Below are 115343 nucleotides of genomic sequence, written 5' to 3'. Positions count from 1 at the left end.
GCTTCTGGTCCAACATAAAACTCGCCGCGCGGCTTTGGCCTGGCGGCAACTGAAAGCTTTTTACCAACAGGTCCTGCCTGGCGTGAACGGTTAATGTTCACCAGACTTCCAAGCGTGCGCTTGGTTGCATCGGTGCCGAGGAGCACGCCTCGTCAGCAACACCGCAGGGAAAGCCGCGCGCAAGTTGATGCCGATCACCACGCCCTCCTGACGTAAGCGCGCTACTTTCGAGAAGTCACTTTGGTCGTTCAGTGATGCGAGTCCGCAGCGCCGATGGCGCCCGTATCGTAAAGATGCTTCAATTTCCTGGCGTCGTAGCCCAGCTCTTTCAGAATCTCTTCCGTTTGCGCACCGAGCTTTTGCGGGGGTAAACGCACGTCCGGCTGCTCGCCGTCGTAGCGCACGGGATGGCCGACGAGGGTGATGGGAGTTCCAGTCGCGCCGGTCACGACCTGGAAATTTCTGTTGTGCGCAATCTGCGGATCCGCAACGACGTCGGCATAATCGTTCACCGCAGCGTGCCAAATTCCGCGCGCCTCGAACAAGGCGATGCATTCGGTGGTTGTGCGTTTGGCGACACTGGGCGCAATCATGGCTGAGGCCTCGTCCCGCCGGCGATACGCCTCCTCGTCAGGAATTCGCTGGTCGACCGGAAGGTCAAGCGCGTCTGAGAGCGCCTCCAGCGATCCCAAAGAGATCGCAATGTGTCCATCGCGTGTTGCGTAGATGCCGTAGGGCGCGCCGTAGTACCAGCCCGCTACCGGACCCGGCTGACGGACGTCGTCAGGCCTTTGGCCGTTCAAGTAGCAGGTAAAAGATTCCATCTGTAGGTCGAGCGCAGCCGATAGTAGGCTAACATCGACGCGGCAGCCCTGCCCCGTGCGCGCTTTCCTCACCAGGGCAGCCAGGATGCCCGCCGCAAACAAGGCGGCGCCGTGATGATCAATGGCAGAAACGCCCACAGCCCGCGGCCCCTGCTCGCGACTTCCGGTGATCATCGCAAGTCCTGAGAGGGCCTGGATCAAGAGATCCTGGCCTGGGCGGTTGACGTAGGGCCCGTCAGGACCGTAGCCGGAGGCAGCCGCATAGATGATCTGCGGATTGATCTTCTTTGCATCCTCGTAGCCGAGACCAAGCTTGTCGAGCACACCCGGGCGGAAGTTCTCTGCGATCACATCCGATTTCGCGATCAGTTGCCTGGCGATGACGACGGCTTCGGGTTTTTTCAGATCGAGCGTAAGGCTGCGCTTGTTGCGGTTGCCCGTAAGAAGCAACATTGACTGGCCATCAACCCGCTTGTCCGCCCCGCCCCATTTCCTCTGAAAGGCCCCTCCGGGCGGCTCCACGGCGATTACGTCCGCACCGAGGTCGGCGAGAAACTGCACGCCGACCGGACCCATCAGAAAGTGATTGAGGCTGAGGACACGAATGCCCTTCAAAAGATCGACCATACGTCCTTGCTTTCGGTTTTGCCTGAAATCGAGCTGCTTGGCGCTCGACTTCTGAAATCGATTTCAGACTTAGGCCGCGCAAGAACCGGAGTCAAGCGAATCAACCAACTTTTGAATGAGATCCGCTTCCCCCGCTCGATGTGCGCATGAGAGGGTCAGAAATAGCGCCGACGGCCCGTATACAGGGCTTGAGAAGGTGGCGCTCGTGATGGTTTAACCCTCTTGAGGGGGTGATCCTCTCCTTCTCTTGGTTGACCAACGCAAATGGACAAAAAACCTGTAATCGCGCCAAAAGGCCGCCAGCAGCCGCGCGTGAAGATCGAGGACGTTGCTCGGAAGGCGAATGTGTCGCCGGCGACGGTGTCGCGGGTGCTCAATCACCCCGATATCGTACGGCCGGAGCTTCGCGACAGGGTCATGCGGCATATCAATGACCTCGCCTACACGCGCGATAGCGCAGCCAGAGCATTAAAATCAGGACGCATGCGGACCGTCGGCGTCATCGTTCCGACGCTGGCGCTCGGTATCTTTGCAGAAGGGGTCGAAGCGCTCCAGAACCGCCTCAGCGAAAGCGGCTACACGCTGTTCATTGCGAATTCGCAATATGACCAGCGGCGTGAACTTCAGGAACTGCAAAGTCTCATTGAACGTGGCATCGATGGAATCGTGCTGGTCGGAGCTTCCCACGGACGGGAGCTGAGGAGCCTGATCGAACAGGCAGGCGTACCCGTCATCACCACCTATGTTGCCAAGTCCGGCGGCGGCATCCCCGCGATCGGAATCGACAACGAAAGCGCCACCCGCGAGATGACAGAGTATCTGCTAAGGCTTGGACACGTCCGTTTCGGCGCAATTGCCAACGTTGTTGCTGCGTCAAACGACAGATCCCGCGCCAGGCTCGAGGGAATTCAGCGCGCGCTCTCGGACGCCGGCCTCCCGCTCAAGCCAACCCAGATCGTCAAGGCCGATTATTCGCTTGCCCAAGGCCGTAGTGCCCTTCGTCAACTCCTCACGGATCATCCGGACACGACAGCAGTCATCTGCACCACCGACACGCTTGCCATCGGTGCAATGGCAGAGGCTCGCAAGATGGGTCTGGCCGTACCGGCCACGCTTTCCATTACAGGATTTGACGATGTGGAGCTGGCGGCGCAAATGGACCCGCCGCTCACAACGATCAGTGTTCCGGCAGCAGAAATCGGCCGGGGAGCCGCCGATTATCTCATCAATGCCATCGCTGGAAGTCCTGTCCCGAGAAGTGTCGTGTTGCCTTATCGGCTGGTCATGCGCTCATCGAGCGCGCCGCCGCGCTCCAGCGTCCGTCCCGCCCGGCGCGGGCGCAGTCGAGATCATTGATCGGGCTCCGGTTCTTTAAATCCGTTTCAGAACCGTCGCCTATCCTTCGCGCCGAGGGACCCGGTGAGGCATTCCATTTCACCAATCGCCCGTCAGCAACTTTGCTGAGCATGCGACGCGCGCCTGCACGACCATCAACCGAACTAGAGGCTTCTCAATGCTCGCGTTCAACGTGAACGGAATGAACGGGTGCGTGATGGTGGCTGGCGCCGAGTTCGTGCAGTCTATGATGCAAGCGATGATGCGCAAGCTCCAGGGCAGCTCGCAGTCGCGCGTGTCGCGCTTCATCGGACTTGGGAGCAAGCGTGTCCATATAGGCGATCGATCCCTCGATTTGTGCAAGGACCGAGATTGCATCCGCGGTGGCAAAGATGGGCATCTCGCCTACTTTGACATATACCGCACTGGTGTGCGCCGCAATGTCGGCCTCGCGTCCGGCGACACTGCCCCGAACGCGCAGTGCGATCCAACATGAATCGCTAACGGGCACGGAGAGCTGCCCCTTGCACGATAAGCCCCCGCATCGAATCTCCTCGAGGACCGTGCCGTTACATATGAGCTCCACTCGTGCCGGCGGAACGCTGACTGATTCAATCCGCCAGTCGATCGTGAGGGTGCCGCCTGAACGGGGAAGGACCACCGTGCCTCCAGGGCGGCGTCCTTCAACGATCATCTCAACCAGAGGCCCGACCGTGATGAACGTGTCCCCGCTGCGCACGGCATCCATCCAGTTGCGATACGTGAAGTCGCGTTGGCCCAGCCGCACATAGGTCCGCGAGCCCCCGAGCAGTGCGGCCGCGTCCATCTTGTCGGAGCCGGCTACCAGCGGCAGATGGTAACCGATATTGAGGTAGCGATACCAGTCGGCAAGACCAAATGCGCTGATCTGCGCGGTCCGCGGGTTGAACGACATCATTTCGATGGCGTCAACAAGGCCGAGCACAATATCGGCCGCACGTTCCGCCTGCGGGTTCGGCGCATGCGGCATTACGACCAGGCCCCCTTGCTGACGGCAGCGCTCCGCCCAGTCGGCCATGGTCGCTTCCAGAACATGGCCGATCGCAGCTTCGTTGGATCCGCCGCAGGAGAGCGGATTGATCATCTCACCTTCGTAGCCGAGCAGCGATATGTGCCCCAGAACCTGCATCCGGTTCTCCGTGCCGACCCGAACCAGGAATTCCCCGTCCCCGCCGAAATCCTTTGCCCCGATCGTCGTGCGCCCGTCGAAATCGGCGACGTTGGTGAATAGCTCGCCCCACTGTGCGGCGAGCAGGTTGACGACGTTGACATCCTCCGCCTTGCCCTCAAGCAGCGCCGTCTGCGGGCTCAGGAAATGAACGTGCGTATCAGAGCTGACCCATCCCTGTTCGCGCCAGCGCAGCACACGGTCGAGCTCAAAGGTGAGATTGTCCGTCGTTGCGGTGATTTCGACGATGGTGCGCAGCGGGCGCACCTCAAAACCCCTGCTGATCTCTACGAACACGGGCCCGAGCGGCAGGTCCGCCTCGCAGCTGCCGTCCACGTAGGCGTACTGGTTCAGCCCATTGGCAAATTCGCCCGAAAAGTCCTCGAACCTGCCGGTATTGACCTTGCGGTGATGTCCCTGGGGTGGCAGATACTCTCCGTGCGCACCATGGACATGCAGTCGCGCGGCAACACGCACCCCGCTGCCCTTCTCCACGATGCGGATCTTGACCGGCCTTGTGGCCGGTTCGACTGCGGCCACATTAAGCGAGGCGCCGCCTTCGTTACCGCCGCCTTCCAACGATCGAAGCTCGAACATATGCAAGCGGCCATCGTCGGAGCGCAGATAGAGCCTTGCGTCGGGATGCGCGGAGTACTCAACGATGACTTCGTTGGCCGAGCGTACGGGTTGCACATCAACTTTGGCGCCCAGCCAATCCGCTCTGGAGTACTCGAGCACTGCGCGGGCCGAGATGACCGTGCCGAGGTCCATGCCGATCTGCTCGCCTCGATCGTCGACATCGAGCTCGCCAAGCTTATTGAGATGAACCCCGGGCGGCAGCCTTACCTTCAGCTTGCGACGGCCCTGGAGGCGCAACGGGTGCTGGGTGAGCGTGGTCGTGGTCACCGCAAAGACAAGCGAGATTTCCTGTTCCGCGTGCAAGCTTAGCGCCGAAAGCTCCTTGTCCGGACAGGGGTTCGGGAGCGCGTAAAGCCACAGGTTCTCACCTTGTCGATCCATACGTCCCGATTGGGTGCGGGCCTCGCCCTGGAAGAAGCTCGCCCCCGGCGCTCTGCCGAGTATAAAGTCCTCGCCCGTGCTTGCATGCACGATGGGGCCGCGTAGCGGCAGGGCGGCGAACGCACTCGCACTCCAGGAGATGTGGTTCTGCTGGATCGCGAAGCGGCGCAGCACCGGCACGTCGGTCTCGCTGCCGTCGGCATAGCGGAGCCCGTATGTCGCCACCCGGTCGCCGAGTGGATTACCTTCAACAGGCAGCGTAGCAGGGCCGATCTCTCCGAAACCCTCGGGACTTGTACTGGGGCGGTCTGCGACCACTTGCACGAACAGCACATAGCTCGCCGTTGCCCGCGGCAACGCAATTACGGCAGGAGAGGCCCCGGGGCGCAGCTCCAGCACATCCGGCCCTGTTTCGGTGCCGAACAGAAAGGGCATGCCGCGATGAGTCTGGAGCCCACGAAGCGAATCGATCCAACCGGTATCACCCGGGCGGGCCGCGAACCCTTCACCCGTATTTGCGCGCCTGGCGTTGAAATATCGCTTCAGGTCCACAGGCGTGAAGTGCGGCGATGAAGGTGTTTTCATGCTTCGAACTCGAGCTTCAGGAACTCTGGTGCCGCGCAAGCAGTCTTTGTCTTGTGAATGACTGCTCGCGCAAGGACGCTTGCGCCAATCCCATGCTCATGCCCAGCATGAATGGATACGCGCGAACCCTTATGTTTTGCACCCGATGCGAACACTTTGCGTCTGTCGCGGCGAAGCGCAGGGGCAGAGTGCTCATTCACCGATGTAGAGGCGGCCGCGCTTCTTGGCGATCTGGTAGACCAGCACGCTCAGGAGCGCGATCAACGATCCGTAGACGGGAAACATCCAGGCGATGTGCTCGCGTTGCAACCAGACCAGCAGATAGGGTGACGTCCCGCCAAACAGAGAGACGCCGAGCGCATAGCCGAGAGCCACTCCGGTGGTCCGCACGGCGCGCGGCATCAGCGTTGTCGCGATGAAGTTATAGAGGGCCATGTTGAAGCCCACGATCGCGCCACCGAACACCGTGACAAAGAAGAACGTGACGATGCCCTTTTCCGAATAGAGCAGCGTCAGGAAGAAGCATGGGATGAGCAACAGGCGCAGCAGCGTGAACGCGCGCGAGGGTCGTACCTTGTCTGCGAAAGCGCCGACAAGAGGCGCCGTTGACATCCAGATCAGGACCATCAGCGTCATGATCCCGTACACATACGTGCTGTTCTCCTTGAAGACCGTGTTGGCCATGTTGGGCAGACCGGTGTTCCACGCATAGTTGGCGATCTGCACCGAGCCGATCACCAGGATGACGGCGAGCAGCGAAAGGCGGACGCTCCATAGCGTTTTCCACACACCGCCAGTCGTTTCCTGAATGCGCGAAGACTCGTCTTGCCGATGCATGGCTCGATTGATCAAGGTTTCCGGCACCGTCGTGCGGAGATAGATGATCAAAAGGCCCAGCAGGCCACCGACCGCAAAGGGTATGCGCCAGGCCCACTCGCGCATGGCTTCAGGTGCGACCGAGGCGCTCACCAGGAAGGCAACGAGGCTCGATCCAAGATTTCCCAACTGGATGAATGTGCCACCAATCAGACCGAGGTAGTGTCCCTCCTTTCCAGGTGGCGCCAATTCAATTGCAATGGCGTTGGCGACACCAGCCTCAGCGCCAGTGGCAAGCCCCTGAATGAGCCGCATGATCAGCAGCGCTATCGCCGCCGCGACGCCGAGGTCCTTGTAGGTGGGCAGCAAGGATATCAAAAGCGAGCAAACCGCCATGGCCGTAACCGAGATCAACATCACGCGCTTGTGGCTGATGCGATCTGCGACCGGCCCCAGCAAAGCCGCGCCCAGCGGTCGAGCGCAAAAGCCCGCCCCGTACACGGCCAGCCCCGCTAGCAGCGAGGTGGTGGGATCATCGGAAGGGAAGAAGTGCGGCGAGAGAAACGCTGCCATTACGCCGTAGACATTCCAGTCGTACCACTCCAGCGCCACCCCTCCTCCAAGGCCAACGGTCATCCGCTTGTTGGCAGTTTGCTTGTCAAGCTGGATGGATACAGCGCTGGGCTGAGCAATGATGTTCATGGGTCCTCGGACTCTATTGATGCGTTAATAATGTTGCGGGTCGCGCGAGAACGAGCAGCCGCTCGTCGGCTCACCTGCGCCCGCAGCGGCGGGGTCTACGAGAGCGGTGGCATGGAGCAGGCCGGACCGAGGGAGCGAAAGGTGCTCGGGATGCCGGCGGAAAGCCCGCCTCGCTTCACGTATTTGCGAGTCTCGCCTCAGGAGCGGCCATTGCACGAGCCTAATGCCGCAGGACGCCTCCATCGTTGCTTCCGACTTTCGCGGCGGCTCGCGTAAAGCGCGCGCGACAATCCGTGCCATTCCCATGGCTTACCCTCCTCCTGTTGCTCTAAGCGCGCTTCTGAAGAAGCTGATGTTCTTGTTGGACAGCGCAGCGCCAAAGACCGCCGCAGCGTCAATGAGATCCTTCAAAGGCGCCCCACCCTCGCCGGTCGCACGTTTCCGGTTTCCCGCATTTATCCGGCATTTAAACACCGGCTCCTGAAATCGATTTCAGAACCAATAAGAATTCGGATCGAGGGAGTCAAGCTGCTTTTTAAGGCTGAGGCCCGCCTCACGGGACACCGTCAGCCCCGCCTCGAGCGAGTGGCGCCAGCGACGCGGAGGCTGATTCAGCCAAAACAGCTTCCCAAAGAAGCGTCGTTGCTAAGAAATCGATTTCAGTTTATGCGCTGGTTCTCATATTCCTTCAGGAGAACCGCTCCATGACCAAGACATCCGATATCATCCTGTCCACATCTGTCGCGCCCCACGTGCGCCTTTTGACGCTGAATAGGACATCGAAACGAAACGCCTTGAGCAACGAACTGATTGTGGATCTAGGCGCGACCTTGCGCGATGCCGCTATTGACGAAGATGTCCGCTGTGTCGTGATATGTGGCAGCGATGCGTTCTTCTCTGCCGGCGCCGACATCAAGGAAATGCGAGAGCGCGGCTTTGAGGCAATCGACAATTCCGCGCGCCGTTCTGCCTGGCGGGATGTCGCCAATTTCCCCAAGCCTCTCATTGCCGCAGTCGAGGGCATTTGCTTCGGCGGCGGCCACGAATTGGCACTGCTCGCGGACATCGTGATAGCAGGCGAAGGGGCTGTATTTGGACAGCCTGAGATTAACATCGGGATATTGCCGGGCGACGGCGCGACGCAAAGGCTGACACGCGTGGCTGGCAAATCGCTGGCCATGCTGATGATCCTGAGCGGCCAATCCATCACGGCGCGGATCGCGATGCAGGCCGGCCTTGTGGCGGAAGTTGTCGAAAGCGGCAGGGCGCAGATTCGTGCGGTCGAACTAGCCGATCTGATTGCGCAAAAGCCTCCCCGTTCAGCTGAACTTGCCAAAGCTGCAGTTCTCGCCGCGTTTCAGACCACGCTGGACGCCGGGCTCGAGTTTGAACGCCAAGCCATCCGCTTTGCGTTCAGCACAGCTGACCAGCAGGAAGGCATGAACGCCTTCTTTGAGAAGAGGCCGCCGAACTATCTCGGAAACTAGCCACCGCGATCTGCTCGCATGCGGCGCAGCGAAGCTGGACCGCGTAATATGGGGCTTTCAACACTCCTTCGGGTCGACCAGGCCGGCGCTACGGGCGACGATTTCGTATTGGCCGGCCCTTGCCACACCAACGTACATGTTCATCCTACAGTGGCGCTTGCCCGGCACCATCTCCGCCGGCCCGCCAGGCCCTTCCACAAGCTTTGCGTGGTCGAGCGCGGCGGCGACCGCCTCGCGGTCAATTGTACCGGCTTCCTTGACTGCCGCTTCCCACAGCTTCAATCCACGATAAGTGCCGGTCGCGGCGCTGCCTGCTGAGAACCGGAACTTGCCAGGAAACTGCTTTTCGTAGGCCGACTGAATTTTAGCGCTCACCGGATCTTCGACCGCCAGTGCCTTGTAATAGTCGAGGCTGCTGGCGAGGCCCTCGATCTCGTGAGCCTGATTCATTTCGAGCGTGTTCTCGTCATAGTAGACGCAGCCCAGCTGTCCCCCATTCCTGGAAAAACCTGCTTCATAAAGCTGTTTGAAAAAAGAGCCGACGCCGGGGGGGATCACACTGTTGAAGACCACGTCTACTTTGTTGGACGTGATGCGGCTTACGGTCGAGGAAAAATCAATTTGGTCGAGGGGGTAGTACTCCTCGAACACCACCTCCCCGCCGCTGCTCTCGATCACCTTGCGCGCATAGGCGTTGATTGTTTGCGGCCAGACGTAATTGGAGCCAGGGAGCGCGAAGCGTCTGCCCCCGCTCTTGATCAGCCAGGGGATGAACCGGTCGCAGTTCTGCGCCGGAACCGGGCCGGTACAGAACAGATAGGGCGTGCACTCCTTGCCTTCGTAGGCTTGCGGATAGATGTAGAGCGTCTTGCCACGAGAGATGATGATGTCCTTGATGGCGTTGCGCATCGAGCTCGCAATGCCACCGAGCACCAGGTCGACCTTGTCTCGCTGAATCAGCTTGCGGACATTGCCAACAGCGACAGACTCGTTAGACGCAGTGTCCTCGATCAGGAGCTCGATGGGCCGGCCCAGTAGACCACCAGTCTCGTTGATCTCGTCGACCACCATGCGAGCGACATTGGCGTCGGTATTCCCGGCAAAGCCGAGTGCCCCCGTAAGGATCCTGATCGGGCCTTCGGCGGCGTTGGCCCAGTCAGGACGGATCGCCCAGCTGCCCGGACCGGCCGCAATGGCCGCAGACGCAAAGGCGAAGTTGCCGAGAAAGCGGCGGCGGCTGAGTTGTCGGTGATCATTCAACATCGAACTGCCCTCCCCTTGGCTCTTAGCCTTAAATCCACGTGCCCTGCTCTTTCCCGGGCGCCGGCAGCCTGAAAGCTATCCGTCATTTTAAGTTTCAAGCAGCCTCTTCCGCTCGCGTTTGGGTAAGATCGCGTAACAAAGGGCACGTTCAGGACAGTCTGAAAAACTCCTTCGCGTTCTCGCCAAGGATTCTGATCGCCAGGCGCTCTGCGTCTCGCGACCGAAGGTAACCGTTCGCGACTTTTTCGTTCAGAACCTCGCCGATAAGCTGGCGCGCGCCTTGTATCGCGGCAAACGTCTCCTCAACGTGAAGACAATCTCCCCCAATCATCATTCGCGATTCATCTGGCAAAACTTCAATGGCTTCATGTAGCGCGAGCTTGAAATGTGACGGGCTCAACAGAAAAGACCAGCACAAATCAAGCCAGACATTTCGGTACACAAAGGCCAATCCCAACAGGTCCCGGCTCCAGGGATAGGCCAAATGCATCAGCAGAAAGCGGGTCCGAGGATGACGCTCAATCAACCCGGTCATACGTAGCGGGTGGGAGCCGCTTATGATGGCCGTTCCAAGGTGAGTTTGGACTGGCAGGTCGGCCTCGCCTGCGAGTTGGCAAAACAAGTCGACGACAAAGTCGCAGAACGCCTTGCGCGCTGCCGGTGATGGCGAAATTTGTCCCCAGGCCTGCCGAGCCAGTTCCTCGTTCGGTTCGTCAAAGCTTAGATCCCGGTCATAGGCGAGTGCGTTCTTGAGCGCGATGTGATTGCGCCGTGAGCAGCCGGCAACGAGCTCGCGGATTGCGTCGCAATAATCATCGAAGGTTTTCACCTCCAGGCCGAGGCGCCGCAGCAACGTATGCCCGCAATTTCCATTATGATCGCGAGATTCGGGGTGCCAGCCGAGGGCGAACGCGTTAATCCGCAGGACCGCATCGTAACTTTGCCCTAGGACCGGCCGCGGATCCATCAACGGATCGAGAAAAGGGTCCGTTACGATCCTTCGGATGGCGGCCCGCCCGATCACCTCACTTGGCCATGTCGCCTCCTTGTGGCGCAAGCGCACCGAAGCATCTACCGCCTCCCAGTTGTCGCGAGTGATTCCAGTGTCGGCGACACCGTAAAGCTCGGCGACTCCGCGGACGAGGTTACGGACGAATGCGTTCGATCCGCTCCTCTCGAGGAACGGCGCAAGCGCCTCCCAGGTGGTCGGCTCGGAAGGGATAGATACCATTTCGATCGTTGCCTTAGGCTCGGATGGCAGCACGTGGCTCGTCCAAGCCGCATAGCTCTGTTGGAACAGTTTCAACAGATTTACGTCCGCGCTATGTGCGATCTCGGCCATGTGATGTTCATGGACATCGACGACTTGGCACGCATTGACAAAATCGCTCATGGTTTCGGACATCGCCCCTCTCCATTCAGCCATCGCAAGAAATTCAAATGCGCCACCTTCGACCTGGAGATAGCCACCGGCGAACGCCTCTACGGCGCTAGATACGTCAACAGCCGCGGGTCGTTGCGCAGCTGCTGCGACGGCCCCGAAAGCGCGACACGGCCGCGATCGAGCACATAGGCCTGCTCCGCTACGCGCATTGCAAGGTCGAGGTGTTGCTCGACGATGATGATGGCGATCTCTCTAGCTAGCTCGACCAAGCGCTCGGTGATCTCCTCGATGACGCCGATCCAAACACCCTCGGTCGGCTCGTCCAGCAGGAGGAGTTTCGGGTTTCCGAGGATCGCGCGCCCGATTGCGAGCATCTTGCGCTCGCCACCGGAGAGCGTTCCGGCCGGCTGATCGAGGCGCTGGCCGAGTTTCGGAAACATCTTCATCACCCGCTCCACTGCCGATCCATCGGGGTCCAAAAGCGATCCGACGGCGAGATTGTCACGCACGGAGAGGCGCGCGAACACTGAATGCTCTTGCGGCACATATCCAATGCCGGCCCGCACTCGCACTTCCGTCCGCCGGCGTTCGATGTCTTGGCCGTTGAACTGCAGGCAGCCCTTCCATGCGGGTAGTTCGCCCACGATCGCTTTCATGAGCGTGCTCTTTCCGGCGCCGTTGCGGCCGAGGACGGCGACCCCGCCACGCGGCGGGATGGCCATATTGACGCCGTACAAGACCTGACTGCGTCCATAGCCGGCGTCGAGATGCTTGATATTGAGGATTTCAGGCACGGCGCAGATAAATCTCCTGGACGCTTCTGTTGGCCTGGATCTCGGCAACCGTTCCTGACGCCAGCACCTTGCCCTGATCAAGCACCGTCAAGCGGTCGCAGATGTCGCGGATAAAATCCAGGTCGTGCTCCACGATGACGAGCGAGCAATGCTGTTTGATCGGCTGCAGCAATTCCCCGGTGACGCGGCGCTCTTCCAGGCTCATGCCGCCGGTGGGCTCGTCCAACAGCAGCAGGCGGGGTCGGCATGCGAGCGCCATCGCGATCTCCAACCATTGCTGCTGCCCGTGAGATAAGGTCGCCGCAGCATCAAAGGCGCGATCGGCGAGCCGGAACTGGAGCAGCATCGTCATGACCTCCTCGTGCAGTCGTCCTCGAGTGCGCGAGAACGCCAGGTCCAGCAGTGAGGACCTGGCCTGCAGCGCGAGCAGGAGGTTGTCGTAAAGCGTGAGGGCAGGTAACACGGCGGTGATCTGGAATTTCAAGCTCATGCCAGCTCGCGCACGCTCCGGCGGCGTAAGCGAGGTGACGTCAGTGTTGATGAACGTCACCTTGCCTCGGGTTGGCACGAGCGCACCTGCAAGACACTTCATCAGCGTGCTCTTGCCCGAGCCGTTCGGTCCGATCAGGCCATGAAACTCTCTGTCGCCGACCGTGAGCGCCGCTCCGTCTAGCGCGGTGAGCTTGCCAAAGACCTTGGAAACGCCGGCGGCTTCAAGGAGCGGCATTGTGCTTCTCCTTCAGGCTCGGGTCGAAACTACCGACACGTTCTCGCTCGCCTAGCACGAGGCTGATCAAACCGAGGGGCCGGAACAGAATGACGAGCAACAGCAGAACGCCGAGAATGATCGGCCAGATATCGCGATAGTTGTCGGAGAGCCAGAAGCTGAGCCCCTCGACAATCGCGGTGCCGACGACCGCACCGATCAATGTCCCGGAGCCGCCGAACAAGACGTAGAGAACGACCTGGGTCGACATGACCACGCCCAGCATGTTTGGCCAGACGAACCCCTCGTGAAACGCATAAAGGCTACCGGAAGTACCTGCAATCGCGCCGCTGATTGCGAATATGATCGCCTTCAAATGTTGCACTTTGTACCCGAAGAAGGCGATCCGCTGTTCGTTCTCTCGCAATCCCGCGAGCGCCAGGCCGAACTGGGATCGCGACAAGAAGCGCGACAGAAGATAGATCAGAACTAGAATGGCGAGCACCAGGTAGTAGAAACCTGGTCCCTCGCTCAATTCGTGCGAGCCGATGGTCATCGGTTGGATCGAAGGGATGCCGTTCTGGCCGCCAAGATAATGTGACCCTCTCGCCAGGCGGTCAGCTGCGTAAGCTCCGGTCATCGTACCAAGGGAAACGAAGACCACACTGGAGGGATGACGGCCGAGCAGCAGGAAGCCTGCCAACAGCAATGCCGCCACAAAGCCTATCAGGGCTCCGGCCGGAAGAACGGCAAAAATCGATCCGACCCCGAAGTCGCGTGAAAGCAGCGCCACACCGTAGCCGGCCATGCCGAAGAACAACGACTGGCCCAAGCTCAATATCCCGGCATAGCCCCACACCAGGTCGAACGACAACGCGAAGAGGCACAGGATTAGCACTCGCGTCGCATAAACAGTAATGTAATCCCGCAGGACGAGCGGTGCGATCAAAGCGGCAATCAACAATGCTAGTTCGAGAATCGGAAGCACCTTCTTTCGCCCTGCGAACGCAGATGCCATGACGGGCGAACGAGCAGCTTGAATGACGCGTGGCGGCGGCTGTATGCGAGTGCCGGTCGATGACATCAGCACTCCTTCGGATCGACAAGGCCGGCGCTACGCGCGACAATCTCGTACTGGCCGCCCTTCGCCACTCCGATGTACATATTCATCCTGCAGTGGCGCTTGCCGGGTGCCATTTCGGCAGGCCCGCCCGGCCCTTCTGCAATCTTGGCGTGGTCGAGGGCGGCGGCTACCGAGTCGCGGTCAATTGTACCAGCCTCCTTCACCGCGGCCTCCCATAGCTTCAGTCCGCGATAGGTGCCGGTAGCGGCGCTGCCTGCCGAGAACCGGAACTTGGCGGGGAATTGTTTGTCGTAAGCCGATTGAATCCTGGCGCTCACTGGATCCGCCTCCGCGAGCACCTTGTAGTAGTCGAGGCTGCTCGCAAGCCCTTCAATCTCCTCGGCCTGGTTCATTTCCAGGAAGTTTTCGTCGTAATAGACGCAACCCAGCCGCCCGCCGTTTTTGGAGAAGCCGGCTTGGTAGAGCTGTTTGAAGAACGGGCTAACGCCGGGCGGGACAATTGCGTTGAAAACCACGTCTACTTTGTTGGATATGATGCGGCTAACCGTAGAGGAAAAGTCGATCTGGTCGAGCGGGTAGTATTCTTCAAAGACGACTTCGCCACCGCTGCTCTCGATCACCTTGCGCGCATAGGCATTAATTGTTTGCGGCCAAACATAATTGGAGCCAGGCAGGGCAAAGCGTTTGCCACCATTTTTGATCAACCAGGGAATGAACTGGTCGCAATTCTGAGCCGGTACAGGCCCGGTGCAGAACAGAGAGGGCGTGCACTCTTTGCCTTCGTAACCTTCCGGATAGATATAGAGCGTCTTGCCGCGAGAGATAATGACGTCCTTGATCGCATTGCGCATCGAACTCGAGATACCCCCGATCACCAAGTCGACCTTATCTCGCTGAATCAGCTTGCGCACATTTCCCACGGCGACGGATTCGTCGGAGGCAGTATCCTCAATCAGGAGCTCGATCGGGCGTCCCAATAGGCCGCCGGAGTCGTTGATCTCCTTGACTAGCATGCGAGCGACATTGGCGTCGGTGTTGCCGGCAAAGCCGAGTGACCCCGTAAGATCGGTAGCAATGCCGAGCCTGATCGGGCCTTCCGCAGCATTTGCCCAGTCCGGGCGGATCACCCAGCTGCCTGGGCCCGCCGCGATGGCAGCCGAAGCGAAAGCAAAATTGCCGAGAAAGTGGCGGCGGCTCAGTTCACGGCTGTCGTTGATCATCGGTTGACCCCTCTCCCCGAAATTAGGCCTTGCGGCCGGAGCTTGATAAAAATGATGGCGAGCACGAACACCAGAACGTCGGCGAGCACCGGTGACATCAGCCAAGGCAGCCAGGCACTGAGCGTGCCGATGACGCTGGCGCCTGCGACCGGGCCCGCGAAGGACCCGACGCCGCCGACCATCACGGCAACAAAACCCTGAATAAGAAAGCGAATGCCGAGATCGGCGAACAGTGAAAAGACCGGCACGATCAGCGCGCCGGCGAGGCCCGCGAGCGCCGCGCCAAAGGCAAAGGTGAGGCTGTAGATCATGCCCGTGGAGATGCCCGAGGCCCGCGCCAGCGACGGGTTCTCCAGCGAGGCGCGGACCCGCAGGCCGAACGAGGTGTAGGCGAGCAATGCATGGCTCGCGGCCATCACCAGCAAAGTGATGATGACGATGACGCCGCGCCAGGTGGCGAAATGCAAACTACCGATCGTGATAGAGCCACTGATTGGCTCCGGCACCGAGAGATAGAGTCCGCCGGTCAGGCCGCGCACGGCTTCGCGAATGATCAGCCCAAGCGCATAGGTGCCAAGCATGGCGACGATTGGAGCGGCGTAAAACCGTCGAACTACGAGCTTTTCCAGGACGAAACCAAGGGCGCCGACCACGACCGGCGCGGCAAGCATGCCGAGCGGGACCGGCAAACCGACGCTGTGCATGAGATAAGTGACGTAGGCGCCGAGCAGGACGAACTCGCCCTGGGCGAAGTTGACGATACCCATCATGCTGGCAATGATTCCGAGACCGAGCACGATCAGCACAACGATCGCGCCGAAGCTCAAGATTTCGAAGATGGCGATAGGTAGCGTATTCATGCTGCTGCGTCACATTCCCGGCGATTGCGAGTACATCCTCTTCACGCCGACCGCTTGACGGCGTGGGCTACTCGTTGGAATACGAAGGGCTGCTGCCACGAGAGCGCTCCTAGAAGGTCATCCCGGCAATGGGAGTTGCAGGCGAACGTGAGCTTCTTGGGCGGCTCGCCTGTCGATACTTCATTCACGACACGCAGCGCGAGATTTCCCATAGAAAGGTAGGCGAGATCTGAGTAATGTTGAGTAATGTTCGCTGGGCAACCGACATTGCGCCCGCGGCCGAACACCTGCCTGGCCAATCAGCGGAAATGTAGATTCAATTCCCCCGCACACGTGTTTTACAAGGTTTGAAGCAACTCGTCGGAAGCCGGAGGCGTGTCATTATACTCTTCGAGCCGCCTGATGACGGCGCATGACAACCCGCTTCGGCCGGCGAACTCCTTCACCGACCAGTTCAGCATCACCGGGAGCTCGCAACTGCCTCCCGGTGAGCTTTGATGCGGGCCGACGGTTGCGACGATCTTGGCGTTGCGTGAGCGGCGCATCGTGCCCCTCCAAATCATGAGATCATAGCTGCATGAAGACCCGGCAGGGCTCATAAGATGTTTATAGCGGTGCTGGTTGGCCATGCGCGCACTTGCTTTGCCGCTGGTCCGTCGTCGCGGGGCAAACAGGAGAGAACACTTCGCTTACACTCCGGATGCCGCCGCGGGCTGCCCCTGGTGCGCCGACCGCACGATGCTGTCGATCGCGCGATAGGCGAACACAATCGCCGGCCCGATCGTAATGCCTGCCCCAGGATAGATTCCACGCATTGGTGAGGTCATGTCATTGCCGCAGGCATAAAGACCTGCGATCGGCGTCCCATTTCCATTCAGGACCTGTCCTTCTGCATCTGTTGAGAGGCCGGTGGCCGTTCCAAGAGTTGCCGGGACAATTGGGAGTGCGATGAATGGGCCGCTTTTGATAACCCCAAGGTTCGCGTTTTTCTTCCCGACCGCCGGATCTCCCAGCGTACGGTTGAAAGCCGATTCACCGCGGTTGAAGAGCGGGTCGCGTCCTTCAGCTGCGTGGGCATTGTGTTCTTCAACGGTCTTTTGGAGCTCGTTGGGGTCGAGGCCCAATTCCACCGCAAGCTCCGCAATAGTCCGGCCAATCTCGATGTAGCCCAACCGGGCATACTTCTTGATACTCAATGTCCATGGCCAGGGGAGCAGGTGACCCATGCCCCTGAGGCGGACGAATTCCTTGTCGCAGATGAAATAGAACCGCTTGTCCGCCGGATAACCGTTGTTGAACATGGCAAGGCAGATATCATGATACGAATTGGATTCATTGACGAATCGCTTGGCGTTTGGCCCCACCGCGATGACGCCTGGACGGCCACGATCGAGCCAGCCGTAGGGGACCACTTGCGAGGAGCGGCCGCTCCTGAGGATCGAGACGGGCGTCCAGAAGCCGCTCGATGCCACGTCATTATCAATTGCCGCTCCGAGCTTGCCTGCGAGCTCAATACCATCGCCAGTGACATCGCTGTGGGCGAGCGTATCATTGTGCTGGTGGGCTCCGCTGAGCCGGGCTCGCAATTTTCCGTTCCGCGCAAAGCCACCAGTTGCCAGGATCACTCCGTGCGCGGCGCGCACGCGGAGATCGGCGCCATCCTGCTTGAGGAGCGCTCCAGCAACTCTTCCTCCCTCCTTCGTCAGATCTACCGCCGGGCAGCGTGGCCAGATGTCAACGCCATATCTGCGAAGGCTTACCAATAGCCGCGCGATCAGGGCATTGCCGCCACTGAGTTCAGTGCCCCTCCTGTAGCGCAGCCGGTCGCCTACGTAGCGGCTGACCCGGCGCAGGACGTGCTTGAGCGAGGCAGCCGACTGGAAGGGATTGAGGAAGCTTCGTACCTCGCCGGACGAAATCATCATGCCGCCGAGCACGACGCGAATCGGATTACCTATCAGGTCGAAATCCTTGCCGAGAAGCCGTCCGTCGTAAGGTGCCGGGCTCAGCGCCCGCCCCTTGTCGACCCCGCCGATTTGGCTGGAATGATAATCCGGAGCGGAGGCCAGTGTGAACTTCACTTCGCTCCCATTCTCCAAGCTGGCGAGCGCCGTTGGGCCGTCTTCAAGATAAGCGTCCACGAACTCGGGGCGATAGTAATTGCCAAGTTCGTGTTGCAGATAGGTCTTCGCTTTCACAATCGAATCATCGATTTTCGCCGCGCGGGCCTGCATTGAACATGGAACCCAGATCATGCCGTTCGACAGGGCAGTCGTGCCACCAAGCCGGTCAGACTTCTCACACACCGTCACGCGAAGTCCGGCCTTTGCCGCATAGAGCGCTGCGGACAGTCCAGCCGCGCCGCTGCCGATCACGAGGACGTCCGTCTCCCAATCGTGCGTTGGCTTGCTCGCTGTCGAGGAGGAAGCGGCAATGGGCTTCAATTCGGTGATCGGGCTATTCATTCGTGCCTCGGTGCGGAGTCTGCAGTGAATGCTGACGCTCTCGCGGGAGCGGAACGGCTTTGAATTCTTCGGCTGCAGCCTTCACCGCCCGCTCGATCGGGATCCGTTCGATGGAGGAGGCGCCAACGAAGCCGACACATCCGGTCGATCGGTAGACTTCCGAGGTATCCCGGGGCTCAGCGATCGCCCCGCCATGGCAGAGAAGGGTGACGTCCGGGCGGACAGCCTGAGCTGCAACATTGATGTCGTTGATGCGCCTGATGGCCTCTTCAATCGACTGTCCCTCCTCATGCCCCACAAGCCCGCCGCTCGTTGCGCCGACATGTGGGACGATGCAGTCGGCTCCCGCGATTGCCATGGCTTTGGCGTCGTGCGGGCTTGCGACGTAGGCGAGCGAGAAGATGTTCTTCTTGCGTGCCGCCGCGATCATCTCAACTTCACGCTCAAAGCCGAGCCCGACGCGGCCTCGACGCTCACGCCATTTTTCACCCATTGTTGAAATGGTCGGGTAGTTGATCACGCCGGAGAAGCCGGCAGCCCAGAACTTGTCCAAGAGATCATCGAGGTCGAGCCGGACGGGATCCCAGGCCTCGACACCGCCTATAACAGGAACGGAGGAGACGACGTTGCGGATCTCCGCCGCCAGCTCGAGCGTGCGCGCATTGGAATCGCCGATCCGGCTCGTCGGCAGCCCCATCAACCGCGATAGCCCAGTACTGTAGACCACGAGCATGTCGGCCCCGCCGAGAGCTGCGCATTTTGCCACAAGCCCGCAACTGCTCGCCGCGGCAAGCACTGCCTTTCCCGCCTCAACTTGAGCTGTGATCTTTGAGAGTATTTCGGCCCGATCAAACATCCGCACCGGATGACCCTCCTGGTGTCAATCGTTCGACGATCCACGATGCGGCCAGGTCTGCAAATTCCGGATCGTTGATGTGACAATCCAGCTCGCGGGCGATGATCGAGGGCGGTAGGTTTTGCCTGACAGCGTCGAACCAGGCTCTATCGGCTTCAGGATTTCGAAAGATTCCACCGTCCCGGTCATAGTCAGACACCCCCTTGGCCGGCCACAACACCAGGGCGGGAGCCTTTGCTTGCGAAAGGCGCTCTGCTGTGAGGCTGCCTATGCGCTCGTTCTCCGAGGCGGTCGTGCGCATGAGCGTCGTGAAGGGGGTATGCGAATAGAATTGGCGCCCCTTGAACTCGGCAGGCACGCTCGAGGGAGGGCCAAAGTTCACCATGTCGACAGCTCCCGGCGCGATAAGCTGAGGAATCATGCGGTGAGAAGCTGCTTTGAGCCGATCGGGACCTGCACTGGCGGTGCCGCCGACGAGCTCGTCAGCGAGCTCGGTTGTGGTCAAATCGATCACCGCATCGAACTCACCGGCGGACACGAGCTGCTCCATCTTGCGGCCCCCAGCGCCATTGGCCGGAAAGACAATCGCGTCGACGCCTGCCTCTGCCAGCCGCGCTACACAGCGATTTGCCGCCGGCGTCGTGACCCCAAAGGCCGTGATCGCAACAGTCTTTCTCTTCCGCCGCTGTGGAGCGGGCACATAGCGCATCGCCGCAATGGCCCGTCCTGCGTTGTCCAGAACGCGTTCGGTGAACGCGTTGATTCCGAACAGATCGACCAGGGTCGGATAGAGGATGATATCATTGTGGAGGGCGAGTTCGGCCAGGAGGGCTGGCCTCGCACTGCTCACCAGCAGCTTTGGGAATCCATACGGCAAATCCGATACAACGTCACCGAAGACTGCGCTGCCTTTGCCGCCCGCCACTCCGACAACAGCGTCGATCGCACCTGATCGCAGGAGCTCCTTGACTTCTTCACGCGCGCTTGCAGCTATCTCCCGTAAGAGCTCAGCGGGTGCAGCCACCCGTGCATCGCTGCTATCCGCCTCCCTTGTGCACCTTCTGTTTGATGTACCTACATCAATCGTAAGAGTCTTGCGGCCCCACTGTTCAATGACGTGCGCGAGATAAGCGCTTTCGCTGCCCTTTGTGTCCAAGGTTGCGATAATCGCGACCTTGCCGCCAAGATCGGACGGGCGACCATCCCGGACCGACCCCTGGTCGTCCGCGCTATGGTGAGACACGATCTTCCTCCTAGACGTTTCAGGACATTTGGAGGTCTAGATCGAAGTAAAATGGCTCATAAGCCCGGATACGAGCGCGACTGGGTAAAGTTGGGTATATTGAGTTCTGGGCATCGTTCGCGCATATGCACCCGCCATCGTTCAAGACCTTTTCGACGTTGCTCCTATCGCAAATCCGAAAAAATGAATGCGTGCTGGGGGTTCAAAAGTTCCTTGGACATTCAGCGAGCATTGCCGCCTGGAGACGAAAGACCGCCTTCCCCCGTATCGAAGTGAACGCCATCATACTGAGAGATCATCGATTCCATCAGCTCGGCATTCTGTTCGGGTGTGACGCCATCGCCTTCGCGCCGATAGCTGTGGGGCGCGTGATCGCAAGATTGGTTGCCGCATTGGCGGTCGAAGGTCTCATGGGCTTTCTGCGTCGCCTCGACTGACGCGCCGTAAAGCGATGCCAGATCGTTTTGCTGCTTCCGCAGCGCGACCATATCGGACTCGCTCGGTCCGGCCTTGATGGACGTGTCTTCCCGCAGATAGTGTAGCGGGCTTGATCGCATCAACGCAGCCGTGCACGATCTTCGCCGGGTCGCGGGAGCGTGTCGTGCGCTCGCTCGACCTGCTCTACTGCCGCGCGGCATACCCGATGCGACCGAGAGCCGGACGCCGGCTACGCACGGCCCTCACCTAAAAGGCATCTCAATTTGCGTAACTTCGGCCGCGCTCCATAAACCGTTGAATTATTGCGAGAATCTTGGAATGAGAGCCTCGAAGCTCACTGTGTGGAACGAAAAAATGCCAAAGGGCGTCTTCTCTTTGCAACCTTCCAGCGATAACGTTTAACCCGCTACCTGGTCATTGCTCAGAGAGATTTGGGAGACTGCTTTGAAGCGAATTACATTTTTGGTTTCAGCACTAACAATCGCTCTGTCGTCTTCTGCGTATGCGGAGTGTCTAAAAGAGGCGGGAGATTTTGCAGAACGAATCTGCGGGCAAGTCAAACAGGCAGGCAAATCAAGTCTGATTACTGGCAAGGGAGAATTGACCGCAGAAGCAAAAGGAATCGTCGCAAAGGCTCTTGGTCAACTCGGGGGAACGGTTGGAGTAGACGTTCAGACGAAGGAATTCGAAAACGTCTTGCAGGAGCAACTAGGACCCGAATTGATTGATGTTCGTAAGTGCGGTACCCAGATGGCGACCCTCGCGATAAACCAGATTTGTACAAAAGCACCGCGCTGGAAGGTCTGTCCTAATCAGGCATTCGGGCTCGATCACTGGGAAAGCACGGAAAGGCTGCAAGGCACAAGCGGCTGGCGCGGAGGCGGCTACAATCAGGGGGCCTATTGCTCCGAGTTCATCAACAGCGTGGTCAGCGCACGCCAACTGGGGGACAAGCCGCACGATGTTAGCAACGTCGCGATGGGTGAGGAGAATAGACGTTCGGGTACCTTCGGGGAACGCGCCGAATACAACTATCATTGCGCGATAACTTTGAGTTGGGGGCCAGTGTACAAGCAGAAGGCAGACCCAATCTGCGGGCCCGAATAGCTTGCAGGCGAAGTTCCCGCTCATCATCAGCCATGGCAGTCCACCTTTGGCACCCCGGCCCTATAGGGCCGAGGGAAGTGCCATAAGTCGGGATGGACCAACTCTATGGCAGGCGCCATGGGGTGCCATAGACTGCCATGGCATCGCCCATCCTGTTTGTGTCTGCGGGACTTTTAGACGCGGCGCCTCATGGCACGTCCATGGTACTCAGCGCCGAAATACCCATGGCAGAAGCCATGGCAGTCCCCTAAGTGCCATGGCAACTACCATGCTCACTTTAGACGGCCAAGAAGTACTTCCAGGCTTTCGTGGTGAGGCGCCCAGCCTTGACGGCTGCTTGCGCGACACGCCAGACGTTTCAGGTCGAGCGCCGCGAGAGGCTTCCCTTCGAGGTCGCATAGGTTTCTGCGCCCCGCGTTGATGGCTCTACGCAGCGTCGGTAGGTCCAGTGCGATCTCATCGAGCGGCTCGCCCTCCGCGGCCCGAGGCTCGCTCCCGGTCAAAAAGATGCCGCTGCCGGAGTTTTCCAGCAGCGGCGCCAGTCAGGGAGGAAGCAGACGAGCCGGTCTGCTAGCGGATTCATAGGGCGCAGATAGCTCGCCCGACATTTTTTTACCCGAGAGCTTCACGGGCCCTCTCACCGCGATCGGAGCTCGCTCAGTACACTGCAGCAAATCGCATCCGGCACTCAGGACGGGCGGCGAGAGCCCAGTTAAGCAGCCAGCAGGAAACGGCGCCGACGACCGTCCCTTTCCAGCCGAACCTGGCTCCTGCGAAGAAAGACAGGACGTTGCTCCGAAAGCGATTGACGTCGTGGTCTAGACCTGAATGAAGCGGCGTGTAAGATCGGCGGAAGCATCAATTGGGTAGGGTTGGGTAGAAACCGTGAGAGTGGGTCGCCTTGCCGCAAGTCTCTCCTCGTCTCGCGGTGATCAGATGACGATCTATGCGCCGTCACTGCGGGCCCTTCCACAGAACGCCATGCTGGTCATGGCCACGCTTCCCGTCATCGACTGGAACGACTGTCTCCTGCGGGACTTGCAAGCGGGGCCCAAAGTGCCTCCTTCCTGCTATGCGGCGATCGTCATGATCGACCCGTTTGCATGCTGGGAAGATTTCGGTGATTCGTTGGAAGATGCAAGGATGACCGGCGTGACGAACTTTCCGCCTGCCTCCATGATTGAACGGACACCGGCAGGAGTGCCGCTCGATCGCGGTCAGGAGCTCGAGCTTCGCCGTATGGAGTGGTTTGCAAGCCGAGGGTTCAAAGTCCTGTTTGTCGCCGCGGACGAGGCAAAGATGACAGCAGCAGAGCAACGGCTAGGTTCGCAGCTGGATGGGTCCGTCTATCTGCGACCCGAGGCGCTTGCGCTGCCGATTGGATCGGAGATCGGGCTCGTAAGCCTTGGCTCTCATGGATCGTCGTCGATACCGAAGTTCTCCCTGGAGCATGCCGCCACGGCCAAGCAGCCGCTTCGACGGGCATGAGGCCTTATTCGAGGATCCGCAGTTTCTTGATTTTGTTGTAGAGGGTTTTGCGCGAAAGCCCGAGAGAGCGAGCAGTCTTGCCGCGGTGAAGCCGGTTTCGCTTCAGGCCCTCGATAATCCAGTCTCTCTCGGACAGCGAGGCGGCGGGCCGTGCGCCTGAAGTCGGCTCCAACAGCGGCTTTAGCATCTCACCGGTGATGTGAGTTGATGGCAGGGTCACGAGCTGGTTCACGACCTGCCGCAGCTCGCGCAAATTGCCTGGCCAGTCGTGCCCGGCTAGCGCAAGGAAAGCAGAGTTTTCGATTGTGAGCGTCTGGGCGCTGGAATCTCCTTTGGCTTCGACGGTGAAGTGTTGAACGAGTTGCGGCAAATCTTCAAGCCTGTCGGGTAGCGAAGGTAACTGGAGATCCAGCCCGGTAAAAAGGTCGAGAAGCCGCGCGCACAGAACCGTTTCAAGTCCAGCGCCTCGGGCCACTGTCGCGGTCGCAATGATCCGAGCGTGGGAACGCATGACAGTTACCCCGTTCAGAGGGGTAAACCCGCCTGTCTCCAGGTAATCGGCGAGGCGTTCCTGGCCTTCGCGCGAAAGCTGGTCAACATGCAGCAGCAAGACGGCGCCGTCGCTCGAGGCCTCCAGCAGCGACAATTGGCGTCTGCCACTCTCAAGGCGCTCGGCGCCGAAAAACGGGCCGAGTGTATCCATCGCCGGACCGGGTCGGCAATGAAACAGCGTCGCCTTGGCGTGCCTGCGGTCGCTGAACGCGTGAACCAGGCTTGCTATTCTACGCTTGCCCGAGCCGGCCTCTCCCCAGATGAGAACGGGGCTGGGGGTTGCCGCAACCCGTTTGGTCATCTCGAGGACGCGCTTCATTGCCGAGGACTGCGCGATAACGCCGTGCCTGAAGCCACTCAACTGCAGCTTCCTTTCGAGCAGATCCACCTTCTCGCGCAACAGGTGGATGGTCTTGAAGCCCGACGTCACCTCGAGGACCGACATCTCCAGAGGCACGCGATCCAGCGAAGAGCCTCCGATGAACCCTTGGATTCCGGTTTCGCGGCAGATGTCCAGGAGCTCGTCCGGCTTTGTGATCGGGCCGCCCCCAAGCAAGCAGATGGTGCTCTTGTTGACGGATTGAGCAACGCGCGCAACGGCATTCGTACGCGCTGCAAGTTCAGACAGGCTGATCGACGGATCCGACCCGGTTTCAACCGCGCGGTTTAGATTGAAGTTGATGCAAATGGCCTCGGCGCCGGCTTCGACCATCCGACGCGCTTCAGATTGAGTGCGAGTATAGGCAATCGTCATCAGGCCGCGTTTTGCAGCCTTCACAAGGAGCTCGATCTCCCGGGAATAGCCAAGGCCGGACTTCTCGAGCAACGACCTGCGGTCATCATCGATGTGTATGACCGAAGGGAAGTTGGTCACGCCAGCAAATCCCCATTTGATGATCCGGTCGAGCCATCGATCCAGATCAAGCTCGGGGTCGAATGTACAGGTGCCGAAGAAGACCGGCAGTTTCGTATTTGGCAGGATCTCGGTCCGTCCGAACCCCGCTACGAACTCGTTACTATTGCGGATTGGAAGAATCGAGGCGGGCGAGGCCCCGCCCATGGCGCGAAAACGGCCAGCATTGAGTGCGAGCACGAAATCGGCGCCCGCCCGCTCCGCGGCCCTGGCCGTCATGCCCGATCCGATCCCCGCACCAAGGACAAACGAACGGGAATTCCGGAAGAACTGCCTGATGCCGGCTCCCTTCACCTCAGTAGTCCGCGTGTCCATCCGGAGCCGGCATCATCGCACGGCTCGACGTCAAGACTAGCTCCAAGTCACAGGAGCTTGCAACCGCCGAACCGCCTTTCCATTGCTCATGAACAAGTGACAATCGGCTGGAGCGGCCGTGAGGGTAAGCTTTCCGGCGCCTTTGCGCGAGCCGGATTTTGGCGCCCTGGCGACAACCGTTTCGTCTCCAACGTTGCCATAGATGTACGTGACGCTACCGAGATGCTCAACGAAATCGACCTCAAGTCCAATGGAGATCTCCTGCTGCTCGAGTGGCGAGGAGAAGTCATCCGGGCGGATTCCGACAGTGACCGGCTTGCCAACTAGCATTTGGTCCGGCTGGACCGGAACGGAGATTGTAGAACCAGCCTCCAGTCGGACGTCCAGGCCTTGCTCGTGAGCTGCCTCGACCTTGCCGCCCAAGAAGTTCATCTTCGGCGAGCCGATGAATCCTGCCACAAAACGCGAGGCCGGATTGTGATATAGATCGTGGGGGCTGCCAACCTGTTCGATGTTGCCGTCCTTGAGGACGACGATCTTGTCGGCCATGGTCATCGCCTCGACCTGGTCATGCGTCACATAGATCATGGTATTTCCGAGCTGCTTGTGGAGCTTGGCGATCTGAACCCGCATTTGCACGCGCAACTCGGTGTCGAGGTTGGACAGGGGCTCATCGAACAGGAACACTTTTGGTTCTCGCATGATGGCGCGCCCGATTGCGACGCGCTGGCGTTGCCCGCCTGAAAGCTGTCGAGGCTTGCGATCCAATAGATGGTCGATCTGCAATAGCGCCGCTATTTCGGCTATCTTGGCCGCGATCTCGGCTTTCGAGGCTTTGGCCATGCGCAGGGGAAAGGCCAGGTTCTCTCTCACCGTCATATGCGGATAGAGAGCGTAACTCTGAAAGACCATGCCGAGGTTGCGATCGGCCGCATCGATGTCGTTGACGAGCTCATGGTCGATGAAGAGCCGCCCGCCGCTGATGGGCTCGAGCCCGCCAATCATGCGCAGAAGCGTGGATTTGCCTGACCCGGACGGACCAACGAAGACGACAAATTCGCCGTGACCGATGGTCAAATCGATATTACGCAGGACCTCGATGGTCCCATAGGCCTTCTTGATGCTCTCCAGGCGAACGTTGGCCATTATGCCCTCCTCTGTCGCACCTCGGCCGCGCGAGCAGCACTTACCTCAATTTCGCGCAAGCTCGATACGATGAAGTCCGGGGCCATCAAGGAGGGATCCTGACGCATCGGCACGCCGGTTCTGACAAGCACCGTGGCAAGACCCGCCCTCTTCCCGGCTTGAATATCCGTAGATACTTGGTCGCCGATCATAATCGTCGAACCGCGGTTCGTACCAAGGCGTGAGAGCGCCGTCTCGATCATCGGCACTTGCGGCTTCCCAACGATTGAGGGCTGCACTTGCGTAGCCGCTGCCACCGCTGCAATGGTCGCACCAGCCCCAGGCTCGAACCCGCTGGCCGTCGGCAGCAGAAGATCGGGATTGGTTCCGATGAAGACGGCGCCATTCAGGATCGCTTCAACGGCAATTCGCATCTTCTCGTGCGTGATATCCCGGTCAAGTCCCATCACAACGGCTTCAGGCGTTCGGTCAGTGACCTCCAGTCCAACATCGCGCATGGCTGTGACAAGCGAGGGAGCGCCGATGACATAGATTCGCGTCAACTGCGGATAGTTCGTTCGAATGAGTTCCGCGGCAGTGATAGCACTTGTCACGACCTCTGACGCTGCGATCGGAAGACCAAATCCTCTCAGCTTGCGGACGACGTCCTCAGGGGTATGCGTGGAATTGTTCGTCACAAAACAGAACGGCACGCCGGCTTCCTGCCATCGCGTAAATGCTTCTATCGCATCCACGATTGCGGTGCTGCCACGATAGACGACGCCATCCAGGTCCGAGATGATCCCTTCTATTGGCGGCCAGTTCACGTTTGAGCCGGTGCTAACCATGCATCAGCATCCCGCCATTCACATGGACGACCTGCCCGGTCATGTAGGAGGCAGCGGGGCTGGCCAGGAACACCGCGAGCCCCGCGATATCCTCCGGCAATCCGACCCGGCCCAGCGGAATTCGGCCACTGTGGCGCGCTTCGGTCTCCTCCCGCGGACGCCCGTGCATAGGTGTATCGATGATCCCGGGTGCGATCGCGTTGACGTTGATCTTGAGCGGAGCACATTCATAGGCGAGCAGCTTTGTCACGTCGTGTACGATCGCCTTTGACAAGCAATAGTCAGCGCCGCCAGCCTGGTAGTTGAAAACCGCGCCTTGAGATGACAATGAGGACCCGACATTGACGATGCGGCCGCCCTTGCTCTTCATGAAGCGCTCGATCGCTTGCTTGGCACAGCGAAGCACCGCGACGGAGTTGATCTGTATGGTCTTTTCGATTCTATCGGCATTGCCGGTCAGAAGCGGCTGAGCCGATTTTATCCCAGCGTTGTTGATCAGGACATCGAGCCTGCCGAAGCGCTTGGCGATCTCATCAAGCACCCTGCCGACATCATCTTCTCGAGACACGTCCATGCTCATGGGCAGGATGCCATTGCCGTGCGGCAAGCGCGTCAGAATGTTCCGGAGACTTTCCACATTTACGTCGGTTGCCAGGACGTTCGCACCGCCTTGACGGAAAGCATTGGCAATGGCTGAGCCAATGCCGCCGCCCGCACCGGTCACGAGCACGGTCCTGTCTGCAACTGAGAACTGTTCAGTCATTCCAACTCCAAGATCGTTTGAGAATTCAGAAATTCGTCGACGGCCCCACTGCTGGGCATCGAGCTCTGGGCCCCGCGTCGGGTCACGCATAAGGCGGCAACCGCGAGCGCCTTTTTAATCGCTTCTCGTATCGGCAAACGGTGGGCAAGAGAGGCTGCGAAGGCTCCATTAAAGGCATCGCCCGCCGCGGTTGTATCAACGACCTTCACAGGAAATGCCCTGAGCGCAAAAGAGGCGCTGGCATCGGCGTAGTAGGCCCCCTGCCCACCAAGCGTGATCAGGGCAGCTCTTGGCCCGAGATCGAGAAGCTTTCCGGCCGCATGAGCTGCGCTGTCGAGGTCGTGTACCTCGACACCGGTGAGCTCGAAAGCTTCCGTCTGGTTCGGAGTGACGAAATCGACACTCCTCCATGCCGCCGCCGACAGGCCCGCCCTCACGGGCGCCGGATTGAAAATGAGATCGAATCCTTTGCTGCTCTTCATTGCAAACAGGTGATTGAGCGCGGGGACGGGCATGCCCATCTCGGCAACGACGATTGCGTCCCGCTCAATGAATTCGGCCGCCTTTTCGACCATGCTTGGTGTGACATTTGCATTGGCTCCCGGGTCTATGACAATGATGTTGGAGCCGTCGTCACCGACAAGGACGAGAGCAGAACCCGATATCTCCCCTGGGCACACCGCTATGGCATCGAGACGGACACCTGCCTCACGCAGCGCTTGCAGCAAGGATCGACCGGCGTCGTCATCGCCAAGCCGGGTGTAGAAGCTCGGCCGAAGGCCCAATCGAGCGGCGGCGACCGCCTGATTGGCGCCCTTGCCTCCCGCATTCCGCTTTAAGCTTCCCATCAGGCTTTCACCCGGCGTTGGAAGCCGCTCGACGTTGAAGCAGAGGTCGAGATTGGTCGTTCCGAAGAACATCAATGGTCTAGGGCTCATTTCACGGCCCCGAAGGTAAGACCACGTTCGAGATGACGCTGGCCAAGGATGATCAGGACGACCGGCACAATCATGGTCACCACCAGACCCGCAGCCATCACCGGATAGAACTGAACGCCGGGATTGAGCAGCTTGAGCAGGGCGACCGTGACTGGTGCTTTCGTCGAACTGAGGATCAGGCCGAGCGCGAAGTTGTGCCACGCGAGCAAGAAGATAAGCAACGATGCGCCTATCAACCCGGGCTTTAGAAGCGGAAGAACGATGTGCCAGACAACCCGGAATGGCTTTGCGCCATCCATGGCGGCCGCCTCCTCAACGTCCTTTGGGATGTCCTCGATATATGAACGGCTCAGCCAAATGATCATTGGCAGCGTGACGACTTGATAGACCCAGATCATACCGAAATAGGTGTCATAAAGGCCGATTGTCTGAAACACGCTGAACAGCGGTATGACGACAAGGAGAGCCGGCGCGAAGCGGAAGCCCAGAATGAAGAATGCGATGTCCTCCTTCATAGGGATATTACGCCTCGCCAGGACGTAGCCTGCCGGTACCCCGGCAACGAGCGATACGAGCACCGCACAAAGCGAGATGACGACGCTATTCGTGATCGGGGTCAAGAAATCAACCTTGATAGTGCCGTAGCTTGTTGCCCCGGCGTGGGTGGCATCGAACAAAACGCGGAAATTTTCAAATGTTGGAGTGAAGATAAAGCGCGGCGGCCAGATCATGACCTCCGCCTGCTGCTTCACCGACATCATCACGATCCAGACCAGCGGAAATGTCAGGATCAGCGTACAAGCAACAATCAGCAGATTAAGGAACAAGCTTGCAGGCGTTGAGCGATTAAAACGCATGTCAGCCTCCTCTAGCTTACGCGCTGACGGACCAACCGCCACAATCTCACCATGGCAAAGGTTCCGAGAAGCACGATCATCCAATTGACAACCATGAGCGCGGCACCACGCCCGAAGGCAAGATTTTGAAAGGCCGTGATGTAGGCGCGAACCGAGAGCACGGAAGTACTGTCACCCGGCCCGCCCTGGGTTGTTCCGAAGATGATGTCAAACTGGTTGAGCGATTCGATCAGCCGAAATACCGCGGCGATCAGGATGTACGGCGCGATGAGCGGAAGCTCGATATGGAGGAACGTTGCCCAACCCCGCGCGCCATTGACCCGCGCGGCTTCTCTGACCTCATCGTTGATGCCCTGCAACCCGGCGAAGATGATGAGCGCAAAGAATGGTGTGTAAGTCCATATGTCGATGAGTACCAGTGAGAACATCGCCGTGCTGGCATCCGAAATCCATGCGAACCGTCCGATCCCAACGAGCGAAAGCAAATAGTTCAGGATCCCAATCTGGGGATCCATCATTGTGGTCCACATCAAGGCGACGCTCATTGGCGGCAGAACCAGGGGAAGCAGAATGACCGGCCGCATCAGCCGGGCAAGGAACACCCCACTTGCGAACAATTTGGCGAGCGCAAGCCCAAAGAACGCTTCGGCGAGCACGGCGGAGCAGGCATACGCCATAGTCGCCCGCACGCTGTTCCAGAAATCTTGGGTCTTGATTGCCACTTCATAGTTGATGAATCCAATGAAGCGAACCACGGGACGGCCAAGCTTGAGATCGGTGAGTGATTGAAAGACCCCATAGAAAAACAGAAAAAGAAATCCAAGTAGGATGATGATTGCGGGGGCAATCGCAGCAAGGCTCCACCAGTCAAGAGCATTCTGCTCGGCCTTTTGCACCTGCTCGTTTTTGGACGAGGACAGCTGGTCGACCGATGATTGTAGCGTCACGATTGCGTCGATGCCTTGAAGGTCCATCGCTCACTTCTCAAAGGATACTCGGGCCTGGTGGGGGCGGCAAACTCCCTTATGCCGCCCCGTCAACCGCCTTACATGGAGGAGCGGATCTCGGAGGCGAGGTCGGTCAAAGTCGCCTTCACGTCCGCGCCGTTGACCATTTTCTGCATGGCGACTGCCCAGGCGTTCATTGCCTCGGCAAATCCTGCGCGCGGCGTAAAGGCCAATGCAGCCCTGTCCTGCACGATTTTGAAGGTATCCACGAAGTTCGTGAATTCCGGTTTCGTCGCGTAGTCGAGCCAGACCTTGTCGCTCCAGGTCGAGGCGCGCGGAGAGTTGACGAGCTTCCCTGCGACGGCACCCTTGAGCTCGACCTGCTTTGACGTCGCCCACTGGATGAACAGCCAGGCTGCTCCCTTTTTCTGAGAGGCCGCATTCATGGCCAGGGACCAGATCCAGATGTTCGATTCAAAATTCTTGCCGTTCGGAGCTCGCAGAGGGGGAGCGAATGCGATCTTGCCCGAAGCGGGCTTGCCGGCGACATCGTTCCAGAACCCGAACATGTTGGAATCGATCGCCATCGCTGTCCGACCCGAATTGATGCCATCGACCACCTGATACCAGTTGTCATTGGCAAAGGATGGAGCAGCGCACTTCTTGATCATCTCCACATAGTCCTGGTGGAAGGCGACGGACTCGGGCGAATCGAGACCAGTTTCTAATTTGCCGTCCTTGACGACGAAGTCGTGCACACCGTAAGACTTGGCAATCGAGATTGCGGCCGTGTGGATGCTGCTCCAAAAGCGGATCCCCCGCACGCCCAGAGGTGTGATCGCCGGATCCGCAGATTTCAGATTCTCGCAAGCCGCGGACATTTCCGGCGGGGTTGTCGGAACCTTGATACCGTGCTTGTCCAGAATGTCCTTACGGTACAATAATTGAATGTTTTCGAACCCGTGCGGGATAGCCCACACCTGACCCCCGCCCGCTTCGATTTGCCCGCCATTGACTTGCCACGTCAGCGCGTCACGCAATGCGGGGAAGAAGTCCTTGTAGTCATAGCTTGCCGAGGTGAGCTTTGGGTTGTTCAGATAGCGGTCGAGGGGCTCGAGTAGTTGACCGGGCGCGAGATCCCAAGCCGGCTGAATCCCCGTGCCGACGACGTCCCACGAGGCCGACTTCGTGCTCAGCTGGATTGTCAGCTTATTCCAGTAGGCGTCGTCCGGATAAAGCTCGGGTGTCACCTTGATGCCCGTCAAATTCTCGAACTCAGGCAGCTGTGCTGCAACGGCGTCAGCATACGGATGGATGTCGTAAGCCCACACGATCGAAGAGCCCTCGAACTGGCGCCAGTTGATTTCCTGCGCTTCGGCCTGGTCGACAGATGTGGCGGCACCGGCCAAGAGAGTTGAGCAAATCAGAGCGGTTTTGACGAAATGAGCCGAATGGCCGCCCAAAGCGGCTAGCGTCCTTGGCATTAGTCCCTCCTCTGGCTCTTTGGCCCGCAAATTCACGTGCCCTGCTCTTCCAGGGCCGCGAGTGTTGGAAACGCTAACCGTCATTTTCCGCCCATATGCACCCATTCAGATCGAAGTTGGGTAACATTGGGTAACTCAAGAAAGCAGCATCACATGATCAATGCAGGCGCATGTTCAGGCCCCGTGAAGCCACCCCGCAAAGAAGGGCCGATCCCCGCCACTGCTCGCGCTTTTTCATCAGTAGCTGGTCCAAATGTTCTACTGGGACGACAACTCGCTGCAAATAACCACACATTGACGCAACCTTCGCAATCTCCCATCGCACCGACGATCTGTCTCGCGACTGACCGAACGGCGGTGCGATAGGCGCCGCTCCCGCAGCGTGGGAAGTGTCTGACTTACTTTCCTCGAAGCAACTGCTCGTGCAGGACGATGGGGTTGCCCAATCAGCGACAGCACCTTCCTTCGAATTTCTAAAGAATAGTGATGCGACTGCTCGTCTCGATATTGCACGTGTGTCGATACGCTAAGTGGTCGCGTTTCGCTTCTCGATCTCCGCATGCGCCTCGGGGCCGAGGTCTCCCTCTTTGTGCACGGCGCAGACGGCTGCGACGATTTGCATCCGTTGCATCATCTGGTCTGGTCAAGGATCGCATTCACTATTGGATTTGTTAATCCGACCAACACGGGCGCCGATGCCGCAACCGAGCTTGCGCTGCAGAAGGCGTCCTTCGACCGGTGTGGATATGCCGCTGGAAGAAACCATGCGTATGATCCGACGAAAGTCGCCGCCTGATTGCCTTTGATTTTACCGTTTCTGGATTGAACGAGGGCGGAAAGCAAAACGCGGATTTATTGAAAAGCTTCGCCCAAGCCTGGAGACCAAGCTTAAGGGCACCGTTGAGCTTGGCGCCGATATCGGCATGAACGTGATGGGCGATGTGGTCAGCCAGAGCGAGAGCCCCCGACGCGTTCCAACATTCTGGAACGAATGGGTAAATCTGCTTTTCATTTTGTTCGAGAAGCGTCCACAAATCCGGCAACAGCTTCGCGCGCTGCACATTCGTACTAGGCTGCATGCGGTGCTCCGATGGAAGGCGCGGCGTTTTACCAGCGAAGACTTGCATGATATTGAGCACGCGTCGGCTGCACTGGCTTATTGCCTGGCTTTCTTCACTGAAGATGGACTGCACTCCACTCTCGTGGCAATCAACTGTTTCAGTGCCGGCTTGCCTCTGACACTGCGGGTGCTATCGAGTTTCTAAAGCAGACCGAGACTGAACTTCAGGCTAGTGCGCGAGCATAGCAGCGGCTATTTGCTCTTCCTCTTTCGCGCCGCGGTTCTCACTTCCTTCCTTGGCTTCGGCTTTGCCTGCGCTTTGGAAAAGCTCTCTTTTTCACCGTTAGGGCGAGGGCTCCCGCTCGGACGCGGCATCGGACTCCTTGGGTTCGCGCAGCATGCGTGGCACGTTCTTCTTCGGCTGCTTCAGCATGAAGTCGGCGACCTCCGGGATGGAGTTTTGGAGGATCTGCGCCGAAAGGGTCTGAGCTTGGTCTTCAGCCCCGTCGTCCGCGTTAAGGCTTGCTGTAGCAAGCCCTTAAAACTCTTCTGGAAAACGTCCCGATCGTCAGCCGTTGGATGCCGGGGGTGATGCCTTGACGAGCCCGCTCAGCTTTCCAACGCCGCGGTCGTCGCCACCATCAACGCCGCGCACATCGTCATTAGCCCTGCCACTTGCTCAATCGCGAGCCGGTCTGTCACGAGCTGCAGTTTTGCAGTACCCGATGCCGCCAGTACCTGCGGCAAGTCGGCGCGACTTGATGTTTGCTCCTATATCCCTAGCAGACAGCTCCTCTTCCAAATGAGGACACAAGCGCTTCAATCTTGATGATCGGCAGAGCTCGAAGCGTTACACCGCGCTCAAAGCTTTTGGCTAAGAGATTTATAGTAGCGGTGTTGACCCGAGCCTGCTGGATGCTCGAATTGAAAGCATCGCCTGCATTACCCCTTTAAGTGATGGTGCCATGAAGGCGTGGGTCTGCCCGGTAGACCAATGCGAGAGGTAGTTGCTCACGATCGTCGCCACCGAAGTGGGGGGCCGGCGAGCTGGGCAGGCTCCAGGACCAGGCGCCCGGCCGCGTCATGGAGGCGGCTGCCTTGATGGCGTCTATAAGGTTTTTTGCCATGTGCTTGTCGTCATTGAAGGCAATGCCGATGGGCACGGGAATGCCGACCCTCGAGATGACCTCCTCGAGTTTGAACTCGAGGTACTGCCTGATCCGAGGCGCGGCATCGTCGGTGTTTCCGGTATCGAGAAACGCGTGAGTCGCGTCGCGGATCTTGTGGATTGCGCCGGACTGCGGAAGCACCGATGTTCGCGCGGTGCCCTGAATGCACTGATGCCACCAACCGCCCTCGTTCGCATTCGTGTTAAAAAGCTTCTCCAGGACTGTGTCATGGCTAAGCAGGATGACCTGAGGACCACCTGGGACCCCAGGGCGCGCAAATTGTCCTTTGATCACGTTCATCAGATGGAACTGGTGCCCGGAATCAAAGCTCGATGTGACATCATCGAGAATCAGAAACTTGGCGCCCCCACCATAGAGCGAGGCGGCCGCCAAATAGACGCTGATCGCGAAGGCGTTGCGATAGCTCTCCGAGAGGACGGCTTGGGCCTAGATGTCCGGCAGTGTCCAGAATTGAGCGAGGGAGATGGAAAGATCTTCGCTGCCGGCGCGCTGTTTCAGGGCCGGCACCACTTCGGTGTACATGATCGCCGCTCGCGCAAGAGATTCGGCGCTCATTTCGACCGGGGTAGCGCGTTATCAACCTCGCAGCAGCACGTCCTTTGTACGTTTCGTATAGAATGAATTCCAAGCGACCGCATTGGTCGGCCGAGCCCCTCCAAGCACCCTTACGTCGTCATGTTGTCAAATGCGCGGTCATCGGCTGGGAGCGCAGCGGGGCAACTCATCGAACTTTCCGAGCATGGCAAAAGACAACTATGTGCCTGGGGCGGCGCGGCGCCGCGCAACACGAGCACGGCTGCCGCGCGCGACCATCTGGATGGCGATAACGATCGCCGCGCTCTCCATGCTCGAGATTGGATGAGCGTTGTTTTCACTATAAACGGACAAGTCCACCTCGACGCCAAACCCAGGGACAGCAACCGTCTGACGCATCTTTCTGACTCCAGTCACAGTTCGAGAGCAGATGAAGCACTCGCCGTCATATAAAATTCGGAATGGGATTCGTTGCTCGCGCATCATCACCGGCCTTGATGACTCAAGGGAACTTTGGACGCCCGCGCCGCGTTCGCGCCTCGATATCACTGCTAAGCGCTGGACGACAACATCATAGCGCTCACGATATTAGCGCGATTCGCGCGCTATGATCGTTTGGTGAGCAGCCTCACATTGCAGGATTTCGGCAGATTAGCTGGAAGTTTTGTTCAATTCCGCTCCTGTCCGGAGGCATTGTCATTGACGAAGCTTCTCTCATACCATGCGGCCCTCCTAACATGTCGGTGGGGCAACCGGTTCTCCCACGGACTTACCAAGACACGGCCAACGTCGCCGCTGAAGGCCACTGCCCCAACAGCAATTGCAGTGGATTGCTCTGAGCTGCTGTTGCTGCTTCGGCCCGACAGACCTCGTGCCGGGCAATCACATCCCGTGTCGCCCACCACTTCTTTCGAGTGGTTCGTCTGGCCTGCGGCTACGTGGGACCATCGTGCCGTTAAAGCCGGCGAAGGATCCCAGCGCGCGAACTGGCGCACCGCTGAGGGCCGTCTAGCCGCGCGCCACATCGCGCGCAACCACAAGCTGATCTAGCAGAAATACAACGGATCATGCCGCTCAAACGCCGCAGAACGTCCTGGTTGCGATGTTAACATCGCTCGCCAATGGGTAGGGGCAAATAAGCATGGTTAAAGCATTTCGCAATACCGTCATGGTACTCACTTTTGTCGTCGTCGCCGGCAGTAACATAATTTGGAGTTTGCTAGATGACTACGTCGCCTGCGGCCTCGCGCTAGCCGCGTCAGTCACCGCCGGCTTTTGCGCCGAGCGCGCCTTCATCAAACGGTCCCATCGCGAAATGATCCGCCAACATGGCGCAGACTGACAGGCTGGTAGCGAGCGCATAGAATCTCGCGGACCAACTAGGACGGCGAAGGCAGAGAAAGGATAATCGACCGGAATATCCTCGAGAGCGGCACGAAGCGGGAGGCGCCCAAGCTGGAGGTGCTCGATTGCCCCCCTTGCGACAGTTGCTAGCCCATGGCTCGGCGATCGAGGCATTGCGCACCTGGTACGCCATGCAGTCAACCGTCAATACCGTCGCCCTCTACGACGCAGCAGCAGCGCTGTTCGGCTCGGATTTCGACCGGGCCGAGTACCACGAGGTCGAGTGAATATATCTGATCTCGACGCGCTTGCAGTTGGGAAAGCGCTGGCCGAAGTCGGCGACGTCTGCATCGATGATTACAATCTTGATGCACGCGGGCTCAGTTTGCCGCGACAAGTGCGGCAACAGTTTCTTCCCGCGTAACTGATCGACTAGCTTTGTGGGGGACGCGACAACGAAATTGGGGGACGGAAGATCGGGCACCCTTATCCATGCGACGCTTCAGGGAAACCATTGGCCTGTGTGGCACTCAGGACCGAAATTTCAAGAAAATCAATGCATCCAATAGGGTGGATGGTGCTGGCAGAAGGGATTGAACTGTTCTTAGTTCAGGTCGGCCTCGATCCAGCAGGATCGCCGCGAAATGCCGCATTGCGTACCACTTAAGGCGCAATCCGGCATCTTGCGTGTTTTTCGACCGAAGTGTGGCGATCGGGCAGGCCTATTTGGCTCACCGAATTCTCTGAGTGCGTCAGCTTGTCGACAGCTGGTCCTAATAGAGCGAGAGCGAAACACTCGAACCGAGGGCGGCCATGGATCCATTTAACACCATCAACCGATTCGACCCAGAGTTCGCTGCTTACAGCGCCCCGGTGCAACAAGCGCAACAGCAGCAACCGGATTTTGAGCCGTACTTGGCTGAAGTGCCGCAAGTTGGTACCTCTGCGATCCCAGAGGATCCTGTTTCTGCTGATCCCTACCATCCTCATCTGTCGGACTTTAGAGCCGCTGAGACCTTAGGAATTGAGCACCAGAGGGCCGAGGGTTCTCATCCCGAACACGTAGTGACCAGACGCGAGGATGCCGCTGTCCTAATGGGTGAGGACTACACCGGCCAGTTGAGGCCTGCTAAGAGGCAGAGGACATTTAGCCAGACGCAAGCCGATGCCATTGAGCACCAGGCCAGCGAGCCTAGCAATTCAGCCGCTCGCGGGCTGATTGAAGAGGCCGGCACACCGTTTCGGGCCAGCCGTCCGTTGATCCTTCCTGCGCAAGACTACGCTCAGGATCTGCTGTGGGCGATGCTGGAAAACGCCGGCTCATCGTCGTCTCTGGAGCCAACTGAGCGTCATGACCACGCCGTGGATTCAGGAGTGGCCGTTCGTTCCTTCAACTCGCGGCAGGATGACCAACGCACGTCAGGCGCGCATGAGGGTAGCAGCGTCCCGCCGAGCCAGGACACGCCACCCGCTCCTTTCATAGTTCATAACGACCGCTTCACGGCGCTGTTCGTGCCCGCGGCGGCGATGAGGGGCAGCTCTCCACTGAATCTATCAGGCGCCCCCATTCATTTCGGTCTCGACCGGAAATCATTTCGCAGCCGAGCGCACAACCGGCGAATCGGCCGTCGCCAGCACTGCTTGCACAGACGATGGAGCAAGCCGCTCCGGCGTCCGCCAGAGCTGAGACGACGCCGGTGGCGGTCCGCGAGATTTACGCCGCATCATTCGCCGTTCCTCAGGGCTTTTCGCACGGCACACAACCCGCCCCAATCACGATGATCTCGAAGCTCGGCCGCTGGGGCCTCTTGCCGGACGCAGCGCAGCCGATGAAGCAATACGACATTCGCGGCGAGCGTTACACGGCGCTGTTGGGGCCGGGAGGCCCCAACGACGTTCGGCTCATCCACCATCCATAGATGTAGCACCAAGGACAGTCGCTACGTGAGGGGCCAGTCCAGACAGGTAGCGGACTTGTTGATGGACGATAGCTTGCTTCAGCGATTCTTGCGAGCTTAGTGAGCTTCTGGGCGATGCGGATAAGGGCTGCCGGCCCCGATGAACCTGCGGGCGCAGCGGCTCCTTGTTGAGCCGAACAGCCATGGGCCCTTTTGTGAATCACGTTGGCGGGCTGGTTGCGGCAAGGTGATAATGCGGAAAAATCGGAGCCGACTGCCGCTCCCTCAGGGGCTGCTCGTCGCGATAATGTCTTCCCATGTCTCCACTTTCTTTGCGGCAATGCAGAGGAACAAATGCGAATTGACGCATTCCGGCCCCTGCTTTTGAAGGCCTTGATGAAAGGCGTTGTCGGCGGCTTGCAGGGCCCGAAGAAAGTCCGGCGTGCCGCCGCGCTGAGAGTCCACAGGTCACGATCACGCCACCTTGATCGGCGCGGATCTTTGCCCGGAATCCTGCCGACCTACAGCCCCCTTCCAGCATCACCAAGTTGGAGGTGCCGCAGAAGGCGGTCCGGAGCATGCAGCCGAAAAGAATCCCGAGGAACTTTGAGTTGTGATGAAGGCGCGGAGAGACGACCTACCGATTCGTGGAGGAGATTTCGCGGCTCACGTCAGTTAGCTTGCCGGGTGTTTGTGACTTTGGGAGATTTCGTCGATGTTGATTGTTGAAACTTTTTTGAAGCCAGACCAGTTTGGCGGGATTGGACTTTTCTCCGCGACTCGTTTGCCTAAAGGCTCATTACTCTGGATTCACAACCCGATCGTTGACATTGCGGTGACGCGCGAACAATACGAAGCTCTAGCTCCAACATTTCAGGCTCTACTTGATAAACATGCCTATCCGAGAGACCACAAGATCAATGACGGTGTCGTAGAGTATAATGCTGACAACGCTCGCTTCATGAATCACAGCAGTCATCCAAACACATATCAAGACGATCATTGCAGAATTCTCACAGCCCGTGACGTACACCCCGGTGAAGAACTCACTTGCGATTACTTGTCTTTCGACCCAGGGTGTGACTTGTCGTGGAACAAGGAGCTATTGCCGATCTCCAGCTCCTGCTTTCAAAGCTTGGAGCCGGCTCCGACAGGTTGATTATGCGGCGTACGCGTTGTTCTAGTGATTCAGTGAGCAGCTCTCGACAACCTAAAAATGCTCGCCATCCAGTCGCGCGGCCGAGCAGCGTCGCTTTTGGACCGGATTCGCGACGTTCAGGGCGTTACACGCTGTAATCGCGTGAAAAAGCAGTTAGTGAAGCCGAAACTCTGCATGTGAAACTTGTTTTTTAAGTGATTTCACCGGGGCGAGTGTGTGAAGGTGCTTTGCACCTAGGCAGCTACGGCACCGGACGTGTCTGCAAAGAAGGTTGGCACGGAAGCGAGTTGATGTGATTGCTTATTGACCCGAGATTCGACGCTTCGAAGTAGGCGCATATGCAGTCCCCCGACTGCGCTCTCCTCGCCCCGCATAGTTTTAGGATGGAGGCTCCCTGAAATCTGATGCCGTCCAAGCTGCCAGGATCGAAAAGACGGCTGGGGAAGAGCCTTGCCGCGAGTCAGGATGTGCTCAGGCGATTCACATGGGAGATCAGGGGCATTAATGTGTGTTTGGACGACCTTCGGTCTTTCCAGGCGCATGCGCTGGGCATTGCCGCACCACAAATGATGATCTTGATGGCATTGATCGACTTGGAACACGGCGATGGTGTTCCGGTCAACGTGGTTGCAAGGTTGATGAAGGTTGAGTCGGCCTTCATTACGAAGCATTCGAAACAGCTTGAGGATAAGCATTTCGTGCGACGCAAGCGCTGCGCGAACGATGCACGAATCGTCCACCTATCGCTAACAGACAGTGCTCGCAGAGGACTTGCGAGCATCGCGGCTCAGCAGGAAGAACTCGATGAGTTTGTTTCTGGTTATCTCGATATTGCGGAATTTGCCGAGCTGGCTAGTTGCCTTAGCGGAGTCAGGCGACGACTGGAAAAGGCGCGCCTGCACGCCGCGTTGAAGATGCAAGAACCTTCAAGAGAGCAGCAGCTGCGGGACGCCTAACGGGTCAACAACTTGAGTCATGAGCCTACTCCCTGCGAGCGCACCCAAATCCTGGATCGGGAGCTTGGATTTACGCTGCTACTCTGCAACAGCTCGAGCCGGCGCCGAATGATCAAATTCCTCCAAGCTACGGCGACAGCATGCTGAAGGAGCAATACGCCCTCAGAAGCTCCGGCTGTCGCTACTTCGGATCAGGTCGCACCCGAGCGATGCACGCTGCGCCGTCGGAGCCTGCGGACCTAACGCTCTGCGACGCAGCGATTTGCCTCGACTCTAGCAATCGTCTCTGCGTCTTGCTCGGTGCGCCGACGATAAGCGATAACTCTGCTGCATTTGGCCAATGCTTTGCTTGGAGGCGCGGTGTTCTACGAGGGCGCCCCAGAGCGCTATCCGCTATTCTCGACAGCTCGTCGCCTCGTTCTCGGCCGCAACTTGGACTAATCGGAATATGACTTCGCCGTCGAATGTGAGGACAACTGTTCGAGATGCCTTCATTTTGGAGGTGGCAGCACCGTACATGGTTGCTCGATGCGTCTCTTCCGATAAGAACGCTTTGTTTTGCAGCCGACCGCGACGTGGGATCGAATTGCGGCAGTATCATCCTCGATCTCTTACAGCAGAGAAGCAGGGATTTTTAGATAACTAGGCCTCTACGGATAGTCGGGCGTATTTGAGAGCCATGGCACTACGTTAACAAGCGCGCCGGATCGAGCGCATCCTGTTCTTGCATTTTTATAGCAATTTCACATGACCCCTATTGAAGCAATCAAACGTTGGTACGTGTCCCTGGACGACGAACTTCAAACAGACATCGCGTATATGTTCGTATCTCTCACGCTGGGGGATTGCCAATTTTCGCCTGCTGCAGCCGTTCGAAGACTGCTACAATGGTTCGACCTGCGCAGCGCGGGCTCGGAACATGAGGACGCGTTAGCGGCGGTCGTGTTTCGCGCCTCGTTCGAATACATGTTTGCCGACCGCTTCACAGGCGCCGGGTGGACCTTCCCCGAACAATTGTTCAAAGATGTGATCCGCGAGGCTGCTGAAGGGAAAGAGGCAAGCAAGATCGCAACGACGGCATTTCGATTGCTCCGGAACATTCCCGACCGAAAAATGAAATGGAGGGAGGCTGGTGAGAATTGGAATGCCTTGGTCAACTCGGTACTCAACGACGATGCGCTGAAGCAATGGACGCACGACAAATTCCTGGCGAGCGACTTCGGGCCAACGGAAGACTGAAAACAATCGGAAATATTGCGAGAGCGCCGATTCGGGATGAAATTAAGTGGGACTGGGCAGCGCGACGATTGGAACGGCAACTTCTAAAGCGAGTAGAACGGCCACCCGAGAGCGCCCCAAGAGCACCGCCACGACAGCGAAATATAGTGATCTAACCAATGGCCGATCACCTTAGGGGCATTTGGCGATATAGCAGCGCAACAAGCAGGATAGCGGCACCATTGCGAAGGGCTCAAGCGCCGCATTTCTGCACGGAATGCCTAGCGGCCGAGAGCATCCATAGTCGGCAGCCAATCAGAGCAGTGGGCCGCGCTGGCTCAGCGCACAGGGCGACCGTTGCCGATCTGCTTACGGCGGCCCGCCCAAATCGACAGCCGCAGCCGGCCCGCTAATGTTAAGACATATCGCCTGATAATTTTCGGCGTCTTGGAGGGCTGTCTTGATGAATCTCCGCTCAGCCACCGCTTCGAACGGATGTTATACTCCTCATTGTCTGTGGCGGAGAAGCACAGGGCTTCGGGTATCCGCGGGGCTTGGCCGGCAGCCGAGAGAAGGCGTTCCAGCCCAGAACAGGCGAACGACAACAGGAGCCAAACCCCGCTTGGTGTACCAGCGAATTTGATTCACATCAGCGCGATTGTCTTCCTTGCCGCTCGAAAGCGTAAGTCGGATTGATGCCGCAATAGGCGTATGTACCTGATGCCGTAGCCATGCACTGGCCATAGGTCGAGAACTGGCAATTGCCCGGATATCCCCAACTGCGTCCCTGCAGACAATAAACGTCCTGGCGCACCGGTGGCGTGTACGAATGAGCCCGCGAACCAGCGATCGAACGCGATCCTGAGCCGACGAGGATGGGAAGTGCGAGCACTGCGACAAGGATAAGGTAGCGCATGAGACCTCTTGCCTCCGTTAAGTTCACCAGAGGATAAAGGATCTGAATTGCGTCCTTTGATCTTAATCAAGATTGCCGGGTCACTCCGCGGGCTAGCGCCGGAAGTGGACTCAGTGTGACTGGTGCCTGCGGGGCGCGGCCGAAGTGTAGCGGCACCATGGGCTACACAAAAGAGCAAGCAACAAGACGGCCCACCCGTACGACCCCGCCGGTGAGCGGGTTCTCGAACGTCGGTCAAGCCTTGGCGCAGCTTTCCTGCTACTTGCCTGGGCAGAAAGATTTTTATGAGCGCGCTTCGGCATGTTTGTGCTGGCTCGCGAAGCAGGCAAAATGTACCAGCCTTACATTTGTCTTTGCCGATGCTCCTTAAACGATGTGCGCGCTCTAGAGAGACCCAATTTTGACTGCGCATGAATGCAGATCTGCCCTTCTAGCCATGTCACTTGAAGGCTCCCGGGCCGCCGCCTGCTCCTCTACATTCTTGTGCGCGTATTTATCCTAAAAATGCATTCTCGCGCAGCTATAGAGCGGCGTTTGGCTATTGGCCGCCGATTCTCTACCGCAGGCTTGATGACGAAAGCTGAACGAAGGCTCACACCGCTTCTGTTGCAGCGCACCGCCTGCTCACGCAGGTCAGTCGCGGCGAGCTGATTGAAGTCAAAACCAGTCAGCGTATATAACATATGCTTGGGCAAACGGCTGCACTTATGGCGCCACGCTCGTGCGCGGCACTGCCTCACCACGATACGACTTTTTCGTACGACCTTGTTACAACACTCGCCGCCCGCGCAGATTGCGCCCGACATTGAACAACGATCGATTCTGTCACTATAGTCTTTCAGTTGTTCAGGAGTGCAGGATTATGTTTGTAAGTATCACCACAAACCAAAGACCTTGCCATAATGCGCTCAATGAGCTCGGCATATCGAGCCTATCAAATCCGATCGTCAGCTTGAGTGAATTCACTTACAAGAAGGGTAGGACGATCTACATCGAGGGCGACCCCGCCGAGTACGTCTATCAGATCATGAAAGGGGCGGTACGGACCTACAAACTGCTGTCCGATGGGCGACGCCAGATTGGCGCATTTCATTTACCAGGGGACATTTTTGCATTCGAGAACGGTGGGGTACACCGATTTACCGCGGAAGCTGTTACGCAGAGCACTGTTTGCCTGATCAAGAGGCACACTCTTGATGCGATCGCCCAGACTGACGCAGTCGTCTGGCGCACCTTGCTCAGCATGACTACGATGAAATTGCAGCATGCGGAGAACCATATGCTGCTGCTTGGACGTAAGACTGCTCTGGAGCGCGTTGCCGCCTTCTTGCATGAGATGGATGTGCGGCTCATGGCTGTTGATGTTATGTCACTGTCAATGTCTCGGCGAGACATCGCGGACTACCTGGGCTTGAGCATCGAGACCGTCTCACGCTCAGTGTCACAATTGCATAGCTATGGCGTTCTTGGTTTCATCGGCAATACTCAACGCGAGATTATAATTCTAGACCGGCAGCGGCTCGCTAGCTTCGAGTTGTAAGGTTGAGAGCCAGCCGAGTGCGTGCAAACCGTAACTCGGACGAGCATGAGGCGGCGCAGCAACGGCCTATCCGGCAGCCATTCGGTGAGTGCGCCGATATCGGAATGGAATGAGCTCGTGGTTCCGCTCGACTCCGTTCAACTGATGGATGATCCGTATCCTAGATACCCTCTCAGAGCATTCGCAATACTTGGCTCGCGTACCCTCAAGGTCAGCCTCGCGGTCTGTCTAGTAAGTACGCAAGAGCTCGACAATATCGACAGGGGTTGGTCCTCCCTCTCTGGTATTTCTTAGTCGGCAGGATGCCCATGGCCTGGCAAATATCCTCCTGGTGAACCCGAGTGAAGTCGTTCCCACTGACTTGCCGGTCGTAGCGCTCAACGGCGATTGCGATTTCCTTTTCGAAGCGCATCACCTTGGTTTCAGCGGCCGGAGCCCGGCTCGCGCGAGCTGCAGGCAGATATGCTCGTTCTCGGCGTGACCATCGAAGTGGCCTGTCGGCGGTTTCAAAATGTGGGTGGTCGGTATGCGGCCGGACGGAATGCCCCATTTGCCGTCTTTGAGGACAAGAGCAGTTTTAGGCTGGGCGCCCGCAAGGCTGAATTGACCCGTATCGCCGGGCGGACGCCAGGCAGCATGATCCTCCCGTAAGGCTTGAAGCCGGTTTGCTATTTCCGGCTCGTCAAGCCATTCGATCTTGTCATCTCGGCCCGTTTTCAGGGCCTCCAGTCGATCGGGCGGGACAAACTGAACGGCGCCTGCGCAATCCTGACCGACGTTCGAGATGAGAGCAAACACGTTGTGCGCTGATACCTGAAATTTCTTGGCCAAACGCTCGAGCACCTGCTCATTGTCGGCAAGCAGCCCCCACAGGCAGGCCTGACTGGCGGCTGGACCATGCTCCTCAGCGGCGAGCGGCATCGAAAGCGAGAGAGGATAGGCTCCTCAGCGTTGCGCCATGCATTGTCATAGAGAAGGCCAGCCGGCCGCGTGCGTCACTGCGGACGCGACCGGCTTCGGTGCCATCTAAAAGTGCGATGAGCTCGGCCATTAAGGCTTTCCTTTTTTGGCCTTGGTGACGATGGCGTTGAGATCAACTGCGGAGGTAGACCCGCGGCTGGTGGGCGCTCCACTGTTGGCGTCCAGCGGGTTGCCGAGAACGTCGAGAGCACGGAGGACAAGGGCCAACTCTGCGCGGGGATGACCGTGCTCAACCTCATACCCAATTGACGACTAACGCCGATCCGCTTGGCCAGTGTCGCCTGGTCAAGCTTGAGACGTTTGCGTCTGTCGCGAATGACGGCGCCGACGGCGACCGGTGTGAGGATAATCAAATGTCAGCGATCGCTCACATCGGTCTAAGTTCGCCGTCTCTGACAACAGAATGTCGCCTTTCGTTAACATTTCAATATGTCATCGATCGTCGACTTCTTCTCGGTCGGAAACTATAACCCTTTCAGAGACATAAAGAAGATAACCTCACATTAACCAAGCCCCCGCTCCCGGCTGCAGCAAGTTCCAGCCTGTTCGGTGCCTCCGTGGTCGGATGACACGGAATGGCGGCTTCTCTCGCGTCGTGAGCCGCCCGCGCTCATGTGCGTCGGATCAACCGGCATGAACAGCCCTTTGGCCGCTCGATAACTTGCGCGGCTTCTTCACCGCTTTTGCGGGTCTGAGAAGATGATGACACTGCGAGCTATGCTGCCCTTGCGCGTTCGATGCGTGGCAGCAACCATGCTTCGGTCATTCACCTCTACCGGCCAAGCAGAACCCACAACCCTGGCCCGTGGATAAGGCGCACAACTACTTCGATATTCAAAGTCGCCCCTTACTCGTGATGCCGGTCTCAGGGAGAAAAAGGCGCGCCGTGGCTCAGGCCGCGACGGAATTTTTGGCCTGAAACCGATACAGAAAGTCCGCGGCCCGTTGGGCAGTGGACGCGGTCTTGACGATCGCGCGTTTTTCGTTCTTCAGCACCTTGATCCAAGAGGTGATATAGGAGGCGTGATCCTCTCACCTCCGGTTTCAGGCCGTGATCGGCGGACAGGAAGACCGCGCCAAGCTCTGCGACCAACTCTTCCATGGCATAGGCTTCATCGCGGCCGAACTCGCGATTCAGGCGGCTCTCGTCGCGGTATGTGTCCAACGCCACTCATTGCGCGCGTCGCGGCAGAAATGGATTACGTGCCCCTCACCTTTTCAGGTGGTGTACCGACTTTCGCCAGAGTACCTGCGAAGCTTGTCGAGATGGCCACCGCGATCGTTTGGAGCGAGATGTAAAACAGTGCGGGCGCGGCTCGGCCCTAACCGACCCGGGGGCTGAAACCAGGCCAACTAGCCCCTACCACATCCGCACTGCCGTTGAGACTAGCGGAAAGTTGACTCGGCGCTGATCGATCTGGAGCAATAGCGCTGTCCCTGCCACCTTCCGTTAACCCCAAAGGGTTTGTATCTCTGATAGCTTACCGCAAGCTGACAGGCCTTTGCGCAGTCGGTCAATCGTACGTCTGGGCTATCAATACTGGCTCAATCTGCCACGCAAACTCCTGCAACCACTCAGACATGCTCTCGGTCCTCAGCCGTCACGCCTTCAGGATTACCCGGGCGGTTCAGGCTGCTGATCCGTAAGACATTGTCGGTTGCGGACCATACCATCCAAGATACTCCGCTCCCGCTAGAGGGTGGGTCTCCCGTGCGTCAAATTGCGAATTCGGTGCTTTGCGCGCGCCCATACCTCGGCCTGCATATTGTACTGCCATGTTCGTCGCAGTCTGTGTATCGGTCGACTGTCGCAGTGCGTTTGTGGAATTCCAGCAAGCCTCAATCTGGGAGACTGCGGATTAACGAAAAGCGAGACAGATAGGCGAGACTGAGGCGTAGCTGATCGCTCGAATTCATCCCCAGGCAGATACCACAGTCTGCGGAGAATGAGCAAAGACGGGCTTGCCGACGCCCGGCCGATAACGTCGTCCGCCGAGCGTCATCATTGAAGGAGTTCTTAGTCCTCGACATCACTCATCGACAAGCCGCCGGGATGCATAGGTATATTCTAAAGCGATCCGGCGTGCCTGTTCAATGAGGTTGGCGGCGGCGCTATGCCCCCCATCGGTATTCTCATAATAGAGGTACGGTTGGTCCAACGCAGCGAGCCTCGCCGCTGCCTTGCGGGCATGCGCTGGATGCACGCGGTCGTCCTTGGTGGACGTGAGAATGAAGGGGGCCGGGTAGATCTTTCCTGGCACCAACCTGTGATAGGGCGAGTAGGCCTCGAGCCACTTGCGCTGTTCGGGAATGGTGGGATCGCCATACTCGCCGATCCAGGAGGCTCCGGCGCCCAGCTTGGTGAACCGAACCATGTCGAACAGCGGAACCTGTAAGATGGCCGCATTGAAGAGCTCGGGTCGTTGGGTGATTGCGGTCCCTACCAGGAGGCCTCCTTGGCTACCGCCGACGACGCCCAGCCGGCGGGGAGAAGTGATCTTGCGACGGATCAAGTCCTCCGCGACGGCGATAAAATCATCCCATGTGCGCTGCTTCGTTGCGCCTTGAGCAGTCTGGTGCCATTGGGGCCCGAACTCACCGCCACCGCGCAGGTTCGCGACAACATACGCGTTTCCCTGCTCGAGCCAAAGTCGTCCCGTGAGGCCCGCGTAAGAGGGGCAGAGCGGAATCTGAAACCCACCATAGCCATAGAGAAGCGTTGGAGTTGATCCGTCAAACCTTGCGCTCTTGGGGCGTATCAGAAAGTAAGGAATGCGGGTGCCATCGCGCGAGATTGCCTCGAACTGTTCGACGACAAGTCTCGAGGCGTCGAACCTAGGAGGTGTCGCCTTCAGTGTCTCAAGGCGCTCGGTTGCAGCGTCGAAGTACCAGAGCATCGTCGGGCTAAGAAAGCTGGAGACGGTGAACATCGCCTCGTCCGTTTCATGCGATGCCGCAGCCAGACCGACAGTCGCATTCTCTGGAAGCGGGATAGGCGTGACCTGCCAGGCGCCCTGATGGTACTTGTAGACGAACGCCCTACTCTGAACATTGTCGAGAATCGTTAGGATTAACAAGTTTCTTGTGGCCGTGAATCCGCTGAGCGCTTGTCGAGGCCCAGGCTTGAAAACGAGCGTGGGTCTGGCGTGCAGCGGATCCTGCTTCCATTCGGTCAGGTCATACGAGATGATCGAGCCGGCTGAGAAGGGGGTGTCTCCGGACGGTGGCATCCAGTCTTCGTTTAGCGTCACCAGCAGGCGACCACTCGCGATGCCCCCGATGGTCGCCTTCTTTGGCAGATTGAGCTTAGTCGGCTTGGACCCAAAGAGAACATACTCATGCTCGAACGCACTGATGCTGCGGATGGCGCCGGTCGCATGGATCGTGCCTTCACTGTCGCGCAGCACGAATGGTGTGGCCTCGACATCGGTCGGCTCCCCACGGAAGACCTCGTGCGCTTCCACGAGCGACTGAGCGCGCTTGAGCTCCTTCACAACGAAAGGGTAACCAGCTTGCGTCATGGTCCCTTCGCCCCAATCTCGTGCAATTAGGACCGTGTCGCGGTTTACCCAAGTGACCTCCTGTTTTCCCTCGGGAAATTCGAATCCGTTCGTGACGAAGGTTTTGGCGACTGCGTCGAACTCCCGGACGAACACAGCGTCTTTTCCGCCCTCGGACAGGTTGAGCAAGCATAGGCGCTCTTCAGGCGGAAGGCAGCTCACCCCTTTAAGAACCCAGTTCTTCTTGTCCGCGTCAGCGAGAGCATCGACGTCGAGGATGGTCTCCCATCGAGGGCTCTGGGTGCGATAGCTTTCAAGCGTCGTACGCCGCAAGACGCCGCGCACCTGGTTCTCGTCCTGCCAGAAATTATCGAGACCGCGCCGTCCCAATGAGACGTACGGAATCCGGTCCTTGGCCTGAAGAACGTAGAGGGCTTCGCCGTAGAAGCGCGGGTAACGTAGATCGGATTGGAGCGCACTGAGTGTCTTGGCGTTCTCGGTGTGAACCCAAGCCAGTGCGCGCGGCCCTTCGATCTCCTCAAGCCAAAGAAAAGGATCCTCGGTGCCGGTCGCAGGCGCTAGCGTCTGGGACAATCCTGCGGCCATCAAACAGCTCATGGATAGCGACGCTGCGAGAAAAAGCGAACTTTTCATGGGAGTTGTCCTGAAGTTAGCCAGCCGGGCTTAAGTGTCTTGCTAGGTGAGGGGAAGAATTCGGAAGATGCATACTCGGCGTCAAAGCGCGGGCATGCGGGAATTGCGTCCGCTGGCTGTTGATGGAGCAAGCAGCGTGCCGCTTGAATATTGGAGATTCTCCAGGCGTTTCCGCCCCATGTAAGTGTCGACTTTTGGACGTCCGTCTCAAACCTGACAGTCGGTTATTAGTAAGGCGGCATGTTGCGCAGCGGCCGCCTTGCTCATCGTCGCAGTGCGTAGATCCTCGAGGATCGCTTGCGCCGTCCGTTCGGCCACTCACAACTCTGCTAGGCGTAAATTGCCTTGAGCATGTGGCTCACCTCGCAAACGTTGGAAGGGGTATCGCTGAAAGCATTCGGTAAAATTAAACCATGTAGCGTTTTAGACGCGCATCGAGCAGGAATCGGCGAAGCTCTCGACAAGGCCTCTGGAGCCGTCCGAAATGACCGTTCCGGTTCCGGCAAAGATCGCGGTCGATTTTCTTGAGAGGTAGCGCTCCATGCGCAGCTGTTCGTTTTCCTGGCGCAGGCGGGCGATCTCCGAAGCCTGGTTCGCCGACATTAGCGGCGCATGCATGGGGCGCCACGCCGCCAATTTCGGCTCCTGCCGGAGCTTATCCACGCAGCGTCGTAGCATCGAGCGGACGCAACCTGGCCCGAGGCGGAATGGCTCGAGTCGTCAGTGGTATGCGACGCCCGTCGATTTTGTCGCACACTCGCCACAGAGCGCAGAAGTCTGCAGCCACCTGACGAATGCAGCAGGTTCGCATATTTGTCTTTGCCGTCCAGGCCAGCGATCAGATCAAGGGCTAACTGGTGGCGGAGAGGCCGGCATTTTTATTGCAGACGTTACGGTGAGCTTCGTCGTGACACGCTTCAGCCTATTGCCTGGCGAAATGGCCGTGAGGGACGGGAGCGGGCAGCGCAATGCAACGGAGCGTCCTGTCTGGCCAAAATCTTGGGTCGGAATCGCGCTTCAGATTAGGTCGAGGGTGTCGAGGCAATCTACTCGAGAGAGACTGGAGCCGGTCCTTGATCCCGCAGAGGAACGCTTGACGAGCCGCGCCGTGTTGGGCGCAACCATCGGCAATATTCTCGAATTCTACGACTTCGGGACCTACAGCTTCTTCGCAATACAGATCGGCCAAGCGTTCTTCCCGGCAACCGACTCGTTCGCTAGCCTCATGCTTTCACTCGCAACCTTCGGCGCAGGTTTTGTAACCAGACCGATCGGGGCCATCGTGCTCGGCTCGTATTCGGATCGGGCCGGCCGACGGCCCGCGATGACCGCCAGCTTTACCATGATGGGTGCCGCGGTCCTATTGTTAGCTATCACGCCATCGTATGGGACAATAGGACTTGCCGCTCCGTCACTGGTCGTCTTCGCACGCTTGCTGCAAGGCTTTGCTCTCGGAGGTGAAGTGGGTCCGACGACCGCCTACTTGATGGAAGCGGCCCCCGCTGAGGCCCGCGGTCTTGCTGTCTCCTTTCAGCCCGCGAGCCAACAGATAGCGGCGACGGCCGGAGCGTTGGTTGGAGAAATGCTCTCGCTCACCATGACAAGCGAAGCGCTCAATGCGTACGGATGGCGGATCGCGCTGTTGCTCGGCGCCGCTACGTTGCCGTTTGGACTTTGGCTGCGGAGCGGCTTACCCGAAACGTTGCATCGGCCCGAGGCGCACGTTCTGTTCACCCAGCCTGGAGGCCAATCGCGTGCCGATCGCCGCATCATGAGCTTGGGATTTGTCATCTTGGCCAGCTGCACGATCACGACTTATATGACGGGATATATGACCACCTACGCGATGAACACCCTCCACGTTTCCGCGCCACTTGCCTTTGCTACCACGCTCATCAGCAATGCGGTCGGAATTGCTGCAGCACTGCTGGGCGGCCTGCTCGCCGACCGCGCAGGCCGTCGTCGCATCATGATATGGCCGCAGGTCACCGCATTGCTGATGACCTATCCGGTATTCTTGTGGATTGCAGAGAGCCGCAGTGCCTTCGCCCTTCTAGGAGGTCTCGGCGCCCTCACCCTGATCGGAACGATGCCGTATAGCGCCTTCTACGTGAGCATGGCCGAAGGTTTGCCCGGGAACATTCGCGGCGGCGCCTTCGCGACGATTTACGCTTTTGCGATCGCGATTTTCGGAGGCACAGCTCAACCGATCGTCACCTGGCTGATCCACCTCACCGGGAGCCCACTCGTGCCCGCCTGGTACATGCTTTTCGCTGCCGCGGCCGGGCTCTTTGCCATGCTTATGATGCCGGAGACGGCGCCACTCAATTTGACGCCCGACCATAAACGAACCTTCCTAACGCCACGACGGCTACCTCGGCATAGCCGGGAAGAATAGACATCCATGACGTCCGAAATGCGAACCATCGAACCGAAGGGCGCTGCGGGCGTGACATGGAATAGCTATAGAAATTCGACTAGTTTTAGATCGAGCTGCGGCTCGCATCGGAACACAGCATCGGGATCTAAAACGACTTTCCCGTTTACCCAACCTACGCCGATGCGGCGGCTGCGCGATTGGCGGTGGTCGACGATTGGTTGAAAGTGAGCAATCGCTTTGATCAACTTAAGAGAATTAAGATGGCGCCACTTGCACCATCTGCCAGCGTAACCGTACGGTACGAGGACGCGGCCGCAGTCGGAGCAAGCGGCCGCACGAGGCTCGATCCTCGTTCTCTGCTTGATTTGTTTTCCGTCCTCAGTGTCGCACGCACGAGGGATCGGTCAAACAAAAGAACAGGTCGCAGATACCTTCCAACGGGTCGTCCGCGCACTGAGGATATGATGTATCGGCTACCCCCACCCTGCCGGCAACGGGTTGCGCGGCAACTTTTGCAGCAAAAGGAGGCACCGCCGCCGTTGCAAGCGCGAGGGCGCTCGCCGTCACTAACACAGACTTTTTCATTCGAGAAATCGCTTCCCTAGGTTAGCCCCAACCGTCCTCAAGGGTCTATATGACGACCCTGTAAGCGGTAAAATTGATTTTCTTGATCAGATCTATCTACGGAATGGATAAGCTCGGACATCACCGTGTGGCTCAATCTTAACCCGCTCGGAACCTGCAAATCTGCTTCGTGATCGAACGCTCGACGAGCCTCGGAGCCGTCGATGTATGTCTCGTGGTGCTCGAGCAGAGCCTTTTCTTGGATCATTCTTTTCAACGTCCGAGCGAGACCATAGCCATTTTTCATGGTTGCGAACGTGCGCTTCCCCAAACTCACTTGCGTCACGGTTGGACGCACGATTGCTCCTCAGCGCGTGGGAGGAGTGCGAAGATCGTCGAGGCGATGGGCGACGAGTTTCACACGCGGCTTTACCAACGGCTCGCCGAAGCAGGCCTAACGAAGCGATACCGATGCCGAGCGAACGTTAGGACCCCAAGTCGTTAGCGAGATCGCCCGCGAGATCAAAGGCGCGGTGATGCACCGCGTGCTTAGGGCGCATGGCATCGAGCTGTAAAAGACGGTCAGACCTATATCGCTGTCGTGAGCTCGGACCCTGACTCAATGGACAGTCTCCGCCAAGCTGATCGGGCGGTGGAGGCCCTCTTCGGGCGATGCCGCCGGTCGGTCGCTCGTGACGGCGACTGAACAAGCAGCGACATCACTGACCATGCGTTCATGTATTGGGATTGGGGGGCGGCTCGGCGCGCCATTGCAGTTGAAGCAAAGCACCTTTGACGTCACTCGGCTCGAGACGCTCAAGGAAGAACGACGAGCCCCAGCATCTTTTGGGGGCCAAGGAGGCGTGATGCTGGGGCCGTCGTAGCCTTTTGCAAGAGTAGCAAACAGGCAGCGTTGTTGTGCACCGCCCGGTTTGATTCGTCAAAGCGGCCCGGATAGTCAGCTCCCCTGCACCCGGACCATCCGCGATCTGTTGAAGCTCTGCCGACGGTTTGAGCGCCAGTTTGCCGCGGCCAGGCAGGTGAAAGCACTGTTACATCCGGCGGGCCGCCGGCATCAGGTACATGTTCTCCATCTGCAATACTCGGCGGCCTAACTTCCCGCATCGGCGCCGATGTTCGCTACTGCCCGGAATGGCAGCTTGCTTCCGGAACAACCAACAATCCTCCGGGCCGCCGGCTGGTAACCGTGCCGTGAGGTGTGCTCTCTCCCAGGCTCCGTTCTTCTCCAAGATGGAGCTGAAGGACCAAGGCGCTGCTCAGGCAATGCGCCGAGCCGATTCTAAGTCATGAACGCTGCCACCGAACGGCTCACCGCCGCAAGACAACCAGCTCACTCGATCCGCAGTTGAGCCAGCTGCGCTGAAACGTGCTGCGGATCGGGAAGCGGCTGCCACCGCTGGCCAGCGGCGGTGCTCAACAAGGACCTACAGAACGCAGGAGTGAGCTTGCCGCGGTGGATCACGACATTCTCGTGACCCTCGGCGGCTCGCGCGTTCTGCCAATGCTGATTGTATCCGCGCTGTTCGTCGGACTTCACGTGGCAGGCGGCGAATTCGCGATCGCTAAGCGTTGCCAATTGCGAGGCATGAACCGGCCGCTCGGTATGTATGTGCCCCCACATCGGCCTTGGCATCGCGCCGCTGCGCAGCGCCCTGGGCTGCAGCTTGATCTCGAATAGCTTCCCTGGCTCTCCCTTCAAGGCGCGCGGCGGATCCACTGACTCCAGTTCCCCCGCCGCGCGCAGCTGTTCGAGGTACTTTTGCGATGGAAACGGGTAGGTCTTCATGCAATCACTCGGGATCGCTGCCTTCTGCGCTTTCAATGATCTTGCCTGTCCCTGCAGCTCGGACAACATCCCATTGAGCCGGACTATTTTGTCGTGCACTTCGGGAACTTGCGAAGGCGTGAGCAGGCCACGTCGGCGAGGCTCCTGCAGCGCGGTAACGCAGGCCTCACTTTCGTCGGCCTGCGTCTGCAAGCGCGTAATAACCCGACCCAAGACGTGTTCGGCATCCTCGGGCTTCATCTGGCGCGCCTGCGAGACCGCGCTCTGCTGAGCCGGCAGATCGAACTGCAGCAGCTTGTCCAATCGCTCAAGTAATCCCGCCAGGGCTTCCTTGGACGGCGGCGCCTGCCACATCTGGAGGTGCTCGGTTGCAGCGGATGAGGCGCGTGCTTCCTCCATGGTGGCGAGCTTCTTGGTACCGAGATCTGAGCGCACGATAACCTTGCGCGTCGGAGCCGTAGCGGTATCGGGCCTGGCGAGTTGCGGCTCGGATGAGCTGGCCGTTGAACTCCCCTCGCCTGCAGCCGCCGCGCGCCTTCCTTTTGCTTTTGCTTTTCCTTTTCCTTTTCTGCCTGAATTGCCTTGGCTCACCCCGGCAGTATTTTCCGGCAGCGCAGCCCAAGCCGGCGGTTCAATCGTGGCTGGCGTAGTTGGCTGCAATGCAAGCAGCCGCATGACCTCGTTCGCGGTCACCCACGCCCCTTCCTCGATCTCGTCCAGCAACTGCAGGGGAACTTCAGCTCCCGTTCCGACCTGCCTCAGGCTGGCAACCATGCCGCTCAGCCCAGATGCAAATTCCGAAAGCCGCTCCATGACTCCTTCCAGAACGGCGCGATGCTCCGCGTCGAGCACTGCTCCATCGCGGTGCAGAACGGCGTCGCACGTGGAGACGAATGCCGGAAAAACATCCCCGACGAAGGTCTCGAGCAGACGCACCCGCCCGCTCTCGTCCATCAGGGCATCGCGCACGTCTGGGTCGAGCGCGCTCGCTCGCGAGTCAATCAAGAGCTTCGCGAGAGCGATCCGCGTTTGCAGATACACGCACCTCGTATTGAGAGCCCAGCCAGTATGCAGTCTCAGTGCAGCCTCTTCGGCCTTGCGCATCTCGGGCGTGCTGCTTGGCAAGTGGGCAGTAGCCGCACAGACAGACTGTATCCGCTCCAGGCGCAACACCTTCTTTCCCCACCATTCCATGTGGGCTGCATAGTGGTTCGCCACGCTTTTATACGAGCCGCTCACCTGGACGGGCGTACCGGCGCCTTTGATCCTCTCGAGCCAGCCTAATGCTTCCTTTCTTTTCTTCTCCAGCTCGTAGACAATCTGGGTGGCGACTGCGTTACATTCTTCGGCCGCGTCCAGCGTGTCGTCGCGTAGGCGGCGAGCCCGGTCGTCGGGCAGAATGCGACGCGCCAAATTGGCAGGCAGATCCGCGTAGTACTCCAGAAGCGTTGAGCCTGCTTTGACGACTTGATCGATCAGCTCTTGCGCCTCTTGCAAGTTCTGGGCGCGCGTGGCCGCTCGACGACTAGCTTCAAGCTCCTCAAGCAGGCTGCCCATTTTTTGCCTTGCTGCCTTGATCTCGTCCCGCGTTGGCGCCGCCACATCCGAAGTTGAGTTGCCAAGCGCCGCGATTCTGTCTTGAGGTCCAGAGCGCATCCGCTCCAAGATGGCATCGAAAGATTGACTGCGTGCTCCCGGGAAGAGGCTGGGCTCCACGCTCGAACCGCTCACGCCTTCGGTGTTGCCGGCTCCTACGGCCCCAACTTCCGATGCGCCGGGTCGGCCAATGCCTGTCATGCTTCGTCTCCAATAAAAGTCGCGAATGTGCAGCCTGTCTGGATAGACGCCTGACTGACGACTAGCTGACCAAAAGCGGTCTTGCGCATGCACAAGAAAGCCGATGTCACCTGAAGTTCCATTTCCGCCGGAGCTCTGATGTTGCTGAACAGAGCGATGCGGGTAACCGCGTCGGTGTAAGCAGCCGAGACGTGACCGCGGCTGAGGCTTCCCTGGCTGTGACGCGATCCGGTACGAATCCTGCCCCTTTGCCGGCGGCTCCGTCCACGCCAACTGGGTCAACTCGTCCCACAGGTTCGCAGGTAGCCGGGAGAACACTCGCAGCCCAATCGGCTAATGATGGTCAAGCAGAAATGGCCAGCCTATATAGATTGGCAGACCTACGTCCGGCGCGCGCGTGCTGCTAACGGCAAGGCGACTTTGACAGAAGAGCTTAACAACCTGGCGGCCGTACACCGATGACGACGAGATGCAGAAGGTCGATCCAGAATCGATATTTTCCTCGTTCGAACCGGCTGAATCGATCTTTCGCAGATCCTCACGCTGCATTTCGCAAAAGTGCGGCGCCCATCCGGGTCCGGTGAGATCACCTTCATAGAAACATTGCAGCGAGCACACCAAACGCACCGAGAACCAGCCCAATCAGCGAACCGACGGTCGGCACGTCTCTGAAGAGCAGAACCGTGAGTATCGGTTCCACGACCAGGATCGCTCCCACCGATATCGCTACAATGATCCAAATATTCTTCAGATGCATGTAGCCTAGCGCGTATCCGAGAACGAGCAGGATGCCACCCAAGCATACAAGGAGAAACATCGGCCAAAGCATCGCCAGATCGCCACCGGCCCTTCTGAATTGCCTTGAGGCAATTAACTCGGCGAATATCGAAAGAGCTTCTCCAAGGAAAATTGCTGCCACAGCTACAATTTTCAATATCAAGGTCATTGCCCTCTATAGTTTCGGCTATTCGAGGGTGGCCCGGAGACCTGCACCGGAGTAGCCGTTGAGTTCAATTTTCGGCATGCCAAGCGCTTGCGGAGACGCGCGCCTCGCTTCTCGCAGGCCTTTCCAAGCGTTTGCCGGGCCGGTAATTAGCTTCCGACATGCAGCATTGTTTCCGTCGATCACCGCAGCCGCGCTCCTTGCAGAAAGCAAAGATGGTTCAGGGCAAGCCCGCTCCGCCGGGCGTGAGCAGAACAACTTTTGCCTAGGCTGCAATCTGCACGGGAAGAGCGGAATAGCCGTGCACGAAGTTAGACGCAATCCGCTCGGGTTCGCCGACAACCTCGAACCCCAATTGCGCAGACAAAATCTCTTCCCAGAGGACTCTCAACTGCAGTTCCGCAAGATGTCGACCAAGACAGCGATGGATGCCGAATCCGAACGAGAGATGCTGCCTCACATTTTTGCGGTCGATCACGAAATTGTCGGCGTCCTCAATGATCTCTTCGTCCCTGTTACCGGAGATGTACCACATGACGACCTTGTCGCCTTTCCTGATCTGTTTTCCGCCTATGATGCTGTCGATCGCGGCGGTACGGCGCATATGTGCGATTGGCGTCTGGTACCGAATAATCTCGGACACGGCGCTTGAGATTAGCTTGGGATTGTCAATTAGCTTTCGCAGCTCGGAGGGATATTGACTCATGAACAGGATGCCCCCGGTAATTGAGTTGCGCGTGGTGTCGTTTCCCCCAACGACCAGCAGAATCAGATTTCCGAGAAACTCGCTCGGCTCCATCTGGCGTGTGGCGGGCGAATGCGCCATCAGGGAAATCAAGTCGAGGCGCGGCTCGGCATCGATGCGCTCGTTCCAAAGCCGGGTGAAATACTCCAGGCACTCGGACAAGATGGTGCTTCGCTTGTCCCAGCTGTCGATTGCATGGCCTGCTTTCGGAGCTGTAACAGCAACGTCTGACCAATAGGTCAGCAGTCGCCGATCCTCAAATGGAAAGTCGAACAGCGTGGCGAGCATTTGCGTCGTCAACTCTATGGACACCATGTCCACCCAGTTGAAGGCCTCATTGCGCGGCAAGCCCGCGAGAATCACCCTGACCCGCGACCGGATCAAGCTTTCGAGCTTCGTCAAGCTTTCCGGTCCGACGATCGGGCTCACGGTATTGCGCTGCTCGGCGTGCTTGGGAGGCCCCATCTTGATGAAGCTCGGGGTCCAGTGCTCGCCAGGCACGTCGACAATAGTGACACCTTGTTCGGACGAGAACGCTTTGTGGTTTGTGTCGACGGCTACGATATCCCGGTATTTCGTCACGGACCAATATGGACCATGAGCGCTGTCTTGACAGTAGTGAACGGGATCTTCCTTTCGTAGCCGCTCAAAGCAAGCCCACATGCTGTCGTCTCGAAAGCGCTTACCCTCGCTTACATCCAGCTTGCTCAGCGGGATAACACACGGATCCTCGGCCCCATAATCTTCCGATCGCCTTGTCATGATCATCTCTGCAGATTCTGCTCTCGAGAGTTTACGGCGTGGTGCGATTCGTCGCCTTCGAGCTGCCGCAGCGCTCGGCTGCGACGGGCCGCTCGACCAGGCTACCTCACAGTGCAGCTAGCCTCGCCCTACCATGTCGGGCAGTAAGGATCGCGTTGACTTTCCAAGTCGATCTACTCAAAGGATCGGCGAGAGCTCTCAGCGCTGGTTAGAGATGGCGTGCGCTGGAGCCAACATCAAGCCGAGTACACCTTCATAAGGTGACCCTCGCTTTGGGATACGGATAGCTTTCTCAAGGTCATGGATGGATAGTCGCCTGGCTAGGACTGTTCAGGCAGACCGATCCAGATATCCGAAGGACCCTTCACGAGAGTATCTTGATCTGGAACGTAGATATTATCGAAAATCCTGAGACCATGAGCCGTTGCCGCTCCAAAAATTATGAAAGGGATCTCGACTTGCTCCAGGTCGTCGAAGTTGTTAGCGTCGACAATTCGAACAAAATCGAGTTTAAAGTGCCGGAACTTGATCTGAGATGTGGCGGACGCGACCAGATCCTTCACACTAGATGCCCCTTGGGCGATCTCTCTCCTCGAATGGTCGAGTGCCGTGAAAAGGCAGGACAGCTCATCAAGCTCGGAACGGCTAAATCGTCTCAGACGCGACGAAAGGGGCACTCCGTTCTTGTATCTCACGGTCGGCACAAACCTTATCTCGCAATCCAGAAGGAGATCTGCGACGGCGCGCTTCACCAGGATCGCCTGACCGATATCTTTCAGGCCGAAGTAGCTGCGGGTCGGCTTTGCATAGCAGATCCAGCGGACTGCCCCGGTAACGGCTTCCTGCAAATAGGCCTCGGGTCCCCCTAGACGCAAATGACAGTCGCCTTGCGATACAAAGGTTCGATAGCCAGGCGGGAACATTTCGGTGTCGTTGGAGGAAATTACGGCAGTTGCTCCCGAACGCAATGCAAGTCCAATATCGTCGTCCAAATTGAAGTCGTAGCTCCCACCCGGTCTAAGCTGGATCTTGTTCGGGTAGACTGTGACGATCGCGACGTCATTTTCCGATGCCGCCCTTTTGATCAGTTCTGCATGCCCAAGATGCAGGGCTCCGAGAGTATGTACCGTCCCGATAGTCTGCCCTGTTCTCGCCACCTCCCGGATGAACGCTTTACCTGCGGAAAGACATGCCAGATGCATTTTCTACTCCAGTCTCTTTGAATGCCAAAAGAGCGTCGGTCGGATCGCACAGAAGGTCTGCCCTGCCTCTCGTATCCGACGATGCCAGGGAGCCCCATAGCGCTTAAGCGCTCGCTCACAGCACGAACGACCGCCCAGACCTGTCCTAAGCTCGCCGACACTGCATTGCCTTCTATTTTGCAGTCTCCGAATCCGTCAGGTAGACCCTTCTCGACCTCGTCTGATCAAGGATGAGAATTCAGTCAGATAGCTTGATGACGCGCGTGGCTGATCCCCCTTCAGAGCGGCCTGTAGGCCCGGACATCGGTCTGCAAAGAACGGTGGCTCGAATGTGGTTATCTTAGCGCCCGAAAAGTCCACCTTTACAAAGCTGGCCTGGAACGGTGACATCCCACTCAGGTTCGCCTCGCGCAAGGACGATTGGTTCATGCGAACGTACGCGGCCCGCGTTGCCTCCAGATTGGTTCTCGTCATTCCTGCGGCCAGATATGCCTGAACGAGATTCGATCCTTCGAGATTTGCCTCATCCAGTGCCATCGATTGCGGGGGATCACCGGTGATCATCGACCTGTAAAGGTAAGCATTGGATAGGTCTGCGCGTTCGAGATCGCAGTCGCGCACAAAGGTAGAGCGGCCACGAAAGCCCGATAATTTGGCGGCTCGCATTGTGCTCTCTGTTATAGAAATGCATTCGCCTGATGCCATAGACAGGTCCGCTCCGTCGAGCTCGCAGGAATGAATGGATGCACCGTTAAGCACGGCACCGACGAGGTTTGCGTTGGACAAGCTTACGGACAAAAGCCGTGCCTCGGTCAGGTCCGTCTGCTCAAGCTCCGCATTTGGAAGATTTGACAAGTGAATATCAGCAAATGGTGCGCACATGCCTCTCGCTGCGACGCGGCCGCTTACCTTTGAGAGTCTCAGATACGGAAGATGAGCGCCTTCGAGGACAAGACCATCGACCGAGGTGGGACGCACAATCGATAAACAGTTCCCCTTTGACTGGAAGAACGAGCAAGACGCCAGATGTGATTTCGTGATCGTGAGTTGGCTCAGCTTGGCAAAGCGGAAGGAAGCGGAAGGAAGGAAACATTCATTAATGGTCGACCCCTGTAGCTCCGCGCCATCGAATACAGCATCACTGGCGTCGCATTGGTAAGCGAGAAGCCCGCTGAGCATGGCGTTATCGAAGCGTGTCCTTTTCATGCTGCAACCGTGAAACAGGCTGCCTGTTGCATCAATTACATTGCGCAGACTGGCATCGTCGAAGTTGCACACCTGCGCTGCAATCGCATGCATATACGCAAAATCGAGCTTGGCCCCACGAAAACTTGCCCTCTCTAGCCCCGGACAGATAAGATTCGCCCCAGAAAGGTCTGCCCGATCCAACTTTGCTCCGTAGAGCTGCGCACGATTGAGGGTACAGCGTCGCAACGGGAAGTCTGACAGGTCGTGACCGTTAAAGTTCTCGGACGATAGCTGCAAGCCAATCCCGGTCGTTCCGATCGCCTCTTCGGTTCGCCTCCCAACCGCAGCCACCGCGCGCAGCCGATCGGCAGCTCGGCTCCAGTACCGAACAAAGTCGCCATCTGATGATAGATTGTGCTTCGGATCTGACCAGTGCTCTGCCCCTTCATTCGCGGTGCACTCACTATCAGGGCCGATCGTTTGCGACATGACGATTCCGTATTGCCCGGATTACGGGGCGCCTGTTATCGACCTCTCTTGCTCCGCCTTGAAGGTACGCTATGCGACCTGTGGCGAACTCGTCGGCGAAATGACGACACGATGCCTCGATGAGGCGCCTGTTGTGTCGGTGACCTCCGCAGCCGGCACGCTTGAGCACGTCATCCGAATTCTAGTCATGCGCCCCCACTGCCGCGCGCTGACGTTGTTCACCGAGTCCGGCAATGTCGACAACGCAACCGTCTTTTGACATTGCCGTCCAGTCGTTGCGATTTGTCTCGTCGGCTCTTCTAGGCAAATCCAATTCGCTCTCCATCAAACCGAATGCGAAAACTTCAGGGCCTTGCTTGTTTTTCAGAATGGACCCACGGCTTCCGGGCGGAAAAGTGATCGATCACAGGGCTGAAGTGGGCCCCTACTCGGCGTTACCTCATTTCTGATAGCAATGACCGTGCCAGCCGCATCAGTCGCAATTAACGGCTGAATAGGCGTCATGAAATCAATATTGACGCCGAATGTTTTGAACCAGACAAACACACTCTCGTTGTCAGGGACCGCACCATGATGGCAAGGCTATCGTGAAAGCGAAGATTGCGAGCTCGTTTGAAGGGGCGCAAGAGCCGCCTGTCCTTTGCGAGCACGCAATCGATGCTTGCAATCCGACATTTGCGGATCGCCGAGCTCAGGGTTAGAACTCGGCTCGCCCTGCTCCGCGCGCCGACCGGTCCATCTAGTGGGAACCCGTGCCACAGACTGTCCTGTTCGAGCGGTGAACGAGCGCGTAATCGTGACCAACTCGGCGCGCAAAGGCGAATGCCCCGCGATCGGAGATAGATAATTTTATGATAAAGAATCGGATGCGAAGGCGTTCATGCGATGCCTTCTTCGAGGATCGTAGCTGAATGACCTATCTGGTGGTCGCGCACAAGACGCGGCATGGCGGCGATAAGGCTCTTGGTATATTCAGACTCTGGATTGCGAAATATCTCTTCAGTGGCGCCACTATCGACGATTCTCCCCCGGCGCATAACTATGACGCGATCGCTGATGTGACGAACAACACTGAGATCATGCGAGATGAAGAGATAACTTACGCCGACGCGGTCCTTCAGATAGCCGAGCAGGTCCAAGACCTGGGCCTGGATCGAGACGTCGAGCGCCGAGACCGGCTCATCGCAGACGATGACGGCAGGATTCGGCGCGATCGCGCGGGCGATCGCAACGCGCTGGCGCTGACCGCCCGAGAGCTCGAGCGGTCGTCGGTCCAGCAAGGCCTGGGGTAGCCCGACCAGATCGAGCAGCTCGATAACGCGCTCCTGCCGCTTGCGCCGTGTCTCAACGTCGCTAGAAAGGCTGTCGGATATGATGCGTCCGACCGTCCAACGTGGATCAAACGAGCCAAGAGGATCCTGGTAAATGGTCGATAGTGACCGCCGCCGAGCCCGCCGTTCGCGCTCGGCGAGCGCGGTCCAAGGCCGGCCTGCAAACTGAACTGCTCCCTCGTCAGGCTCCTCGAGCGCCAGAACCATGCGCGCCATCGTTGACTTTCCTGATCCGGACTCACCTACGATGCCCAAAGTCTCGCCGGATCGCAGTTCGAAGGAGACGCCGTCCACAGCCGTCTGTAAAGTGCCATCTGGGCCCTTGAAGCGCTTCACCAGACTTGTCGCTTCGAGCAGGATGGGACGAGATTTCGGTGGGGATTGCACTTCTGGCTGCGTTTGCTGGCCAGGCGCACGCACAATAGTGGATGGTGAGAGGCGTGAGCCGCGCGGCCGGCCTGATGGCACGGCGTCCAGCAGCTGCTTAGTATAGGAGTGCTCCGGACTTTTGAATATTTGGCCGGCGTTACCGCGTTCGACGACCTCGCCTTCTCGCATGACGAGGATCTCATCCGCCACGCGGGAGACCACTGCCAGATCATGACTGATCAGGATCAGAGCCTTGCCCCTCGTTTTGGTCTCCTCAAGGAGCGACAGCACATGAGCTTGCGCCGTCACGTCGAGAGCGGTCGTCGGCTCGTCGGCGATCAAGATGCGGGGATCGAGCGCAAGTGCCGAAGCGATGAGAGCCCGTTGACGCTGGCCGCCGGATAACTGATGCGGCAGCTGCTTGGCCTTGGTCTCGGGGTCGGGGACACCGACGAGCTTAAGAAGAGCAATGACGCGCTGCGCGAGTTCCTTGCGGGATGATACCGCGCCGTGGAGGAGCAAGCCTTCACCGATCTCTTTGCCGATCCGGCGAAGCGGATCAAGTGAGACGAGTGCATCTTGTAATACAAAGCCAATCTCGTTGCCGCGGATGCGCCGCCAGGCACGATCGCTAAGACCCATCAGGCTCGTCCCGTCGAAGCTTAGCTGGCGTGCATGAACATTGGCGTAGCGACCAGCGAGGCCTATGAGAGCCCGCGCAGTCACGCTCTTGCCCGAGCCGGATTCACCGACAATCGCAAGACACCGTCCCGGTCGGAGGGAGAAGGATATACTGCGCACAACCGCTTTCTCGTCGGTGGCGCGACCGAAGGAAACACGCAGCGAATCGACCGTGAGGAGGTCTGGCTGCTGCGGGACAGGCTGTAGCCGACCCTGTGACATTCACGTTTTTCCTTCCAGACGGTCCTGTAGATGGCGCCCGATGATGGTGAGGCTGAGGGCAAACGCCGTAACTGCCAAACCGGGTATGATCTCCAGCCACCAGGCGTAGATTACATAATTGCGCCCGGCAGTGAGCAGCGCGCCCCATTCAGGCGCCGGGGGAGCGACGCCGAGTCCAAGAAAAGCAAGACCGGAGGCCCATATAATCGCCTGACCTACGCCGATCGTCATCATTGCCGTCAGCGGGTTCATGGCGTTAGGAAGAATATGCCTCCAGACGATACGGGGAAATGGATGGCCCAGCACCTTTGCGGCCTCCACATACCCTGTCCCCTTGATGGCAAGCACCTGGCCCCTGATCATGCGCGCATAGCCCGGCGCTGTGCTGATTCCGACAGCTATGACCTCAGTCAATACCGACGGCCCAAAAACGGTCACGAACACAAGGGCGAGCAGGAGTGTGGGAATTGCGAAGAGCATATCGACAATCCGGCTCAGGATGCTGTCGCATACGCCACCAGAAAGTGCGGCGGCGACGCCGAAAACGATCGCAATGGACATGCTCAGCGCCGTCGCGCCTAGTCCAATAGCCAGGGATTGGCCTGCTCCCTCGACTACTCGAGAGTAAAGATCGCGGCCCAATTGATCAGTTCCCAACCAATGGGCGATCGACGGAGACTGCAATGACGATCTCAAATCAATAGCGAGCGGATCGTGCGTCTGCAGCACCTTTGGCGCCACAGCCGCAAGGGCAAAGAGGCCAATGATGATGAGACAGACGGCCACTCGGAACGGAACATGGCGGACGATTGCCAGGACCTCTTTGAGCGAACGAGACACGGTGGCTTCGGCGAACATGCTTATGTCAACTTGATCCTCGGATCGACCACCCGGTAAGTCAGATCGACAATCAAACTAACAAGAACGAACAGGCCCGCAGAGATCAGAACAGCTCCCGAGACAATCGGAACGTCTCGCGAGGACGTTGCAGCAACAAGGACTCCGCCTAGGCCTTGACGGGCGAAAACCACCTCGATCAAAATCGCGCCCGAAAGCAGTTTGCCGAGCGCCCAACCTGATAAACTAATGCCAGGCAATGCGGCATGGCGGAGGACGTGGCGAAGCCTGACGCCGAAATCACTCATGCCTCGGGCCCGCGCGGACGTAACGAACGGCTGCTCGAGCACGCGCGTGAACTCGTCCTGAACGACTTGTCCGAAAAAGCCCGATAACTCAAGAGCCAACGCAAGTGTCGGCAGAATGAGCCCGGCCGGAGAACTTCCACCGATGACCGGAAAAATGCGCAGCTTTACCGCAAAAACAACCAGCAGAATTGTGGCCAGCCAATAGGGCGGCGCGGTCGCAAAAAAGACCTGCGTGTCATTGAGCAACTTCGCCCACATGTTGTCTCTGCCGGCGATGAACAAGGTCGTCAGGATTGCGATAATCCATGCGAACAGCAGCGCGGTGACCGCCAGAATAATGGTAGGGCCAATCTGTTCCGCGATGATCCGTGCGACAGGCCGATGCTGCTGGTACGACTCGCCAAAGTCTCCATGCAGGATTCGCAGTATGTATTTTGCGTATTGAACCGCGAGCGGTTGATCAAATCCGTATTTCGCATTGATCGCCGCAAGTTCTGCCGAAGACGCGACTCCGACGTTGCCGCTTGTCGCATTGATGATGATTTGGGCGCGGTCCCCAGGGAGCACACATTGAATCAAAAACGCGAAGGTTGCGGCAGCCCACACCACGACCACGCAGGAGAATATCCGGCGCGCGAACCAAACAATGGGATGATGGGCTGCTATTTTCACGGCGTCACTTCCCATCATCGAAATGAGCGTCATAGAAAACGGGTTCGCCGACCGAGCCGCGGTCCAGCCAAACGTCTTTGAGGTTTGGCTTGGTCGCCAACGTTACGTCCAGCACCGTGAGGCCAATCACAGGAGCCTCATCCACGATCTTCCGTTCCGCCTGCTGATAGAGGGCGACACGTTGCGACCCATTGAGTTCCTGCTCCGCCCTTTGAATGATGTCCCAAAGCGTCAGATCTTGATAGCGTGAGGGATTGAAGCGATTAGTCTCGCCCTTCTGATCGGGCTTCCACGAGATCCGGAATATCTCCGCGCCGGGGGCAACCCAATAGAGGAGAACAATCTCATAATCATCGGGTCCGAGGTTTTTTCCTGCGAAGAAATCAGCTGGATTGGTAGGCTGAAGACGTACGTCAAAACCGGCCGCTCTTGCCTGCTGCTGGATAACTTGCAAGGCTTGCTCGCCATCTGGCTTCAAAAACGCGTTCGAATAGGACACGCGCACGATGAGCGGGTTGCCATTCTTAACACGAACGCCGCTAGGATTACGCTCGGTCCATCCCGCCTGGTCAAGCAATTGATTGGCTTTCCGAATATCGTACGTATACGACTGCCCGAGCTCAGGCAGGTATTCCGGCGAGCTCTGACTCAGCGCACCGTTGCCCTCAAACGGCAAAGAGCCAAGGAAGGATGTATCGACCGCTGCCCTTCGGTCAGTAGAATAGGCAAAGGCCTTGCGGACGAGCACGTCGTCAAATGGGGGCCGGGCCGTATACAACGCCAAGCGCAGGGGGGTGCCGCCGGTAAGGTGCCGCAATACTGAAAAGCGGGAGTTGGCGTCCTTCCATGCGACAGCCGGGATATCGTATATGGCATCGGTCTCGCCGGTGATCAGCGAGCCATATCGGACAGTCTGATCTGGCAGAAACTTCCAGGTGATCCCATCAACGTAAGCCGGCCCTTGATGTTTTGCGGTGGCCGGGGCCGAATTGTATTCGGGATTGCGGCGGAAGGTGACTTCTCGCCCATGGCGCCACTTGTCGACAATGAATGGGCCGGAACCGACAGGGTTCTCGCAATTGATCGCAAGTCCACGTTTGAGCGCCGATGGCGAGAGAATGCCTTGTGAGGATTGGGCGAACACGTTCAGCAAGGGCTGGAACGGCACCTTTAATTTTACCTGCAACCTCAGAGGAGCAATTGCAGTTGCCGATTCGAAGCTATCGCTAAGATAGGGAGCGGCAGTCGGATTGCGAAGATCGGGGTCGTTGCTAAGCCATCCGTTGATATTGTCAGCGATAGCCTGCGCATCGAGCGCAGTCCCGTCGGTGAACTTTACTTTCGGCTTTATCTCGAATGTGTACACCTTTTTGTCGTCGGAGATGCTCCAAGACTCGGCCAGCCATGGCACAATGTTGCCGCCCTCGGTGCGCGCAACCAGATTATCGCTGTACTGACGTTGCAGATACCATTGCTGCACCCATCCTCCGAACAGGCACGCCGGCTCTTGAAAATGCCCGTAACGAATAACGCCTCCTCGCTTTACGCTGCCGGCTACCCCTTCTTGAGCATGAATGCTTGACGGCAGTTGCGACAGGCCCAAGAGCGCGAGAAGGGTAGCCTTCACGGTTCTTGCTGGATAGTTCGACTTTCCAGTGAATCGCCTCGTTGACCGCGCATTCGACAAATGCATATCCCGAGCTCCAAATCATTTGATGTTGAGGAAGCGTCATAGCGGTGAGCTAGTTGTGGCTCGCGCCGGCTCGAAAGGAATGGGGAGCCCGAAATGCTCTCGCAGCGTCTGCCCCCGATATTCTTTGCGAAAGAGCCCGCGCTTCTGCAGGATGGGCACCACATTGTCGACAAACGCTGAAGTGCCATCGTTCAGCACGTCCGGAATGATGTTGAAACCATCAACCGCGCCAGCGCGGAACCATGCCTCAATCGAGTCCGCGATCTGCTCGGGTGCACCCACGAGCAAGCGGTGGCCAAACGCTTGAACGTTGCTGATGATTTCGCGAACCGTCCGACCTTGACGGGCCAGAGTCTCAATCGTGCGATGGTGACCGACCGAAAACGGAACATCATCTGCAGTAGGCAAAATCTCCTCCGGGATTGGCCTTTCGAGGCTAAGCTTCTCGGCCGCCACACCCATGCTTCGTGCAAGAGCGACGATGGCGCGCTCCAAATCGAGCAGTCCGTCAAGGTTTTTCTTGCGACGAGCCGCTTCTTCCTCGGTTCCCCCGATACAGGTGACAAGGCCTGGCAGGATGAGCGGAGCCGCAGGGCGGCCGAATTGCCGAGAAAGCGCGCGCAGGCGCTCTGCCTCCTGCAGAGCCGTTGACAAATCCCCGGCTGCCGCAAACACCACATCTGCACTGCGGGCGCCAAGCCGTAATCCGGGATCCGAACCGCCAGCCTGAACGATGACTGGGTGGCCTTGGGGCGAAGCGGGATGCGTAAGTGGGCCCCGGATGCCGAAACTATTCGTAGCGGGATCGAGCAGGCGGAATTGGCTCCGATTTGCGTAAACACCCGCAGCCTGATCGGCGATGACTATCTCGCCGCTCCAGCTCAGCCAGAGAGCACGGACCGTTTCAACGAAGTCCTCCGCACGTCTGTAGCGATCCGCTCGCCCAACCTCTCGACCGCCAAAGTTCGCAACCGTCGCCGGACTCGACGTCGTGACCGCATTCCACGCAACGCGCCCGCGGCTGATGACATCGAGCGATTGGAAGCGCCGGGCAAGATTGTATGGTTCGTTGTAGGTAGTTGACGCCGTCGCAATCAGACCAATCCGGTCCGTTTCACGTGCAATCACAGTGAGAACCAGCGTCGGTTCGAGCCCATTAAGCGGCGGCTGGTGCGTGATGTCGGAACTTATCGCGGGGGTGTCGGCGAGGAATACAGCATCCATCAGACCATGCTCCGCAATCTTCGCAGCGCGGACGTAGTGCTCGATGTCGAAAAATGCGCTTGGATTCGTGCCCGGCCAGCGCCATGCGGCGGAATGACCACCGGCACCATGAAGATTTAAACCAAGATGAAGCATGGAGTTACCCGAAGACATCGCAGCCCCTCGTGCGGTGGCCTCTGAGCTGCTTGGAGGGTCTTGTGGACAAGTCGATCTCGGCAGCCAGCCTGCGCTTTCTCGCAAGCTCACCCTGCATGTGCTCAATTTGAGGGATAGACAACAAACAGTCGGCTGATACGAGAAGAATGTCACCAAAGAAGCTTTTGTTAGCTCTTGCGATCTTCTCCGAGCGGGCGCGACCGAGAAGAGCTTCGATCACGCTGGTTGCCGATTGGCGCCGACGTGACAGCTTGTTTCCAGCGGCTGGTTGCTTCCACACGAGTACACTCACATCGGCTCTCCAGAATTCATCAAGAAGCCAGCTCCTTATGAGGAAGATGTTTTCGATGGCATTCGCGATCGCAACGTTTGGACTCCCGACCGGGCGAGCGATGATCAAGCTAGAGGATCTTTAGAGGTCCAGACCCCGCAAACGCAATAGTTGAGTATTTCAATCTACTATCGTCTGTTGGCATCCTCTTCTATTGCGATGCCTATCTTTCCATCGCTTAACCCAAATGGTCTCTGATCAGGCTCACCGAAAACGCGCTGCCTGATTGCAGCGGCTTCAATTGGCAGCGCCGGCTCGAAGCGAACGACATCAATTGATGCGTTCGAGAACACACGACAGACATGGCGCGACATTGTTGATCAACCGCTTGCTAGGCCGCGCCAACCCAACCATCTAATAATGCGGTGAAACATTCCAGATTCTCGATGCCTCGTTAAGGCAACGCTTGGAAGGTGAACTCTCTTCTGCACCACCCGTGCCGCCTGCTGCATTCGAGGATGCTACGGACCTTCGGTTGATTATCTTGCAGGCACCGCATCGTCCTCGCTTTTTTATCGGTATGATGACCGAGCGCGACTTTGCAAGAATGCCCCGTCGTCACGGCTCCTTCTCGTGAGCGCGCCGATACGTGCACGGATTCAGTTACCTTTGGACATAGGCCACCTCAGAGCGTCAAAAATCGCCCGCATCAACGTTCACGAAATCACGCAGTCGGGTATTGGCGCGCGTCACTTACCGGCACATGAGGTGGGACGCGCCTCCGTGATGAATCGCGGGCTATCAGCTTCAACAATGCCAGATCGAATCGCCTGCCCAGCGTCGAGATCTGCGGCCATCATCGGCGAGTGAGATCACGGATGACACGCTCCGCGCCAGCTTGGTGGCCGACCGCGGCCCCGGCGTTCTGACCTAAGCCGTCACTGCTGCCGTCCTGCCACTAGCAACAGGGGTGCAACCCGCGAGCGTCAAGAGCCGCTTCCTTCGGGCATCGCAGCGGCCAACTGGCCGCTTTGGATCGACCCAGGAAGACTAATGATAGTCTAATTTTCATGCATCGGGTGCGGCACCACTGTTCAGTGGTTCAGGAGCAGGCCTTCGCCGCTTTGAATAGCTCAGGCCTTTTTAGCTGTACGCGTCGCGGGAACCCCGTCCATCCCTGGTCTGGGATCTATCGCTACTTTGACTGGAATCGCGTCGACCCGGAGGATGGGAAGGAGGAGCCGATACGACCGACTGCGCAGATCGCTCTAGGTCCTATTGTTCGGCTGCGCCTGCCGGCCACCCCAGAGGGCTTTCGCCGCGATATGGTTGTTAGGCGCGACCAACCTTGTGGTGCACGTGTGGCGCATTGGCTGCAAGCGTCAACTCTCCATTTTGTCTTCCGAGCTGAGGGGCCCGTGCGCCGGTTCGTCGCCGCCGCGGCTTTCATGCGAGCCGAATCGTTCGTGGCCTTGCCAAGTCTAATCGGCAATCCAAGGTCTCGCGGCCGCGCAGCCCCCTTGATATTGTGAGTTTAGGCTATTCCGCGCGTGTTGCGGATGCCTGGATCGAAGTAGCATCGCGCGGGTCTTGTTGGCGACCAGCGCCCGGCGGGCCCACGCGAATCATCGCGCCCATCAGCAATCCCAACAGAGCACAATGAGCTCCACGCCACGCCGGCGGTCACGAGCCCGATGGCCGCGACCAGATCGGCTGTTCGGTCCAGAGCTAGCGTCTCGAGTATTTCAAGGACATCGACTCGCAGGCGATGCAAGCTGGCCTCGGCAGACTTCCTCACGCAGCTCTGGCTCAAATCTGGAAGAGAAGAAGGAGCTGGATCCTGTTCGGTCCCACGCTTGCCCTCAACATATCGACCCGTTCGAGAACCAGATCCAATTCAGTTTATAGTCCATGGGGGCTTTGCGTTACGACGCCGCCCCCTGGAATATCTGCGAAGGCCAACGACTTGATCTGGGTCGCGCAGCGGCAGAGCACATGAGGGGCGATCCAATATCACCTGTCCGAGGAGGCCTTCTGCACCTTTCGCCGGACGACGACGAGTATAGCGCCAAAGCAATCGCGGAAACGCGAATGAGCTGCACAGCTATACGGTGCCGAGGATCACCACTTGGACGGCCGAAGAGATCGTCAGTATTCTTGAGGACGGGACTGAGAATGATGAACCCAATCTGGGATGGGTGAGCGATACCCCGACTGAGGAGCGCGAGGTACTGTTTCTGGGCGGGAATCTAGCTGACGATCGGACCGCTAGCGCATCAATCCATCCAAAAGTCAGCTAAAAAGGCTGAGGGTAGAGGCTCCTCATTTGTCTTTTCCGATGCTCGGAAAACTCGAAAGCAGCGTTCGCGCCATCTATAACACTCCGGTCCGACTGGCCAGTGGGGGCTGGCCGCGTACTGCACTTGGACAATCAGAGTTTCAGCCGAAAGCTGTACCGTCTTTGCATTCGCCGCACTTGTCGTCAGCCTGGAAAAGGCACTTGCCCGCCATCATTCATTCTATCTTTCCGCGCGGCCACGTCAGGTTTTGGAAAGCTAACGAGAGTAGCGAAAGAAGTGAGGAAGCGATGCCAGTGGACTGCACGATGGACGGATACAACGCGATCAACCCAGCCGATAAAGATTCCGCTGCGTCAGATACCACCGTAGAGCAGCCGCAACAACCGCAAGCGGCGTTTGAGCAACACTTGGGAGAGGTGCGACAGCTCGGCCCGATATATTCCCATAACGATCTTTATGACATCACTGAAGAAGACGATCGCCTCATCCAAGCAGCGTCTGGTGCTGCCCTTGACCGAGGGCCACCGCCGAATGCGACCACCATCGAAATTTACGACCGTCGGCTTCGCAAATTGGCTGAGGCGCTGAAGCAGTCTGGTCAGTCGATTGCTGAGCTCGATGACGATACGTTGCTCGACCGCTCCAAGAAGCTACTGCCAAAAGACAAGGTCATCGCCCCTGCATTGTCAATGGTTAGTAGGTACCGCGAGCCCAGCGACACCGCACCGGCGCCCACAACACATTATCGTCCGTCCAAGGAAGACGCGAGCCTCATCAGAAAGGCCGCTGAGGTGGGCTTTGGTCGAGCAATCGATGCAAAAACCGCCGCAAATTATGCTAGCTGTCTTCGGAAGCTAGCGGCAGCACTGAGACCTTTGTCAGTTGCTAAGCTCAGTCACAAAGCGCTGCTCGGTCATGCCGACGCTTTGTTTCCGAAAGACAAGAAACTCATCCACGCGTTGAACAGGCTGAGTGACTACCGCCGGATCGCCGCGCAGGACAATTCGCGGGCTGACGGAGGCAACTCGCTTCAGCCAATACAGCCGGACGCCGATTTGCCCGTGCAGCTTTTCGAGCCTTTGGGGAACGCTGCGGACCAAGGCCTCTCATTGCCGGCCCACGATTTCAATGCTACCCAGGTTTGGGAGGGAACGGGTTTAACCCGTCATTCTCCCGTGCAACGTGTCGCCCAGGATGTGCTTTTCGACGCTGTGCGCCGAAGCGAAGTGCCTCCACGTGCCAGCTTCGATGCGCCGATACTTTGGCGGGGAATGCGTGCCGCCGCCCCCTCGCCCGTGGAGAGTTTTGCTCAGGAAGCGCTTTTCGATGCCGCGGATCGCGAGGGCCTGCTGCCAGCGACATCCTTCGATGCACCAGTGCTTTGGCCAACCACGCATTCAGTCACCCACTCGCCCGTGCAAAGTGTCGCCCAGGAAGAGCTTTTCGATGGCGCGGATCGCGAGCGCCTACTGCCAGCCGTGCCCTTCAATGCACCGGTGCTTTGGCCAACCACGAGTTCACTGACCCACTCGCCCTTGCAAAGTGTCGTCCAGGAAGAGCTTTTCGGTGCCGCGGATCGAGACGGGTTTGCGCCTGCTGTCGATCTGGATGCATCCAAGTTACGGACGGCAATGGGGTCGCCCCCCAAAGCGTCGGCCGAGCGGATCCTTTCGATGCCGTGATCTGGCAGCCCAGCTCACGGTCGCAGAATCCCGCCTCTGAAGAAGACTTTGGGAGTATGATGCATCAAGATGGTGCGACCCCGGCAACACATGATACGATGTCCGCCGCAGCCGGCGAGAGCTTTGATGCCTCTTTGGCCGTTCCCGAAGATTTCTCCCATGGCACCCAGGCCGCGCCGGATATGATGCGCTCCAGGCTCAGCCGCTGGGGTCTGTTGCCGGATGCAGCACAGCGGGTAAAGACCTACGACATTCACGGTGAACGCTATACGGCCGTGCTAGGACCGCGTGGGCGCAATGATGTTCAGCTCATCCATCTGCGGTCTCCTGCTATCGGCGATACGTTTGATGTTTCGTTCGCCGTGCCCAAGGATTTTTCTCATGGCACCCAGTTGGCCCCCGAAATGTTGCTTTCCACGTTGGGCAAGTGGGACTTCTTGCCTAATGGAGAAGATCCGGTCATGAACTATGAGATTGGCGGGGATCGCTACACGGCCGTGTTGGGACCGAGAGGATCCAACGACGTCCAACTCATTCATCACCCAAGGCTCGCTTTGCCGGGTGAAGCTGCTCTTGTAGCGCCGACGGCTCCCTCGCAAGCCTACGGCGGCCTTGCACCTGGGTTTAATCCGCTCTCCTCGTTCGAATTGCGAAAGGACGCTCCTTTGGCGCTGGCGCCAAACATTCCACTGCCGTCTGCCGCACCGGGATCGGGCCATCAGCCGTCGCCGCAAGTGCCTGAACTCGGAGAGTTGTTCGGCGACGACTGGAGGCACGGCCCCCAAGAGGCTTCGCCTGTCGTGATCGACATGCTCCAAAACCTGGGCCTTCTGCCGAGCCAGGAGGTCCCAATGACCCGTTTTCTGATCCACAGTCAGCCCTACACGGCCGAAAGCCTACCCGGAGGCCGCGTCCTTCTCTTCCATCGGCCGCAATTTGGCTGAACGAGGTGCTCATCGGCACCTCGGGCAGCTGCTCAAGCTCCCGAAACCACGTCGGATCGTTTGCTTTCAGAGAACTTAGAGCTGAGTCCGAACGACAATTTCAGCGGCGAGCAAACCCCCGGCGGCCAGTCCCAGAATGATCTTAAGCGGGATGGTTCAATCCGATATGGCCGCATTCGGCAGCACGGAGGTTTCGGGCGAAAGGATCTCAAAAAGACGCGGGATTCAAGATACGAGCGCATCCTGTGGTGGCCGAGGGATGAGCGTCATCAACACGGGCCCGCGGCTTGACGGGTTGGAAGTAATGTCATCAAAAGGACCGCGCGTGCGGACGTACCTTGGCGAGCCAATCTGGAGCGTTCAACTGAGAAGCCTTGCTCCAACCCACACACGATAGCCTGAACCGCCGATCTTCCAATCACTGAGATCGAATCGAGATCGACGGCCCTCGCAAGTCACCTTGATCGAACTGCAGCAAGTTCGTGCAACCCGATGTCTCTCCCGACGAAAAGACGGCCAGAAACACTCTGGCCGTTCCTGGCGATCGAAACGATCCGTGTCATGGCTTGCGAAGGTGTCCAGACGGTTAAAGGATTATGCCTTCGAAGCGCATCCCTCCCGCCCTGTGCTCTTCGTTACCAGATGAACTTTGCGCCATCCGGCAGTTCGCAGATGAATTCGCCCTGGTTCACGAGTTCGGTGGTCCCGACGACCAGCTTCGAGGCTCGCACCGTCAGCTTGCCTTCGCGGCTGAGGCTATGGCGGATGTACTCGGTCACGGCATGTCCGGAGCTGTCGACCGTTTGGTGCGCATTGGCGAAGCTGATGCCGTTCTGGGCGGTCACCCTGAAGGCATTGATGACCAGACCGGCCTGCGTCGCCGACGCAGGCTTGCCAGCCTCCGCGGTGGTACAGCGGCTCATGTCCAGTATGAGCTTCACATTCTTCCCGGCCTGTAGGGCACTGAGCACCTCTGTGTATTTCGGCGAGGGCTCATCGGCTCTGGCCAGAGCGCTCCCGCTCGCGGCCGAAAGCAAGGACAACAGGATCGTCAGTCCTATGCCAGTAAACTTCATATGCTCTTCTCCCTCGATAAGTACCACAGATCTCGTTTTTCAAGACGTCGTGCTCGCAAACCGTTTGGCTGATTCCACACACCGAGCGCGCTCGCGCCTGCGACAAAACCATCCTGTCGCAACCAAGCGCAAGTAGTTGTGATGGCTAATCCGACATCACAACCTCGTATGTCAGGTTAGCGGAAGCGGCTTAGCCTCGCGCGACGTCGACTAGAACATCTGATCGAGCGTCGGCCGCTTGGAAACACAAACGGTAACCGGTCGCGCTCCTCCATTGCAGGCCCAACGACGGAAACTATGCAGTTCTCACATCTGCTTAAAGTAGACGATCTACGAAAGAACACTTCGACCAGCCGCATGCGCCAGCTTGTCCATGTTGATAGCTGTGCAAGGACTGTCTGCCCTAGACGACGTGTCCGCAATGAGGCGGTGGAGCGAACCTGAGACGGCGGTCGGCTCAAGCTCAGTCAAGGCAGCCGATCTCGGCCTAGTCGAAACAGCAATACCAGAAGGCACAAGGCGGCGCCGACTTTTGATCCGTCGCTTTGCGCGGCTTCTGTCCAGCTGACCGCTCGCCTCACTGACTTACTCATTCGGCGTCCATCAAAAGGATAAAGGTAAATGGCTTCCTTCCTGGTCCGTCAGCTTCTCGAAAGCTGCACCTGCAACAATCTACGCCGACAGCCGGCACTCGAAGGGGAGAGAGATACACGGAATGCCGCGGACACTCCCTTTCAGGTTCACGACGCACTGCAGCACGCGCACAGCGTCGAATGGCAATCGGACGAGCTTAGAGCACAGACGGGCGCACCGGCACACAGTTCAGAAGATCAAGAAGCTTTGAGCAGCAGCTGAATGACTTGGATCTAAACGACTCAGATTCGGTCTACCCGACCTCGGATTCAGTCTCCTTAGCGGCAAATTCCGCGACTGCCACGTCCTCGTGTGCGCCAAACGAGGTGGCCCCGGAAACCAGTCGCTATCCAGCCTCATCATTTGTCAGCGCGCGCGCTCAGCTTGCCGCAACACTGACAGGTGTCACTCTTGAAGCGCTTCGGAACGAGATCGACCTTGCCGAGCAGCAAGCAGCACATTGGTCATCGGCGACCGCAGCTCCCGTCGATCGGGACCGCCTTTTCAACGAGGTGGTGGGGTCGTCATATGTCACACTGCGGCGTTTTCAGAATCAGGACAATCATTGCAAGCCGCGCATGGAAGAAAATACGAGCTCGATATTGCATGTCCGCAACTGGCTCGGGATCATTCTTCCGTTGGAGATCCTCTGGAGCGGCATCCTATGGACCGAGCGCGCCAAGCTGGCCGGCATATGCGCGGCAAGATAACAGCATCACCCTTCGCATAGTTGGTCGAGGATCCGGCAAAACTCGCTGTTTCTCGTGATCCTTGGGCGAGAGCGATCGCCAACAATGCGGGAGCGCTGCACACCCCGTACCGAAGCCAACCGTCTGGACCCCAGACGACGTGCTGAGTAGCATTGCCCGATCAAATCGCCGATCGAGTGGTACAGCGGTTGAGGGCTGCGACGGAAGATGCCCCCCGACGGTTAGGAGGACGCCGGACCATCCTCTCTCCCCTGCCCTTTCGTTAAAGCATTCTGGCATTGGATGCGTTGTCACTTCGCCCGGCATCAATTTGTTAGCCGCCCCTATGGTTGGCCGGCGGCTTTGGTGAGTAACCCGCTAAACGCTCCCCGCCTTAGCTAGTCATCTGGAACGCAAATTCGTTGCATTAGGCTCGAATCTTTAGAGAGGAGAGCGCTAGTGGCGAATGCAGGTGTGCGAGGCCGGCCGATCGCGCCGTTGGTGCTTAGTCCGCAGGAGCGGACGTACTTGGAGAGGCAAGTTCGTCGTCATCGTGTTGCCCGGTCGCTATCTGAGCGGTGCCGCGCGATTCTGCGATGCGCGGATGGATTGCCAAGCAAGTCTGTAGCTGCCGAACTCGGCCTTCACGAACAAACCGTCGGCAAGTGGCGCCGCCGATTCTTGAAGGATCGCTGTGATGGCCTGCTTGACGAAGCCCGCCCTGGCCGCCCTCGAACCATCGACGACGATCAGGTTGCTGAGGTAATCGAGCGGACATTGCGTACGACACCGCCCGACGCGACGCACTGGTCGATCCGCTCGATGGCTGCGGAAACTGGCTTTTCTCACACCACGATCCGCCGAATGTGGACCGCGTTCGGCTTGCAGCCGCACCGCAGCCAGACATTCAAGCTGTCGAGCGATCCGCTGTTCGTCGACAAGGTGCGCGATATTGTCGGGCTTTACCTGTCCCCGCCGAATCGAGCCCTTGTGCTCAGCATTGATGAGAAAAGCCAGATTTCAGGCACTCGATCGCGAGCAGCCGGTCTTGCCAATGATGCCTGGGGTGCCGGAACGTCGTACGCACAGCTATGTGCAAATGCTACAAGCGCCACCGCGCAGTCGAGTTCTTGAAATGTTTGAAAGATATCGATGCTCAAGTTCCTGAAGGCCTCGATGTCCATATCGTCATGGACAACTACGCCACTCACAAGACACCCAGGATCAAAGCGTGGCTCGCCCGTCGGCCGCATTATCATGTCCACTTCACGCCGACTTCTGCGTCATGGATCAATCAGGTCGAGCGTTGGTTCGCTGAACTCACCAGAAAGCAGATCCAGCGAGGTGTTCATACCTCCGTCAGGCAGATCGAGGCCGACATCCGTACCTTCATCGACCTGCACAACAACAACCCGAAGCCCTTCAAATGGACCAAGTCCGCTGACCAGATTTTGGCTTCCCAAACGCTTCTGCCACAAAGCCCAGCAGACTTTATGTGGCGAACTTTAGATTCACCTGACTAGCTCGGCCTGACATTAACCGCGCGGTCAACCAACAGGTCTTTCGGCCGCAATCGTATCAGGTATTCACTCGTCCGCAGCAAGCGGCGTTGTTGCAGTACGGCCGATCCGCCACCTGGATGCGTTCCATCAAAACAATCGATTTTGCCGAGCACGCCTAAAAGCCCCATAGTCGATCGCCGTGTATGGAGCCCGCATTCAAGATGACGTCTGGCAATCGATTCTCTCCTCGGTCCCTTGCTGAACAACTTGGCTCGCGCGATCGGCCGTCTGCATCTCGGACGTTAGCTCCTGTCGTCACGTGGACGCATCCCGCGCCGTGCCACGGTCTTCCCGCTAAATTGCCACGTATGAGGCGGATCGGATCGCCCGATCGTGGAGTCATGGCTTACCCAAAGCTTGGTAAGAACGACTGCCTTTTCGGGCATTTCAAAGGGTTTCTGGCGGCACGTTCAATTGGACGGACAAATGCTCACGACGCTGGACAGAGCGAGACCGACCGCCACGCGCAGGTCGACGGCGAGGCCGAACTGTGTCGCCGTTGCCTCACAACGATTGCGAGTTTGAGGGCACCGCTACAAGGAGCCTTTAAAGGCACTTGAATCTCACCCAGCGTCAGATTGTAGGATTTCCGACAGTCTCGCGACAGAATCCGCTCGCGTGAACTCTTCCTGACAGGTAGCAACAATTGCGAACGTCTCAAAACCTCGATGCGCGGCCGATCCGCCTCGTCGCACCACTCGACTGCTCCCCTTCAGAGTTTGCGTCGATTATCTGCTCTGTAAGCGCAGGACGCAGCGCACTCCTCGCAGCCAGACGAGGATCCAGCGCGCGAGAGAAACGCGGACAATCGCTATTTCGCCTGTGCCGACCACAGGCCGAGTCCAAGCTCGAGATTAGATCATTCTTGCGCCGTTCACCCCGTCTGACGAAAGGGAGGCGGCGTAACCACCTTAGACAATGCGCGACAGCAACGCCGGACTCAATTTGTCGTTCGTTGGCAGCATTCGCTCGGCTGCGGCGGAGAATGCCTCCGGAGCGACCGAACTTCGGGGCAGTTGACGACTTGCTCGGCTATCACCGGCTATCGAGAGGATGTCTTTCCCCCGATGGGCGTGTTTCGTAGCGCATCTCGGCCTTTTCCAGCCATTGGTCGATGCATAGCGCGTGAAGTGCCTTCAGACGCGGAAAACTTGCGTTGTCGTGACTTGACGACATTACGGGCTCAACAGCCTTGCAGGACTGACCGCGGTCAAGGCGAACTTGGGGAGTTTCCAATGTCGGTTTCGCAAGTCTGTTCGGCGGCAAATACAGCCGCTCTCGCCTGCGCTTTCGTTTCGTTCGGGCAGTTTGGCACGATCGCTACTGCAGGCGCTCGTATAGTGCATGCAGGCACGGCTATGCTCGGCCTACAGATGCACCAGCGCGCGGCCAGGACTCTCAGCTTCGTGAGAGATTGCAGGGCTCTTGCCGGCGTAAGGGAGATTTTGAGCCGCGCCCCCCCGCACAGGCGATCCGCCGCCGCAGGCCGCCAATCCGATGACGGTGGACGCGCAGACATGGGTCGCCTGCCAACAATGTCTTGCGTGTCGCTTACGGCCTTTCGAATTCAGGCCAAAGCGGCAGCCTCTGGATTCCGCCGAATCTCATGGTCAGCGTGACACGCTCAAGTCCTGCCGAGGACGGACAAGAGGCGATGAATGCGAATTCTCCTGGTTGATCATCATGCGGACTTTGCCCGCGACGTGAAGGAAACGCTGCTGAATTGCGGGTTTGCCGTCGACGTGACGCGGACGCTGGACGAGGCGTCGGCCGCGTTGGATTGCGCGAACTACCACATGATACTGCTCGACTCCTTCTTGCCCGATGGAGATGGTTTGGACTGGTTGAAGCAGTTGCGGCGCGAAGGACGATCAATGCCGACTATGATGATGAGCAATCTCAATGATCTCGGTCGGCGGATTGCGATCTTCAACGCCGGAGCGGATGATTTTCTGCCCAAGCCCGTTTCTATCGACGAGCTCGTTGCTCGCATGCGAGCTATTTTGCGACGATCAACGCAGATGACGGCGCCGGTGGTGACATTCGGGAATCTGCATTTCGATCCGATCGCGAGACAAGTCTCCGTCGGTGGACGAGTACTGAGAATTGCGCGCCGCGAAGTGTGCATTCTTGAACATTTGCTCAACCGCGCGGGCCGTACCGTGCCGCGCGCATCGCTCGAAGAAAGCTTGTATGCATTTGACGACGAGGTCTCGACCAATGCGCTGGAAGTCGGGATTTATCGCCTGCGCACGCATTTGAGCCAGGCGGGTGCAACGCTCAGGATCAAGACCGCGCGCGGTGTCGGTTACACCCTTGAACTCGTTGGCGCAGCATCGGCTGCCTAGCCGATCGAACTTGAAAGCAGCACTTCCTTGAACTTCGTCAACAATGACGCCGGCGCTGATGGACCGTCGATGGTCGCCAGCGGCTCGCATTATGCCGCTTTTCCCCGCCTCTGCTACGCCCTGTGCGCAGTTGCTCTGCTACTTCCGCTTGCTGCCGCGGCTCAGGCAAAGCGAGATGGCAAAGGAGAACCGCCACGGGCCGCGCCTGGCAGCACCACCGGCACGCTCAACCTTACCTCCTCACAGGGAAAGACAGTTCATCTGACCGGACCGGCTGCGAGCATTTTTATTGCCGACCCTGCCATTGCGGATTATCAGGCGCCGTCGAACACCACGATTTTCGTGTTTGGCAAAAAGTCGGGACGGACTAGCCTGTTCGCCCTAAACGACAATGGAGAGGCTCTCGCCGAGCTGCGTGTTGTCGTCACCCAACCGATCGAGGATCTACGGGCCGCGCTGAAGGCCGAGGTCGGCGACTATCCGATTCAGGTCAGCTATACCCCGCGCGGCGCGATCCTTAGCGGTACGGCGCCTAATGCCGAGGTCGTCGAGACCGCCAGGAAGGTCACTGAGCAGTTTCTTGGGGCTGGCGCGCTGGTTGTCAACAAGATCCAGGTCGCCGGCTCATTACAGGTGAATCTCAGCGTACGGGTGGCAGAGGTCTCCCGCATCGCCGCCAAGGATCTCAACATCAACTTCACCGCCTCGAGCCCAAACGGCGCTTTCCTTGTCACCGGCAAAGGGGGAGGGTCCGGCGCAGCCGGCGGCGGCGGCACGATCGGGATTGGATTTAGCGCCGGCAACACCAACTTGAGCGCTGTTCTGGACGCTCTCGCAAGCGAGCACCTCGCCTCAATCCTGGCTGAGCCGAATCTGACGGCGATGTCCGGCGAAGCCGCAAGCTTCCTCGCCGGCGGCGAATTCCCTATTCCGGTGATGCAGGATAACCGGCAGGTTTCGGTCCAATTTCGCCAGTTCGGCGTGAGCCTCGAGTTCGTTCCGACGGTTCTCAACAATAATCAGATCAATATCCGTGTGAAGCCCGAAGTCAGCGAACTGTCGAGCGAAGGCGAAGTCAAAATCAATGGCATGGCGGTCCCTGCCCTTTCCACTCGGCGGGCGAGCACCGTGGTCGAGCTCGCCAGCGGTCAGAGCTTTGCAATCGGCGGCCTCATCAGGCGCAACTTCAACACTGATATCGGCGAGTTTCCCTGGCTCGGCGATGTGCCGATCCTGGGCGCGCTTTTTCGCTCCTCATCTTTTCAAAAACGTGAAACCGAGTTGGTCATTATTGTCACGCCCTACATCGTGCGGCCCGGACCGAATCCGAACCGGATGAGTGCGCCGAGCGACCGCATCTCGCCGCCCTCAGACGCGGGGCGGATTTTGACGAACACGGTGGCCCGACCGCCACGAGAGCGCGATGCGCCTCGCGCTAGCGCACCAGGACTGACCGGCAACGCCGGCTTTATTATCGAATGAGGGTCGTCAAATGAAATTGCGACATCTCTGCTACCCAATCTTTATTGCGGCAACAATGGGTGGCTGCGCAAATACCGCCTCGATCCAGCCCGCGCCGGCTGACCAAGAGATCCAGGTCGAGCAGAAGAGTAGCGTGCTGTTCCTGCGGAGCCTTCGTGGCCCCGAACGGCATCGGCTGCGAAGCTTTATTGCAGCGACCAGTCGCGGCCGGCGGGATGCCCTCCATGTGAGTGTCATCGGCTCACCCAGACTCATCGCACAGGTGGCCGACGAGGCTCGCGCCATGGGTGTTGCCAACTACAACATCCTCCTGTCCGCTTCTCGTGTGGATCTGCCGGCTCGTTCCGGGGTGAGGATCGAAGCGATCACTTTCGAAGCTCATCCACCGGTCTGCCCCTCGCTCTCCATCGTCGGTCCTACGGTGAACGAGAATTCGTTCAATCCTACCCTTGGCTGCTCAGTCCGGAATAACCTCGCGGTCATGATCAATGATCCTGGCGACTTGTTAGGCAATCACGCTGTCATGCCGACCAGTGGTGACCGTGCAGTGCTTCCCATCACCGCACGTGGGGCAACGACGGCGGTGGGCAATAGAAGCAATTTGGAGGGTGAAACCCATAACAGGGCTGCGCCAGAAACCCAATAAGCTGCTCGTAAGAGCCGAACAGCATGAACATCGGTTGGCATTCTGGTCCATATCAGTTTGGAATCGGCCGACGGGCCTCCTGGACTCCAATCTTTGCTCGGTCCTGTTTTGGGGATCGTGCAGCTCGCAGATCAGGTTCTGGGACAGTTCGGTCATTGACCAGTGGTTTGAGCGCGCCGATGTTTGCGCGATGCTAAACGAGGCCGGCGGCAAAGACTGCCTTTGCAACCCTCTCGAAACACTCCATCGGAACGGCCTTGCCCATCGCACCTTTTCGGATCAGCTGACGCGCCAACACATGATCCTCGACAATGCTCAGACGTTGGGCGCGCGCCTCCGCCAGTAACTGTGAAGCCGTTTCGCCCTCGCCGCGGCACACCAGTACCGGGACGCCGGTCTCGCCCCGAACGTAGCGCAGCCCAATCAATGTCGCTCGCCCCGTCAGTATCAATGTCGCCCGATGGATGCCGAGCGGAGACTCGTTCGCCGACTCCCGACGGAGCCTACGGTGTTCACCCTTGATCTGCGGATTACCATCCTGTTCCTTGGACTCGCGCTTGGCTTCGCTCTGCGTCATGCGCATGTCGCGCAAGAACAACCAACGCTGAATGTGCAGATCGGCCAAGCCGCCAATCAGAAGAGCGCCGGCAGCAATCGCGATCAGCACTTTGAGCTCTTTAAAGACAAAACCAAAGCAGCTCAAATCGCACACAGGCAAGTATACCAGTGCCCTCCAACTTGCGAGCACAGTGAAAACGAACGTGGCGCCAAGGACCAAAACTTTGACGATAGACTTTCCAAGCTCGACAACCGACCGCTGAGAGATAATCCGCTTCAGCCCTTTGACGGGGTCTAATTTCTCAAAGCTGGGTTTAAGCGGCTCGACCGACATCGTCAGCCCGCCGCCGGCCAAGACACCGGCCAGAATCGCCGCGACAACCGCCGCACCTAGGATGGGAGCCGCGGCTGTTATAGAAAGGTCCATCAATCCGACCAACGCCTGCCGGGCCGCACTGTTGAAGGGCTGTTCCTGCAGCTTGTCGGTGAGCCGCACAGCTTCGCGCCATCCGTCTTCGATCGCGCCCGCCCTGAAGCACAGGCAGCCGAAACCAGCGCAAAGGCTTGCCGCGGTCACAAAGTCGGCGCTGCGCGGGCTCTGCCCTTTCTTACGCGCGTCCCTCAGCTTCTTGTGACTTGGTGGAAGATTTTTCTCTTCGCTCGTATCGCTCATTTCAAGAACTTCTCGAGCCACTCCAGCACGCCGTTGAACCGAATGATCTCTGCTCCCATATATTCGATGAGGAAGACGGCGTAGCTGACCATGATAATGCCAAAGGCGGCATTCTTGATGGTCGGAGAGAGATCGTTCAGCTTGATTTGCGGCGCAAACCGCCCGAGCAGCATGAGGGATACGTCAATCAGAAGCAGCAGAGCCAGCACGGGCCCGGCGACCACGAGAGTCGTATGCATGATATGGTCGAGAAGCCCGATAAACTCCATTGCCCCTTGCTGGGTCAGCGGAGGTAGCAGCCGATACACGGGCCAGATCAGATAACTTCCATATAGGCATCTGACCATGGTCTGCAGACCTCCTGATACAACGAAGATCGTAACTGCGGCAGTCCCGAGAAAGAGCCCCATCGCGGCGGTTTGACTGCGTGTCGCAGGATCGTCCACCTGGCTGGAGATGCCGCGCTGGGTATCAATGATGTCACCAACGGCCTGGATGCTCCAAAGTGGTATACTAAGCAGAAAACCAAACAGCAGGCCGACAAATATCTCCTTCAAACCGAGGAGCGAGACCGCAACCATACGGGTGCCCGGATCTAGTGTCTGCAAGCCGTTCCTGATCTGCATCAAGCAAGGCAATCCAATCACAATCGTCGCGCTTGCGCGGATAATCCCGCCAATGTGCGGTCGCGTGAATACCGGAAGAACCAGCATAATGCCGAGGGCCCGGGCCGCGCCAAGACCAGCCGCAACGACGAACTCGACAGCATGCTGAATCAGAGCTTGCGTCTCGGTGGGTGACAAGGCATCCGAACTCGACAGCATGCTGAATCAGAGCTTGCGTCTCGGTGGGTGACAAGGCATCCATTTGAGCTCAGCTCGTCGTGCCTTCAGCCAATGCAACCGTCGCACTCACGTCGCCATGATCTGAGACGTCAAGAACTCTGCAGATCTCGTGTGCCAGCGGTTGCAGAGCGACAGGCCTCCCAGGGCAGGTGACTTCGGCTTCAACTATCCATATGACTACCGCCGTCCGGCGCAGAGGTATGACCATTCGATGAGAGCACCCGCGAAATCGCGCGCGGCCTACAAGCCACGCTTCTTCCGCTCTCACCGGCCGCAACGCGGTTTGGAGATTTGAGGGCCAATTTCGCAGTCTATGGAGATCGGTCTCGAGCGGCACCTTCATTCGCAGGCTCATGCACCAGAATGCCAGAAACTTGGGGCCGCTTGCAACCAAAGCGGTTGCCCGTTCACTTGTGTCGACAACTCGCCAGGCTGTGCATCGAGGACCAGGTCTCAGCAGGTAATTCCATCACATCGTAAGAAAACCTGAATCGAACGGATAGAAATTCCAAATGGAGTCATCCTTCCTCCGAATACGGCGGGCTCATAGAGCCGAACAGGACAGTTCGGATGTCTATCCGTCTCATAATAGTGAGGCGAGCTTTCGATAAGATGACGAACTCGCCCCTTTTGTGGTTCGCAATGAAGGCCAACAAACGAGACGCTATAGCTGAAACGTAGACAGGCTTGCGTTCCGCGCGCACTAATACCTCGCTGTGAGCGCGGGGAACTCAGTAAAGATACGCTGGGCTTGCTCGATCAGAGGCGCGCTCAGCACCGGAGCAAACAGAACGAGCACGGCGACGACGACGAGGAGCTTCACGGTAAGCGGCAAGGTTTGATCCTGGAGCTGTGTTGCTGCCTGCACGATGCCAATGCCCAATCCGGCCACGAGGGCTGCCAGAAGCGGCGGTAGAACCCAGATCATGAACAGGACTAATGATCGGCTCAGGTGGGTGAGAATGCTGGCCTCGTCCATCTCACCCCCCCGGGGATGCGTAGCTTAAGACCAATCCGTGCATGAGCCGCGACCAGCCGTCGATTGTGACGAACAGAAAGAGCTTGAAAGGAACGGATATCATTGTTGGTGATACCATTGACATGCCCATGGCCATCAGAATTGTCGTCACAATCAGGTCGATCGTGATGAACGGAAGATAGAGAAGGAAACCGATTTCAAACGCACGCTTAAGCTCCGAGATCAAAAAAGACGGCACGAGGATCGCAAAATCGTCGGCTGTTGCGTTGGCGCGCATCTCCTCAGACCAGATATGTTCCGTCGACGACAAGAAGAACGTGCGCTGCTCCTCAGTGGTGAACTTTTTGAGATGGGCGCGCAGCGGCTCGCTGCCTTCCTTGGCGGCGGTCAACCAGTCATCGGCGGTTTGGTAACGAAGTTGCGTATCGGTCACGCGGTTGTAGGTTTGCTCGAATACTGGGGCCCCTATGAACACGGTAAGGATCAATGCAGCACCATACAAAACGATGTTCGGTGGTATGGACTGAGTGCCGAGCGCGTTGCGGATCAGGAAGAGAACGACGGAAACCTTAATGAACGCCGTTGTTGTGACGACTGCGAACGCCAGCAGGCCAAGACCGGCGGTCGCCGCAACAAGCGCAAGGATGCTCGGTTGAATGTCAACCATTGACCGCCAACTTGCTCAGTAACCGGATGCCCAACGCTTCACCGACACGTACAATGTCGCCGCGGCCGATCAATTGACCATTGGCAACAATGTCGACCGGACCGTCCACCGGCCGGCCAAGCTCGAACACGTGCCCCTCGTTGAGGCTTCTCAACGTACCCAGCGTGATGGGCCAGCGGCCGCATTCGAACACAAGCGTGATCTCAACACTGTCGATGTCGGCTTCCGAGGGCGGGATTGCTTGTTCAGCTTGGGGGCGTATCGTCATATTTGCATACCTTAGAGGATGGGACTGCAGGCGGAATGGTCCCCGAAGGATAAGTCTGTCACGCGCCACCTGCGCCGGCGCCCACAACTTGTCCGCAGCGAGGATGAGCTGGCCATGGGCAAAGGGAATGACCTCGGGCAGCAGTGCGTCGCCGGGCTGTGCTTGGCGAAGAAGCTTGATGGGCGCGCGCAGCGAGCCGATCTCTCTCGCAATTACGACCGGCAATTCCGAAGAAATCTTACCTAAATCTCGCGGTAATTGGCCGATCAACTCGCCTAAGACACGAAACGCAGACGGAACCAGACCGTCAAGAGGCGCGAACAAGAACAGGCGAGCCTTGGCCGCCAGCGGCCCGAAAGTAACGTCGAACTCAATATAGGGGTCTTTGGCCGTTGTGTCTTCGACGCGGATCAGCTGCAAATTCCGCGCGAGCACGATCTCTAATGCAGCGAGCCATGGTCCCAGTGCAAGTTCGAGAAGGAGCGAGCGAGTTGGGTCGGAAGGTAAAGTAAGGCCATGCTGGACCGTTGAAATCAGTGCCTCGACGAGAAGGCGGGGCAAGGACAACACAGCGGTCTCGCCTTCGGCGCAAAATACGCAGTCGAGCACCGAGGTGGCATATGGCTCGGCCTGCCAAACAAGCCGGCTCACACGGATCGATAGCGGCTTATCCCCAATGCGGCTCTGCAGAACCGTGCGCGGTGCGGCGGTCTCGTTGAGCCAGGAGACCACTTCATGCGACAGCTTTGCCGCTGGCTGATATAGTGCGGGTTCACCCATGGCATTTATCGACAGGTTCCGCGGGCGCAGCTCGCGAGTTGATAAGAGAACCAGCCATTAGTTCGAGTCATCGACCGTCTGGCTGCGCGAACCACCCTGATATCGGAGCAAAACCTCATCGTCGGCATCGATTTCGGCTGCAAACTCCGAACGGACAGCGCTAGTGCGCTGGACATCGCCCTCAATCTCCTGCCATTTCTGGCTGGCCGCCGAACGCTTGGCCCATATGGTCCGCGCCTCATTCACCGCCCGCTGGGCCTGCTCATGCGCGATGCGCGCCTGCTCACGCGCCTGGCGTGCCGATTCGATCTCTGCTGCCAGCCGCCCGAGGACGAGTTGACAGCGACGATCGAGCTCGGTCACGGACATCATCTCGAGCGACGCCAGCTCCTGATAAAGCTCAGCTTCGGCCTTGGCGCGACGATTCTCCGCGGATTTAAGATTCTCAGACGCTCGCTGCAGCGCTGCGACCGCAATTTGGCGCCTGGCTTCCATGTTCGACAATTCACGAAGCGCGCTTCGCTCTCTCATGTCTTTCACCAGCCGCAATTTCGACGCTTGCACGAGATTCAGGCCGTCAGACGCGACATCCATGAAACGGTCTCCTCAAAGCTAGACGGCTCCTATCGCCCGGAAGAGATGGAGGCCGCGGGCTTCACCTACGAGAGCGTCGGGCGTTCCGCTCGGCCGAACGGGGCTTGACGCTCTCGATTTGTCCCTCAACAGGGGCCTCGAGGGAGGTTGTCGCCGGCCCGTCAGGAGAGCGTCGCGCCGGCGCGGCGCGCTATCTTGACGGTGCGTCTGACACGTTTTGCGTTTTGGGCGGCGATGCCAGCTTCGGCGCGGCCTTGGTATTTTGCGTTGTTGTCGTCGGCTCTGCTTTCGGCGTCGTGGAGAACGTCCGATCAAAGCAATCTCGCATGGCCTGGTCGGATGTCATGAGCATGCAGTTTGGGCCAGCTTGCGCGGAGTTCGATGAGATGGCGAGGCACGCCGCGGCCGAGATCAACAAGATACGCATGGCTGAAAATCCTTGTGCGCTGTAAAGGCATGCCTTGTAGCATTTGCGGTCGGCACCCGTCGAATCGGCCGAAGTCTGGTCGATAAATGGGCAACTCGGCGCACAGAGCTTCGCCCCCGTTCATTGGACGGGTGCACTTGCATATTTGAGAGGGGAAGACGCGATAGACCCGCCCGCAGCCATCCGGCGCTTCTGGACCGTCAATCTCACCCACATTTGATGTGAAAGGGAACTCGATCGCCGATCGTAAACGGCAACATGCTGCGGCGTTCAAGACAGGGCAGGCGTGTTACGATCAATTTCGCGCTTTGAGGTGCGCTCGTCTGGGCGGCGACGGAATAGGCAGCTTATGACTGTGCCCTAGCCAAAGATCATCCAACTAATAGCGGCAAGCCCGGCGCGGCTGATGACATATAGCCAGCCGATCATTGCGACGGCGATCGTGGTCAAATAGGCGGCTGCGAAGGCGCGGTCGCCGATCGGGGTTTTGTTGACACCAAAGTCTTCGGCGGCCATGTCCGCGCTCAGACTCGTTTGATTAGCTGCATCCGACATGTCTCACCTCCGACGCGCAAAATATGCCGCAGGAATATTGCGCCCACTCGACAGCAACGTGGAAAGCACGCGGCGGCAGAGAGGCAAAAGCGAGACGCGCAACGAGTCGCGTGATGCCTCGTCCGTCGCCTGCCTTGCGAAGGAGCATTCCTGCAGGTTTACGCGGTGCAGTTGTCGTGCCAAGTTTGCGCTTTCTGATGGCATCTGCTTCTGCTTCCTGACGACGATCTCGTCGCCGCCGCTGCACCAGAGTTCCGCCGAAGCATCTTCAGAAATTGCTCGGGTAGCGACGCGTGTCATGGCGTGTTCTGCGGCACCAAGGAGACGTCTGCTGGTAACGTGCTCGTGTTGCCAGTGCGGGCGATCGCATGTGCCCCAATCCCTCAGGGCAGTGACGTGCGCCAAACATTTGGATTGTCTGGCGAAGCAATTCTGAGGAACTGGTACTGCCGAACGGCATCCCCAAAGGGCAGTACATATTCGTACAGATTGTCCAGTGCGAGCACGCTGCCTTCGTAAAGAACAATCAGAATGAGGTGGTGTTCGCCGGAGTTTCGATGGCGAACCTCCGCGAGGAGCAATTGCGAGGAGCTGCCGCCCAAAGACAAGAGCAGGTGACGCTTGGAAACTGCATAATCGCCACAGTCGCCCTCGGATGGATATAGGTCCCATCCATTCTTCGACCGCTCGCTTGGTGCAATTTGCGCGTTCACGATCGAGTTTGCGAATTGGATCTTACGAAGTTCCAATCCCGCTCCGCTTCGAGCGCGCCGAGGGTTGCAATCTGAAGGATACTTGGCGCAGAAGGCCGTGAATTGAACTGGCGGCAGAGTGGGCTCGGCGTGCACATGCAAGATGCACAATTGCACAAGAATGACCGAGAGCGATGCACACAGGAGGAGCTTTTGCAATCTTTATGCTCGCGTTGAAGCAAGCAATGAAACCTGGCTCCGGATTGAGTCGAACGTTTGGCTGCGGCGCTGTTGCTCCGGGAACTTTGCGTGCGATCGATGACGCCGTAGCGGAACAAGCGCGACCGCCAACATGTCGCGGAGTATGAAAGTGAGTTACTCCATATCGCCGTAGGCGAGACTGAGGCTAGCTTCGCATGCGTTCCGGTCAAACGCAGATTTTTTTTCGAAATTCAGCCATTCTGCCATGCATGCCGATCAGATCGGCAAATTGTTGAACAGTTTCGTAGTTGCGACCGACATAGTCGTCGATGAGGATCGTGGTATCGGGAGTGACGCGGAGAAGTGCTTCCAGCGTGCATGCGACACGCATCCGCCCATCCACCAGGACCAGATCTGGCGTGAATTCTGGAGACGATCGCCAAGGTGCCTGCGGCAAGCGCTTCCACTTTTCGATGCGACCGGGCGTGGCGGTATCAAAAACCGGGAAGCCCCAATCTCGCGTGAACCCGATGTCAGGAGTCAGTATGCTCACCTGGGCATCTGTTGGCGGGAGTGCGGCTCTCACCGCCGCTGCGAAAACGCCATCCGTCTCGACGGAGACCAGCTTTTTGACGTTCCGGGCGGCCTCGATCGTCGAACCTCCGCAGCCATATTCAAGGTAGGCCTGAGACCCGAGAACCGCCGATTGGAAACGCGCTAGTCCTTCCGGATCAAATGTCGGTGTAGGATTGATCGTATAGCCGCGGAGATGTTTCTTCACGTTGAATTTGGCGGCATCCCAATAGTAGCTGAATCCATGCTCAGTCACGATTGTTCCCTCGTCGCTTCACTGCGGAAAGATTGGCGGGAGAAACGAGTGCGCGTCCACTACGTCAGCGGCAATCGAATCTTGCCAGCGCGCTGTAAGTGCGAATGTTGTCTAGCCGTTGGCGGAGACATGAAGATGACGCAGCGGGGAACCATCGGCGGAAAGGACAAACGGGGCGATCTTCTCGCGCTCGGTCATATGCCGCTCACCACTGGTCCGTTTCCCATTCTTCGAAGACCTGCGGCTTTTGAATGTATTGCCATTTCCCGTCTTTGCCGCGACGGCGCCAGGTCGGACACTTGAGGAGCGTCTTGCCGCCATCAACCGTTCGCCTCGGGAAGATTGGAGGTTCGCACGGTCGCCATTGATATTCATCATCCGGCTGGCCACTTCGGCCCCCGAACCATCGTTGCAAGAAAAACATTGCGTCAGCCCCATGACAGCCGTCAGGGCCTATCAGGAGTTGCGGCGCACAATCAACGGCTGAATGCTGGGGCTTCTCACAAGGCATGTAGAGCGGTTAACGCTCTTGCCGGTTAACGGTTCACTCCGGCAGCCAGCCGCGCGTCCCGCAAGGGACGGCACGTATCTTGTCTTGGCTCAGCTGTACGCGCTGGGGGCATAACTCGACTACGACCTTGATGTTCCCGATTGCCACCTGCAAACATCGGCAAGTCTCTACTGCTCGGTCGAATTCCCGAATGCAGTGGATGCAATGTTGCGACATATGACTTGCTCGCAGGAGCGTGCACATGACCGACGACACGCACACGATCCACACCGGCCCTCTCACCGCAACCATCAAGGCCCACGGCGCCGAGCTGTGCTCGCTGAAGGATCGCAGCGGCACCGAGTTCATCTGGCAGGCGGGGCCGGAGTGGCCGCGCCATGCGCCGCTGCTGTTCCCGATCGTCGGACGTCTTGCGGGCGACGAATTGCGGCACCAGGGCAAGACCTACCGGATGACCCAGCACGGCTTTGCGCGCGACAGCAGCTTTGCCTGGGCGAGGCGTGATGAGACGAGTTGCACGCTGGTGCTCGAAGACAGCGAGGCGACGCGCGCGCGTTATCCGTTCGCGTTCCGCCTGACGGCCGTCTATACGATCGACGACGCCGGACTCGATCTCGCGCTCACGATCGTCAACACCGGCAAGGAGATCTTGCCGGCTTCGCTCGGCGGACATCCCGCCTTCAACTGGCCGCTCCGGGCGGGCGTGCCCAAGGAAAGCTATGCGCTGACCTTCGCGACGGCAGAGGCATCTCCCGTCCGCCGTCTCGATGGTGGATTGCTGCGCCCGGCGACGGAGCCGAGCCCGGTCAACGGCGCGGTGCTGCCCTTGTCCCAATCCCTGTTCGTCGACGACGCCATCATCTTCGACCGGATCGAGAGCAGTTCGGTCCGCTATGCCGCCGCGAAGGGCGCATCCGCCGGGCCGTGGCTGAAGATGTCCTGGCGCGGCTTTAGCGAGCTCGGCGTCTGGTCGAAACCTTCAGGCGCGCCGTTCCTCTGCATCGAGCCCTGGCGCGGCTACGCCAGTCCCGCAGGCTTCGATGGCGAGTTCGGTGACAAGCCCGGCCTGATGCATATCGCACCTGGAGCGGAGCAGAGCTTGTCGTACCGGATCGAGGTCGGATCGTCCTGAGATCGATGACCTCTCAGACCTCGATCCGCGTCAGGTCCTCGCCGAGCACGACCGGGCCCGAATAGTCGTTTTGCACATCCGCGAGCAGCGCGCTCAGCATGGTGTCGTCGGTGCGCGGCCGGTGATGGGTCAGCGCGAGCTTCTTGACGCCGGCCTTGGCCGCGACCTTGCCGACGGTGTCGCCGCAGGCGATCGTGTATTTCGCAAGCCGGCGGAAATGCTCGTTGTTGATCTCGGGCGTTGCGAGAAAGCAGACCTGGACGAGCAGGTCGGCACCTTCGGCCAGCCGTTCGAGGCCGGGGCAGGGGACGGTGTCGCCGGAAATCGCAATGATCTTGCCCTCCGCCTCGAAGCGGTAGCCGAGGCACATCCAGCGCGCGAGGAAGGCCGGCGACATGTCGAGGCCATCGCCATGCGAGACCAGCTCGGCGCTGATCTTCCAGCGGCCGGTGTCGAGGACGGGACCTGGAACGATGTCGGTTGCGACGACCGGTTTCCATCCGCCGAAGCTCGGCTCGCCCTGATCGCGCCAGGCGATGTCCTTGTCATAGACCTGCGTGACGAGCGTGTTGACGAGCCGTTCGGTATCCGGCGGCCCGAAGATGCGCAGCTCGTCCTTGCGCCCCTGCATCCATGAATTGAGCATCACATCGTAGAGGTCGCCGATATGGTCGAAATGGTGGTGGGTGAGAAAGACCGTGTTGATGGCGCCGAGCGGCACACCGGCCTTGCTGAGCTGCACCATCACGCCGCGGCCGGCGTCGAACAGGATGTTCTCCTCGCCGAGCCTGATCAGCGTGGTCGTCGCCATGCGGCGCGGGTCCGGGCGCGGGCCGCCGGTGCCGAGCAGGATGACCTCCATGCGCCTACTCCGATGTGAAGCCGGGAACGCACAGTAGATACGAAGGCTGCGGCGAAGCAAGCCGCATCAAGCTGCGGCGGGCGTGCGTTCAGTGCACGCCGGTCGCGGTGGCGGCGACGACAGGGCGGATCGCCGGGCGGGTGGAGGCCGATGAGGTCAGGCGCTGGGCCAGGTCCTGCGTGTGGCGCTCGACCAGATGCCAGGTCGCGCGCGCGAGGAGATAGCTGAGCGCGATGGTGACGACGTAGGTCATCAGCAGCGAGGCCAGCCCGTCCGCGAGCGGCCAGACCCGGTGCAGAGCGTAGGTCACCGCGAAGTGCGACAGATACATCGAATAGGAGTTGCGGCCGAGCGCCTCGATCGGCGACCAGTGGACCGCGAAGCGGATGCAGCCGGCCACCATCGCGCCGAGCACGAGGTTGATGATCAGATAGTTGAATTCGTGCGCGCCGGTCGCGCGATTGGCGAAGAAGGACAGCACGACGAAGACGATGAAGATCGCGCCGTCGGATCTGGTGAAGCCGTCGCGCAGTGAGAAGAACAGCGCACAGCCGATCAGGAAGACGGGCAACTGATTCAGGAAGCTGATGTGGAGTGTGCTCCAGACGAAGGAGGCGTGGGCGGGGCCGTAATAGGCCGAGAACAGTTCGAAGGCCCACGGCTTGAACAGGCAGACATTGACGAGGTGCAGCAGAAGCGCGAGCGCGAGATAGAGACTGCGGCGCGATCCGAATGCGGTGATCAGAAGCGGGAAGACGAGATAGAACGTCATCTCCGCCGCAATCGACCAGTCGCCCGGCACGACGCTGTTGACGCTGTCGGGCCAGAAGCCGTGCAGGAACGTCGCGGTCAGGATCACCTGGAGCGGCCCGATTCCGTTGGGCGCGTTGTAGCTCGGCCCCGTGCCGTTGAGGACGAGATAGACCGGGATCGCGAGCCAGAACAGCGGCGCGATGCGCAAGGCACGCCGGATGTAGAATTTGCGCGTCGGGCTCGTTTCGCCGGCGCGCTGCGTCCACATCAGGCACATCGTCATCGCGCTGACGAAATAGAACACGTTGACGCCGGTCCAGCCGCACATGAACGCGTAGTCGATTGCGTGGATGTTCGATGGAAATGATTGCGAGACGTGGATCGCTATCACGCCGAGGATGGCGAGCCCGCGCAGGAAGTCGAGCGTGTGCGAACGACTGAAGGGCGTTGCGCCTCGTTCGCTTCGACCGGCGGCCAACCGGGCCTGCCCCTGCATAACGCCTGCTCCGTGGTTTCGCATCTGCGAGCGGAGACAATAGAGGCGCGGCCGGCTTTTCCGAAGCTGAAGGCCGTCTTTACGTTAACCGGTGGTTGAATCTGGAGCCGAATGTTCGGGCTCGCTGCCTGGCCGGCTCGACGCCGCCTCGCGCGAGCCAAGTGTCGGGATGGTGCGCGGGATGAGAATTGTGGGCCAATTCATACTTAATGCTTCAAGACCATGACCAATATTGTTTGGGCACGACAACACGCTTAGTATTCCAGCAGGCAATTCGGGGGCTCGAACCAGTTGTGAATGTACGTTCACAGGACGGCGCGCTGCGCGACGACTTGGATTTTCAGGCCGGGCCGCAAGCACACAGGACATCCAGGACCGGTACTGATTCCGCACTTCAGGAATTGCGTCCGGCTGGCCGGGAGCGGCTGATCGTCGTGGAAGACGATCCGGTGACGCGGACGATGCTGGTCGGTTATTTCAGCGAGAACAATTTCGACGTGGTCGGCGCCGGCTCCTGCGCGGAGTGCCGCCAGGCGCTGCGCGCGCGCACTGATCTCGTCTTCCTCGACGTGCAGCTGCCCGACGGCGACGGCTTCGAGCTCGCCAAAGAGATCCAGGCGACCAGCAACGCCGGCATCATCTTCGTCACCCGCCGCGATACCGACGTCGATCGCATCCTCGGCCTCGAGATCGCCGGGGATCACTATGTCACCAAGCCGATCAATCTGCGCGACCTGCTTGCGCGTGCGCGCAGCGTGCTGCGGCGGCGCTCGATCGATCGCAAGGCCGCGCGCAACCACAATTCGATCGCCTTCGGCGACTGGATCATCGACCTGACGCGGCGCGAGCTGCTCGGCAGTGACGGCAAGCCGGTGGCGCTGACGCGCGCCGAATTCGACCTGCTCGCCGCGCTGGTCGGCGCCGACGGACGGCCGCTCAGCCGCGACTACCTGATCGAGGTCGTCAGCAACCGCCAGGCCGAGGTCGATATCCGCACCGTCGATGCGCTGGTGGCGCGGCTGCGCCGCAAGCTGGTCGGCAGCGGCACGCCCGTGATCGCGACGGTCACCGGCGTCGGCTACAAGCTCGCGCTCAGCGAGCGGCTGTAGGGCATCATCCGGAAAAGTGCGCAGCGGTTTTCCGACAAGATCATGCTCAAACAATAACCTGAAGCGCACAGGAGGCATCGCGGTCAGCGCGATGCGACCCGTTTCCACTTCGCCTCGATCCGCGCCTTGATGAGGCTGACCCTCGCTTCATGCGCGGCCCAATAGGCGCGGCTGGCGGCCGCCGTGCCCTGACGGTAGCGTGCATAGACGTCCTTTGGACGTGTCGGCACCTTCGGCGCTTGCGCTATCTTTGTTGCCTTTGCTGTCGATGCTGCCGGGGCGGGCGTAGCCGCCGCGGGAGCCGGCTCCGGAGCCGTAGCGCCGCCCGCCAGAGCCGCCGAGTTCATCGCGACAAGACGGTTGCGGGCGCGATTGCAATAGACTTGCGAGCGCGCCGTCATCGCCTCCTCGCCATGACCTGCCCGATATTTCATCAGGGCGCGGCAGAGATCGCCGCCGGCGAGGCGCCATGCGCGGGCGAGATAAAGCACGCCGTAATGGATGTTGATGTCAGGCTCGGCTAGCTCCGTATTGTTGCCGCGGAACCCCAGCATGGCGGCGGTCTCGGGCCGCACCTGCATCAGGCCGATTTCGCCGACGCTGCCGATCACGGCCGAATTGTATCCGCTTTCGACGAAGACGACGGCCTCTGCGATGTCGGCAGGCAGGCCGGTCTTCGCGGTTTCCCGCTCGATGATCTTGCGGATCTCGGCGCGGGATGACGGCGTTTCGCCGGCGCCAAGCTCCGTCATGCTCTCCGAAGCCGCCGGCGTCGTGCGCGGCTCGTCCGGCGTGCCGTCCTTGGCATGCGCGCAGATCGGAACCGACAACAGCAGGGCGACCGCGGCGTATCTCCACGTCGCGTCACGTTGGAAGCGTGTCCGATCACCTCGCATGGGCCTGTCATAGGGCTTCGAAGTTAACAACGGGCTTCGGGCGGGAAGGTCCCTTATCGCGCGCGGGCGCTCTGATCGGTGGCCGGAGCCAGGTGGTCGTCGACCGCATAGAGCGTGCAGGTGGGCGACCATTTCATGCAGGCGGCGAGGGAATCGCGCTGGGCGTCGTCGACGGTCGCGCGTCCCGCCCGCCAGCCGTAACCGCCGTTCGGCGACACCGCAAACGCCTTGTGCGGCATCGTCGAGGCGAGATAGCGCGCGAACTCGGCGCGCGCGGCCTCGTTGAGCCGGCTCGGCGGCGGCAGCGGATCGGGCAGGCTCAGGACGTCATGGCCGAGCCCGCGCTCGCGCAGGAAGGCGTCGAGATACGGCGTCCATTGCGGGCGGCCGACCACCGAATAGAGATAATGGCCGTCGTCGCCATAGGGCGGTGCCGCGATGAATTTTGCGTTGCCGCCACCCGCGCGAAAGCCGTCATAGAGGCGGCGCGCGAGATCGGGACCGAAGAAGGAATCATTGGTCGCGTAAACCCACAGCATCGGCACGCGCGAGGTTTTGCCGAACGTCGCAAAAGCCTGCACCAGCCCATCCGGATTGCAGACGTCATCGTCGTCGCGCGAGCCGCGGCCGCCGGCAAAGCTGATCGCGGCGACGAGGCCGGGCGGCGCCTGCGCGGTCAGCGCGACGGTGGCGAGCCCGCCGGCGGAATGACCGCCGCCGACGCTGTCGATGCGCCCGCCGGGCGAGGTGCCGTAGCCGCGCCGCATCACGATCAGCGCGGCATAGCCGCGCCGGGCATATTCGAGCGCGATGCCGTAATATTTGTGCGCCGACATCGTGGCGCGGTCGTCGAAGCTGCGCGGCGAGCCATGGCTGAGCAACGCGAGCGGATAGCGCTTCGTCCCCGCCGGGCGGACCAGGAAAGCCTCCAGCCCCTGCGATCCGGTCTCGGCCATCGGGATGCGCAGGTCTTCCGTATAAAACTCCGCGGCATGCGCCGGCGCGCCGGCCAAGAGGAGGCCGGCGATCAGTAGGAGCAGCTTGCGCGAAACAGCCATGGGACGATTCGAAGAGCCTCGGTGGAATGGACCATAGCATGATCCAGGGGATGCGCAGGCGGCCCTCCGCCCGTCATTCCGGGGCGCGCCATTTGGCGCGAACCCGGAATCCATTTGTCCGCGTCAATTGCGGCACGATGGATTCCGGGCTCGCGCTTCGCGCGCCCCGGAATGACGGATGACGGACTGAGTCTGGCGTCCCGCCTCAGGAACGCCTCACCCGTCGCGTGTGTTGTGGTTTGGCGGACACCGGGCCGATGCTATGGTATCCCGCTATCTCTGTGACGACAGGACGAGGATATTTCAGTGGCTGATGTCAATCCCGCGGCGGGCAAGCTGGTCTCGCCGGACGCGCTCACCAACATTCCGCGGCTGGTGACGGCCTATTTCGCCGGCAAGCCCGATGCCGCCGATCCCGCGCAGCGGGTCGCGTTCGGCACCTCAGGCCATCGCGGCACCTCGTTCAAGAACAGTTTTAACGAGGGCCACATCCTCGCGACCACGCAGGCGATCTGCGACTATAGGAAAGAAAAGGGGCTGACAGGCCCACTCTTCATCGGCATCGACACCCACGCGCTGGCCGAACCAGCGCTGGCAAGCGCGGTGGAGGTGTTCGCGGCCAACGGCGTCGAGATCATGATCGACAAGGACGGCGGCTACACGCCGACGCCCGTGATCTCGCACGCGATCCTCACGTACAACAAGGGCCGCACATCGGGTCTTGCCGACGGCGTCGTCGTCACGCCCTCGCACAATCCGCCCGAAGACGGCGGCTACAAATACAATCCGCCGCATGGCGGCCCGGCCGACACCGACGCGACCTCCGTGATCGAGAAGCGCGCCAATGCCTATCTCGCCGATGGTCTCAAGGGAGTGAAGCGCATCGACTACGCGAAGGCGAAGAAGTCGGCGAACGTACACGCCTACGACTTCATCGCGCCTTACGTCGCCGATCTCGGCAATGTCGTCGATCTCGATCTCATCAAATCCGCCGGCATCAATATCGGCATCGATCCGCTCGGCGCGCCGCCGTGCATTACTGGCATCCGATCATCGAGCGCTATGGCCTCAAGGCGACGGTCGTGAACGAGGCGATCGACCCGACCTTCCGCTTCATGACGGTGGACTGGGACGGCAAGATCCGCATGGACTGCTCCTCGCCTTACGCGATGGCGAGCCTGATCGCGATGCGCGACCGCTTCGACGTTGCCTTTGCCAACGACACCGACGCCGATCGCCATGGCATCGTCACGCGCAGCGGCGGCCTGATGAATCCCAACCATTATCTCGCGACCGCGATCTCCTACCTGTTCGCGCACCGGCCGAACTGGGGCAAGGATGCCGCGATCGGCAAGACCGTGGTGTCGAGCTCGATCATCGACCGCGTCGCCAAGAAACTCGGCCGCAAGCTGGTGGAGACGCCGGTCGGCTTCAAATGGTTCGTCGATGGTCTTGTCGGCGGCAGCTTCGGCTTCGGCGGCGAGGAGAGTGCAGGGGCCTCGTTCCTGCGCCGCGACGGCACGGTGTGGACCACCGACAAGGACGGCGTCATCCTCGGCCTGCTCGCCGCGGAGATCATGGCGAAGACCGGCCGCGATCCGAGCCAGCTGTTCGGTGATCTCACCGCCGAGCTCGGCGTGCCGCATTATGCCCGCATCGACGTCGCCGCCACCGTGCCGCAGAAGAACATCCTCAAATCCGTCACGCCCGAGCAGCTCGGCCTGAAGGATCTCGCCGGCGATCCGGTCCGCTCGACGCTGAGCAAGGCGCCCGGCAACGGCCAGCCCTTCGGCGGCATCAAGGTCGAGACCGATTTCGGCTGGTTCGCCGCAAGGCCCTCGGGCACCGAGGACGTCTACAAGATCTACGCCGAGAGCTTCCGCAGCACCGAGCACCTGAAGCGGATTCAGGAAGAAGCCCAGGCTGGTCTAGCGAAGGTGTTCGGGGCGTAAGCGCGCCGACGCGGAGCGCCGCGTGTCGCCTTTCCCGGCCAAAGGTAGGCCTCGCCACACCACGCGGCGTCATCGCCCGCGAAGGCGGGCGATCCAGTACTCCGCGGCGGAAATTGTCTGAACCAATGACCGCCGCGGAGTACTGGATTCCCCGCCTTCGCGGGGAATGACTTGTGGCTATATATGTATACATAATTCGCAGAAGAGGTAATTAGATACACAATTTTTGGCCTTGAACGATTCCGCGCTCCCGATATTGTATACATGGCGCATACATGAGCCCCGGGAGCACGGCCCATGACAAAACCCTTCCCCATGAACGCCTGGTACGCCGCGGCCTGGGACGCCGAGGTGAAGCCGGCGCTGTTGCCGCGGACGATCTGCGGCAAGCATGTCGTGATGTACCGCAAGGCCGACGGCTCGGTGGCCGCGCTGGAGGATGCCTGCTGGCACCGCTTGGTGCCGCTGTCCAAGGGCCGGCTCGAAGGCGACACCGTCGTCTGCGGCTATCACGGTCTGAAATACAACGCGCAGGGCCGCTGCACCTTCATGCCCTCGCAGGAGACCATCAACCCGTCGGCCTGCGTGCGCGCCTATCCCGTGGTCGAGCGCCACCGCTACATCTGGCTCTGGATGGGCGATCCGGCGCTCGCCGATCCCGCGCTCGTGCCCGACATGCACTGGAATCACGATCCGGCCTGGGCCGGCGACGGCAAGACCATCCGCGTCAATTGCGACTACCGCCTCGTGCTCGACAATCTCATGGACCTCACCCACGAGACGTTTGTGCACGGCTCCTCCATCGGCAATGACGCGGTGGCCGAAGCGCCGTTCGACGTCACCCATGGCGAGAAGACGGTCACGGTGACGCGCTGGATGCGCGGCATCGAGGCGCCGCCGTTCTGGGCGAAGCAGCTCGGCAAGTCCGGCCTCGTCGACCGCTGGCAGATCATCCGCTTCGAGGCGCCGTGCACCATCGCGATCGACGTCGGCGTGGCGCCAACGGGCACCGGCGCGCCGGAAGGCGACCGCTCGCAGGGCGTCAACGGCTTCGTGCTCAACACCATCACGCCCGAGACCGAGAAGACCTGCCACTACTTCTGGGCCTTCGTGCGCAACTATCGTCTCGATGAGCAGCGCATCACCACCGAGATCCGCGAGGGCGTCTCCGGCATCTTCCGCGAGGACGAGCTGATCCTCGAGGCGCAGCAGCGCGCCATGGACGAGAATCCCGACCGCATCTTCTACAACCTCAACATCGACGCCGGCGCGATGTGGTCGCGCAAGCTGATCGACCGCATGGTGGCGAAAGAGAACGCGCCGCAGCACCTCCAGGCCGCGGAGTAAACGATGGCCGAGCGTGAGGTCGACCGCTCCGTCTCGCAGACCGTGAAGGCGCAGCTCGCGCTGCGCGACCAGATCCTGTCGGGGTCCTTGCGTCCCGGCGAGCGCATCTCCGAGCTCCAGGCGGTGGAGACGACCGGCGCCTCGCGTACCCCGGTGCGCATGGCGCTGGTGCGGCTGGAGGAGGAGGGCCTCCTGGAGGCGATCCCGTCCGGCGGCTTCATGGTGAAGGCGTTTTCGGAGCGCGACATCTCCGACTCCATCGAGCTGCGCGGCACGCTGGAAGGCCTTGCCGCGCGCTTTGCCGCCGAGCGCGGCGTCTCCGCGCGCGAGCTCGAGCCGCTGAAAGAGTGTCTTGCTGCGATCGACGAGCTGCTGCGGCAAGTGCCGATCTCGATCGAGGCCTTCTCGTCCTATGTCACGCTCAATGCGCGCTTCCACGCCCTGCTCACCGAATTGTCGCGCAGCCCGCCGCTAATCCGGCAGATCGATCGCGCCTCCGCGCTGCCGTTCGCTTCGCCGAGCGGCTTCGTGATGGCGCAGTCGGCATTGCCCGAAGCGCAGCAGATCCTGATCATCGGGCAGGAGCACCACCGCGTCGTGATCGACGCCATCGAGAACCGCGAGGGCGCGCGCGCCGAAGCCGTGATGCGCGAGCACGCCCGGCTCGCCGTCCGCAACTTACGGCTTGCACTGCGCAACCGCACCCATCTCGATCTCTTGCCGGCGCTCGCGCTGATCAAGACCGCAACCGACTGAGGGCAGTCACCATGCGCTTCGTTGAGACCTGGATTCCGGCAACGCTCGTTGAGACGCGCGATCTCGCCCCCGGCATCCGCGAATTCCTGATCCGCCCTGATCAGTTCGACGGCGCGGCCTATCCGGTCGGCAGCCATATCAATGTCAGCGTCACCATCGACGGCCTGCCGGAGACGCGGTCCTATTCGCTGGTCGGCGAAGCCACCTCGCGCGGCCTGCGCATCGCGGTGCGCCGCGCCGAGGATTCCCGCGGCGGCTCGCGCTACATGTGGCAGCTCGCGCCGGGCGCGCGGCTCGACATCACGCAGCCCGCCTCGTTGCTCGCGGTCGACTGGGCCCGCCAAAACTACTGCCTGATCGCCGGCGGCATCGGCATCACCCCGATCTTCGGCGCCGCCCAGGCACTGGCCCGGCGCGGCGCAAATGTCACGCTGCATTATGCCATGCGCTCGCGCGGCGAGGCTGCCTATCTCGACGATCTCGGCGCGATGCTCGGCGATCGCCTGGTCGTGCATGCGAGCGACGAGGGCCAGCGGCTCGATCTCGACGCGCTGTTCGCGTCATTGTCGCAAGGCTCGCTCGCGCTGTTCTGCGGCCCAATGCGGATGCTGGATGCCGCGCGCCATGCCTGGATCGGCGCCGGCCATCCGCTGCCCGATCTGCGCTACGAGACCTTCGGCTCCAGCGGCACGCTGCCGACCGAAACCTTTCGCGTGCGATTGAAGGACTCGAACGTCGAGCTCGAAATCCCGCGCGAGCGCTCGATGCTCGACGTGCTCAACGCCAGCGGACACGACGTCATGTACGATTGCAAGCGCGGCGAATGCGGCCTCTGCGCCATCGACGTCGTCGCCGTCGACGGCGAGATCGACCACCGCGACGTCTTCTTCAGCGACCATCAGAAACAGGGCAACCAGAAGATCTGCGCCTGCGTCTCCCGCGCGCGGGGCACCATCACCGTGGACACGCTGCTGCGGGCAGATGCGGTCTAAGCAGGGCGTTCAGCCATCCATACGCTGCGCCTGAAAGCGGAGCCGCCCCACGATCCTTCAGCTATCAGGCGCGCTTCCCGCCGACCGAGATAAACGCCATGAGGCAAGGTTCCGGCAACGGGTTGCGCCAGCGATGGCGCGTTCCGTTCTGGACGATGCAGTCACCTTGGCGCAAATGGACCTTCTGCCCGTCGTCCAGTTCCAGCGTCATCTCGCCACGAACCACGACCCCGTAGTCGATGGTGTCCGACGTGTGCATTCCTGGAGTGCCGCGCTCGAAATGGTCTCCCATGCTGGGGATCTTCTCCGACATTTCCCTGAGCCCGCTCTCGAAAGTCACTCCAGGTGGCGGCTTCCAGCCTTCGGGACGCTTCGGCGGATACGAGATGAGACGAAACATCGTGCCGCCGGGGCCCGGGAAGGCTTTCGTTCCCTTCAACATCGGATCCGGCTCTCGGCCGGTGAGGTCTGGCACGCCCTCGGTCATATAGAGTTCGTAGAAAGTCAGTCCCGGATTTGCATCGATCTCAACCACCTTCGGCGTTACGTCGAAAGACTTCAGCACCGACTTGCCGGTCTCGTCGCGGCCGGTCAGCGCACGTCTTGGAGGCGGCAAATCACTCGAATCCCTTGCTTCGGCCGGGTGTGACATTCCGCCCAGCGCGCTGCCGGTCACCAGGACGGACAGCGCCTGCAACATGTGTCGCCGATGGCTGCCTTCGAATTGTTCGGAAGCTGGCTCCGCGTCATCCCGCGAGCTTTTCTTGTGCCGTTGCCACAAGCGCCAAAGGAAGCTGCTCACCATGCGGTATCCCCCGTTGGCCGCCGACAACCTGCCTTCACGGCCACAATCTAGGCGCGTAGGCATTGCAATGCTATTCGGCTTTGGTCGGGGATGCGCGCGTGTTGATGACGACCAGGCGGGGCGATGCTGGCCTTACGCTCGGAAGCTGACGTTCGTGAGCAAGCGCTCTTACGCCGCAAACGTCGCCCGAAGCTTCTTGGTCTCCAGCAGCGCCATCACGCCATCGGCCTGCACCGGCCGGCTGATCAGATAGCCCTGCACCTCGTCGCAACTGATCTGCCTGAGATATTCGAGCTGGTCCGCGGTCTCGACGCCCTCCGCGACCACGCCGATGCGCAGATCGCGCGCCAGCGAGATCACCGACTTCACGATCGCTGCGCAGTCGGGCTGCACCAGCATGTCGCGGATGAAGGACTGGTCGATCTTGATCCGGCTGAACGGCAGCTTGCGCAGGTAAGTCAGCGAGGAGAAGCCGGTGCCGAAATCGTCGAGCGCCACAGTGATGCCGAGCTCGAGCAGCGCATTCAGGATCGACGCCGCCGAGCCGTATTTCGACAGCAGCATCGATTCCGTGATCTCGATCTCGAGCCGGTGCGGGGCGACCTTGGCATCCGCCAGCGCCTGCACGATGATCTGGAGAATGCTCGTGTTGTGAAACTGCGCCGCCGAAAAATTCACGGCGACGCGGATGTCCTCGGGCCAGTCCGCCAGCGTTGCACAGGCGCGGCGGATCACCCATTCGCCGATCTCGTGGATCAGCCCGGTCTCCTCGGCGATCGGGATGAACTCGCTCGGCGGCACGAGGCCGCGCGAGGGATGCTGCCAGCGCAGTAGCGCCTCGAAGCCGGTGATGCGGTTCTCGTCGAGATCGAGGAACGGCTGGAAGGCGAGGAACAGCTCGTTCCGTCCGACGGCGCCTGCGAGGTCCGATTGCAGCGCCTTGCGCTCGCGCGATGAGCGGTCGTCGCTGGCCTCGAAGAAGCACACGGTGCCCGGGCCGGCCTTCTTGGCGCGGTAGAGCGCAGTGTCGGCATTCTTCATGATGTCGAGCGCAGCGCTGCCGTCGCGCGGCGCCAGCACGATGCCGACGCTGGTCGCGCCGACGAACTGGCGGCCCTCGATCTGGAACGGCTCGGTGAAGGCGGCAACGAAGCGCTCGGCGATCTCGAGCGCGTCTTCGGGGCGCGCCAGATTGGCCATCAGCAGCGCGAACTCGTCGCCGCCGATGCGCGCAACGTGCTCGGCCGCGCGGGTGCAGCGTTGCAGGCGGCTTGCGACCTGGACCAGGAATTCGTCGCCGGCGGGATGGCCGAACTGGTCGTTGACCTCCTTGAAGCGGTCGAGGTCGAGCAGCAGCACCGCGAACTCCTCGCCGGACAGAGCGAGGCGCTTCAGGGCGGCATCGAGCGTCTCGTTGAAGGCGACGCGGTTGGGCAGCTGGGTCAGCGGGTCCTGCCGCACCGTGCGCTCGGCCTCGATCTGCCGCATCACGCGCCGCGCGAAGGCGAACGAATTCACGAACACGCCGCGCAGCAGCACGCTGCCATAGACCACGACGAGAAAGGCGATCAGCAGGAAGGCGAGGTCGCCGTTTCGCCCCAGGCAAATGGCGATCCCGATGAAGATAGGCGCGGTGAAAGCAATGGCCGCGATCGGAATGGTGGCGAAGGCCAGCGCGCCGCCGGCCAGCATGCCCGAGCAGAGACAGGTGATGACGAGCTGGCCGCCGGTCGAGGCATTGGCGAAGAAGGCGACCGGGACGATGCCCCAGGCGGTGCCGAGCACGACGGCGTTGCGCACCAGGCGGTGGATCGCCCGGCGCGAGACGAATTGCGGTTTCGTGATCCGGCGCGCGGCGCGGGATTGCAGGCCGAATGCGATCGCGGCGCCGGCGACAGCGACCGCCCAGATCAGGGCAGGGATACGGTCCGGCGACTGCCACAGCGCGATCGCTAGCACGACGGCGTTGCAGGCATTGGCTAGCATGATGCCGACGGAATAGCCGAGCACCAGCGACATTTGTTCGGCGCGGATATGGCCGGCCACGGCTTCGTCGGTTGCAGGACCGCCAAAGGCCGACAGATCGCCGGCAAACAGCCGCGCGAAATAGCTGGTCGTTTGAGTCCGCATTCCAGAGCCTAGCAGCATGAGCCGATTGTCCGGCTCGATCGCGAGAATTCGCCGTAAAGATTTGACGAACTATGAATTATCCACGCTTGCGAGGTCCGGCGTGATCACTTCTAGGTGGCAAAGATCGCATATCGATAACAAATCGATACAAATGCGGCCCCCGCGCGTTACGGCTGTAACGGAAGGGCAATCTTCGCCACCATCTCCACTGCCATGCCCCGCCTAGTGCGCAATTGCGCACGGGGGCGGAGCATCCAGTACGCCGCGGTCTGCCGGTTCAATCACGACCGTCTCGGTGTACTGGATCGCCCGGTCAAGTGTTTAGTCCGGAGACGGATTGTCGGGGGAATGTTTGCGAGCTGGGACGACCGGGAGATCGAGGATCTTGTGCGCCTGATGCGCAAGCTCGCCGACGCGATGACCGCGCCGGGCGAACCGGGCTGAAAACGACTAGGAGGGGGGCGTCACCGCCCCAACTGCTTCGGGTCGTAATAGAACCGCTCTTCGATCAGCTCGTCGCCCCGCCAGGTCTGCCACGCGATCTCTTCCAGTGTGCGCGTGATGCCTTCGGCATTGGTGAAGCTGAAGATCCAGCGTGAGGCGACGTTGTCGCCTTCGATCAGGCTCGGGCCGACCCGCACGGCCTTGACCTCCTTGAAAGCGGCCAGCACGCCGCGCTCCTTCGCCGCCAGCTTGTCCCGGCCGACCGTCGGGGCCGCGTTGTTCTCGTAAGTGGCGGCATCGGGCGTGTAGAATTGCTCGATCGCCCCGACGAAATCCCCATCCTCCAGACGCTGCGCAAAGGCTTCGACGACGTCACGGCTCGGCATGGCACACCTCACGAATGAAACCGACTGGCAGTCGGTAAATACCGACCGATAGTCGAAAAGTCAACTGGTGACCCGCGGAGAATTCGATTACAGCCAGATGAGTGAGACGCAGCTAGCGCTCAAGCGACGGTGCGTTCCCTCCCCCCCTTGCGGGGGAGGGCTAGGGAGAGGGGTAGCCCAGCAAAGAGCGCCAATTGTCGAAGATGCACGAGGCGGGTGCGCCCTCGATGGAATCCCCGTGTGGTACCCCTCTCCCTGCCCCTCCCCGCAAGGGGGAGGGAACGGAGAGACCGCCGCCGATCGCCGAACTCTCTTCGACTTCAACCCATCACGCGATAAACGAGACCCATGGCAAAACAGGCGGAGCGGCGGGCAGCGACGACGGAGGCGATCCTGACGGCGGCGCGCCGGCTGTTCGGAACACACGGCTTTGCTGCCACCACCATGGACGAGATTGCGGAGGCTGCCGGCATCGCCAAGGGCGCGGTCTATCACCACTTCAAGACCAAGGAAGCGGTGTTCGAAGCCGTGTTTGATCTCGTCTCGCGCGATCTCGTTGCCGAGATCGACAGGGCCGCGCGGGCGGAGAAGGACGTGCTCGCCGCGATGGTCGCCGGCACCCAGCATTATTTTGCTGCGACCGCCAAGGGAGCGACCGGCCAGATCATCCTGCGCGATGGTCCGGCCGTGCTCGGCTGGGAGCGCTGGCGCGAGATCGACGCGCAGCATTTTGGCGGCAAGATGCCGCGCGCACTCTCGGCCGCGATGGAGGCCGGCCTGATCGGACGCCAGCCGGTCGAGCCGCTGGCGCGGCTGCTGCTCGGCGCGGCGGCGCGGTGACGGAGGCCGCGGTCGCCTGCGCCGGACGCGCCGACATCGCAAGGGCCGGCGCGGAATATGCCCGTGCGTTCCGATCGCTGGTCGAGGCGCTGCGTCTGCGCGCATGATTGTGCTAGTGACGAAACGGAAACGCCCACACCAACAAAAAGAACAGTAGCGCATGAACGCAAATTCCTCTCTCGCACCCAGCGATCCTGAATTCGACTACATCATCGTCGGCGCCGGCTCGGCCGGCTGCGTGCTCGCCAACCGCCTGTCGGCGAATGGCAAGCACAGCGTGCTCTTGCTCGAGGCTGGCCCAAAGGATTCCAACATCTGGATCCACGTGCCGCTCGGCTACGGAAAGCTGTTCAAGGAGAAGACCGTCAACTGGATGTACCAGACCGAGCCGGAGCCCGAGCTGAAGGGACGGCAAGTGTTTCAGCCGCGTGGAAAAACGCTGGGCGGCTCGAGCTCGATCAACGGCCTGCTCTATGTCCGCGGCCAGCACGAGGACTATGACCGCTGGCGCCAGCACGGCAATGCCGGCTGGGGCTATGACGACGTGCTGCCCTATTTCAAGAAGGCCGAGAACCAGACGCGCGGCGCCGATCAATATCACGGCACGGGCGGGCCGCTGCCGGTGTCCAACATGATCGTGACCGATCCGCTGTCGAAGGCTTTCATCGACGCCGCGGTCGAGACCGGTCTGCCCTATAACCCTGACTTCAACGGCGCGACGCAGGAAGGCGTCGGCCTGTTCCAGACCACGACGCGAAACGGCCGGCGCGCCTCGACGGCGGTGGCCTATCTCGGCCCCGCAAAGACGCGCGGCAATCTCAGGATCGAGACCGAGGCGCTCGGACAGCGCGTGCTGTTCGAGGGTCGCGCGCCGTCGGCATCGAATACCGGCAGGGTGCGAACGTGCGTCGCGCGCGTGCGCGGAAAGAGGTCGTGTTGTCGAGCGGCGCCTACAACTCGCCGCAGCTCTTGCAGCTCTCCGGCGTCGGCCCCGCCGATCTCCTGCGCAAGCATGGCATCGATGTCGTGCTCGACGCAGCTGGCGTCGGCCACGACCTCCAGGACCACATGCAGGTCCGCATCGTGATGCGCTGCTCGCAGCAGATCACGCTCAACGACACCGTCAATCATCCGCTCCGCCGCACGCTGGCCGGCGCGCGCTACGCGCTGTTCCGGAAAGGCTGGCTGACGATCGCGGCCGGCACGGCCGGCGCCTTCTTCAAGACCAATCCACGGCTGGCCTCGCCGGACATCCAGGTCCACTTCCTGCCGTTCTCGACCGATAAGATGGGCGAGAGGCTGCATGATTTTTCCGGCTTCACCGCGTCGGTGTGCCAGCTCCGCCCCGAGAGCCGCGGCTCCCTGCGGATCCGAAGCGCGGACCCGACCGTGCCGCCGGAGATCCGCATCAACTACATGTCGACCGAGACCGACCGCACCACCAACGTCGAAGGCATCAAGATCCTGCGCAAAATCTTGAATGCGCCGGCCCTGAAGCCGTTCGTGGTGAACGAGTACGATCCCGGCGCGAAGGTATCCACGGATGCCGAGATCCTGGATTATTGCCGCGACCGCGGCAGCACCATCTACCATCCGACCTCGACCTGTCGTATGGGCAACGACGCGCTCGCGGTGGTGGACCAACGGCTGAAGGTAAGGGGGCTCGACGGCCTTCGCGTCGTCGACGGCTCGGTCATGCCGGACCTCGTCTCGGGGAACACCAACGCGCCGATCATCATGATCGCCGAAAAGGCGTCGGACATGATATTGGAGGATGCGCGCTAAATTCGCGCATTGAAAGGACTTGGACTTGGCTACGCGATTCAAGATCGGCACCCGCAAGAGCGCGATGGCGCTGGCGCAGACGGAGGAGATTGCGCGTCGCCTGAGCGCGGCCATGCCCGATCTCGAGGTCGAGATCGTCAAGTTCGACACCACGGGCGATCTCGACCAGACCAGCAAGCTGCTGCCGCATGGCGGCAAGGGCGGCGCCTTCGTGGCGCAGATCCGCGCCGCCGTGCTGTCGGGAGAACTTCAGGCCGCGATGCATTCGCTGAAGGACATGCCGGGCAATGAAGACACGCCCGGTCTCGTCATCGGCGCCACGCTATCGCGCGATCCGCCCGGCGATGCGCTAGTGCTGCGCGAGGGCGTGACGCTGGAAGCGCTGCGTCAGTCCCGCGGCAAGGGTTTCAAGATCGGCACCAATGCCGTTCGCCGGGCCGCCTATGCGCGGCGGCTGTTTCCGGATGTCGAGGTGATCCACTTCCGCGGCGCTGCCGACACGCGCGTGCGAAAACTCGACAATGGCGAGAAGCAGAAGCTGCCAGATGGCGGCGCGGTAGGGCCCGCGGATGCGCTGATCATGGCACGCTCGGGCCTCGACCGCGTCGGTCTTGCGCATCGCATCGCCTACGAATTCTCCGCGGCGGAGATGTTGCCCGCGGCGGGGCAGGGCATCGTCGCCGTCGAATGCGCCGCGCAGGACTGGCAGACGCGGCAAATTCTGTCATCGATCGACGATCCCGCCGCGCACGCCTCTGCCGATGCCGAGCGCGAGGTGCTGTGGGTCCTCAACGGCCACTGCAATTCGCCTGTTGCGGGCTTCTCGACCATATCGGCCGATCAGATGTCACTCACCGCCTCCGTGCTCGACCTCTCCGGCAACACCATCATCGAAGCTTCGCACACGGGCCCTGCCAATCGCCCGCGTGAGCTCGGCCGTGCGGTGGGTCTGGATCTCTTGGCGAAGGGCGCCGCCGAGATCATCGAGCGCAGCCGGCCGCGCTAGGCTCTCGGCTAACCGGTCGCTTGGGTGATGATGGCATTATGCGCCTGTTTTGCCCGACGGGTCAAATCTTATTCGGAAAGGACGAATATCCGCGCGGGGGGAATTCTTCAATGATTCCTACTGTGCATGGGGTTGTTTTCGCGGCTTTTTATCGGAGCCGACCACAAAGGGGGCGTCATGCCCGGGCTTGTGCCGGGCATCCACGTTCTTGGTGCCGAGTGGTTAGGCGTGGATGGCCGGGACAAGCCCGGCCATGACGGCGTGGAAAGAGTCCCTCTACCCCCGCACCCGCTTGATCATCTGCTCGACATGGGCGATCGGCGTCTCCGGCTGGATGCCGTGGCCGAGATTGAAGATCAGCCGCCCTTGCGCAAAGTTCGCCAGCACGTTGTCGACGGCGCGATCGAGCGCGGCGCCACCTGATATCAGCACCAGCGGATCGAGATTGCCCTGCACGGCGACACGGCTCTGCACGCGCTCGCGGATGAAGGCGGGCTCCGCGGTCCAGTCGATGCTGACCGCGTTGACGCCGGTGGCCTCGACGTAACCGGGCAGTTGCGCAGCAGCGCCGCGGGGAAAGCCGATGATCTTCGCATCCGGCACCTTTGCGCGCACGCCCGCGACGATGCGCCGCGTCGGCTCGGTTGACCAGCGCGCGAATTCGGCTGGCGGCAGCACGCCGGCCCAGGTGTCGAAGATCTGCAACGCGTTGGCGCCGGCCTCCAGCTGCTTCAGCAGATATTCGATCGAGCTCTCCACGAGCACGTCGATGATCTTCGCAAACGCTTCCGGATGCCGGTAGGCCATCATCCGGGCCGGCGCCTGGTCGGGCGTGCCGTGGCCCGCGACCATGTAGGTCGCAACCGTCCACGGCGCGCCGCAGAAGCCGATCAGCGCGGTCTTTTCATCGAGCGCGCCGCGCACGAGCTTGAGCGCCTCGAACACCGGCGTGAGCTTGCCGAGGTCGGCGTATGCGGCGAGCGTTGCGACTTTCGCCGGATCATCGAGCGGCTCCAGCCGCGGACCTTCGCCGACCTCGAAACGTACCGAGCGGCCGAGCGCGTAGGGGATCACGAGGATGTCGGAGAAGATGATTGCCGCATCAAAGCCGAACCTGCGGATCGGTTGCAGCGTCACTTCGGCGGCGAGCTCCGGGTTGAAGCAGAGATCGAGGAAGCCGCCCGCCTTGGCGCGCACCTCGCGATACTCAGGCAGATAGCGGCCGGCCTGCCGCATCATCCACATGGGCGGGATGGCTTGGCGGTGGCCGGAAAGGACGTCGATGAAAGGTTTCGTCGCAGGCTGGGGCACGAATGGTCCTGAAGCAGGTTATCGCCCCTGATACACCGCGGCGGCCCCGAGCGGAACAGGGGAACCAGCGCAATCGGGCCGCGTTGACCAGCCAACGGAGGAGATCATGGCTGAGACATTCAATCCCGCGCCGCACGACAAGCACGCCGACGATCTGCGCGAGGCGCTCGTCGCCGATCGTCACGCCAAGCTCGACACCGGGCTCGAGGGTACCTTCCCGGCATCCGATCCCGTCAGCGCCGCCCAGCCGACGCCTTCGAAGGCCGACGCGGACGCCGACAATCCCTCGCTCTGGGACAAGGTTAAGGCGATCTTCAGCTAGCGGTAAGGGGCGCCGGATTCCGATAGGTTCGCTAATGTCTTGTTAGCGATGCATCGATCCCGGCGTCCGTACGACTACGGGAAACCGGGGGTATGGCGGCGTATTCCGCCAATCGTTTCAGAGTTCAATAACAGAAGCGGCAGAGGTTCCCGGCGATCGGAGAACCCTGCCGCATGAACGCCGTTGCCCAAAGAGCCGGATGGAGCCGCCTGCCGCTGCGCGCGGCGGCTTTCGTCGTGCTCACTTGCGCGACCATCCTCGGCGTCAGCGGCTGGCGCGAATGGGCCGCGCGCGATGCGGTGCTCAAGGGCGCCGAGACCGAGATGGCGAATGTCGCGCGCTCGCTGACCCAGCATGCCGAGGATAGCCTCGATCTGCTGGATTCCGGCGTCGTCGGCGTCGTCAGCCGGCTCGAGATGGACGGCACCGAGCCGGCCACGATCGCCAAGCTCAGAAGCCTGCTGGAGGCGCGCAAGAAGGCGATGGAGCGCGTCCACAGTCTCGCCATCATCGACGACCAGGGCAATTGGCTGACCTCGCCCGGCACGATCTCCTCGACGCTCAGCGACGATGCGTTCTTCCGCCATCATCAGCTCTCGCCGAAGCGCGAGCCGTTCGTCGGCCACCCCGTGAAGAGCCAGCTCGACGGCGAATGGGTCGTCACCCTGTCGCGCCGCTTCAACAAGCCGGACGGCAGCTTTGGCGGCGTCGTGCTCGCGACCATCAGCTCGCGCTATCTCTCGCACTTCTACGAGCAGTTCGAGATCGGCCGCAACAGCTCCGTGGCGTTGATGCATGGCGAGGGCACGATCATCGCGCGCAACCCGCACAACGAAAAATTCGTCGGCCGCAGCGTGGCCGATACCCCGCTATTCCGCGACGCCAGCCTGCAACGGCCGGCTGGCGCCTATCATTTCAAGTCGCCGCTGGACGGCGCCGACCGCGTCAGCTTCTTCAAGCGCAGCGGCCGCTATCCGCTCGTCCTGCTCGCGACCGTCGACAAGGACGAGCTGCTGGCGCCCTGGCGCGCGGCGGCGATCTCCCGCATGCTCTACGTGCTCGCGCTGGTCATGCTGATCGCGATCATCGGCGCGGTGCTGGTGCGGCAGTTGCAGCGGGGCCAGAGCATGGCCGCTGCCCTGGTCGAGAAGGAAGCCCATTTCCGCCTGCTCGCCGAAGGCTCCAGCGACATGGTCACCAGCATCGGGCTCGACGAGCGGCTGCGCTACGTCTCTCCGTCCTCGATCCGTGTCGTCGGCTGGCGCGCCAACCAGCTGATCGGCACGCCGGCGCTCGCGGGCATCCATGCCGACGACCTGCAGCAGGTCCAGGCCCTCGTCGATGCCATGAAGCGCGGCGAGAAGGAGGAGGCGCGGGTCACCTATCGGAACTCGCACCGGCAGAAGGAGGAGGTCTGGCTCGAATCGACCATGCGAGTGACGCGCAAGGACAACGGCCGCGTCGACGGCGTGGTCGCGATCTCGCGCGACATCACCGAGCAGAAGAAGCTGGAGACCAGGCTCGAGACCCTCGCGATCGAGGACAGCCTGACCGGGCTCGCCAACCGCCGCCGCTTCGACGAGCGGCTCAGCGATGAATGGGCGCGCGCCTATCGCGACCGCTCCAGCCTCGCTCTGCTGATGATCGATGTCGACCACTTCAAGGCCTACAACGACGAATACGGCCATCCTGCCGGGGACGCCTGCCTGCGCGTGGTGGCGCAGGTCATCGCCGCCGAGATGAAGCGTCCCGGCGATCTCGCTGCGCGCTACGGCGGCGAGGAATTCGCCATGCTGCTGCCGAACACCGATGCCGATGGCTGCGCCCGCATCGGCGAGCGGATCAGGAAGGCCATCCGCGAGGCGGGCCTCGTCCACAGCGCCAATCGCAGCTCCGGTCGCGTCACCGCTTCGCTCGGCGGCGCCGCCTGCCGTCCGGCGCTGGAGCGCACCGCCGGCGTCGGCACCCTCGTCGAGGCGGCCGACCAGGCGCTCTATGCGGCGAAGGAAGCCGGTCGCGACCGATTGATGATGTCGGTCCAGGTCGCGAACCTGCCCAAGGCCGTCGGCGAGTAGGACCGCTCAATAATGCGGCGGGCGCTCGTTGGCGGGGCCGGGCGCGTTGGCTTCGGCCTCCTGAAGCCGCTCGCCGAGCTCCGCGACTTTCCGCGTCAGCGCATCGATTTGCTTCCACTGCGCGGTGATGGTCTGGTTCAGCGTCTCGATCGTGTCGTCCTGATAGGCGATGCGCATCTCCAGCGCGTCGATGCGCTCGCCGAGCGTCTTGATCTCATTCGTCACGTGCGGCGTCCTTGTCCCGTTCGCGCAGACCCAATTCTTTCAAGCCATGGCCGAGCGCGACGCGCTCGTCGAACACGAAGCACTCGCCGCGCCACCGGCTCTGCGCCTCCGGCACCTCTTCCAGATATCTCAAGATGCCGCCCTTGAGGTGATAGACCTCGGCAAAGCCGCGCGCGAGCAGATGCGCGCTCGCCTTCTCGCAGCGGATGCCGCCGGTGCAGAACATCGCGATGCGCCGGTGCTTTGCGGGATCGAGTTTTTGTGCGGCAAAATCCTTGAACTGGCCAAAGCTCTTGATATCAGGATCGACCGCGCCCTCGAACGTGCCCATCGCCACCTCGAACGCATTGCGGGTGTCGAGCACCAGCGTGTCGGGCGCCGCGATCAGCGCGTTCCATTGGTTCGCATCGACATAGATACCGACCTGCCGGGTCGGATCGGCGGCCGCATCGCCAAGCGTGACGATCTCCTTCTTCAGCCGCACCTTGAGCCGGCCGAACGGCGTCGCGTCAGCGGTCGAGAATTTCAGTTCGAGATTGTCTAGCCGGCCGCCGAACATGGCGCCATGGGCGAGCTCATGGACGAAGGCGTCGATCGCCTCGGGTGTGCCGGCGATCGTGCCGTTGATGCCTTCCTCCGCCAGCAGCACGCTGCCCTTCAGCGCGAGGCCGGCGCAGAACGCGCGCAGCGGCTCGCGCAGCTCGCGGTAATCGGGCAGGGCGGTGAATTGGTAGAAGGCGGCGACCTTGTGGATCATGGCGGCTCGTTTAGCAGGCGGCCGCCGCCCAGAAAACCCGCATGGCTGCGGGGCGCAAACGGTCTATACGCCCAGCGGATGGCTGCCATTTCCCTGGTATGCCAGGATTGCCCGGATGGGCCGGAATGTGTCATGTAGGCCCGGTTTTTCCGAGACGGCGCGCTATCCGCGCCGACGGTCTGAGAGAGCAAAAATTCAATGAGAAACTTCCATTTCCCCGGCAGGTCCACGGTTCACGCCACCAACGCGGTGGTGGCGACCTCGCATCCGCAGGCCTCGCTGGCCGCGATCGAGGTGCTGCGCGAGGGCGGCACGGCGGTGGACGCGGCGGTCGCGGGCTCGGCCATTCTCGCCGTGATCGAGCCGCAATCGACCGGCATCGGCGGCGACTGCTTCGCGCTGATCCAGCCGCGCGGCGAGGGCAAGATCATCGCCTATAACGGCTCCGGCCGCGCCCCGAAGGCGGCCAACGCCGACTGGTATCTCGAGCGCAAGATCAATTCCGTGCCGCTGACCTCGGCCCATGCGGTCTCGATCCCCGGCGTGATCGACTGCTTCGCGACCGTGCTGCGCGATCACGGCAAGTTCGGCTTCGACCGCCTGCTCCAGCCCGCGATCAAGGCCGCCGAGGAAGGTTACGTCGTCGCGCCCCGCATCGCCTTCGACTGGAAGAACCAGTTCGAGAAGCTCAAGGCCGGCACCAACACCGTTCGCTACCTGTTGCCGGGCGGCAAGCCGCCGGTGGCCGGCGACGTCATCCGCCAGGCCGAGCTCGGCAAGACCCTGCGCGCGATCGCCAAGGACGGCCGCGACGCCTTCTACAAGGGCGAGGTCGCGGAAGACATGGTCGAGACCCTGCGCTCGATCGGCGGTCTCCACACCCTCGACGATTTCGCCGCGCACACCACCGAGACGACGAAGCCGATCGGCGCCATGTACAAGGGCTACGACGTCTGGCAGTGCCCGCCGAACGGCCCGGGCGTCACGGCGCTGTTGATGCTCAACATCCTGTCGCGCTTCGACCTGACCAAATACGCCCCCGTCAGCGTCGAGCGCTTCCATCTCGAGGCGGAAGCCGCGCGCATCGCCTACATGAACCGCGAGATGCATGTCGCCTCT

Annotated in this window: 92 protein-coding genes and 5 pseudogenes (2 of these 97 cut by a window edge); 34 read left to right on the top strand and 63 right to left on the bottom strand. The window is 59.9% G+C overall.

What is annotated here, in order from left to right; translation table 11 throughout:
* Positions 1-146 carry the start of a hypothetical protein gene (locus FOM02_RS35460; protein ID WP_265440719.1) on the bottom strand. Its footprint begins 1153 nt before the window's first position, so the window shows 146 of its 1299 coding nt (coding positions 1-146); it begins with the start codon at positions 144-146; the stop codon falls past the left edge of the window.
* Between the two features lie 102 nt (positions 147-248).
* A complete protein-coding gene (locus FOM02_RS35455) occupies positions 249-1451 on the bottom strand; it encodes a CaiB/BaiF CoA transferase family protein (protein WP_265440718.1) in 1203 nt (400 codons plus the stop codon).
* A gap of 264 nt (positions 1452-1715) precedes the next feature.
* On the opposite strand from FOM02_RS35455, the gene FOM02_RS35450 reads away from it, so the two are divergent.
* Complete coding sequence (locus FOM02_RS35450) at positions 1716-2807, top strand: LacI family DNA-binding transcriptional regulator (RefSeq protein ID WP_265440717.1); 1092 nt, start codon at positions 1716-1718, stop codon at positions 2805-2807.
* A gap of 154 nt (positions 2808-2961) precedes the next feature.
* On the opposite strand, the gene FOM02_RS35445 is transcribed toward FOM02_RS35450, so the two are convergent.
* Both FOM02_RS35445 and FOM02_RS35440 read right to left on the bottom strand, forming a co-directional pair.
* Positions 2962-5598 (bottom strand): CehA/McbA family metallohydrolase, encoded by a 2637-nt coding sequence (locus FOM02_RS35445; RefSeq protein WP_265440716.1) that lies wholly within the window; start codon positions 5596-5598, stop codon positions 2962-2964.
* Positions 5599-5790: 192 nt separating this feature from the next.
* Positions 5791-7116 (bottom strand): MFS transporter, encoded by a 1326-nt coding sequence (locus FOM02_RS35440; protein ID WP_063617247.1) that lies wholly within the window; start codon positions 7114-7116, stop codon positions 5791-5793.
* Positions 7117-7820: 704 nt separating this feature from the next.
* Between FOM02_RS35440 and FOM02_RS35435 the strand changes: the two genes are divergently transcribed.
* Positions 7821-8603 (top strand): enoyl-CoA hydratase-related protein, encoded by a 783-nt coding sequence (locus tag FOM02_RS35435; RefSeq protein ID WP_265440715.1) that lies wholly within the window; start codon positions 7821-7823, stop codon positions 8601-8603.
* A 57-nt stretch (positions 8604-8660) separates the two neighbouring features.
* On the opposite strand, the gene FOM02_RS35430 is transcribed toward FOM02_RS35435, so the two are convergent.
* The 12 genes from FOM02_RS35430 to FOM02_RS35375 all read right to left on the bottom strand — a co-directional run bounded on the left by FOM02_RS35430 (position 8661) and on the right by FOM02_RS35375 (position 20966).
* Entirely contained in the window at positions 8661-9866 is a 1206-nt protein-coding gene (locus FOM02_RS35430) for a substrate-binding protein (protein ID WP_265440714.1), read from the bottom strand.
* 148 nt (positions 9867-10014) lie between these two features.
* The gene (locus tag FOM02_RS35425) at positions 10015-11271 is read right to left on the bottom strand and encodes an amidohydrolase family protein (protein ID WP_265440713.1); all 1257 of its coding nucleotides are present in this window, start codon (positions 11269-11271) and stop codon (positions 10015-10017) included.
* Positions 11272-11348: 77 nt separating this feature from the next.
* On the bottom strand, positions 11349-12044 hold the full coding sequence (locus FOM02_RS35420; protein WP_265440712.1) for an ABC transporter ATP-binding protein: 696 nt from the start codon (positions 12042-12044) through the stop codon (positions 11349-11351).
* Entirely contained in the window at positions 12037-12771 is a 735-nt protein-coding gene (locus tag FOM02_RS35415; protein WP_265440711.1) for an ABC transporter ATP-binding protein, read from the bottom strand. The genes FOM02_RS35420 and FOM02_RS35415 overlap by 8 nt, the downstream gene beginning before the upstream one ends.
* Positions 12758-13768, bottom strand: a complete 1011-nt coding sequence (locus FOM02_RS35410; RefSeq protein ID WP_265442237.1) for a branched-chain amino acid ABC transporter permease — start codon at positions 13766-13768, stop codon at positions 12758-12760. The genes FOM02_RS35415 and FOM02_RS35410 overlap by 14 nt, the downstream gene beginning before the upstream one ends.
* A 65-nt stretch (positions 13769-13833) precedes the next feature.
* Positions 13834-15054: a substrate-binding protein gene (locus FOM02_RS35405; protein WP_265440710.1), complete on the bottom strand. Its 1221-nt coding sequence runs from the start codon at positions 15052-15054 to the stop codon at positions 13834-13836.
* Complete coding sequence (locus tag FOM02_RS35400) at positions 15051-15914, bottom strand: branched-chain amino acid ABC transporter permease (RefSeq protein WP_265440709.1); 864 nt, start codon at positions 15912-15914, stop codon at positions 15051-15053. Before FOM02_RS35400 ends, FOM02_RS35405 begins: the two co-directional genes overlap by 4 nt.
* Positions 15915-16252: 338 nt before the next feature.
* A complete protein-coding gene (locus tag FOM02_RS35395; RefSeq protein WP_265440708.1) occupies positions 16253-16543 on the bottom strand; it encodes a hypothetical protein in 291 nt (96 codons plus the stop codon).
* 60 nt (positions 16544-16603) lie between these two features.
* On the bottom strand, positions 16604-18379 hold the full coding sequence (locus tag FOM02_RS35390) for an FAD-dependent oxidoreductase (protein ID WP_265440707.1): 1776 nt from the start codon (positions 18377-18379) through the stop codon (positions 16604-16606).
* On the bottom strand, positions 18372-19235 hold the full coding sequence (locus FOM02_RS35385) for a phosphoenolpyruvate hydrolase family protein (protein WP_265442236.1): 864 nt from the start codon (positions 19233-19235) through the stop codon (positions 18372-18374). The genes FOM02_RS35390 and FOM02_RS35385 overlap by 8 nt, the downstream gene beginning before the upstream one ends.
* Positions 19228-20478 (bottom strand): Tm-1-like ATP-binding domain-containing protein, encoded by a 1251-nt coding sequence (locus tag FOM02_RS35380; protein WP_265440706.1) that lies wholly within the window; start codon positions 20476-20478, stop codon positions 19228-19230. Before FOM02_RS35380 ends, FOM02_RS35385 begins: the two co-directional genes overlap by 8 nt.
* Positions 20479-20699: 221 nt before the next feature.
* Positions 20700-20966, bottom strand: coding sequence for a hypothetical protein (locus tag FOM02_RS35375; protein WP_265440705.1), 267 nt, complete (start codon positions 20964-20966; stop codon positions 20700-20702).
* Between the two features lie 394 nt (positions 20967-21360).
* Here FOM02_RS35375 and FOM02_RS35370 point away from each other — a divergent pair, with 394 nt between their 5' ends.
* Entirely contained in the window at positions 21361-22023 is a 663-nt protein-coding gene (locus FOM02_RS35370; protein ID WP_265440704.1) for a hypothetical protein, read from the top strand.
* Positions 22024-22959: 936 nt separating this feature from the next.
* Complete coding sequence (locus FOM02_RS35365) at positions 22960-23511, top strand: hypothetical protein (protein ID WP_265440703.1); 552 nt, start codon at positions 22960-22962, stop codon at positions 23509-23511.
* 4 nt (positions 23512-23515) lie between these two features.
* Here the strand turns inward: FOM02_RS35365 and FOM02_RS35360 are convergent, their stop codons facing one another.
* The 8 genes from FOM02_RS35360 to FOM02_RS35325 form a co-directional block, all read right to left on the bottom strand.
* Entirely contained in the window at positions 23516-25270 is a 1755-nt protein-coding gene (locus tag FOM02_RS35360) for a phosphoenolpyruvate hydrolase family protein (protein WP_265440702.1), read from the bottom strand.
* A 57-nt stretch (positions 25271-25327) separates the two neighbouring features.
* Positions 25328-26437 (bottom strand): ABC transporter ATP-binding protein, encoded by a 1110-nt coding sequence (locus tag FOM02_RS35355; RefSeq protein WP_265440701.1) that lies wholly within the window; start codon positions 26435-26437, stop codon positions 25328-25330.
* Positions 26437-27264, bottom strand: coding sequence for an HAD-IIA family hydrolase (locus tag FOM02_RS35350; protein ID WP_265440700.1), 828 nt, complete (start codon positions 27262-27264; stop codon positions 26437-26439). Before FOM02_RS35350 ends, FOM02_RS35355 begins: the two co-directional genes overlap by 1 nt.
* Positions 27257-28027: an SDR family NAD(P)-dependent oxidoreductase gene (locus FOM02_RS35345; protein WP_265440699.1), complete on the bottom strand. Its 771-nt coding sequence runs from the start codon at positions 28025-28027 to the stop codon at positions 27257-27259. Before FOM02_RS35345 ends, FOM02_RS35350 begins: the two co-directional genes overlap by 8 nt.
* A complete protein-coding gene (locus FOM02_RS35340; protein WP_231164226.1) occupies positions 28024-28947 on the bottom strand; it encodes a ribokinase in 924 nt (307 codons plus the stop codon). Before FOM02_RS35340 ends, FOM02_RS35345 begins: the two co-directional genes overlap by 4 nt.
* A 14-nt stretch (positions 28948-28961) precedes the next feature.
* Entirely contained in the window at positions 28962-29822 is an 861-nt protein-coding gene (locus FOM02_RS35335) for a carbohydrate ABC transporter permease (protein WP_265440698.1), read from the bottom strand.
* Positions 29823-29833: 11 nt separating this feature from the next.
* On the bottom strand, positions 29834-30796 hold the full coding sequence (locus FOM02_RS35330; RefSeq protein WP_265440697.1) for a carbohydrate ABC transporter permease: 963 nt from the start codon (positions 30794-30796) through the stop codon (positions 29834-29836).
* Positions 30797-30867: 71 nt separating this feature from the next.
* Entirely contained in the window at positions 30868-32253 is a 1386-nt protein-coding gene (locus FOM02_RS35325) for an extracellular solute-binding protein (RefSeq protein ID WP_265440696.1), read from the bottom strand.
* A 559-nt stretch (positions 32254-32812) separates the two neighbouring features.
* On the opposite strand from FOM02_RS35325, the gene FOM02_RS35320 reads away from it, so the two are divergent.
* Positions 32813-33049 (top strand): hypothetical protein, encoded by a 237-nt coding sequence (locus FOM02_RS35320; protein ID WP_265440695.1) that lies wholly within the window; start codon positions 32813-32815, stop codon positions 33047-33049.
* A gap of 127 nt (positions 33050-33176) precedes the next feature.
* On the top strand, positions 33177-33518 hold the full coding sequence (locus tag FOM02_RS35315; protein WP_265440694.1) for a hypothetical protein: 342 nt from the start codon (positions 33177-33179) through the stop codon (positions 33516-33518).
* Between the two features lie 745 nt (positions 33519-34263).
* Here the strand turns inward: FOM02_RS35315 and FOM02_RS35310 are convergent.
* Positions 34264-34875, bottom strand: coding sequence for a hypothetical protein (locus FOM02_RS35310; RefSeq protein ID WP_265440693.1), 612 nt, complete (start codon positions 34873-34875; stop codon positions 34264-34266).
* 1303 nt (positions 34876-36178) lie between these two features.
* On the opposite strand from FOM02_RS35310, the gene FOM02_RS35305 reads away from it, so the two are divergent.
* From FOM02_RS35305 to FOM02_RS35285, 5 genes are all read left to right on the top strand, one after another.
* Entirely contained in the window at positions 36179-36379 is a 201-nt protein-coding gene (locus FOM02_RS35305; protein WP_265440692.1) for a hypothetical protein, read from the top strand.
* 136 nt (positions 36380-36515) lie between these two features.
* On the top strand, positions 36516-36668 hold the full coding sequence (locus tag FOM02_RS35300) for a hypothetical protein (protein WP_167381138.1): 153 nt from the start codon (positions 36516-36518) through the stop codon (positions 36666-36668).
* A gap of 2326 nt (positions 36669-38994) precedes the next feature.
* Complete coding sequence (locus FOM02_RS35295) at positions 38995-39438, top strand: SET domain-containing protein (RefSeq protein ID WP_265440691.1); 444 nt, start codon at positions 38995-38997, stop codon at positions 39436-39438.
* A 404-nt stretch (positions 39439-39842) separates the two neighbouring features.
* Complete coding sequence (locus tag FOM02_RS35290) at positions 39843-40394, top strand: MarR family winged helix-turn-helix transcriptional regulator (protein WP_265440690.1); 552 nt, start codon at positions 39843-39845, stop codon at positions 40392-40394.
* A gap of 747 nt (positions 40395-41141) precedes the next feature.
* Entirely contained in the window at positions 41142-41633 is a 492-nt protein-coding gene (locus tag FOM02_RS35285) for a hypothetical protein (protein WP_265440689.1), read from the top strand.
* Between the two features lie 628 nt (positions 41634-42261).
* Here the strand turns inward: FOM02_RS35285 and FOM02_RS35280 are convergent.
* Positions 42262-42528, bottom strand: a complete 267-nt coding sequence (locus tag FOM02_RS35280) for a DUF3551 domain-containing protein (RefSeq protein ID WP_084334829.1) — start codon at positions 42526-42528, stop codon at positions 42262-42264.
* A gap of 862 nt (positions 42529-43390) precedes the next feature.
* On the opposite strand from FOM02_RS35280, the gene FOM02_RS35275 reads away from it, so the two are divergent.
* A complete protein-coding gene (locus FOM02_RS35275) occupies positions 43391-44068 on the top strand; it encodes a cyclic nucleotide-binding domain-containing protein (RefSeq protein WP_265440688.1) in 678 nt (225 codons plus the stop codon).
* Between the two features lie 211 nt (positions 44069-44279).
* Here the strand turns inward: FOM02_RS35275 and FOM02_RS35270 are convergent.
* The 4 genes and pseudogenes from FOM02_RS35270 to FOM02_RS35255 all read right to left on the bottom strand — a co-directional run bounded on the left by FOM02_RS35270 (position 44280) and on the right by FOM02_RS35255 (position 49839).
* Positions 44280-44989: pseudogene (locus tag FOM02_RS35270) on the bottom strand (HipA domain-containing protein).
* 951 nt (positions 44990-45940) lie between these two features.
* Positions 45941-46045, bottom strand: coding sequence for a hypothetical protein (locus FOM02_RS47330; RefSeq protein WP_416207796.1), 105 nt, complete (start codon positions 46043-46045; stop codon positions 45941-45943).
* A 1034-nt stretch (positions 46046-47079) separates the two neighbouring features.
* Positions 47080-49203 (bottom strand): prolyl oligopeptidase family serine peptidase, encoded by a 2124-nt coding sequence (locus FOM02_RS35260; RefSeq protein WP_265440686.1) that lies wholly within the window; start codon positions 49201-49203, stop codon positions 47080-47082.
* A gap of 423 nt (positions 49204-49626) precedes the next feature.
* Positions 49627-49839, bottom strand: coding sequence for a hypothetical protein (locus FOM02_RS35255; protein ID WP_141263290.1), 213 nt, complete (start codon positions 49837-49839; stop codon positions 49627-49629).
* 424 nt (positions 49840-50263) lie between these two features.
* On the opposite strand from FOM02_RS35255, the gene FOM02_RS35250 reads away from it, so the two are divergent.
* Positions 50264-51601: an MFS transporter gene (locus FOM02_RS35250; protein WP_416207795.1), complete on the top strand. Its 1338-nt coding sequence runs from the start codon at positions 50264-50266 to the stop codon at positions 51599-51601.
* Positions 51602-53498: 1897 nt separating this feature from the next.
* Here the strand turns inward: FOM02_RS35250 and FOM02_RS35245 are convergent.
* The 5 genes from FOM02_RS35245 to FOM02_RS35225 form a co-directional block, all read right to left on the bottom strand.
* The gene (locus FOM02_RS35245; protein WP_265440685.1) at positions 53499-55751 is read right to left on the bottom strand and encodes a hypothetical protein; all 2253 of its coding nucleotides are present in this window, start codon (positions 55749-55751) and stop codon (positions 53499-53501) included.
* A gap of 592 nt (positions 55752-56343) precedes the next feature.
* A complete protein-coding gene (locus tag FOM02_RS35240; RefSeq protein ID WP_027563394.1) occupies positions 56344-56697 on the bottom strand; it encodes a hypothetical protein in 354 nt (117 codons plus the stop codon).
* A 262-nt stretch (positions 56698-56959) separates the two neighbouring features.
* The gene (locus FOM02_RS35235; protein WP_416207731.1) at positions 56960-58201 is read right to left on the bottom strand and encodes a cytochrome P450; all 1242 of its coding nucleotides are present in this window, start codon (positions 58199-58201) and stop codon (positions 56960-56962) included.
* A 320-nt stretch (positions 58202-58521) separates the two neighbouring features.
* On the bottom strand, positions 58522-59403 hold the full coding sequence (locus tag FOM02_RS35230) for a pantoate--beta-alanine ligase (RefSeq protein ID WP_265440683.1): 882 nt from the start codon (positions 59401-59403) through the stop codon (positions 58522-58524).
* 195 nt (positions 59404-59598) lie between these two features.
* Positions 59599-61080: a pentapeptide repeat-containing protein gene (locus FOM02_RS35225; RefSeq protein ID WP_265440682.1), complete on the bottom strand. Its 1482-nt coding sequence runs from the start codon at positions 61078-61080 to the stop codon at positions 59599-59601.
* Between FOM02_RS35225 and FOM02_RS35220 the strand changes: the two genes are divergently transcribed.
* Positions 61079-61339: a hypothetical protein gene (locus tag FOM02_RS35220; protein WP_265440681.1), complete on the top strand. Its 261-nt coding sequence runs from the start codon at positions 61079-61081 to the stop codon at positions 61337-61339. The two genes, FOM02_RS35225 and FOM02_RS35220, sit on opposite strands and share 2 nt — an antisense overlap.
* Positions 61340-61958: 619 nt before the next feature.
* Here FOM02_RS35220 and FOM02_RS35215 read toward each other — a convergent pair.
* The 6 genes from FOM02_RS35215 to FOM02_RS35190 all read right to left on the bottom strand — a co-directional run bounded on the left by FOM02_RS35215 (position 61959) and on the right by FOM02_RS35190 (position 68973).
* Complete coding sequence (locus FOM02_RS35215; RefSeq protein WP_265440680.1) at positions 61959-63683, bottom strand: dipeptide ABC transporter ATP-binding protein; 1725 nt, start codon at positions 63681-63683, stop codon at positions 61959-61961.
* Complete coding sequence (locus FOM02_RS35210; protein ID WP_265440679.1) at positions 63684-64541, bottom strand: ABC transporter permease; 858 nt, start codon at positions 64539-64541, stop codon at positions 63684-63686.
* Positions 64542-64543: 2 nt separating this feature from the next.
* Positions 64544-65533 (bottom strand): ABC transporter permease, encoded by a 990-nt coding sequence (locus tag FOM02_RS35205; protein ID WP_265440678.1) that lies wholly within the window; start codon positions 65531-65533, stop codon positions 64544-64546.
* Positions 65505-67127, bottom strand: a complete 1623-nt coding sequence (locus FOM02_RS35200; RefSeq protein ID WP_265440677.1) for an ABC transporter substrate-binding protein — start codon at positions 67125-67127, stop codon at positions 65505-65507. The genes FOM02_RS35205 and FOM02_RS35200 overlap by 29 nt, the downstream gene beginning before the upstream one ends.
* 102 nt (positions 67128-67229) lie before the next feature.
* Complete coding sequence (locus FOM02_RS35195) at positions 67230-68570, bottom strand: NtaA/DmoA family FMN-dependent monooxygenase (RefSeq protein WP_265440676.1); 1341 nt, start codon at positions 68568-68570, stop codon at positions 67230-67232.
* Positions 68557-68973, bottom strand: coding sequence for a hypothetical protein (locus FOM02_RS35190; RefSeq protein ID WP_265440675.1), 417 nt, complete (start codon positions 68971-68973; stop codon positions 68557-68559). The genes FOM02_RS35195 and FOM02_RS35190 overlap by 14 nt, the downstream gene beginning before the upstream one ends.
* 2371 nt (positions 68974-71344) lie before the next feature.
* Here FOM02_RS35190 and FOM02_RS35185 point away from each other — a divergent pair.
* Together FOM02_RS35185 and FOM02_RS35180 are read left to right on the top strand one after the other, a co-directional pair.
* On the top strand, positions 71345-72826 hold the full coding sequence (locus FOM02_RS35185) for a hypothetical protein (protein ID WP_265440674.1): 1482 nt from the start codon (positions 71345-71347) through the stop codon (positions 72824-72826).
* A gap of 98 nt (positions 72827-72924) precedes the next feature.
* Entirely contained in the window at positions 72925-73770 is an 846-nt protein-coding gene (locus FOM02_RS35180; RefSeq protein ID WP_265440673.1) for a hypothetical protein, read from the top strand.
* Between the two features lie 635 nt (positions 73771-74405).
* On the opposite strand, the gene FOM02_RS35175 is transcribed toward FOM02_RS35180, so the two are convergent.
* Positions 74406-74846, bottom strand: coding sequence for a VirK family protein (locus FOM02_RS35175; RefSeq protein WP_265440672.1), 441 nt, complete (start codon positions 74844-74846; stop codon positions 74406-74408).
* Positions 74847-75805: 959 nt separating this feature from the next.
* On the opposite strand from FOM02_RS35175, the gene FOM02_RS35170 reads away from it, so the two are divergent.
* From FOM02_RS35170 to FOM02_RS35150, 5 genes and pseudogenes are all read left to right on the top strand, one after another.
* On the top strand, positions 75806-76189 hold the full coding sequence (locus FOM02_RS35170; RefSeq protein ID WP_265440671.1) for a hypothetical protein: 384 nt from the start codon (positions 75806-75808) through the stop codon (positions 76187-76189).
* Between the two features lie 438 nt (positions 76190-76627).
* Positions 76628-77677, top strand: a pseudogene (locus FOM02_RS35165) (IS630 family transposase).
* Between the two features lie 1711 nt (positions 77678-79388).
* A complete protein-coding gene (locus FOM02_RS35160; protein WP_265440670.1) occupies positions 79389-80078 on the top strand; it encodes a response regulator transcription factor in 690 nt (229 codons plus the stop codon).
* Between the two features lie 69 nt (positions 80079-80147).
* Entirely contained in the window at positions 80148-81560 is a 1413-nt protein-coding gene (locus FOM02_RS35155) for a type II and III secretion system protein family protein (protein WP_265442234.1), read from the top strand.
* Between the two features lie 10 nt (positions 81561-81570).
* Positions 81571-82206 carry a CpaD family pilus assembly lipoprotein gene (locus FOM02_RS35150; protein WP_265440669.1) on the top strand — a complete coding sequence of 212 codons (636 nt, stop codon included), beginning with the start codon at positions 81571-81573 and terminating at the stop codon, positions 82204-82206.
* Positions 82207-82399: 193 nt separating this feature from the next.
* Here FOM02_RS35150 and FOM02_RS35145 read toward each other — a convergent pair whose 3' ends face one another.
* From FOM02_RS35145 to FOM02_RS35120, 6 genes are all read right to left on the bottom strand, one after another.
* Positions 82400-83437, bottom strand: a complete 1038-nt coding sequence (locus FOM02_RS35145) for an EscU/YscU/HrcU family type III secretion system export apparatus switch protein (RefSeq protein WP_265440668.1) — start codon at positions 83435-83437, stop codon at positions 82400-82402.
* Positions 83434-84261 carry a type III secretion system export apparatus subunit SctT gene (gene sctT, locus FOM02_RS35140; RefSeq protein WP_265440667.1) on the bottom strand — a complete coding sequence of 276 codons (828 nt, stop codon included), beginning with the start codon at positions 84259-84261 and terminating at the stop codon, positions 83434-83436. Before sctT ends, FOM02_RS35145 begins: the two co-directional genes overlap by 4 nt.
* Positions 84262-84985: 724 nt before the next feature.
* Positions 84986-85261 (bottom strand): EscS/YscS/HrcS family type III secretion system export apparatus protein, encoded by a 276-nt coding sequence (locus FOM02_RS35135; protein WP_027563378.1) that lies wholly within the window; start codon positions 85259-85261, stop codon positions 84986-84988.
* 1 nt (position 85262) lies between these two features.
* On the bottom strand, positions 85263-85928 hold the full coding sequence (sctR, locus tag FOM02_RS35130; protein ID WP_027563377.1) for a type III secretion system export apparatus subunit SctR: 666 nt from the start codon (positions 85926-85928) through the stop codon (positions 85263-85265).
* Positions 85921-86976 (bottom strand): type III secretion system cytoplasmic ring protein SctQ, encoded by a 1056-nt coding sequence (gene sctQ / locus FOM02_RS35125; RefSeq protein ID WP_265440666.1) that lies wholly within the window; start codon positions 86974-86976, stop codon positions 85921-85923. The genes sctR and sctQ overlap by 8 nt, the downstream gene beginning before the upstream one ends.
* 57 nt (positions 86977-87033) lie before the next feature.
* Positions 87034-87570: a hypothetical protein gene (locus tag FOM02_RS35120; protein ID WP_265440665.1), complete on the bottom strand. Its 537-nt coding sequence runs from the start codon at positions 87568-87570 to the stop codon at positions 87034-87036.
* 104 nt (positions 87571-87674) lie between these two features.
* Here FOM02_RS35120 and FOM02_RS35115 point away from each other — a divergent pair, with 104 nt between their 5' ends.
* Positions 87675-88022 carry a hypothetical protein gene (locus FOM02_RS35115; protein WP_141263380.1) on the top strand — a complete coding sequence of 116 codons (348 nt, stop codon included), beginning with the start codon at positions 87675-87677 and terminating at the stop codon, positions 88020-88022.
* Positions 88023-88357: 335 nt separating this feature from the next.
* Here FOM02_RS35115 and FOM02_RS35110 read toward each other — a convergent pair whose 3' ends face one another.
* The 5 genes from FOM02_RS35110 to FOM02_RS35090 form a co-directional block, all read right to left on the bottom strand.
* The gene (locus FOM02_RS35110) at positions 88358-88552 is read right to left on the bottom strand and encodes a hypothetical protein (RefSeq protein ID WP_141263382.1); all 195 of its coding nucleotides are present in this window, start codon (positions 88550-88552) and stop codon (positions 88358-88360) included.
* Between the two features lie 3 nt (positions 88553-88555).
* A complete protein-coding gene (locus FOM02_RS35105) occupies positions 88556-88852 on the bottom strand; it encodes a hypothetical protein (protein WP_141263384.1) in 297 nt (98 codons plus the stop codon).
* A gap of 83 nt (positions 88853-88935) precedes the next feature.
* Complete coding sequence (locus FOM02_RS35100; protein ID WP_231164370.1) at positions 88936-89400, bottom strand: transglutaminase-like cysteine peptidase; 465 nt, start codon at positions 89398-89400, stop codon at positions 88936-88938.
* 271 nt (positions 89401-89671) lie between these two features.
* The gene (locus FOM02_RS35095) at positions 89672-90274 is read right to left on the bottom strand and encodes a hypothetical protein (RefSeq protein ID WP_265440664.1); all 603 of its coding nucleotides are present in this window, start codon (positions 90272-90274) and stop codon (positions 89672-89674) included.
* 111 nt (positions 90275-90385) lie between these two features.
* Positions 90386-90712, bottom strand: a complete 327-nt coding sequence (locus tag FOM02_RS35090) for a hypothetical protein (RefSeq protein ID WP_141263386.1) — start codon at positions 90710-90712, stop codon at positions 90386-90388.
* Positions 90713-91026: 314 nt separating this feature from the next.
* Here FOM02_RS35090 and FOM02_RS35085 point away from each other — a divergent pair, with 314 nt between their 5' ends.
* Positions 91027-91917: an aldose 1-epimerase family protein gene (locus FOM02_RS35085; RefSeq protein WP_027564254.1), complete on the top strand. Its 891-nt coding sequence runs from the start codon at positions 91027-91029 to the stop codon at positions 91915-91917.
* A 13-nt stretch (positions 91918-91930) separates the two neighbouring features.
* Here the strand turns inward: FOM02_RS35085 and FOM02_RS35080 are convergent, their stop codons facing one another.
* Positions 91931-92779 carry an MBL fold metallo-hydrolase gene (locus FOM02_RS35080; protein WP_027564255.1) on the bottom strand — a complete coding sequence of 283 codons (849 nt, stop codon included), beginning with the start codon at positions 92777-92779 and terminating at the stop codon, positions 91931-91933.
* A gap of 88 nt (positions 92780-92867) precedes the next feature.
* Positions 92868-94028, bottom strand: a complete 1161-nt coding sequence (locus FOM02_RS35075) for an acyltransferase family protein (RefSeq protein ID WP_027564256.1) — start codon at positions 94026-94028, stop codon at positions 92868-92870.
* Positions 94029-94321: 293 nt separating this feature from the next.
* Here FOM02_RS35075 and FOM02_RS35070 point away from each other — a divergent pair, with 293 nt between their 5' ends.
* Positions 94322-95137, top strand: a complete 816-nt coding sequence (locus tag FOM02_RS35070) for a response regulator transcription factor (RefSeq protein WP_027564257.1) — start codon at positions 94322-94324, stop codon at positions 95135-95137.
* Positions 95138-95220: 83 nt separating this feature from the next.
* On the opposite strand, the gene FOM02_RS35065 is transcribed toward FOM02_RS35070, so the two are convergent.
* Both FOM02_RS35065 and FOM02_RS35060 read right to left on the bottom strand, forming a co-directional pair.
* On the bottom strand, positions 95221-96033 hold the full coding sequence (locus tag FOM02_RS35065) for a lytic transglycosylase domain-containing protein (RefSeq protein WP_027564258.1): 813 nt from the start codon (positions 96031-96033) through the stop codon (positions 95221-95223).
* Positions 96034-96086: 53 nt separating this feature from the next.
* A complete protein-coding gene (locus FOM02_RS35060) occupies positions 96087-97091 on the bottom strand; it encodes an alpha/beta hydrolase family protein (protein ID WP_265440663.1) in 1005 nt (334 codons plus the stop codon).
* Positions 97092-97397: 306 nt separating this feature from the next.
* On the opposite strand from FOM02_RS35060, the pseudogene pgm reads away from it, so the two are divergent.
* From pgm to FOM02_RS35040, 4 genes and pseudogenes are all read left to right on the top strand, one after another.
* Positions 97398-99043 (top strand): annotated as a pseudogene (pgm, locus tag FOM02_RS35055) (phosphoglucomutase (alpha-D-glucose-1,6-bisphosphate-dependent)).
* A 297-nt stretch (positions 99044-99340) separates the two neighbouring features.
* Complete coding sequence (locus FOM02_RS35050) at positions 99341-100390, top strand: aromatic ring-hydroxylating dioxygenase subunit alpha (RefSeq protein ID WP_027564261.1); 1050 nt, start codon at positions 99341-99343, stop codon at positions 100388-100390.
* 3 nt (positions 100391-100393) lie between these two features.
* Entirely contained in the window at positions 100394-101146 is a 753-nt protein-coding gene (locus FOM02_RS35045) for a GntR family transcriptional regulator (RefSeq protein ID WP_027564262.1), read from the top strand.
* An 11-nt stretch (positions 101147-101157) separates the two neighbouring features.
* Positions 101158-102138 (top strand): PDR/VanB family oxidoreductase, encoded by a 981-nt coding sequence (locus FOM02_RS35040; RefSeq protein WP_027564263.1) that lies wholly within the window; start codon positions 101158-101160, stop codon positions 102136-102138.
* 64 nt (positions 102139-102202) lie between these two features.
* Here FOM02_RS35040 and FOM02_RS35035 read toward each other — a convergent pair whose 3' ends face one another.
* The 3 genes from FOM02_RS35035 to FOM02_RS35025 form a co-directional block, all read right to left on the bottom strand.
* Complete coding sequence (locus tag FOM02_RS35035) at positions 102203-102943, bottom strand: cupin domain-containing protein (RefSeq protein ID WP_231164292.1); 741 nt, start codon at positions 102941-102943, stop codon at positions 102203-102205.
* A gap of 168 nt (positions 102944-103111) precedes the next feature.
* Positions 103112-105073, bottom strand: a complete 1962-nt coding sequence (locus FOM02_RS35030) for a putative bifunctional diguanylate cyclase/phosphodiesterase (protein WP_027564265.1) — start codon at positions 105071-105073, stop codon at positions 103112-103114.
* 464 nt (positions 105074-105537) lie between these two features.
* Positions 105538-105903, bottom strand: a complete 366-nt coding sequence (locus tag FOM02_RS35025; RefSeq protein ID WP_027564266.1) for a nuclear transport factor 2 family protein — start codon at positions 105901-105903, stop codon at positions 105538-105540.
* 348 nt (positions 105904-106251) lie between these two features.
* Between FOM02_RS35025 and FOM02_RS35020 the strand changes: the two are divergent.
* The 3 genes and pseudogenes from FOM02_RS35020 to hemC all read left to right on the top strand — a co-directional run bounded on the left by FOM02_RS35020 (position 106252) and on the right by hemC (position 109534).
* Positions 106252-106850, top strand: a pseudogene (locus FOM02_RS35020) (TetR/AcrR family transcriptional regulator).
* Between the two features lie 53 nt (positions 106851-106903).
* A pseudogene (locus FOM02_RS35015) lies at positions 106904-108528 on the top strand (GMC family oxidoreductase).
* A gap of 25 nt (positions 108529-108553) precedes the next feature.
* Positions 108554-109534 carry a hydroxymethylbilane synthase gene (gene hemC, locus FOM02_RS35010; RefSeq protein WP_027564269.1) on the top strand — a complete coding sequence of 327 codons (981 nt, stop codon included), beginning with the start codon at positions 108554-108556 and terminating at the stop codon, positions 109532-109534.
* A gap of 276 nt (positions 109535-109810) precedes the next feature.
* Here the strand turns inward: hemC and hemE are convergent, their stop codons facing one another.
* The gene (gene hemE, locus FOM02_RS35005) at positions 109811-110845 is read right to left on the bottom strand and encodes a uroporphyrinogen decarboxylase (RefSeq protein ID WP_027564270.1); all 1035 of its coding nucleotides are present in this window, start codon (positions 110843-110845) and stop codon (positions 109811-109813) included.
* Positions 110846-110951: 106 nt separating this feature from the next.
* Here hemE and FOM02_RS35000 point away from each other — a divergent pair, with 106 nt between their 5' ends.
* Both FOM02_RS35000 and FOM02_RS34995 read left to right on the top strand, forming a co-directional pair.
* Positions 110952-111167, top strand: a complete 216-nt coding sequence (locus FOM02_RS35000) for a hypothetical protein (RefSeq protein ID WP_027564271.1) — start codon at positions 110952-110954, stop codon at positions 111165-111167.
* 173 nt (positions 111168-111340) lie between these two features.
* Complete coding sequence (locus FOM02_RS34995) at positions 111341-113242, top strand: diguanylate cyclase domain-containing protein (RefSeq protein WP_027564272.1); 1902 nt, start codon at positions 111341-111343, stop codon at positions 113240-113242.
* A gap of 6 nt (positions 113243-113248) precedes the next feature.
* Here the strand turns inward: FOM02_RS34995 and FOM02_RS34990 are convergent, their stop codons facing one another.
* Together FOM02_RS34990 and FOM02_RS34985 are read right to left on the bottom strand one after the other, a co-directional pair.
* Positions 113249-113467: a SlyX family protein gene (locus tag FOM02_RS34990; RefSeq protein WP_027564273.1), complete on the bottom strand. Its 219-nt coding sequence runs from the start codon at positions 113465-113467 to the stop codon at positions 113249-113251.
* Complete coding sequence (locus tag FOM02_RS34985) at positions 113457-114224, bottom strand: rhodanese-related sulfurtransferase (protein ID WP_027564274.1); 768 nt, start codon at positions 114222-114224, stop codon at positions 113457-113459. The genes FOM02_RS34990 and FOM02_RS34985 overlap by 11 nt, the downstream gene beginning before the upstream one ends.
* A 198-nt stretch (positions 114225-114422) precedes the next feature.
* Between FOM02_RS34985 and ggt the strand changes: the two genes are divergently transcribed.
* Positions 114423-115343 carry the 5' portion of a gamma-glutamyltransferase gene (gene ggt, locus FOM02_RS34980; RefSeq protein ID WP_027564275.1) on the top strand. The gene runs 666 nt beyond the window's last position, so the window shows 921 of its 1587 coding nt (coding positions 1-921); the start codon lies at positions 114423-114425; its stop codon lies off the right edge, out of view.

Source organism: Bradyrhizobium sp. SEMIA (assembly GCF_014844175.1).
GTDB lineage: Bacteria > Pseudomonadota > Alphaproteobacteria > Rhizobiales > Xanthobacteraceae > Bradyrhizobium > Bradyrhizobium arachidis.
The sequence above is the reverse complement of the archived record's forward strand: the minus strand, read 5'-3'. Positions and strand labels throughout refer to the sequence as shown.

Bases quoted from the DNA above. Each gene is read 5' to 3' on its own strand.
- FOM02_RS35455 (WP_265440718.1), bottom strand. From the start codon at position 1,451: ATGGTCGATCTTTTGAAGGGCATTCGTGTCCTCAGCCTCAATCACTTT.
- FOM02_RS35450 (WP_265440717.1), top strand. From the start codon at position 1,716: ATGGACAAAAAACCTGTAATCGCGCCAAAAGGCCGCCAGCAGCCGCGC.
- FOM02_RS35445 (WP_265440716.1), bottom strand. From the start codon at position 5,598: ATGAAAACACCTTCATCGCCGCACTTCACGCCTGTGGACCTGAAGCGA.
- FOM02_RS35440 (WP_063617247.1), bottom strand. From the start codon at position 7,116: ATGAACATCATTGCTCAGCCCAGCGCTGTATCCATCCAGCTTGACAAG.
- FOM02_RS35435 (WP_265440715.1), top strand. From the start codon at position 7,821: ATGACCAAGACATCCGATATCATCCTGTCCACATCTGTCGCGCCCCAC.
- FOM02_RS35430 (WP_265440714.1), bottom strand. From the start codon at position 9,866: ATGTTGAATGATCACCGACAACTCAGCCGCCGCCGCTTTCTCGGCAAC.
- FOM02_RS35425 (WP_265440713.1), bottom strand. From the start codon at position 11,271: ATGTCCGAAACCATGAGCGATTTTGTCAATGCGTGCCAAGTCGTCGAT.
- FOM02_RS35415 (WP_265440711.1), bottom strand. From the start codon at position 12,771: ATGCCGCTCCTTGAAGCCGCCGGCGTTTCCAAGGTCTTTGGCAAGCTC.
- FOM02_RS35410 (WP_265442237.1), bottom strand. From the start codon at position 13,768: ATGGCATCTGCGTTCGCAGGGCGAAAGAAGGTGCTTCCGATTCTCGAA.
- FOM02_RS35405 (WP_265440710.1), bottom strand. From the start codon at position 15,054: ATGATCAACGACAGCCGTGAACTGAGCCGCCGCCACTTTCTCGGCAAT.
- FOM02_RS35400 (WP_265440709.1), bottom strand. From the start codon at position 15,914: ATGAATACGCTACCTATCGCCATCTTCGAAATCTTGAGCTTCGGCGCG.
- FOM02_RS35395 (WP_265440708.1), bottom strand. From the start codon at position 16,543: ATGGCCAACCAGCACCGCTATAAACATCTTATGAGCCCTGCCGGGTCT.
- FOM02_RS35390 (WP_265440707.1), bottom strand. From the start codon at position 18,379: ATGAATAGCCCGATCACCGAATTGAAGCCCATTGCCGCTTCCTCCTCG.
- FOM02_RS35385 (WP_265442236.1), bottom strand. From the start codon at position 19,235: ATGTTTGATCGGGCCGAAATACTCTCAAAGATCACAGCTCAAGTTGAG.
- FOM02_RS35375 (WP_265440705.1), bottom strand. From the start codon at position 20,966: ATGGTCGCGCTGCGGAAGCAGCAAAACGATCTGGCATCGCTTTACGGC.
- FOM02_RS35365 (WP_265440703.1), top strand. From the start codon at position 22,960: ATGACGATCTATGCGCCGTCACTGCGGGCCCTTCCACAGAACGCCATG.
- FOM02_RS35355 (WP_265440701.1), bottom strand. From the start codon at position 26,437: ATGGCCAACGTTCGCCTGGAGAGCATCAAGAAGGCCTATGGGACCATC.
- FOM02_RS35350 (WP_265440700.1), bottom strand. From the start codon at position 27,264: ATGGTTAGCACCGGCTCAAACGTGAACTGGCCGCCAATAGAAGGGATC.
- FOM02_RS35345 (WP_265440699.1), bottom strand. From the start codon at position 28,027: ATGACTGAACAGTTCTCAGTTGCAGACAGGACCGTGCTCGTGACCGGT.
- FOM02_RS35340 (WP_231164226.1), bottom strand. From the start codon at position 28,947: ATGTTCTTCGGAACGACCAATCTCGACCTCTGCTTCAACGTCGAGCGG.
- FOM02_RS35335 (WP_265440698.1), bottom strand. From the start codon at position 29,822: ATGCGTTTTAATCGCTCAACGCCTGCAAGCTTGTTCCTTAATCTGCTG.
- FOM02_RS35330 (WP_265440697.1), bottom strand. From the start codon at position 30,796: ATGGACCTTCAAGGCATCGACGCAATCGTGACGCTACAATCATCGGTC.
- FOM02_RS35325 (WP_265440696.1), bottom strand. From the start codon at position 32,253: ATGCCAAGGACGCTAGCCGCTTTGGGCGGCCATTCGGCTCATTTCGTC.
- FOM02_RS35320 (WP_265440695.1), top strand. From the start codon at position 32,813: ATGCGCCTCGGGGCCGAGGTCTCCCTCTTTGTGCACGGCGCAGACGGC.
- FOM02_RS35315 (WP_265440694.1), top strand. From the start codon at position 33,177: ATGAACGTGATGGGCGATGTGGTCAGCCAGAGCGAGAGCCCCCGACGC.
- FOM02_RS35305 (WP_265440692.1), top strand. From the start codon at position 36,179: ATGGTTAAAGCATTTCGCAATACCGTCATGGTACTCACTTTTGTCGTC.
- FOM02_RS35295 (WP_265440691.1), top strand. From the start codon at position 38,995: ATGTTGATTGTTGAAACTTTTTTGAAGCCAGACCAGTTTGGCGGGATT.
- FOM02_RS35290 (WP_265440690.1), top strand. From the start codon at position 39,843: ATGCCGTCCAAGCTGCCAGGATCGAAAAGACGGCTGGGGAAGAGCCTT.
- FOM02_RS35285 (WP_265440689.1), top strand. From the start codon at position 41,142: ATGACCCCTATTGAAGCAATCAAACGTTGGTACGTGTCCCTGGACGAC.
- FOM02_RS35280 (WP_084334829.1), bottom strand. From the start codon at position 42,528: ATGCGCTACCTTATCCTTGTCGCAGTGCTCGCACTTCCCATCCTCGTC.
- FOM02_RS35275 (WP_265440688.1), top strand. From the start codon at position 43,391: ATGTTTGTAAGTATCACCACAAACCAAAGACCTTGCCATAATGCGCTC.
- FOM02_RS35260 (WP_265440686.1), bottom strand. From the start codon at position 49,203: ATGAAAAGTTCGCTTTTTCTCGCAGCGTCGCTATCCATGAGCTGTTTG.
- FOM02_RS35245 (WP_265440685.1), bottom strand. From the start codon at position 55,751: ATGACAGGCATTGGCCGACCCGGCGCATCGGAAGTTGGGGCCGTAGGA.
- FOM02_RS35240 (WP_027563394.1), bottom strand. From the start codon at position 56,697: ATGACCTTGATATTGAAAATTGTAGCTGTGGCAGCAATTTTCCTTGGA.
- FOM02_RS35235 (WP_416207731.1), bottom strand. From the start codon at position 58,201: ATGACAAGGCGATCGGAAGATTATGGGGCCGAGGATCCGTGTGTTATC.
- FOM02_RS35230 (WP_265440683.1), bottom strand. From the start codon at position 59,403: ATGCATCTGGCATGTCTTTCCGCAGGTAAAGCGTTCATCCGGGAGGTG.
- FOM02_RS35220 (WP_265440681.1), top strand. From the start codon at position 61,079: ATGACGATTCCGTATTGCCCGGATTACGGGGCGCCTGTTATCGACCTC.
- FOM02_RS35225 (WP_265440682.1), bottom strand. From the start codon at position 61,080: ATGTCGCAAACGATCGGCCCTGATAGTGAGTGCACCGCGAATGAAGGG.
- FOM02_RS35215 (WP_265440680.1), bottom strand. From the start codon at position 63,683: ATGTCACAGGGTCGGCTACAGCCTGTCCCGCAGCAGCCAGACCTCCTC.
- FOM02_RS35210 (WP_265440679.1), bottom strand. From the start codon at position 64,541: ATGTTCGCCGAAGCCACCGTGTCTCGTTCGCTCAAAGAGGTCCTGGCA.
- FOM02_RS35205 (WP_265440678.1), bottom strand. From the start codon at position 65,533: ATGACGCTCATTTCGATGATGGGAAGTGACGCCGTGAAAATAGCAGCC.
- FOM02_RS35195 (WP_265440676.1), bottom strand. From the start codon at position 68,570: ATGTCTTCGGGTAACTCCATGCTTCATCTTGGTTTAAATCTTCATGGT.
- FOM02_RS35180 (WP_265440673.1), top strand. From the start codon at position 72,925: ATGTCCGCCGCAGCCGGCGAGAGCTTTGATGCCTCTTTGGCCGTTCCC.
- FOM02_RS35175 (WP_265440672.1), bottom strand. From the start codon at position 74,846: ATGAAGTTTACTGGCATAGGACTGACGATCCTGTTGTCCTTGCTTTCG.
- FOM02_RS35160 (WP_265440670.1), top strand. From the start codon at position 79,389: ATGCGAATTCTCCTGGTTGATCATCATGCGGACTTTGCCCGCGACGTG.
- FOM02_RS35155 (WP_265442234.1), top strand. From the start codon at position 80,148: ATGGTCGCCAGCGGCTCGCATTATGCCGCTTTTCCCCGCCTCTGCTAC.
- FOM02_RS35150 (WP_265440669.1), top strand. From the start codon at position 81,571: ATGAAATTGCGACATCTCTGCTACCCAATCTTTATTGCGGCAACAATG.
- FOM02_RS35145 (WP_265440668.1), bottom strand. From the start codon at position 83,437: ATGAGCGATACGAGCGAAGAGAAAAATCTTCCACCAAGTCACAAGAAG.
- sctT (WP_265440667.1), bottom strand. From the start codon at position 84,261: ATGCTGTCGAGTTCGGATGCCTTGTCACCCACCGAGACGCAAGCTCTG.
- FOM02_RS35135 (WP_027563378.1), bottom strand. From the start codon at position 85,261: ATGGACGAGGCCAGCATTCTCACCCACCTGAGCCGATCATTAGTCCTG.
- sctR (WP_027563377.1), bottom strand. From the start codon at position 85,928: ATGGTTGACATTCAACCGAGCATCCTTGCGCTTGTTGCGGCGACCGCC.
- sctQ (WP_265440666.1), bottom strand. From the start codon at position 86,976: ATGGGTGAACCCGCACTATATCAGCCAGCGGCAAAGCTGTCGCATGAA.
- FOM02_RS35120 (WP_265440665.1), bottom strand. From the start codon at position 87,570: ATGGATGTCGCGTCTGACGGCCTGAATCTCGTGCAAGCGTCGAAATTG.
- FOM02_RS35110 (WP_141263382.1), bottom strand. From the start codon at position 88,552: ATGTCGGATGCAGCTAATCAAACGAGTCTGAGCGCGGACATGGCCGCC.
- FOM02_RS35105 (WP_141263384.1), bottom strand. From the start codon at position 88,852: ATGACACGCGTCGCTACCCGAGCAATTTCTGAAGATGCTTCGGCGGAA.
- FOM02_RS35090 (WP_141263386.1), bottom strand. From the start codon at position 90,712: ATGGGGCTGACGCAATGTTTTTCTTGCAACGATGGTTCGGGGGCCGAA.
- FOM02_RS35085 (WP_027564254.1), top strand. From the start codon at position 91,027: ATGACCGACGACACGCACACGATCCACACCGGCCCTCTCACCGCAACC.
- FOM02_RS35080 (WP_027564255.1), bottom strand. From the start codon at position 92,779: ATGGAGGTCATCCTGCTCGGCACCGGCGGCCCGCGCCCGGACCCGCGC.
- FOM02_RS35075 (WP_027564256.1), bottom strand. From the start codon at position 94,028: ATGCAGGGGCAGGCCCGGTTGGCCGCCGGTCGAAGCGAACGAGGCGCA.
- FOM02_RS35065 (WP_027564258.1), bottom strand. From the start codon at position 96,033: ATGCGAGGTGATCGGACACGCTTCCAACGTGACGCGACGTGGAGATAC.
- FOM02_RS35060 (WP_265440663.1), bottom strand. From the start codon at position 97,091: ATGGCTGTTTCGCGCAAGCTGCTCCTACTGATCGCCGGCCTCCTCTTG.
- FOM02_RS35050 (WP_027564261.1), top strand. From the start codon at position 99,341: ATGACAAAACCCTTCCCCATGAACGCCTGGTACGCCGCGGCCTGGGAC.
- FOM02_RS35045 (WP_027564262.1), top strand. From the start codon at position 100,394: ATGGCCGAGCGTGAGGTCGACCGCTCCGTCTCGCAGACCGTGAAGGCG.
- FOM02_RS35040 (WP_027564263.1), top strand. From the start codon at position 101,158: ATGCGCTTCGTTGAGACCTGGATTCCGGCAACGCTCGTTGAGACGCGC.
- FOM02_RS35035 (WP_231164292.1), bottom strand. From the start codon at position 102,943: ATGGTGAGCAGCTTCCTTTGGCGCTTGTGGCAACGGCACAAGAAAAGC.
- FOM02_RS35030 (WP_027564265.1), bottom strand. From the start codon at position 105,073: ATGCGGACTCAAACGACCAGCTATTTCGCGCGGCTGTTTGCCGGCGAT.
- FOM02_RS35025 (WP_027564266.1), bottom strand. From the start codon at position 105,903: ATGCCGAGCCGTGACGTCGTCGAAGCCTTTGCGCAGCGTCTGGAGGAT.
- FOM02_RS35000 (WP_027564271.1), top strand. From the start codon at position 110,952: ATGGCTGAGACATTCAATCCCGCGCCGCACGACAAGCACGCCGACGAT.
- FOM02_RS34995 (WP_027564272.1), top strand. From the start codon at position 111,341: ATGAACGCCGTTGCCCAAAGAGCCGGATGGAGCCGCCTGCCGCTGCGC.
- FOM02_RS34985 (WP_027564274.1), bottom strand. From the start codon at position 114,224: ATGATCCACAAGGTCGCCGCCTTCTACCAATTCACCGCCCTGCCCGAT.